Genomic DNA, 99,476 nt, shown 5'->3' on the forward strand with positions numbered 1-99,476 from the left:
GCTACGCGGTTTGACCCGCGGGTTGGCTGTATTAAATCGTGGGATGAGGTGAAATCGCTTGACGGGAAGCGAATGCTTAACTTTCCGGTAATTATTGATAATATGATGAACCTGGAGCTGCTGTTTTTCGCATCAAAAGTTACAGGCGAACCTTATTACAAGGATATTGCCATAAAACATGTAGAAACAACGATGAAAAATCACCTGCGGCCGGATTTTAGCAGTTACCATGTAGTTAATTACGATGTAGAAACCGGGGAAGTAAAAAGCAGGGAAACGCAGCAGGGATTCTCGGATAATTCCACCTGGTCGCGTGGGCAGGCCTGGGGGATTTACGGTTTTACCATGGTTTATCGCGAAACCGGGGATAGACGTTTTTTAGAAACTGCACAAAAAATGGCTGATTTTTTCATTAACCATCCCAACCTGCCGGAAGATAAAATTCCTTACTGGGATTTCAATGTCGGACAGCCGGGCTTTAATCCGCCCTGGAAATATGATCCGGCAAAATATCCGGTAACACCCCGCGATGCCTCGGCAGCGGCAATTACCGCTTCGGCCTTGATTGAGCTGGCTGGGTATGTGAAGCATAAAGTTGGCGAGAGCTACTTAAAAGCTGCGGAGGCTATGTTACAATCGTTATCATCACCGGCTTACCGGAGTGAAATTGGGAAGAATAGCGGGTTTATTTTGATGCATGCATCGGGCGGTGTACCGGGCAATGCCGAGGTGGACGTACCGCTGAGCTATGCAGATTATTATTACACCGAAGCGCTGATGCGTTACCGGGCTTTGAGAAAATAGTATGATGTTGATTACGCTCGTTTGTAACGAGCGTATCTTGTCAGGCGTTTACAACGCCGGATATGCGTTGCCTGAGCCTGTCGAAGGATTGGTTTATGCTTGCGCTCGTTTATAACGAGTGCATTTTTATCCGACGTTACAACGCCGATGTGCATTTGTTCAATGATACAATTATCAAAAATAGAGAAGCTGTCCAAAAAGTAATACTTTGCTACAAGACGTTAGGACGCAAAAAGATAAAGTATGCAAAATATAGATTTAGTGTCTTTGAAACTTTGTGGCATATCTTCTAAACAGCTTTAACTGACAATATTTTTAAGCGATGAAATACAGGATCATATTCATTATCATATTCCATTCATTCTTTTTATTCCGGGCGCAGGCACAAACAGATACGTTGTTAAACCGGTATCGTGAATACCTGTTTCGTACCAGTCCGCTTCAAACGGAATCCGTAAAAACCTGGATAGCCACATTAAATCCGGCAGGACAATGGCCGGATATTGATTATAAAGATAAAGAGCCTGCCGGGTGGAAACCTTCCCAGCATCTGCTCCGGATACGGGAAATTGCCCTGGTGTGGGCAAATCCGCAATCGCCGGATTATCATAACGGGCACTTGTTGAATAAGATTACTATCGCTTTAGACCATTGGCTCGCAAAACGTTATCAAAGCAGTAACTGGTGGCATAATGAAATCGGTATTCCCCGTCTTATGCGGGATATCCTCATCCTGGTTCGCGGAAATTTAGATGCTGAACGAATGAAACAGGCGCTCGAAGTAATGGCACAGCTGCGGGTGCACGATGATTATTTAGGAGGCAACCTGGTTTGGTGTGCCGACCTGGGATTACATTACGGAGCGTTGACCGGCGATGAAAAGTTAATTAATCATTGCAGGGAGCTTATTATTCGCGAAATTAAGATTACCACCGGCGAAGGCATTCAACCCGATTACAGCTTTCACCAGCATGGTAAGCGGCTGCAAATGTACCAGTATGGCAAAGCATACCTGTGGGAAAGCCTGCGTGTTGCCTGGCAGCTTCGTGAAACACCGCTGGCATTTCCGGCAGAAAAAGTGACGATACTGACCGATATGGTGCTGAAAGGCTGGCAATGGATGGCTCGTGGAATTTATACCGTTCCCGGAACGATGGACCGTTCCGCATCCCGCAAAGGCGAGTTGAAAAGCGCCGATTTACGTCCGCTGCTTCCCTTTATCATTGCGCTTCAGCCTGCAAAAGCAAACGAACTGAAAACCATGGAAGCCATACAGAACGGAAAAGGAGCGCTGAATGGTTTCCGGTATTATCCGTATTCTGATTTTGCTGCTTTTCACCGGCCCGGTTTCAGTTTTTTTCTGAAAACCATTTCAGACCGGACGCTGGTTACAGAGTCCATCAATCACGAAAACCTGAAGGGCAAGCTGCTGAACAGCGGCGATGCGTACCTGATTAGAAATGGTAAGGAATATACAGACCTGCTGCCCGTATGGGACTGGACTGCGCTGCCCGGCGTAACAACCTTTAAAGATGCTTACCAGGTAAACCGGCTGCCTTTTGTGGGTAGTGTGAGCGATAAAACGGATGGTTGCTCGGCAATGGATTATCAGCTTAAAGATAAAACCGGGAAGCAGGTGCTTTCGGCCCGAAAATTCTGGGCTTGTTACCAGGATGCGGTAGTTTGCCTGATAGCGGATATAAAAGCCGGGAATATTCCGGGAAACATCTATACCGCTTTAGACCAATGTCGCTGGCAGGGCGATGTAACGGTAAATAAGGTGGGCAACGTGTTGGATACAGGTGTGCATCAGCTTGAGCATGTAACCTGGATACAGCATGCCGGATTTGCCTATATTCCGCTGCAACCCGCCTCGTTTGAGCTTCGTTTACAGGAAGTTTCCGGCTCATGGACAACCATCAACGCATCCGAAACCACGGAACCGGTTGCCGGAAAAATGTTCACGCCGGTTATGCTCCATCATCCCGAACAGAATTCCGCTGCCGGGTATGTGCTGGCACGCTGCGAAACTCCGCGGCAGGCTAAAAAGCTTGCCGGCAAACCAAGCTGGAAGATACTGCAAAACGATAAAAACTGCCAGGCCGTGCAGTTTAAGGATGGCGCAATGATGGCTGTATTTTATACTCCGGCTAAGCTTCAAACCGGCAAGCAGCAGTCCATACAGGCAGACCAACCGTGTTTGGTTTTGCTAAAGAACGGTAAGCTGTACGCCAGCGACCCTTCGCATAAAGGATTGCAGGCTAACTTCATTCTAAATAATAAAACGGTTAGCATGACCTTACCGGCAGATGGTACTACGGTTGCTGAAACAATAAAATAAACATGAAAACGATTGACATTTCTGCGTTATTTAACCAGTTGAGTAATGATTGACGTCTGCTTTAAGATTTCTTTAAGAAGGAAACGCGTTCAATAATGGCAAAAGCACCTCCCCCTTCCTGCGCACATTGCCAACACGCCCCCCTCAAAGAGGGGGACAGGCACAGTTCGATACTAATTTTTACAAAAGTTAGGCAGGTTAGGGCGCTTGCATATCCCCCGCCGGAGGGGGTAGGGGGAGGATTTACCCTTAACTTGACGCTAATGCGAGACTTCGGGAACGAAAATAGGAGCGTCATTGCTTCTCCGCCAATTGTCGGAGAATAAATCTGATAATCAGTGTTTTACAAACAAGGTTAATGGTAACGAAGCAATCTTTAACCGTTCAGCTAAACAATGAATTATAATAATCACCAAATAAAACTCACATGAACAAAATATCTTCAATTATTCTCGGTCTGTTACTAACCATTACTACTGTTCAAAACAGCTTTGCCCAGGCAAATCCCCAAACCTATCTGAATGACATTAAAACTGAACTGACAAAGGCCTGGCCGAAGAACCGTACCATTAACCTGGTATTTCACGGGCATTCCGTGCCAACCGGTTATTTCAGAACACCGGAAGTGCATAAGCTTGAGGCTTATCCTTCCTTGCTGCTTGAGCGGCTAAAGGCCGTTTATCCCAACGCGGTGATCAATATAATTACCACGTCTATTGGCGGCGAAAATTCTGTTCAGGGCGAAAAACGGTTTAAGCGTGATGTGCTGACCCATAAACCGGATGTGTTGTTTATTGATTATGCCCTGAACGACCGGGCTGTTGGCCTGGAAAAATCCCGCGAAGCGATGGGGAAAATGATCAGGAAAGCGCTTAAACGGAAAATAAAAGTGATTTTGATGACTCCATCTACTGACCTGACCGTGGATATTCTGAAACCTGATAATGTGCTGGCCCAGTTTTCCAAACAATTGATTGGCCTGGCAGAACAATATCATATCGGTTTAGTAGATAGTTATGGTGCTTTCTATGACCTGGCTAAATCCGGTAAAAACCTCAAAGATTATATGGCACAAAGTAATCATCCCAACAAAAAAGGGCACCAGGTTATTGCTGATAAAATAATGGATTGGTTTAAACTTATCGAATAGTGTAAGATTGTCCATTGAGGTATGAAAAATATGAACAATTATAACGCTATCTGTACAGTTATGACGTGTTTTATAAAATAGTCCTGTTGCGAGTGGAAGATTGTCTATCTTTTTCGAGGGATAAACCATTTTAAAATTTGCATTTCTCCCCTACGTTTGAATAACCGATTAATCCTGATTGCACCTGCGAAAAACGGAAAGACAGAGTTTGTAGCTTTTGCAGGTTAAACAGGTGAAAATGTGAGGAGTATAAAAATAAATAACCAATTTTAATCTATATAACAAAATATGACGACCAACCAGCCTGCCACTTTTAAGAATACCTATATCCTTGGCATATCGTTTATTTCTGCCCTTGGCGGATACCTGTTCGGGTTTGATTTTGCCGTCATCGCGGGAGCCTTACCCTTTTTACGGCCTGAATTTCAGTTGAGCGCCTGGTGGGAGGGTTTTCTTACCGGTTCGCTGGCTTTGGGCTGCATTGCAGGTTGCCTGCTGGCAGGAGGCTTAGCCGACCGCTATGGCCGCAAACCGGGATTAATGCTGGCAGCGCTCATTTTTGCTCTGTCATCGCTTGGTATGGCCTTTTCGCATGGACTGACCATTTTTGTTATGATGCGCTTTGCCGCGGGTATCGGTGTGGGAATGGCTTCCATGCTGAGTCCGCTCTATATTGCCGAGGTTTCTCCGGCTGCTATCCGTGGTCGCAATGTGGCTATTAACCAGCTCACCATTGTAATCGGTATTTTAGTTACCAACCTGGTAAACTATACGCTGGCAGATAACGGCCCTGAAGCCTGGCGCTGGATGTTCGGTTTAGGTGCTGTGCCGTCCGCTTTATTTTTTCTGGGTGTTATCTGGCTTCCCGAAAGTCCCCGCTGGCTGATTAAAGCAGGGAAAGAAACCCAGGCAAAAGCGGTGCTGGAAAAAATCGGTAGCACGTCATTCGTAGAAAACACCTTCCGGGATATTCAGCATTCCCTTGAAGGAGCAAAGCCACAGTCATTCAGGGCGGTGTTTGAAAAAGGCGTTCGTCCGGCAGTTATAATAGGGGTAACGCTGGCCGTTTTCCAGCAGTTGTGCGGCATTAACGTCGTATTTAATTACACCTCTACCATTTTTGAATCTGTGGGCGCAAACCTCGACCGGCAATTGTTCGAGACCGTAGCTATTGGCGTAGTCAATTTGCTGTTTACCATGGTGGCCATGTGGCAGGTAGACAAGCTGGGCCGCCGTCCGCTGATGCTTATCGGCTCACTCGGATTATCTATTGTGTACATTGTGCTGGCATTTTTACTGCAAAGCCAGGCTGCTGCCGGTTTGGTATCCGTTTTTGTGCTGCTGGCTATCGCGATGTATGCCACCTCTCTGGCCCCGGTAACCTGGGTGCTTATCTCGGAAATTTTCCCCAATAAAATACGTGGTGTAGCCTCGTCTGTAGCTATCGTATCCCTTTGGGGAGCTTACTTTATCCTGGTGTTCACTTTCCCGATACTGGCAGAAGTGCTTGGCGCATACGGGCCGTTTTACCTCTATGCGGTTATCTGTTTATTGGGTTTCCTGTTTGTGAAAAGCAAGGTGAAGGAAACCAAAGGGCAAACCCTGGAAGAATTAGAGCAAAATCTGATAAGACATTGAATGAAGTCAAAAGTTAAAAGTAAAAAGTTGAATCCCGTACGTATGCATTAGAGTCAAGATAAGAAAGAAATACGTTCAATAATGGAAAAAGCACCTCCCCCTCCCTGCACACATCGCCAACACGCCCCCCTCAAAGAGGGGGACAGGCACAGTTGGACACTGATTTTTACAAAAGTTAGGCAGGTTAGGGCATTTGCATATCCCTCCGCCAGCTGGCGGAAGGGGGTAGGGGGAGGATTTACCTTTAACTTGATATCAATATGACCATCGGGATTAAAAGTGGAAGGCAGTTTATCTCATAGAAAATATAATAAGCATTTAAGTAATTAACATATCCTTAGAAAATCAGTAAAAATAGAATGGACGAATTTGTTGTCAATGTTTGGGAAGAGAAAGTGATTATCCCGACATACGGAACGGGAAAACCGGAAAAAAATCCGATGTTCTTTGAAAAACGTGTGTACCAGGGAAGCAGCGGTGTGGTATATCCCAACCCGGTTATTGAAAAAATTTACGACGATAAAGAAAATGTAGCTTATACCGGTTTATTCCTGGAAAATAAATACCTCAAAATCATGATTCTGCCCGAGCTTGGCGGACGGGTGCAAATGGCTTACGATAAAGTTAAGCAACGTCATTTCATCTACTATAACCAGGTGATAAAACCGGCGTTGGTGGGTTTATGTGGCCCCTGGATTTCGGGTGGAATAGAGTTTAACTGGCCACAACACCACCGTCCCAGCACCTTTGAGCCGGTAGATTATACCATTGAAGAGCATGCCGATGGCAGTAAAACCGTATGGGTAAATGAGGTGGAGAAGATGTTCCGGACCAAGGGAATGGCTGGTTTTACGCTGCATCCGGCTAACGCTTACCTGGAAATAAAGGCGAAATTATATAACCGTACCAGCCTGCCGCAAACCTTTTTATGGTGGGCAAATCCGGCAGTAAAAGTAAACGACTATTACCAGTCGGTTTTTCCGCCCGATGTTAACGCCGTTTTCGACCACGGCAAGCGGGATGTAAGCAGCTTCCCGATTGCTACAGGCACGTATTACAAGGTAGATTATTCGCCCGGAACCGATATTTCCAACTATAAAAATATTCCCGTTCCAACCTCTTATATGGCTATCCGTTCAGATTACGATTTTGTGGGTGGCTATGAAAATGATACACAGGCCGGCGTGCTTCACGTGGCCAATCACCACGTATCGCCAGGCAAAAAGCAGTGGACCTGGGGCAATGGCGATTTCGGCAAAGCCTGGGACCGTAACCTGACCGATGAGGATGGGCCGTATATTGAGCTGATGACCGGCGTTTACACCGATAATCAGCCCGACTTTACCTGGCTGATGCCTTACGAGGAGAAATCGTTTACCCAATATTTTATGCCTTACCGGGAACTCGGTGTTGTAAAAAATGCGACAAAAGACCTACTGGTTTATGTGGATATTGAGGGTAAAAAAGCCATTCTGAAAGTTTTTGCGACATCCATACAAACGAACCTGGAACTGAGCTTCTCTGCGGGAGATGAGCTGTTGTTTTCAGAAACCATGCATGTGTCGCCGGAAAATCTTTGGAAAAAAGAGCTGCTGTTGCCACATGAAATAAACGAGGAAGATATATTGCTTCGGATTGAAAACCAATCCGGTAAAGAGCTTATCCGTTATCAGCCCTCAGCAAACCGGAAGAACGAAATTCCCGAGCCTGCAAAAGCTGCCCTGGAGCCAAAAGACGTAGAAAACAACGAGCAGCTTTTCCTTACCGGCCAGCACCTGGAGCAATACCGTCATGCTACGTACAACCCGGTAGATTACTATGAAGAGGCCCTTCGTCGTGACCCGAAAGATGTGCGGAACAATAACGCACTCGGAAAATGGTATTTACGTCGCGGGCAGTTTGCCAAAAGCGAGCCGTATTTCCGTAAGGCGATAGAGACGCTTATCCAGCGCAATCCTAATCCTTACGATGGAGAGCCGTATTATAACCTGGGATTAAGCCTGAAATTACAAGGTAAAACGGATGAAGCCTACGAAGCCTTTTACAAATCGGCCTGGAACAGCGCCTGGCAGGACAGCGCTTATTTTTCACTGGCACAGATCGATGTTGCAAAAGAGGATTTTACGCAGGCGCTTGAGCACATTGAGTGGTCTGTTGACCGGAATGCCCGGAACAGCAAGGCCAGGGCGTTAAAAGCAGCTATCCTGCGTAAGCAGCATCGTTTGGAAGAAGCCCTGGATGTATGTACGGAAGCTATTAAGCGGGATTTATTCAACCTGAATATTTATTTCGAACAGCACAGGATATATCAGCTGCTGGACAGAAAAGAAGATGCCGATGCGGCATTAGCCACATTAATGCGTCTGTCCAGGCGAAATGCGAATAGTTTTATAGAATATGCGCTGGATTATGCCTCGGCCGGTTTATATTCCGAAGCCATTGCACTGATAAGCTATGCCATAGGAAACCGTGATGAAGAAACTTACCCGATGGTATTTTATTACCTGGGATGGTTCAGCCTGCAAGCCGGGGATGAGGAAGAAGCACTGGCATGGTTCAGAAAGGGTGCTGCCGCGGATGCAGACTTGTGTTTTCCTAATCGTATAGAAGATGTGAATGTGCTGCAATCGGCATTAACCCTGAACCCCACAGATGCCCGTGCACCGTACTATTTAGGCAATTTATGGTACGATAAGCGTCAGTATGCCGAAGCGATAGCGATGTGGGAAATAGCGGCCGGACGGGATAATGCTTTCCCGACCGTTTTCCGCAACCTGGGTATCGCTTATTTTAATAAACAGCATAATGCGGCTAAGGCGCTGCAATGTTTTGAAAAGGCATTTGCGCTTGATGAAACCGATGCCCGTGTCTTTATGGAACTCGACCAGTTGTATAAACGGCTTAACAAATCGCCCGAAGAGCGGCTGGCATTCCTGGAAAAATATCCCGAATTGGTTGATTTCCGCGATGATGTTTACCTCGAAAGAGCCGCCCTGTATAATTTCCTGGGACAATATGAAAAAGCCTATGAATTGATTAGTACCCGGCAGTTTCACCCCTGGGAAGGCGGCGAAGGAAAAGTCTCCGGCCAGTATATCTACAGTTTGGTTGAATTAGCAAAGCAGGATATCCGCCACAAGCGGTTTACCGAGGCCATAGAAAAATTACAGCAAGCCCAGTTTTATCCGCATAACCTTGGCGAAGGAAAACTATTCGGCGCCCAGGAAAATGATATTTTCTACTGGTTAGGATGTGCTTTCCAGGGATTAGGTCAGGAGGAAAAGGCAAAGCAGTACTTTGAGAAAGCTACCGAGGGACTTTCTGAGCCTTCGGCCGCCATGTTTTATAACGACCAGCAGCCGGATAAAATATTTTACCAGGGGCTGGCCTGGATACAATTGGGTGAGAAAGAAAAGGCCCAGATTATTTTCCGGAAGCTGGTAGATTACGGTCAACAGCATTTAAATGACAAGGTGAAGATTGATTATTTCGCGGTATCGCTACCTGATTTGCTGATTTTTGAAGATGATTTGAATGTTAGAAATGTAATTCATTGTCATTACCTGATGGGATTGGGATATTTAGGTTTGAGTAATTTAAAAGAAGCAAAATTCGAATTAGAGCAGGCGTTGCAACAGGATGCGATGCATTTTGGCGCCGAAACGCATCTAAGACAAGCCGTGCAGGAAGAAGAAACCGTAATGAATGTGGCGGGGTAAATTAGCAGTTTCAAGTTAATTCTCATTGGTCTGTCTTTCGCTGGTGCGAGCTTGTAGCTCGTACCGCTGACGATACGAGCTACAAGCTCGCACCAGCATATGCTCAGGATGACCGTAATTGGCTCAGAGAGTAAACTTTGGAATAAAACATCATGCCAAAGAAGTTAATAACCTATATTTCGGCTTTTTTGCTTTGTTTCCTGTTTGCCGGTCTTCGGACTATTGCGCAGGAGACTACTGTTAGGGAAAAACTTCACCTTAACGGGATATGGAAATTGCGGCTGGATGCTTCAGGAATTGGTGTAAAAAATAACTGGCAGGACAGCAGTTTCAGCGAAAATGTGAAACTACCGGGTTCTCTGGAAGAGAACCAAAAAGGAACTATTGTCAGTGAGGCTACAACGGCACACCTGAATCAAACCCGGCAATATATTGGCGCTGCCTGGTATCAACAGGAGGTTGATATTCCCGGCTCGTGGAAAGATAAGCAGGTGGAATTATTTCTGGAGCGTACCAAAGCAACCCGGGTTTGGGTAGACCGGCAATTTGTTGCCAAAAGCACCTTACTGTCGGCACCGCAGGTGTACAATCTCACGGGTAAGCTGGCTCCCGGTAAGCATAGGCTGACAATCCTGGTGGATAATTCACCCAACCTGGTATCGGTCGGCGGGTCGCATGCCCTTAGTGAGCATACGCAAACCAACTGGAACGGGATTATCGGTGATATGTACCTGGAAGCAACCGGTAAGTTGAAAATTGACCGGGTGCGGCTTGCGCCGGATGTTAAAACCCGAACCGTAAATATGGCATTGAGCCTGCTTAATGCCGGACAGTATTCGGGCAATATTGTTGTGGAATTGCAGGCTGCTTCCGGTAATCTGCCGGTAACCCACACGGCAGAACCGTTGCGTTTTAAGGTAAAGTTAGCCGGAAAAGATACCACGTTAAACCTGGCTTATCCTTTGGGTGAAAAAGCGTTATTATGGAGTGAATACACGCCCGCTTTATACAAATTGGCTATCTGCATCCGGGAGAAAAAGCAGCTTTGCGACAGCACTTCGGTGGTTTTTGGCTTACGCGAATTTAAGCCCGAAGGGACACAGTTCAGGATAAACGATGTGATAACCTTTCTTCGCGGAAAAAACGAGAGCTGTGTATTTCCCTTAACCGGTTATCCGCCAACAGATACTGCGGCCTGGCGAAAGCTGTTCCGCATTGCAAAAACTTACGGCATTAATCATTACCGTTTCCATTCATGGACACCGCCCGAAGCCGCTTTCGAGGCTGCCGACCGGGAAGGTATCTATATACAGGCCGAGCTGCCGAATTGGGCTAACTTTACTGTAAAAGATACCTTCCACACGCAGTTTCAATACCAGGAAGGAAAAGCGATTTTGGATGCTTATGGCAATCATCCTTCGTTCGTGCTGTTTACATTGGGCAACGAGCTTGTCGGCGATGAAGCCCTTATCAATAAAATGGTGAGCGATTTCAGGACGTATGACGATACCCGCAGGTTGTATGCACACGGCACAAACGCTTTTTATAACGAGCCGCATCCCGGCAAAACCGACGATTTCTGGGTGACTATGCGCACCGGCAAAGAAACTCCCGATGGAAAATACGATGTAAGAGGCTCTTTCGCTACTACCGAAGATACCGGTAACGGAATCATCAATTCACAAAAACCGTCCGTACGCCGTGATTTTTCGACGGCAATTAAGGCATTAAAGCTACCGGTTATTGGGCATGAGATTGGGCAATACCAGGTGTACCCGGATTATACCGAAATACCAAAATATAGCGGTGTTTTACGGCCGCTGAATTTTAAGATATTTCAGCAGCGGCTAAGTGAGGCTGGTATGGGTGATGAGGCTGCGGATTTTTTCAGGGCATCGGGCAAGCTGGCGGCACTTTTATACCGTGAAGAGATTGAGATGGCCTTACGGACACCGGGTTTTGCCGGATTCCAGTTGTTGGATTTAGAAGATTTTCCGGGACAGGGAACTGCCTTGGTTGGTCTGCTCAATGCGTTTATGGAAAATAAGGGACTGATTACACCCGGAGAATTTCGCCGTTTTAATAATGATGTGGTTATCCAGCTATTGATGGATAAATACACCTGGACAACTGATGAAACGTTTACGGCGGATGCACAATTGGTCAATTACAGTGCGGAAAATATTTTGGGTAAAGAATTGGCCTGGACAATCATTGATAAAAATAAAACACTTGCTTCCGGTAAACTTCCGGTTCAGGCAGAAAAAGGAAAAATCAATCCCTTGGGAAAAATTTCTTTTCCGTTACAGGGTATTTCAAAAGCCGAAAAATTAACAATAACACTTGCTCTTACAGGTACAGAACTCCGTTCGGAATATCCTGTATGGGTTTATCCTGCGAAAGCAGATATAACAGTTCCCCAAAATGTGACCGTTGCTACCAGATTAGATGAGAACGCAATTGCCACGCTGGACAGTGGTGGCCGGGTATTGCTTTTTCCAGACCACCAGGAAATTAGGGATAAGTCGGTTAAAGGGCAGTTTATCAGTGAATTCTGGAACTGGAAAGTATTTAAAGGGGCCGCCGAAAATATGAAACGACCGGTTTCTGCCGGAACCCTCGGTATTTTCACTCATCCGGAACATCCGGTATTCAATTCTTTTCCTACAGATTTTTATAGCAACTGGCAGTGGTGGACTATTGTAAAAAATTCCCGGCCGTTAATTCTGGATGGTACCGATAGAGCTTACCGGCCCATTGTACAGGTAATTGATAACATCGACCGGAATCATAAGCTGGGGATAATTTTTGAGTTTAAAACCGGCAGGGGAAAGCTGCTTATTTGCACGGCTAACCTTCTGCAACTGATGAATGACCCTGCCGCCCGTCAGCTGTATCATAGCATGTTGCATTATGCATCCTCAGATAAATTCAATCCGCAGAAAAACATTAGCCTGCAGCAATTAAAAGAACTTTTATAAACCGAATTAAAAACAATACGAATGATTATCACACAAGTAATAAACCGATTTTTCAGCGTTTTTATTATTGCCAGTTTATGCTGTACGATATTCCAGGCCGAAGCACAGGAGACGATTTCGCTGGCAGGAGAATGGTCTGTAAAGCTGGACTCTGCGAACGTAGGCGTGAAGGGGCAATGGTATAAGCAGCAGTTTGAAACACGGGTGCATTTACCCGGTACACTGGATGATGCGGGGATAGGCAAGCCTTCCGGTCTTACCGCCGATAAGCTGACAAAAGAAGTGCTGTTAAAGCTTACCCGGAAACATAGCTACGTCGGTGCGGCATGGTATGCCAAAGAAGTTGTTATTCCGCAAAACTGGAAAGGGAAGGACGTTCAATTGCTTTTAGAACGGGTAATTTGGAATACCCGTGTATGGATAGACGGGCAGGAAGTCGGTTCCGGCGAAAGCCTGAGCGTGCCGCACCGGTTTGATGTAAGTACCTTACTTGCTCCCGGCAAACACCGGCTGGTTATCCGTATTGATAACAGCAAACAGTACGATATTTCTTATAAGGATATGGCTCATGCTTATACCGATGGCACACAGATTATCTGGAACGGGGTGATTGGCAACATACAGCTTATCGCGAAAAATAAGCTGCATATCCGTTCGGTGCAAACCTATCCGCATGTTGCCGATAAGTCGGTGACAGTGGCTGTAACTTTGCAGAATAAGTTAGCAAAAGCGGAAAATGCCGTGTTGCAGGTTCAGGTCATCGGAAAGGATAAACGTGTCGCAGCTTCGCAGAAAATCAGTTTGAAAGTTTCTGCCGGGGAGTTAAAAAAAGAAATCCGGCTTGAACTAGGTAAAGACGCTTTACTGTGGGATGAATTTAGCCCGGATATATATACGGTGAGGGCGCAGCTTACCGGTAAGAAAGATGAAGATATGGCCGAAACCACGTTCGGCTTACGCGAAATTACTGCCCGCAACAGCGAAATTCAGGTAAACGGGCGGCGGGTGTTTATGCGGGGAACGCTGGAATGCAATATTTTCCCGTTAACCGGACATCCGCCTATGGATAAGGCAGGCTGGATGAAAGTGTTCAATACCGCTAAGGCTTATGGGCTGAACCACCTGCGATTCCATTCCTGGTGTCCGCCAGAAGCCGCTTTTGAAGTGGCTGATGAAATGGGTTTTTACCTGCAGGTAGAGCTTCCGTTGTGGAGCCTTACCGTAGGCAAAGATATCAGCACCAACCGTTTCCTTGGGGAAGAAGCCCGGCGAATCAGCGAAGAATATGGTAATCACCCTTCGTTTTGCCTGTGGTCGTTGGGTAATGAGTTGCAGGGAGATTTTAACTGGTTGAGTAAATTACTGCAGGAGTTAAAATCGCTGGATAAACGGCATTTGTACACCACCACAACGTTCACTTTTGAAAAAGGTCACGGAACATGGCCGGAGCCGGGCGATGATTATTTCATTACGCAATACACCAAAAAAGGCTGGGTACGCGGGCAGGGAATTTTCAACAGCTATCCGCCAAATTTTTCAACCGATTATACCAAAGCTATCGACGGACTGGAAGTTCCGCTGATTACGCATGAAATTGGCCAGTATTCAGTTTATCCCAACCTGGAAGAGATAAGGAAATATACCGGCGTGCTTGACCCGCTGAATTTTAAGGCCATCAGGAACGACCTGCAACGAAAAAATATGCTGGCTTTAGCCCCGGCATTTACAAAAGCCAGCGGAAAATTCGCCGCCAACTTATATAAAGAAGAAATAGAACGGGCGTTGAAAACCAAAGGAATCAGTGGTTTCCAACTGCTGGATTTGCATGATTTCCCGGGACAGGGAACGGCATTGGTGGGTATCCTGGATGCCTTCTGGGATAGCAAAGGATTTGTCAGTCCCGAAGAGCATCGACTGTACACATCGGCCGTAGTGCCATTAATTCGTTTCGCGAAAGCAACCTATACTAATTCAGAGCAGTTTGAAGCCGAAGCGGAAATTGCCAATTTCAGTGCTGGTGGGCTGAAAAATGTCACGCCGGTATGGATGGTGAAGAATCGCCAGGGAGAAGTACTTTTCAGCGGTGAGCTGGATGGAAAGGATATCCCGGTAGGTAGTGGTATAAACTTAGGTAAAATCGCGTTTTCTTTAAGCGGGATTGTACAAGCCGAAGCATTAACCATCGAACTGGAATTGAAGGGAACAACATACAAAAATCACTGGAACATCTGGGTATATCCCGAAAAGGTAAACACAACGGACAAAAATGTACTGTTCACCACTTCGCTTAAAGATGCGCTTAAATACCTGGAAAATGGAAAAACGGTATTGCTGAATCCCGATACGGCTCATATCAGGGGCGTTCAGGGGCGTTTTGCGCCGGTATTCTGGAGTCCGGTACATTTCCCTGACCAACCCGGCACTATGGGAATCTTATGCGACCCGGCACATCCTGCGCTGAAAAATTTTCCTACAGATTTTTACAGTGACTGGCAATGGTGGGATTTGATTACTTCCTCAAAAACAATGGTAATTGATTCGCTTCCGCCGATGGAACCGGTAGTAAGGGTAATTGATAACTTTTTCAAAAACCGCAAAATGGGCAATATTATCGAGGCGAAAGTTGGCAAGGGAAAACTCTTGCTGACGTCAATTAACCTGACTGATAATTTAGAGAGACGACCTGCGGCACGGCAGCTTCGTTACAGTTTGATGCAGTATATGGGCAGCAATGCGTTTTCGCCGGTGACCGCATTAACAGCGGAACAATTGAATAATCTGGTAAAGAAATAAAAGGCAGATGAGCATGAAGAAATCCTTTAACCTTTGGGGGCTTTTGTTGCTGAATCTGGCTGCAATTAATGTTGTTGCTCAGCAGAAGAACGAGTTAAAACCGCTGAAAGCTGTATTAAAAACGGTCAATCAAAGTTTGAGCCAATCGGTAAAGCAATATATGTTTTTGGCGAAAGAGCTTCCGCAGGATAAGTTTCCCCGTTCGTATGAAAACGGCTGGTTGCTTACCAGTGGTATTCACGCCTGGACCAGCGGTTTTTATCCCGGAACCTTGCTTTATCTCTATGAGTATGCTAAAGATTCAACCTTAAAACGGGAAGCATTAACGCATCTGAAGCCGCTTGAAAAGCTGCAATTTGTTACCACCACCCACGATTTGGGTTTTATGATGTATTGCAGCTTTGGTAACGCTTACCGGATATTTGGAGATAAACCGTACAAAGATATTTTGGTGCAGTCGGCCAAATCGCTGGCAACGCGGTTTAACCCCAAGGTAGGATGCATCAAATCGTGGGATAAGGTGCAGTCGCTGGATGGCAAAACCTGGTGGGAGTTCCCGGTAATTATTGATAATATGATGAACCTGGAACTGCTGTTCTTCGCTTCGAAAGTAACCGGCGATGCTTCGTTCAGGAATATTGCAATAAAGCACGCCGAAACCACGATGAAGAATCATATCCGGCCCGATTACAGCAGTTATCATGTGGTCAATTATGACCCTGAAACGGGAAAAGTGAAAAGCCGGGAAACGCATCAGGGATATGCCGATAACTCTACCTGGGCAAGGGGACAGGCCTGGGGCATTTATGGGTTTACCATGGTTTACCGTGAAACAAAGGACAAGCGTTTCCTGGAAACCGCTTGCAAAATGGCCGATTTCTTTTTAAACAATCCCAATTTGCCGAAAGACAAAATTCCCTATTGGGATTTTAACATAAACCAGCCGGGTTTTCGCCCGCAGTGGAACTATGATGCGGCCAAATTTCCGGTTATCCCACGCGATGCTTCAGCGGCAGCTATTACCGCCTCCGCTTTAATTGAGCTGTCCGGGTATGTGGCAGCACCGGAAAGTAAAAGATACCTGGAAGCTGCCGGGGCCATGCTCACTTCTTTGTCTTCGCCGGCCTACCGTGCACCGGTAGGTGATAACGGCGGGTTTATTTTAAAGCACAGCACGGGCGGCGTTCCAAGTAACGCCGAAATAGATGTGCCGCTTACGTATGCCGATTATTATTACGTAGAGGCATTATTGCGATATAAAAATCTGGGAAAATGATAAGGAATAGAATAATAAAAAATGGTCTTTTTGCCATCCTGTTGCTTTGTCCATTTGCGATACAGGCACAGCAGCGAAGCTTAAAACCAAAGGCTGACCTTTTAAAAATAGTAAGCCAAAGCCTGGAACAATCGGCACAGCAGTATCACATCATGATGAAACGCTTGCCCGCCGGCCGTTTCCCGGTAACATACTATGCGGATAAGGATAAGCTGGTAACCAGTGGTTCCGAACCCTGGGTGGGTGGATTTTATCCCGGGGGATTATTGTATCTATATGAACAGACCGGCGATACTGCGTTATATCACGAGGCTTTGCGTAAGCTGGAAGTATTAAAAAAGGAACAATTCAATAAAACTACGCACGATTTGGGCTTTATGATGTACTGTTCTTTCGGAAACGCCAATCGTATTGAACCAAAGCCGGAATATAAAGATATCATCGTAAATAGTGCCAAATCGCTGGCAACCCGCTTTAGCGAGAAGGTGGGCTGTATCCGTTCCTGGGATTCGGATGCCGGGCGCTTTATGGTGATCATCGATAACATGGTGAACCTGGAACTGCTGTTTGCTGCAACCCGTTTCACGGGAGATTCATCCTATTACAAAATTGCTGTCGCTCATGCCAATACCACCATGAAACAGCATTTTCGTCCCGATTATAGCTCCTATCACCTGGTAATTTATAATCCAAAAAATGGTGAAGTTTTGAAAAAGCAGACCGTTCAGGGCGCTTCTGATTCATCGGCATGGGCACGCGGACAGGCATGGGGATTATATGGCTACACCGTAATGTATCGTGAAACCAAAGACCCGAAATACCTGGCACAAGCTAATCACATAGCGCAGTTTATTCTCAATCATCCCAATTTACCTAAAGATAAAATTCCTTACTGGGATTTTAACGCACCCGGTATTCCCAATGTGCCCAGAGATGCTTCGGCAGGAGCCGTAATCTGCTCAGCTTTAATGGAGCTGGCCGGCTATGCATCACCTATAGAAAGTAAACGATATATGAAAGCCGCCGAAACCATGCTGCGCTCGTTGTCTTCACCGGCGTATCGTGCCTCAATCGGCACAAATGGCGGTTTTATATTAGAACATGGCGTTGGCAATTATCCGAGGAATGCGGACATCGATGTGCCGCTTATTTATGCAGATTATTATTACCTGGAAGCGCTGAGTCGCTATAAGCAATTGAAAAAGAAAAGGTAACCTCAAATTACAGACAATATAATGAATGATACAAGCGCATGGCGTTCCGGTTCTCAGCCTTTGTTACCCATAAACGTTAAGCCGCAACATACGGATGGGTATAACATATATCCTTACCATTCCGTTGGTAGCGGGAAAATTCATAAAGGCTACCAGTCGCTGGCTCAGTGGATAGCAGGACAGAAAAACCTTGTGATTGATGGCTTTTCGGGTGTTTTGTGGCAGGAAGTACAGCGGCATCTTCATGACGAGCTGGAGCGTTTGGGAGTAAAGGTTAACTGGATAAAGATGTCGGACTTTCTTAAGCCTGAATCAACAATTCAGCAATTGGTTGCACCCTTTATTGGAGAATCGGATGCTGTGTGGGGTACAAAATGTTCGCTTTCTGTTCACGATTTTTACGACATCAGCGGGTTACGTCAGCCGGATAACAAAACTGGTATTACTATTTTGATAGGGCCCGGTGCTGCCATATCAGGCTGGTCTGCACCCTTAATTTACCTGGAGCTCCCCAAGAATGAGCTGCAATTCAGAATGCGTGCCGGTTCGGTCACTAATTTCGGAAATCCGGCTCCTGAGAATCCTTCGGCGATGTATAAACGTTTTTACTTTGTGGATTGGGTGATCTTTAACGGGCATAAAAAGAATATCCTTGATCGTATTACAATTGTAGCGGATGTACAGTGGAAGGATGATCTGAACTGGATGCTGGCAAAAGACCTGAAGGCTGGCTTATCCGAATTGTCCCAAAATGTATTCAGGGTTCGGCCGTGGTTTGAGCCCGGTGCCTGGGGCGGGCAATGGATGAAGCAGCATATAAACGGACTGAATAAGAATGAAATAAATTATGCCTGGTCGTTTGAGCTGATTATTCCCGAAAACGGACTTGTGTTTGAAAGTGACGGCAATTTACTGGAGGTTTCTTTTGATTTCCTGATGTTTACCGGGCATCGTGCCGTTTTAGGAAAACATGCCGATATATTCGGATATGAGTTTCCCATTCGTTTTGATTTTTTAGATACCTGGGACGGAGGAAATTTATCCATACAATGCCATCCCTCATTAGCCTACATTAAAGAACACTTTGGCGAAAATATCACCCAGGACGAGACGTATTATATTCTTGATTGCCAGAAGCAGGCCAATGTGTATTTGGGTTTCCAGGAAGATATTGATGCCGCGAAATTCAGGACAGAGCTGGAAAATAGTCGCGATTTTGGTACTGAAGTTGAAATTACCAGGTATGTCTGCTCATTACCTGCAAAAAAGCACGATCTGTTCCTGATTCCGAATGGTACGGTGCACAGTGCAGGAGCCGGAAACCTGGTGTTAGAGATCAGCGCCACACCTTATATTTTTACCTTTAAGATGTACGACTGGCTGCGGCTGGATCTGAACGGAAAGCCGCGTCCCATTAACCTGGAGCACGCTTTTAACAACCTGAGATTTGACCGTAAGGGCGATAGGGTAGTTAAGGAGTTGATCTCACATCCTCAGGTAATTGCAGAAGGATCAGACTGGCAGCTTATCCATTTGCCAACACATCAGGAGCATTTTTATGATGTGCACCGGATAGAATTTGATTCAGAGCTTACCATTGAAACAGAGGATTGCTGCCATGTGCTCATGCTGGTTGAGGGAAGCACTGTAAGCGTTAACACCGCGAATGGTATGTCGGTATATTTTCACTATGCGGAAACCTTTGTTGTGCCAGCCGCCGCAAAAGCATATACATTAACCAATATGGGTCAAAGCCGGGCCAAGGTTATCAAAGCATTTCTGAAAGTTAATTCCGATAACGACACCCGGCAATCTCAACAGTATAAGTATGATACCTCATTGTAATTAAACACAAATGAAAAAAGGAATAAACCTGGGCATAGTAACGCTGGTAGCATCGTTGGGCGGATTTTTATTCGGCTTCGATATGGCCGTCATATCAGGTGTTTTACCGCTCATCCAGAAACAATTTTTGCTAACGCCGGCCCAGGAAGGATGGTTTGTATCTTCTGCTCTGGTAGGATGCATTATTGGTGTTGCATTTTCCGGAGAGCTGAGCGACAGGCTGGGCCGAAAAAAGATATTGCTGATAGCGGCATTGCTGTTCTTTTTTTCAGCTCTGGGCTGTGCGTTTTTGCCCGGTTTTTCTATGGTGGTGGCGGCACGCATTATTGGCGGTATAGGTATCGGCTTTGCTTCAAATGTGGTTCCGTTGTATATTTCAGAAATAGCTCCTGCCAAAATCCGCGGAAGATTGGTGACCTGTTACCAGTTTGCACTTACTTTTGGTATCCTGGTTGCCTATTTAAGCAATGCGACTTTACTTCATTATTATCGTGCCACTCCCGAAGTGTGGCGTATCATGTTTGGTGTGGGGATAATTCCGGCGTTGTTATTTATGTCGGGACTTTCTATCATACCCGAAAGTCCGCGATGGCTGATGCTGCAAGGGAAGCATGCCGAAGGTCTGGAGATCAGTAACAGGATCAATACCGAAGCTGTAACCGGGATTCAGTCAGGTCGGCCTGATGCCGGGATTCAAAGGCAGGGCCCATATAAAGAATTGCTTGCTCCTGGTATGCGCAGGGCTTTATTTATCGGTATTCTGCTGCCACTGCTATCGCAGTTTAGCGGTATCAATGCCATTATTTATTATGGGCCAAGCATACTCCATAATGCCGGCGTTTCCTTGAGTAATTCGCTGGCAAGCCAGGTGATTTTCGGGGTAGCCAATATGTTGTTTACCTTAATTGCTATCTGGAAAGTAGACAGATGGGGAAGACGTCCATTATACTTGCTGGGTACAGCCGGTGCTGCTGTCGCATTGCTGCTTACAGGCTTCTGCTTTTATTACTCAGTTACAACAGGCATCTGGTTATTTTTGTGCGTACTGGCATTTCTTGCCTGTTTTGCGTTCTCTATAGGGCCGTTAAAGTTCGTAGTAGCCTCCGAGATTTTCCCCAATGCCATACGGGGCCGGGCGCTTGCCATTAGCATTATGGTAATGTGGGTGGCCGATACTATTGTAGGGCAGATAACACCTCTTATGCTTAACGGGGTAGGAAGTGCCGCCACATTTTGGTTTTTTGCCTTATTTTGTCTTATCGCCTTTATCTTAGTGTTTTACTATCTTCCGGAAACCAAAGGACGATCATTGGAGCAGATCGAAGCATCCTGGCAAAAAGACGGATTAAAAGATAAATCCCTTAAAGATTAGAATAGGTCAATTTATGCTTATGACAATACTTAAAAGATTATTCGGACTGGTGTTATGGTGTAGTATCGTCTTTTTAGAGAAAAGTTTTGCACAGACAGCGCATTCTAATGCGTACGACCCTGTAGAATATGTAAATCCACTGATGGGAACAGCCTCGAAGCCTTCACTTTCGAACGGGAATACTTATCCGGCTATTGCATTGCCCTGGGGGATGAATTTCTGGACGCCTCAGACAGGGAAAATGGGTAATGGATGGATTTACACCTATGATGCCGATAAGATCCGTGGGTTTAAGCAAACGCATCAACCTTCCCCCTGGATGAAAGATTACGGGCAGTTTTCACTAATGCCTGTAACCGGTAAGCTGAAAATTAATGAAGACGAACGGGCAAGCTGGTTCTCGCATAAGTCGGAAATTGTAAGGCCTTATTATTACTGTGTTTACCTGGCAGATTACGATGTAACTACAGAGATAGCGCCTACCGAGCGGGCAGCCTGCTTTCGCTTTACCTTTCCGCAAACAGACAGTGCCTACATGGTTATTGACGCTTTTGATAGCGGTTCATACATCAAAATTATCCCCGAGCAGCAAACTATTATTGGTTATACCACAAAAAATAGCGGCGGCGTACCGGATAATTTCAGGAACTATTTTATCATCCGGTTTGATAAAAAGTTTGCTTTTAACACTGTGTGGAGCGATGGAAAAACGGTGGACAAAAAGCTGGAACTAGAAGGCAATCATGTCGGAGCGATTATCGGCTTTAAAACCTCGCCAGGCGAAAAAATACAGGCGCAGGTTGCTTCTTCGTTTATCAGCCATAGTCAAGCCCGGATAAATTTGAATGAAATTGGTTCGGATAGTTTTGAGACTATTAAACAGAAAGCCAGAGCTAGCTGGAATAAGGAATTAAGCCGGATACATGTAGAAGGAGGTACAACAGATCAGTTCCGCACCTTTTATTCCTGCCTGTACCGCTCGCTTCTTTTCCCAAGGAAGTTTTATGAGATAGATGCCAATGGTAAGATAGTGCACTATAGTCCTTATAACGGTAAAACAGAGGCTGGATATATGTTTACCGATACAGGATTCTGGGACACCTTCCGGGCGCTTTTTCCGTTCCTTAATCTGATGTATCCATCCCTGAATGCTAAAATTCAGGAAGGGTTGGTTAACGCGTACAAAGAAGGAGGATGGCTGCCGGAATGGGCCAGTCCGGGACTACGGAATATTATGATAGGCTCCAATTCAGCGTCGATAGTTGCGGAAGCCTGGTTGAAAGGTTGCCGTGGATACGATATTAACACGTTATATGAGGCCCTGTTAAAAAATGCAGAACATGAAGGCCCGCTCACTGCTGTTGGGCGTAAAGGCGCAGCCTATTATAATCAGTTGGGCTATGTGCCTTGCGATGTAGGAATTAAAGAAAGCGCCGCCCGTACATTGGAATATGCCTACGATGATTTTGCCATTTATCAATTAGCTAAGGCATTGAAACGGCCGCAGGCTGAAATAAACCGTTTTGCCGAACGATGCCGGAATTACCGGAACCTGTTTGACCCGTCTACCGGTTTAATGCGGGGTAAAAAAGAAGATGGCACTTTCCAGTCGCCGTTTAATCCCTTTAAATGGGGCGATTCCTTTACCGAGGGTAATAGCTGGCATTATACCTGGTCGGTTTTCCACGATGTGCAGGGCTTGATTAATTTGATGGGAGGCAAAACGCAATTCATAGCAAGGCTCGACTCCGTATTTTCGCTTCCGCCGGTATTTGATGAAAGCTACTATAAATCGGTTATTCACGAGATACGGGAGATGCAGATAGCCAATATGGGGCAATATGCTCACGGAAATCAGCCTATACAGCACATGATTTATTTGTACAACTATGCCGGAGCTCCCTGGAAAGCTCAATATTGGATACGAGAAACCATGAATCGCATGTATCTTCCTACCCCCGACGGCTATTGTGGTGATGAAGATAATGGCCAGACATCGGCCTGGTACGTATTTTCGGCTATGGGATTTTATCCAGTATGTCCGGCATTAGGTCAGTATGTTATGGGGGCGCCATTGTTTAAGAAAATGATCCTGAGTTTAGAAAATGGCAAACAGGTGGTTATAAATGCAGCACTGAATGGTCCGGAGAATAGATATGTCCGATCTGTTACCTGCAATGGGCAACCCCATACCAAAACCTGGTTCAGTCACCAGCAGCTTATGCAGGGAGCGGTTATTAATTTTACCATGTCGCCTGTACCATACAAAAACCGGCGTTTATTACCTGCAGACCTGCCTTTTTCGCTGAGTTTAGAAGTATCAGATCCTGTAAAATAATGTCAATAAAACCCGACAGCATCATTTTTGATATGGATGGAACCTTATGGGATCCGATGAACGTTTATACAGAGGCCTGGAACAGAGGTTTCCTGGAGTCGGGCTTAAACCGGCCTATCTCAAGAGCGGAATTAATGGCGATGATGGGTTGGGAGAAACAGAAAGTGATGGATAAGCTATTACCAGGCTACGATACGGCGGTACAAGAAAAGGCCTATTTATCTGTAAGTAATTGGCTGACATCGCTTATGAATGAGAAGGACGGAGTTATTTACGAAGGTGTACAGGCGGGACTGGCGCAACTGGCTAAAAAATACAAGTTATTTATTGTAAGCAATTGCCCCGAAGGTATTATCCGGTTATTTATGAAACGAGCGGGAATAGAGCAGTATATCACCGATGAGATGGCCCATGGTGTAAATCTTCAGCCTAAAAGCTATAACATAAAGCTGTTGATGGATAAATATCAGCTAAAACGGCCGGTATATGTTGGCGATACCAATGGTGATAGCGAACAAAGCCGCCTTGCCGGCATTCCCTTTGTGTTTATGAGCTACGGATTTGGCACCACAGAACGATATGATATGAAATTTGAAGATTTCAGCGCTTTTACGGATTATTTTATGCGGATAGTGTAGGTAGTAGGTATTAGGAGGTATTAACAAAAAGAGGCCGCCTCATAATTACTTATGAGACGGCCTCTTAAAATAAATCAATTTATCCTTTTCGACGGCTACTTAGCGTACGATACCGACCGGGTTTCGCGGATAACTGTTACTTTGATCTGTCCGGGGTAGGTCATTTCCGTTTGGATACGATTTGAAATATCGGCAGCTAAGATTTCGGCCTGTGCATCGGTAACGCGTTCGCTTTCTACCACTACACGTAATTCGCGGCCGGCCTGGATAGCGAAGGTTTTTTCTACACCAGGATAAGATAATGCAAGGGATTCAAGCTCCTTTAAGCGCTTGATATAACTCTCTACTACCTCACGGCGTGCTCCGGGCCGGGCGCCTGAAATGGCATCACAAGCCTGAACAATAGGTGAAATAAGCGAGGTCATTTCAATTTCATCGTGGTGAGCGCCAATGGCATTGCAAACATCCGGATGCTCTTTGTATTTTTCGGCCAACTGCATCCCTAAGATGGCATGCGGCAGCTCCGGGTTATCATCCGGCACTTTACCAATATCATGGAGCAGTCCGGCACGTTTGGCTAGTTTCACATTCAGCCCAAGTTCTGCAGCCATAGTGGCGCAGAAGTTGGCTACCTCGCGGGAGTGTTGCAGCAGGTTTTGTCCGTACGAAGAACGGTAACGCATACGTCCAACCATACGGATAAGCTCCGGATGCAGTCCGTGAATGCCCAGGTCGATCACGGTACGTTCACCAATTTCTACAATTTCTTCTTCAATCTGCTTTTTGGTTTTAGCCACTACTTCCTCAATACGGGCCGGATGAATACGGCCATCGGTTACCAGGCGGTGGAGGGCTAAGCGTGCAATCTCACGACGAACAGGGTCAAATCCCGACAGGATAATGGCTTCGGGTGTATCGTCTACAATGATCTCTATCCCGGTAGCGGCTTCCAATGCCCGGATGTTCCGGCCTTCACGACCGATCACACGGCCTTTAATTTCATCGTTTTCAATGTTGAAGATGGAAACCGTATTTTCGATGGCGGCTTCGGTAGCCGTACGTTGTATGGTCTGGATTACTACCTTTTTGGCTTCTTTGGCGGCAGTGAGCTTGGCATCATCCACAATATCCTTGATCTGCGCCATAGCCTTGCTGCGGGCTTCTTCCTTGAGTGTTTCCATCAGCTGATTTTTAGCCTCCTCGGCAGATAAGCCAACAATAGTTTCCAGTTGCTGAACATGTTGTTCTTTCAGCAAATCAACTTCTTCCTGCTTTTTCAGGGCAATTTCGGTTTGCTTTTCGAGGTTTTTACGCAGGTTCTCCAGTTCCTGCTCCTTGCGGTTAGCATTCTCAAGCTTTTGGTTTAACGATTGCTCTTTTTGCTTGATGGAGTTTTCCCGCTGACTGATTGCATTGTTTTTGCTGTTAATCTCCTGCTCATGTTCGGCCTTAAGCTGAAGAAATTTCTCCTTAGCTTCGAGCAATTTATTCTTTTTCAGGATTTCGGCATTGTTTTCGGCCTCCTTCAGAATTTTCTTGACCTTGTTCTGGGCTGACACTTCCTGCCCTTTGAGCAGTTTGCGGAGTAAAAACCGCCCTATAAATACGCCTATGGCTATTCCGAGTAAAACGTAAAGTATAATTTCCATAATTAATCTATCATATAAAAAAACCGCAACTAAATTCTAAGTCTCATGTATTAAAAGCTTCTTCATTCAGGTTTAGAGTATCACATTTTGCAAAAGCACGCTTTTGACATGTTCTTTTACTCTTCTAATATAGAAGCGTTAAGCTTAAAATAGTGAAACCTAAAAATTTAACTGCGGTTAAATCTTTGGCGCTCAGTATTGATAAAGAACGTATTATTCTGAGAAGAATTCAGTAAGCAACTGGTCTAACTGATATACTTTTTCGGCTACCTCGGTGTCTTCATTAATTACTTTCTTTTCTGCTTTTAACGTAGCAGTAGCATAATGAAGCACACACATGGATAGCAAATCTTGTTTATCCCGAACCGCATAATTCTCCTGATATTCCTTTATGCGGTCATTTATCAGCTTCGCTGCCCTCCTTATCACTTCCTCTTCCTCCATAGCTACCTTTAAGGGGTAGATTCTGTCGGCAATATTTATTTTAATGGAGATTTCTCCCATTTGAGCTATGTTTCACTTTGTATTACTTTTTAAGCAATACAATGCACTTATCTATTTCCCGCACAAAATCGTTAATTTTTTGTTTGATGTCAAGGCTTTTTTCATCAGTATTTTCAGAACCTTCGTTTTTGCCTTCCAGCGAGCGTGCCAGCTTCAATACCCGCAGACGTTCTTCCAATTCTGCAATATTTTTCTTTGAAACCTCATTATCCTGCTTTAGCGATTGATTCTCAAGTTGTAATACATTGTTTTCTTCCTGCAACGTAGCGCACAAATCAATCAGCTTTGCTGTTTTTTCAATAACTTCATTTAACTGATTTGCTAACTGCGACATGACACTTGATTACACTAAAGTTTTCTGTTTACGTATGTTTATGCGCTCTGTTTAATTTTTTCGTATTTCGGCTCCGGCTTCTTTTTCTAAGTTAAGAATTAATTTTTGCATGATGGCATCAATCTGCTTATCGGTAAGCGTTTTCTCTTCATCCTGCAAGATAAAGCTTAATGCATAAGATTTTTTTCCTTCGGGGAGTTTATCTCCTTCGTACACATCAAATACATCTACTGATTTTAGCAGATGTCTTTCGGTGCGTTGTGCAATCAGCCTGAGTTGATTAAACCGGACATCTTTATGAATAAGCATAGAAAGGTCGCGGCGTACCGACGGATATTTAGGTATTTCTGCAAATGTAGTCTTGTTTTTTCGGATGAGCTTTAGAACCAGATCCCAATCGAACGAAGCATAAAATACATCCTGTGAAATATCAAAGGTTTTAAGCAATTGTTTGTTGACGCTGCCAAAGTCGGCCAATATTTTTTCGCCCTTACGGTACGTTAAACCATACTGTAGATCCGGCAAACCGGTTTCTTCAACCGTGTATCCCGTAATATTTAAGCGATCGATCACCTCGTCGGCAACAGCTTTGAGATGGTAAAAATCTGCCGGTTTGCTTTTTACATTCCAGCGTTCGGTATGCGCATTGCCCGATAGCCATATTCCCAGCCAGTTGTTTTCTGCAAACCAGTCGTCAGTTTTCCGGTAAGTCTTCCCGAACTCGTATAGTTTCAGGTCAGAGCTTTTGCGGTTTTGATTATAGGCGATTACCTCAAGCCCGGAATACAAAAGTGTTTGGCGCATGGTGTCCAAATCGCTGCTTAACGGGTTAAGGAGTTGCACGGTATCAGGAGCTCCTTTGTAATAAGCAGACTTGGTTAACGAGTTGGTCAGCAGCTCATAAAAACCGTTAGCGGTAAGTATATCGGCAATTTTATTTTGTACCAGCTCTTTATCGGGCTTGGCCGAAGGAATTAACGATGCTTTTACCTGTTGCGGAATTTCAATGTTATTGTACCCGTAAATACGTAGTATTTCTTCAATAATATCCACTTCGCGGGTAACGTCTACTTTATAAGGAGGTACTTTTAATTGCAGACCTTCGGCGGTTTCGGCTGCAATTTTAATATGCAGCGCCGTTAGAATATCGCGTACCTCGTTATGTGGAATTTCCTTGCCTATCAGGCGATTGATATTGGCATAGGTTACCGTAACGTTAAACGGTTCAGCTTTTTGCGGGTAGAAATCGGATATTTCTGATGATATTTCTCCGCCGGCAACTTCCCGGATCAGCAATGCCGACCGTTTTAGCGCTGTAATGGTTATATCGGGATCGGTGCCCCGCTCAAAGCGGAAAGAAGCATCGGTTTTGAGCCCGTGCCTTTTGGATGTTTTGCGTATAGAAACCGCGTTAAACCAGGCGCTTTCCAGGAAAACGTTTTTGGTATTATCGTTAATGCCTGAACCTATGCCGCCAAATACGCCGGCTATGCATAGAGGTTTTTCGGCATCGCAAATCATCAGGTCGCTGGATGATAATTTACGCTCCACACCATCAAGCGTGGTAAAAGGCGTACCTTCGGTACAGTTTTTTACCACCACCTTATGCCCGTTTATGGCGTCGGCATCAAATGCATGTAAGGGCTGGCCTAACTCGTGCAGCACATAATTGGTTACATCAACAACATTGTTAATGGGCCTGACACCGATGATGTTTAGTTTCTCCTTCAGCCAGCCGGGTGATTCTTTTACAGTTACACCGCTAATGGTAACGGCAGAATATCGCGGACAAGCCTGCTCGTTTTCTACAACAACGGGAATGGTAAGATTATGATTGCCTATCGCGAAAGCGCTTACATCGGGCATTACAACCGGTATACGCAGGTAAGCGGCCAGGTCACGGGCAACGCCGAGGTGCGATGCGGCATCGGCCCGGTTGGGGGTTAGGCCAATCTCGAATAGGTAATCGTCCTTAATATTGAAATAATCTTTGGCGGGAGTTCCCACAGTGGCATCCGGCTGCAAAATCAGTATGCCTTCGTGCGATTTGCCCAACCCGATTTCATCTTCGGCGCATATCATGCCTTCCGAAACTTCGCCCCGTATTTTTGATTTGTTGATTTTAAAGGGTTCCCCGGACAGCGGATATACGGTAGTGCCAACAGTAGCAACCACAACTTTTTGCCCGGCGGCAACATTGGGTGCGCCGCAAACTACCTGTAACTCTTCAGCGCCGCCTACATCAACTTTTGTAATGCGTAAACGGTCGGCATTGGGATGCTGAGCGCATTCTTTTACATAACCGATGACCAATCCTTCCAGTCCGCCGGGTATGGTTTGTACCTTTTCTAAACTCTCTACTTCGAGCCCAATATCGGTTAAAATAGTCGATAATTCTTGTGGTGTTTTGGTGGTATCGATAAACTGTTTTAACCAATTATATGAGATTTTCATGCGCTGTTATTAATAGACTGGCAAAGATAGAAAAAAGTTCATAGTCAGAGAGTCGGGAAGTCGGAAAAGACCGAAAGCGAGAAAGGTGGAAGGTTAGAAGGCAGAAGGTTTAAGGCATAGGGTAGCTAATGGCTTATGGTTCATGGCTTATAGTCCGGAAGTCGGTAAAGACAGAAAAGACTGGAAGCAAGAGCATAGAAGCAAGAGACAAGATTAAGGAGTAAAAGTTACTCCCTCTCCTTTGGAGAGGGTTGGGGAGAGGCTACCCACTACAATAATCCTCTGTCTGCAAAGCTGATGTAGCCGTTGTTTGTAAAAATCAGGTGGTCTACTATGGGAAGATCCAGCAATCTGCCGGAAGCGGTTAAAGATTCGGTCAGTTTAATATCCTGCTGGCTTGGGTTCAGGTTGCCTGACGGATGGTTATGTGCCAAAATAATATAGGCTGCATGATGCTCAAGCGCTGTTTGGAAAATGATTTTCGGGTCGGCTACCGTGCCGGCCTGTCCGCCTCGGCTAACCTGGTGATAAGAGAGGACACTTTTCGAGCGGTTGAGCAGTAGGATCCAGAATTCTTCGTGGGTAACATCTTCAAAACAATGCCGCAAAATGTCGTATGCATCTTTGCTGGTAGTAATTTTAGTGATGCTTTTGGCACCGGCATCCTTACGCCTGCGACCAAGCTCCAGAGCGGCTATAATGGTAATGGCTTTCACCTGACCTATACCTTTAAACCGCGAAAGTTCTTTTACGGATAATTGGCCCAGCCGGTCGAGGTCATTACCTAATGAATGTAAAATGCGTTTGCTTAGCTCCACGGCGGTTTCATCGCGGTTGCCGGAACCTATCAATATGGCTATTAATTCGGCATCGGTCAGGCTGCGGCGACCTGTTGCAATGAGTTTTTCACGTGGGCGATCGGCTTCTGCCCAGGCTTTGATGGGTATTTTCTGCTCGTTATATTGGCTCATGTGGTTTAAACGGTCTGACCAATATAAATAAAAAAGGACGTTGTTTGAGCAACGTCCTTTTAAAAATTTTTATCTTTTTAATTATTGTAAGCCGTTAACAAAACGGGTCAGCTTTGATTTATTGTTAGAGGCTTTGTTTTTGTGAATTACATTCTTTTTTGCCAAACGGTCAAGCATAGAGATAACCTTGGTTAAAAGCGGTGCTGCTTCTGCTTTAGAAGTAGTGCTGCGTAATTTTTTAATTGCGTTACGTGTGGTTTTCGCCTGGTAACGATTACGTAAACGTTTCGCTGCATTTGCCCTTATTCTCTTAATAGCTGATTTATGATTTGCCATTTCTTAGCTTTTTATCCGTTTTATACTTAAATGCCGATTGTTTTTATCGGGATGCAAATATAGGATGTTGTTTGTAATTAAGCAAGTGAATTTTTATTTTATGTGGATGGAGGTAAAAAGAAAAATCAAAAAATATTTTCTGAAATAAAAAAAGACACTACATTTGCAGTCCCAAACGGGCGGGTACCATAGCTCAGTTGGTAGAGCAAAGGACTGAAAATCCTTGTGTCGCTGGTTCGATTCCAGCTGGTACCACAAATAAAACAGCTAAACCCTTGATTCTAAATGAATTGAGGGTTTTGTTTTTTACAGCGGGTACATTTTTGGGTACACTTTTTTGAAGCGCATCTACTTTCAGCCGGCAATTTCCGGTATCTTTATTGAAAAATCAGCTATGCAGATACACATCCGGAATAAGGCCATTACTCCCAAGGCAGATATAAGCTTAGTTATTCAAACTGTTCTCCTGAATTTTAAGACCGTATCACGGCATTTAAAAAACAAAGGTATAAACGGCCGTAAATTCTCTGTTCTCAGCTTGTACGTTCTCTTATGCCTTTATAACAGCAGGCCATTGTTAAGAAATGATTTTATGAAAATGCTGGGCATTAACTATTATGATGCGGGTAAAGCCATAGAACTATTGACATTAAACCAACTTATCACCCATGAGCTTATAAGTGAGAATAGTAATATCAAATCAATGAATGTGAAGCATAAACGGTTTAGATTAACTTTACAAGGTGTTCTGTTCGTAGATGAGCTATTACAGAATGTACAGGGTAATAAAAGGCTGTTTAGGATTCAGAAACAATATCATCAATAACATACATTATACCATCTTCATCTTTAAGTACATTTCGTGGATATAAATCTGATACGGTATATTGACCGTTTATAAATGAGGTTCCGCTTACTTGCTCAAAATCAAGCAGACTCATAAAATCAGCAATTTCTTGCGGAGTGGGTGTTGTGAAATTACTAATAAAATCCTGTTTCATTACAACCTCGATATAAGGAGGGCGACTTTTCCCATAATCAATTCCAGTAAAGCCTACTAATTTATAATTCGTTTCGGGAAATAATTCGTTGTGTATTCTGATCTGTTTGAGCAGACCGGAAATAAGAAATTGAGAATTAAACAGGTTATTGCTCTTATACACAACGTGGTTTTCAGTATCTAATACAATGGTATTTTCATTACCTCCTTTATACGGGTTCCCAAGAGAGTAAAAGTTATCAACCCATAAACCATTCTCTTTTGCATAATCAAATGCAACCCGGTTTTCTACATCTCTTTGGTCCTGGATTGATAAAATTCCATTTCCTTTGCTCTTTTCAAGTGTTCCTCTTGCATCTTCAACGCTTTTTCGTAGTCTATCGGCAATTTCTTCCATTCTTTTATTTTCTTCATCGCTCTTTCTGAATTGAGCTTGTGAGCCTCTGTTAGGTACTTTACTGCCATGATTATTTAATACTATTTATCATGCCTTTAAATTATAGTATATAACACCACTTCTGCAAACTTCTTGACAAATCATTTATAAAAATCATCAATCCGGCAAGCTGATTGTACACTCATATAGCTTGGAGATATTTGAAGGCATTTTGACCAAATAAACAATTTTATTTTAGAGAAATAGCAATATTCGTTTTTATTTCCAATTCAAGAAAAATACTTAGGTTAGTATGGTAAAAGCCGATAGGCAATAAGTTTTTAAACTAACCATGTCTGAAAAAAAAGAATTATACCTAAGGATTAGCAAAGAGCAATCCAGTTTAGTGAATGACTCATACAAATCTGTATCAGATTCTTCCAAAAATAAAAATCCATTTCTAAAAGCGCTGTCTGAATACAAGCTGAAGAAATCAGGGAATACTGGAGTAAAAAAAACACAAAGTATTAATCCCTTTGATAATCTTCCCGTGAAAAAATATACCATTAACGATTTTGCATTAAAAATAAAGGCCAAATATCCCCAATACCAACATGTTGACAATAACGAGCTTGTAATGCGGATTATTAAGAAATATCCTGAATATAAGGACAGTGTCCAAAATCAAGAATCATTAATTATTAGCCAGCCAATTAAGAGCGTAAAAAAAACAAACACCAACAACTCACTACTTTTGAACAGTTTTTTTGTACTTGTTTTACTTCTCAGCCTTTTATTTATAATCAGAAATATTAAAAATATTGGATTAAAGAGATTAAAGATAAATAAGAACTATTACAAAGCTCTCCTTGCTACAGTTATAGGCAGTTTATTAATTCTAATTGCAACAAACCCCTCACGCTCTGACTTTACATCATATCTCCATAGTAATAGCAATAGGAACATTGGACGGGACAAAAATTATTTAATTTGTTCAATTTACTCATGGGGAAGTTATGATAATAATGCAAAGAAGAAGTATTTAGGGATACTGGGCAATTTTTATCCTTTGAATACTAAAAAGAAATAAGGATAGCCAAGAGTTAGCTATAAAATTCACTTTGTATACATATACGGCTTCACATCAAACAGTAATCCGTTAAGCTCTAATCTTTTCAGTTTCCGGGCAAAATTATTCCGTGGGTTACTATTAGTATTCCGGCACTTATGAGCCTGCTCATATCCTACATATTTTGCACTGCAAAACTTTGATTTTTTGGACTGGTGGGAAATGTCTTTTCCGCAGGATTGGCAGGCTCTTTTTTCAGGTGTTTCTACAGGAGGTATAAAGTAACGTTTTGATACTATAACTGAACGCTCAAAACGTTTCCGTTTCTCATTTGAAATCCTGCTCAAAACGTTACTGTTTTTTGCTGTATCTTTTTTAGAAATCCCGCTCAAAACGTTACCTTTTTTTATTAGCAGTTCCCTTACTGTTTCATGCAGTTTCAGCGTTCCAAACTGCTGTATTATTTCGGTGTATTTCCGCCTATTATCATACCGTTGTTTACGTGTCATTTCCTGCCAACTTCCAAAGGTTAAGGCTAAATCATAAACCCGCAGCTGCGGTTTGGTCAGCTGTGATTTATTTACAGGCTCTTTTAAAATTACTTCATTGTAACTTTCCCATAACTGCCGTAATCCATGTTCTGCAAATTCGGGCTTTGTTAGATCGGCTAAATAAACGTGTCCTTTTTTCAAGCAGTCCATTATTGTTATTTTCTTCTCAAACCGCAGAATATTATCCGGTTGTCTATACTGTAACCCCTTATTATAAATCTTTATTCCGTATTGGTTTAAATACGCCTCTTTTCCTTTTCCCTGTCCTTTTACTTTCATTGTACTAAAAGGCGTATTTTTATAGGCGATAAGGCTATTTAAAAAGGCATCAGGGTTAAAAGCGGGGGAGACGTTCAATCCTATTTCTAAATTCTCTAAACGTGCAGTATTTGGGTTTATTCCGAAAGTTTGGGAAAGATCATTAATAACGTCTTTGATATCGGATAAATGAAAGTCATTGTAATTATGTTCGCCGTTGTTCCAATACTTATGCAGACTTCCTTTTATTTCGGCTGTGCCAGACGGGTAAATGGTAAACTTTAAATCTTTATATTCTGCTGTGTAAACACCGTCTTTCAGTTCTCCTGTTTTCTCGTTTACCGCTGTAGTAAATTCCAGCAGCCCATTATTCTGCAAGTTCTTTGCAAAATCCTTTTCGCTAATCCTTATCTTTACAAAGTCATACATCTGTATGAATAATTGAACAAAAAGGAGGGCCTTTAACGGCCCTCTTTTTTTGCTGTTAACTTGTCTGCCGTGGTTAATACATTTCTTCCAAACTTCCTGTTGATAAGCTCAATCAGGTATAACACTATCGCCGCAGCCATTACTTTTTGTAGTTAATGGCATTGAGTGCCTGTAATACATCTTCCCTTTTGTACCGTACTTTATAACCTAAGCGATATGCCTGGATAATACCTTGCTTAGTATAATCGTGTAAAGTTGGTAGAGAAATGTTTAAGAGTTCGGCTGTTTCCTTGCGGGTAAGGATTTGTTTAACCGGTTCCTGGGGTTGTACTAATTGAGCTACTTCGGTTTTGACAGCTGCGGTTACGCAATCAGCTAACAGGGTTCTAAACGCTGTAGAATCTAAAGAAGTGAAAATTTGTGTTGTCATAATCTGTTTAATGATTAAATGCAACACGAAATAATAAAAGAAAGAAAGGAGGTTTTATTTAGTAATTATTACTAAATACATTTTTTTGCTTCATTGGTTGCAGTAGCGTTCAAATTCCTTCGCTAGTTCAAGCAAAAAGGGAGATTTTTCTTTTTGGCGTTTTTTTAACTGGGAGAGCGTTTGATTGAATGTAGGGTATTTGCAGTTAAATGTATTTTCAAAAACTTTTATCAAATCTTCCCGGTGCAGTTTCTTTCCATCTATTGTCTTGAACGCTTGTGCTTCATGCAATGCTGTAATTAATTCTGCGAACTGCGATGGCGTAATAGCAAGACGTATATTTGATACTGTCATTTTATGAGATTTAGTTTGTGTTCCTATTTCAATGCCTAGTTCATTGGCCCGGGTTTCTAAAAATTCTATTTTCTGTAGATTAGAGTTTACTATGGTGTTATTATGTTTAAAAAAAATGTAGTGTATTCGTTTAATCCAAGGACGGTAATATTCTTTTATATCCCACAAATAAGAACCTCTAACAATGCCCTCTTCGGTGTATTCTTGCTCTGTAAATTCTAATATTTCTTTAAATACTTCAATCTCTCGCTGTATAAACATTGTTTCAGAACCATCAATATTTTTTTTAAAACTTTCTAAGGCTTTAGGATAAATTTCTTTGTATTCATCAAACATCAATTGCATCCTATTAATACTTAATCCTACTGAATCATAAAATTCAGGAGCCTCTGAAAGAATGTGGTTATTTTTTTTATTATTTTCTTCGTGATCGTCCTTTTTCATTATGCAAGTAATTGAGTGGAGTTATACTATACAAACCGGGGGCTGGTGTTTCCTGGGGAAAGTCGTTTTAATTTGACCGGGTGGGTAAAAACGGCAAACTTTAGTTAACCTTAAATGCTATTTTCCCCCGTTGGTTTAATGTTGTTTAAGATGTGGATTCCGGCTTTCTGATGTTATTAAAGAATTGTTTTAACATCTGATAGGCAAAAACATTATCAGACCGTTTTAATTCTTCCTGTTCTGCATACTCCTGAGTTTTAATATAGCCCAAAAATGTATGGTCCAGAAATTGGTTGATTGCGTCTTTGTCGATAACTTTTAACAGCTCTTTGATAGCTGTTTCATTATTAAACTGTGTGTTTGCTGTGTGGTAAGGTGCTGGGGTTTCCATAATTTAAATTGTTAGTGTTGAATGAATGATATATTAAGTCCTTAAAATACCTAAATACTTCTCTAATGCCTGTTTTACAGTATCAGCAACCAATAAAATAAAGTCGGTTTTATTTCCGCCTGTCTGTGCTGTTTCCAATGCCTTGTAATATTTTAGCCGGGTTTCGCTGTCGCCTTTCAGTATGGCAATCGGGTAACCGTTCCGTATCAGAATTAAATTCATTATCAGGCGGGCTGTACGTCCGTTTCCGTCTATAAACGGGTGTATGGTTACTAACCGCTCATGCAGTTCTGCTGATAGCTCTACAGGGTGCAGGCTGTCTTTCTGCTCATTGTAAAACCTGAAATAATCTTCCATCTGCTTAGGCACTAAAAAGGGCTGCGGGGGCACAAATTCACTACCTGAAATCAGCACCTGTACATCCCGGTATTTCCCGGCGTATTGATCGTTGATGCTTCGCAGTATTAAACGGTGTATGTCCAGCAAAACAGGCTCTGTAAACGGCTCTTTATTCTTTGCAAGGTCTTTTATAAAGTCGAGGGCGTGAGTGTGATTAATTGCCTCTAAATGGTCTTTTAAGGGTTTGCCGGAAATGGTCAATCCTTTGTGAATAACTAATTCAGTTTCCATCAGGGTTAATGTGTTGCCCTCTATCCGGTTACTTTCGTAGGTGTATTCTGTTTCTAATGCTTCTTTAATGCGCTGGTTATCGTTCTGCCTGTAGCGGTCTAATTCCGTTTTAAGGCTGTCTATCTGCTGTAGTAGTGTGTCTTTATTCATAGTGTATTTTTTAAACAACCTTTAACATCTGCCTATGCCATATTTCACGTAATTTTTCAGCGTGTTCTTTCGGCGTAACCTTTATGTATTTCATAAAATTACTTTCGGTCTTATGTCCTGTTATTGCCATTATGGTTAGGGTTGGAACGTTCATGTTATAGGCATTGGTAGCAAAAGACCTGCGGGCTGTATGGGTTGTAATGAGTTCATATTTAGGCGTACTGATAACCGTTTTAACTCCTGCTGTAGTGCGCTCTTTTTGTATCGTTTCATTTATCCCGGCCAGCTCTCCAACTTCTTTAATGTAATCGTTTAGTTTTTGGTTGCTGATCGGCAGGGGCAGGCTGTTTTCTGTTAATCCCTCATAGCGTTTCATTATAGCCGTTATTGCCGGGTGTATAGGGATAACTACAGGTTTGCCCGTCTTTTGGGTCTTAACCTCTATAAATTCGCCTTTAATGTCTTTGGGATTAATATTACTGAAATCGGAAAACCGCAGCCCTGTCCAGCATCCTACTAAAAACAGATCCCGCACACGTTCTAAACGTGGGTTCTGCGATAAGTCCAGGTTAAAGATAGTTTCCAGTTCCTGCGGGTTTAGATAGATATTGTTTACATCCTCTGTAATGGCTGTAAACCTTGTGAAATCTATCCGGGTGTTTATCCCTGCAAAACTTGCATCTTTTAGTATCGCCTTTAATGTCCTGATATGTTTGCCTATGGTATTGTTCGAGTATTTACGGCTGTTGGTCAGGAATTTTACAAAGTCATAGTAAAAATCTTGGGTAACATCTTCAAACAATATGGGTTTGCGCCTTTTAGCCTGAAACTGTTTTAATACCGAAAGGTGTGTTTTGTAGATTTTATAAATTGAGCTGGATAGAGGTTTTCCGGTTTTGGTCAAACGCCGCCCGGTTTCAATTTCATTCAAAAAATGTTCGGCATAGGTTACAAGGGTATGATGCAGGGTCTTTTCAGGCTGTTGTTTATTAAACAGCTCTGCCTGTATAAATTCTTTTATGGTGTCAGGCCGGGGCTGTTCCCCGTCGTTATCGTTTAAATACTGTCTGTAAATATTCAGGGTTGATTTTTCGTAGTTCTCCAACCGCTGGTTAAATTCTACATGAGTAGGGAAACCCGTTTTGTTTGCACGCTGTTTTTTTGCATTCCAGTATTTGGGATTTATCTTTTCTACAGTTCCAATCTTAACCCTTTTGCCATAGAAAGAAAGAAACAGCATTACGCCCGTTTCCTTTTCTGCTGCGTTATCCCGCAGGTAAAAATTTACGTCTGCCATTACTTGAATAATTGAACAGTACAAGTGTACCCATTTTTAAATTTGGGTACAAATTTGGGTACACTTTTTTTTAATTAGTCCTTATTTTGTTTAACTGCTCTTAATCACAAAATGCGTTTAAATGGCATTTAATACGGTTTTTTGGTTTCGTTTAACTTAATAAAATAGCAGGGTTACGGTACAGCTGGTACCACTAAACCGCACTGTAGTATACTACAATGCGGTTTTCTCTTTTATGCGTCACTAAAAGCGTCATTCTTTGAGAGAAATAACCTGATTAAACCTTATACGGATACCTTCAACCTTCAATCATATATTTTTCCCATCAATCAGTCTGAAAAAATAATCACGGTAGGTATCGCCTATCGGGATGATCTTATCGCCGATAAAAATACGGCTTCGCTCAATACTTTCAATTTTATCAAGCGCTACAATATAGGATTTATGAACCCGTACAAACTGCCCCGCCGGAAGCACATCTTCCATTTTTTTCATATTTTGCAGAGTGATGATACGTTCTGTAGCGGTAAATATGGAAATGTAATCTTTTAACCCTTCGATGTAAAGAATATCGTTAAGGTCTACCTTCTGGATTTTATGTTCGGTTTTTACAAAAATAAAATCGTTGGCAGGCTGTTGTGCCGGAGCTTCGGTTTTGCTGACCGGCGGATTTGAGGCAGCCTGCACCTTTTGTACCGCTTTATAAAAACGGTCGAACGCGATGGGCTTTAGCAGGTAATCGGTTACTTCAAGCTCGTAGCCATCCAGGGCATATTCCGGATAAGCCGTGGTCAATATCACCGCACATTTTTTATTGATAATTTTCAGGAACTGAATGCCGGTAAGCTCTGGCATCTGTACATCCAGGAAAACCAGGTCGGCCTGCCCGTTTTGTACCAGCTCAAGGGCCTCAAAAGCGCTTGTTGTTGCTTTAACCAGGTTCAGCGTGGGGACTTTTTCTACGTAATCCGTTAAAATATCCAACGCTAACGGCTCATCATCTACTACCAAACATCGTATCATACTATGAAGTAAAAAGTCAAAAGTAAAAAGTAAAAGCTACAATTGGTTGAGATTAATCAATCAAATCACAGGAGCCTCATCGTTTTTTGGCAAACCCTTGTTAGCGGTTCGGGTATTTGTTATGTTAGTTTTTTCATTCGTCATTTAGCTCTCTTGTCAGTACCAACATGTGCTTCGCTTGAATACCATTTTCGTAAATCGGTTCAGCATAGTTGTCCGTAAAAAAATGTCTTTTGATGCCCGTTATTTCAAAGTCAAGTTTCTGATACAAATAAAGTTGCCCGACACTTGAATTTGCTGTCCCGATGCAAATATTTTTTTGTCTGTTAAGCAAGGCAACCTGGACAGCATTTTCTATCAAAAAGCTACCAATTCCTTGTCCGTGAAGTTCTGGTTTTACAGCAACGTTTTTGATTTCAACTGTTTCTGTTGTCAATAGAAATAACACGATAACGCCAAGTGTTTCGCCATTTTGTCTTGCTATATAAATGTCTGACTGTTTCAAGTATTCGTCAACTAATTCTTTTGACGGGTCTGCAAGCAACAAAAGTTCGTAAGGAATTTGGTCGTCCTTATCAAGTTTATCAAAAGTTATATTTTGGTTTTTAACTGTCATTTTTTTCTTGGCGATGTTGTCGTTTTTGCCTGACCGCTATCATAAATCTAACTGTAATTCACACTGGTATACCTGTTCTGTATCATCCACTTGTAAGTGATATTGCCGCGGATAAAGCAGATCCAGCCTCCGGATAACATTTTGCAGACCGATACCACCGGTCTCATCCTTATTGAGCTTGCTTTTTTTGTTGCGCAGGCGAAAGGATAACTTTTTCCCTGCTGTTGTAATGCTGATCGTTATCGGGTTATTGGCATCGGTTGCCAAACCGTGTTTAAAGGCATTTTCCACAAAAGGAATCAGGATAAGCGGAGCAATGGTTTGCCCGCTATAATCGCCGGACACCGAGAAATTGATATAGACCTGGTCTTTAAACCGCAATTTCTGTAACTCGATATAATTTTCAAGATACCGGATCTCCTTGGCCAGCTCCACCTGTTTATCGTTGCTCTCGTACAGCATGTAACGCATCATTTCAGAGAGCTTTAATACGGCTTCCGGTGTTTTGGGCGATTGTTTGTAGGCCAGCGAATAAATATTGTTCAGGGAATTAAGCAGAAAATGCGGATTTATCTGTGATTTCAGGAAGGCGAGCTCGGCTGTCAGCTTTTCGCTTTGCAGGTTTTTACGTACACGCTCATTGATAAACCAGTCTATGCAGAACTTAAACCCTGAGCTTAAGAATACAAAGAACGTGCTGGTAAAAATCGCCGCAAGGTAGTATTCATAAAAGGTAAGATGATATTCTTTGTTGTCGCCCCGTATCAGTATGATATCCTTGAAAAAGGTAGCCATACCGTATTTGATTAAGGCCGAAACCAGTATCAGGAGAATAACGGTAACGCCGTATCGCCAGTAACGCTCTTGTATCAGGTATTTGGGAAACAGGTACAGGTAATTGGAATAAAAAACGGCAATATTAATAACTCCGAAATATACATAGATAACAATGCCCTTTGTGGTAACATCCGCGTTTTTACTGCTGATAAACAGCAGCAACAGGATGATGGCGATCCACACGCAGGCATGCAGTACGATACTCCGGGTTTTATTCATTGCTTAAATATACATTCGGATGCGAAGTAACGGCCGACGGTTTAGACCAACTGGCTAAATTTATCTGCCAACAGGCAAATTAGCGCTTATTCCTGCCTGGCGCCGGTTTATCTAATAAAAAGGCCTGTAAGTCTAAATAATTTTAATACGTGTGAAACTTGCTGTTGCTTTGAATCGTCAACTAAAAAACAACCGTTATGAAGAAGTTATTCAGCTCAGTTTCGCCTTTCTTACTGGTATTATTACCTGTGTTTGTTTGTATTGGCATATTGGCATTTGCCGGCCACGATGCCGTTTCGCCCGAGCGCCTGAATGCCAGCCTTAATTTTGAATTACCTGCCGTTAAAGGTCTTTTTGTTAAAGCCCTGTTTTAAGCGGGAATCATGGTTTGGTGAAGGTTGGGAATTTCAACCCGCTTAAACCCGTTGTGCAGCAACGTCTGCCTGAAATGCTGCTGAACATCATACTCGCCATGCACCAGGAAAAGGGTTTTAACCCGGTTAGCATTCTGGCACGATACAAATTGAAGCAGGTCTTCATAATCGCCGTGGGCGCTCATGGATTTAATAGAACGAACTTCAGCCTTGACATGATAATCATTACCGAAAATATCCACTACCCGGTCCCCGGCAAGCAATCTTCCACCCAGCGAGGACGGTTCGCAATAGCCCACCATTAAAATGGTGTTTTTAGCATTATTGATATTGTTTTTAATATGATGCTTAACCCGGCCGGCCTCGGCCATTCCCGATGCCGATATAATGACACATGGCCGTGGATCATCATTCAGCATTTTTGATTCCTCTACACTTTCTACAAAACGTAATCCTTTAAAGCTGAACGGATCTTCATCTGTCTTGAGCACCCGCTTTACGCCGTCGTTATATACTTCCGGGTGATTTTTAAGCACCTGGGTGGCTTTTTCAGATAACGGACTGTCTACATAATAGGGTATATCGGGTAATTTGCCTTTCAGTTCCATCGCGTTAAGCGCATACAATAATTCCTGCGTGCGGCCTACACTGAATGCCGGGATGATCAGCTTGCCTTTCTTTATCATGCAGGTTTGCCGGATAATCTCGTACAGTTCGTCTTCTATGGGTACCAGGTCTTTATGAAGCGAATCGCCATAGGTAGATTCGAGGATGATATAATCAGCTTGCGGAAAAGTTTGCGGGTTTTTAAGCAGCAGGTCGCCATACCGGCCAACATCGCCACTAAAAGTAAGCTGTATGGGTTTTCCATCTTCGATAATGGAAAGATGTACAGCGGCGCTTCCGATGATATGACCGGCATCGGTAAACCTGACGGTAACACGCGGGTCTATCTCGAAATTAGTATTGTAATCCACAATATTGAAAAGCCGCATGGTTTCCATCACATCATCTTCGCTGTACAGCGGTTCAAGCAGTGGTAAGCCACGGCGCTGACGATGCTTGTTACTGTATTCGGTGTCCTGCAACTGTATTTTAGCCGAATCAAGCAGTAATATGCGTGTGAGGTCCATGGTAGCAGCGGTGCAGAAAATGCTTCCGGAAAAACCTTCGGCTACCAGGCGTGGAATGAGACCGCAGTGGTCGATATGCGCATGCGAAAGGATCAGGTAGTTAACAGAGGCAGGGTCGAAGCCAAAATGTTCATTCAATACGTCGGTTTGCTGACCCATTCCCTGGAACATGCCGCAGTCTAATAAAATGCGGGTTCCGTTATTCAGGGTAATTAAATGCTTGCTGCCGGTAACGTTTCGTGCGGCGCCATGGAAGGATATTTTCATGAGTTAAAAGGAATTGAGCAAGGTCAAAAGTAAAAATAATCGAATGCTGTTTAACCGTATTTGATAGCTGAAAGTTTGGTAAAATAAAAAATAGTTAGAAATTTTATTGTAGTTTCGGTATCGTAAATCTATACATTAGTATAAACCATGCCAGTTAAAACCTCACTTAAAGTATTTATGGCTGTAATGCCATTAACCATGATAATGCTGATGGCTTCATTAATAATGGCTAAGGCAAGTCCACAAAATACAACACAAACGTTATTAGATAGTACAGACAACCGGGTGCATGATTTTGCCAGTGTAGAAGTGCTACCCAGCTTTCCTGGGGGTATAGAGAAATTCTATGCCTTTCTTGATAAAAACTATCATTTTTCAAAAGAAGCAAGAGAGCATGGTGTTTCAGGACGTGTCACCATGAGCTTCATTGTAGAAAAAGACGGAAGTTTATCTAATATTAAGGTATTGCGGGATTTAGGTATGGGTACGGGAGAAGAAGCAATACGGATATTAGAACAATCGCCAAAATGGAAACCGGGTATACAAAATGGGGAACTGGTACGGGTAGCTTTTACTATGCCCATTATGTTAAATTTAAAAGCAACTGGTAAAACTATAGATAATAATGTATATCAGGAAACAATGGACATGAAACCGGTATTTCCGGGTGGCACAAAAAAATTCAACGCTTTTACCCGCGAAAATTATAAATATACCGATGCCATGATCCGGCAAAATTTACAGGGACTGGTTTTGGTATCATTTATTGTAGAGAAAGATGGCTCGTTAAGCGATATTAAGGTTCTGCGGGATCTGGGCTATGGAACCGGTGCCGAAGCGATACGGGTGTTGAAGCTATCGCCAAAGTGGACGCCCGGAATGAAAAACGGAAGTCCGGTACGATGTGCATTTACTATGCCGGTGGAAATCAATACAACCTGGGCTGAATAGAATTAAAATGGGAGCCCCGCTTCTGTGAAACTACTGCCTGGGCTAAAAATTTAGACCACAGACAACGTTTTGAAGGCTGTCTGTGGCGTCCGGGCAAAATATAGATTTGAGGAATACAATCACGAAGGTATGCTGCCGCTTGTACGTAAAACTTACAACGTATAACGTATAACGTATAACCTATTAACTTACAACGTATAACGTATAACCTATAACTTACAACGTATAACGTATAACCTATAACTTACAACGTATAACGTATAACCTATAACTTACAACGTATAACGTATAACCTATAACTTACAACGTATAACGTATAACCTATAACTTACAACGTATAACGTATAACCTATAACTTACAACGTATAACGTATAACCTATAACTTACAACGTATAACCCACAACTACAGCCCAAACGCTTTTTTCACCTTGTCCACGTAATCCAGTTTTTCCCAGGTGAACAGTTCAACCTTTACTTTCTTTTCTTTACCATCCGAGCCTTTAAAAGTTTTGGTTACGGTCTCGTTGTTTTTGCCAAAGTGGCCGTAAGCGGCAGTTTCTGAGTAAATAGGGTTGCGCAGTTTCAGGCGGGTTTCAATGCCGTAAGGAGTCATGTCAAACAGTTTCCCGATACGTTGAGCAATTTCACCATCAGATAAAACCACTCCTTTTTTATCGGTTACTTTAGCTGTGCCGTAGGTGTTTACATAAATACCCATCGGTTCCGCCACACCAATGGCATACGATACCTGTACCAGGATTTCGTCGGCTACGCCGGCTGCCACAATGTTTTTAGCGATATGACGGGTTGCATAGGCTGCAGAACGGTCAACTTTTGAAGGGTCTTTTCCGGAGAAAGCACCACCACCATGTGCACCTTTTCCGCCATAAGTGTCTACAATGATCTTACGGCCGGTCAATCCGGTATCGCCGTGAGGCCCGCCAATAACAAATTTCCCCGTAGGGTTAATGTGGTATTTGATGTCTTTGTTAAACAATTTTTTGAATTGCGGGTACTTTTTAACGATACGGGGAATCAGGATATTGATCACATCATCACTGATCTTTTTCAGCATCTTTTCTTCGCTGTCAAAATCATCGTGCTGGGTAGAAACCACGATGGCATCAATGCGCACCGGTTCGTTATTATCATTATATTCCAACGTTACCTGTGATTTAGCATCAGGACGCAGGTATTTAATTTGCTTATTTTCGCGACGCAATTCGGCCAGCTCAATTAAAATTTTATGCGCCAGGTCTAAGGCCAGCGGCATATAATTTTCGGTTTCTTTGGTGGCATAACCGAACATCATGCCCTGGTCGCCGGCGCCCTGCTTCTTTTTATCTTTACGGTCAACCCCCTGGTTAATGTCGGGCGACTGCTCATGAATGGCCGACAGCACTCCGCAGGAATTACCATCAAACATATACTCGCCTTTGGTATAACCAATTTTGTTGATCACTTCGCGGGCAATTTTTTGTACATCTAAGTAAGCGCTGGATTTTACTTCGCCGGCTAAAACCACCTGCCCGGTTGTTACCAGCGTTTCGCAGGCAACCTTTGAGTTAGGGTCAAAAGCCAGAAAATTATCAATCAATGCGTCCGAAATCTGATCGGCTACTTTATCGGGGTGTCCTTCAGAAACTGATTCTGATGTAAATAGATATGACATAGTATGAAGTTAAGAGTCAAAAGTTAAAAGTCAAAAAACATGTAAACGGCCTGTTCTTAATTTATTGTCCGTTATTCGTAAATCGTTTGGGAGTTGATTGGAGAGGTAAAACCAAGTTGTATTTAGCACTTTTTTTTACGTGGTTGCAATCAACGCAAATCGATCCACTAATGGGCACAAAACTATGCTAATTTTTACTTTCTCCAAAATTTAAAACTATTTTTGTTACCGATAGCAGCCACATTGAAGAAGCATATTGTATTTATTATCAACCCAATCTCGGGCGGCAAGCATAAAGCCAATTTTCCTAAATTAGCAAATGAGCAGTTGGATAAGCAGTGCTTTTTGCCCGTTTACCGCTTTACAGATGCTCCGGGTCATGGAAGCCAGCTCGCTGCCGAAGCACTGGCAGACGGAGCAGATATTGTTGTGGCCGTAGGCGGCGATGGCACTATTAATGAAGTAGGTTCGGTTATGGAAGGCTCGGGGAAAATAATGGGCATTGTACCCTGTGGTTCGGGCAATGGGCTGGCCAGGGCGTTAAAAATACCGATGTCACGGCAAAAGGCGGTAAACCGGCTGAATACCATGCAGGCGTATGCCATAGACTCGGGCGTTTTAAACGGTAAGAAATTTTTTAATATGGCAGGTATGGGTTTCGATGCCCGTATCAGCGCCCGTTTTGCAAAAGGAGAAAAACGCGGATTGGGTGGCTACATAACCAATACACTGGCCGAAATAAAGAAATACCAGCCAGAGAATTATATATTAAACGTGGATGGCCTGAACGTAGAGCGGCGGGCATTTATGCTAAGCATTGCCAATTCATCGCAATACGGCAATAATGCGCATGTTTCACCAACGGCAACTGTTAAAGATGGCTTGCTTGATGTATGTATCATTAAACCCTTCCCGCTATACGAATTTCCGGCTATGGTTACCCGCATGTTTACCAAAACAGCCGATAAGTCCAGGTATGTGGAAATTATCAAGGGAAAAGATATAAAAATATCCAGGCAGAGCGAAGGGCCTGTGCATGTAGACGGTGAGCCGTATATTATGGGCACTGAAATTAATGTGCAGGTAAAGCCGGCCTCATTGCTGGTGATATCATAACCAAGCTTTTTAACCTCAATCCGATTAGCCCATTCCGGCCCTCTCAAAGGAAGGAGAATTCGCTTCGCTCAACCTTCAGCCTTCCGTCTTTCAGCCTTCTACCTTTCATGTCTCTTTGTTCTTGTTTAGCCTCTCTCCCAACCCCTCTCCGACTGCGTGCCGCCTTAGCTTTAGCGGTGGCGCAAGGAAAGGGGAGACGTCTTGTCTCTTGCTTCTATGATCTTGTTTCTCATTTGAGATGTGAGATATTAGACATGAGATTTTAGATTTTAGATTGTTGTTCGTTATTCGTTTATTAGCTTACATTGTCCATTGTCAACTGTCCATTGTCAACTGTCAACTGTCCATTGTCCATTGTCAACTGTCAACTGTCCATTAGCTATCAGCCATTAGCTTAAACCTTCTACCTTCCGCCTTTTCACCTTTCCTAAAACATTTTTAACAAATTTTTCTTTGATATTTAGTAATTAAGTTTCTACCTTTAAGAAACCGGATACCTAAATTAGCATTTAATGAAAAAGCCCGTTGTACCCATTTTCCTGATAGGGATTGCCATGATGGCCGCGTCGTGTCAGTCTATGAATGTGGCAGACAGGCTGAGCTCGTTAAGCGCTTTGGCAGGAAGTAACCTTGGGGCTTCTATTGGTCGCAAGGCCGGTAATGCCGCCATCGGCGAAACCATCGGTAAATTTTATGGTACGGGAACCGGGTTATTTATAAACAATACACTTACCAAAAGCAGCAAAACCCTGTACATTATCGACGGTGAACCGTATAAAGTACGTGAAGCCCGCAATAAGCTGCAAAATATAGATCCCGGCACTATAGCCAGCGTTAAAGTGCTGGATAACGAGCAGGCCATATCCCTTTATGGCGAAAAAGGTCAGTACGGCGCTATTCTTATCGACCTGAAAAAAATATAGCCATTTTAACTTTCTATTAAAACATTTTTGGGCTTTTTTTATTTAATTCAAGACGTAAGTTGCAGTAATACTCTTGAAAAAATTTGGAATAATTTCTCTTAAAATCATCCTTTGGATACTTGCCAGCATCGTATTCCTGGTGCTGCTGCTGTTTGTGCTGATCCGTATTCCGTCTGTACAGAACTACGCGAAGAACAAAGCTGTAAATTACTTAGAAGGTAAAATCGGAACGAAGGTAGAGATCAATAAGATCAGTCTTGACCTGCCTAAGCTGCTGGTGCTGGAAGACATTTATTTTGAGGATCAGAAAAAAGATACCCTGCTTGCCGGCGACACGCTTAAAGTGGATATCAGCCTGCTTAAGCTGCTGCATAATGAGCTGGAGATTAATGAGATCGACCTGCGGGGCATCACCACCTACATACAACGTACGCCCGATAGCGTATTTAATTTTGATTATATCGTTAAGGCATTTGCCGGCGAGCAAAAGAAGCAGCCGAAGCCTGAAGATACGACATCAACAATGAAGTTTTCGGTAGGCCGTATTAACCTTGACCGCATAAGGGTAGGCTATCGCGATGCCATTACTGCCAACGATGTAAGCTTCTATTTAGGGCATTTTGATACCAGGATCAAGGATTTCGACCTGGATAAGATGAACTTCAACATCCCTAAAATCAATCTTTCGGGGGTAAATGCCAGGCTGTTGCAATCAAAACCGGCCGCCGAGCCGGAGAGTGACACCAAAGATTCTGTAGAAGCGGCCCAACCGGTCAATATCGGTTTAAAACTTGGCGAGATAAACCTTGATCGCATCCATGTTGATTACGAGAACCAGGTTTCGGCCATGAAAGCCGATGTTAACCTGGGCAAACTTGTGGTAGAGGCTAACCAGATCGACCTGAAAAAGCAAAGCATAAACCTGGAGCAGGTTAACCTGGAGCAATCTGATATTTTATTCCAGTTGGGCAAAACACAGCAGGCAAAAGTGGTGGCTCATGAAGCGGGTAAAGAGGTAGAAGTTCAGGCCAATAACTGGCGGGTAGCCTTAAACAATATTCAGTTTAAGAATAACAATATCCGGTTTGATAACTTTAATATGCCTGTTTTAAAGCGGGGACTGGATTACGCTCACCTGAACATTAAAAACCTGAATCTGGAGGCCGAAAATATCCTGTACGCTATTGATACCATTTCCGGTAACATCGCTTCGGGCAGCTTTAGCGATAAAAGCGGTTTTGCGCTCAAAAAACTGCATACCGATTTCTTTTACGGCAAAACCCAGGCCTATTTGAACAACCTGGAAATAGCTACTAACGGAACGGTTATCAAAAACCAGATCCGGCTAAATTATCCTTCTATAGAAAGCCTCAGTAAAAATCCCGGAGAGTTGCGTGTGGATGCTAACCTTAACGGCAGCAAGCTGAATTTTCATGATGTGCTGTTATTAGTTCCTTCGCTGGCAGGAACCAACCCGTTTAAGGATAACCCGAACGCCACGCTGTTTATTAACGGTAAAGTAAACGGACAGGTTAAAAATCTCAATATTCCCTCTATTGAGCTTTCCGGTTTCCGGAATACGCATGTAAAGGGAGCAGCAAAGATCAAAGGTTTGCCTGATGTCAATAAAGCATATTTTGATGTCAGGATTGATGACCTGACGACACAGAGTTCTGATCTGCTCACTTTTGTTCCGGCAGGAACTATTCCGGCAAATATTCGTTTGCCGCAGGCGCTGCAATTGCAGGGAACGTTTAAGGGCGGCATCAGCAATTTTACCACCAACCTGAACCTGCATTCCAGCTACGGCAGCGCCAGAACCATTGCCAGTTACAACGCATCCCGCAAGGGACATGAAAGCTATAAAGCCACGGTAAACCTGTTTAATTTTGATGTGGGTCGTTTAATTAAGCAGGAAAAAACGGTGGGTCGCGTAACGCTTGCCGCAAAAGTTAACGGTGTTGGAACCGACCCTAAAACCATGCGGGCCGATTTCGCCGCACGTGTTATCAAAGCCGAATATAACCGCTACGCTTACCGAAACCTGAACATGACAGGTAAGGCATCAAATGGTATCATAACGGCTAAAGCGGCGATGAAAGACCCGAATATCACGTTCGGGATGAATGCCCTGGCCAGTTTCAAGAACAAGTATCCCAGTGTAAAGCTGGCGCTGGATATGGATAGCATTAACCTGAAGAACCTGAACTTCGCTACCGAAGAATTCCGTTTTCACGGGAAGCTGCGGGCCGATCTTCCAACAGCCGACCCCGATTACCTGAACGGTCGCATTTTATTGACCGAACCTTTACTGGTACGCTCGGGTGAGCGTTTTCAGCTGGACACCATCAGCCTGGTATCAACCGCTAATGCAGATAGCAATACACTGAAGCTACGCAGCGAATTTCTGCGTGCCGATGTAAGCGGTAAATACAAGCTTACCGAAGTGGGCACAGCTATGCAGGATCTGATTAACCGGTATTTTTCTACAACCACGGCGACCGCAAAGCCTGCTAAATACAGTCCGCAACGGTTAAAATTTAACGTATTGCTGATTAATGCGCCCGTGCTTTCCAAACTGCTGCCCGATTTAAAGGAAATGGCTAACGTTACCCTTACGGGAAGCTTTAACAGCAGCGACAGCAGCCTGGTGGTGAATGGTTCCGTTCCTAAAATCGTGTACGGAAGCAATACGGTAAATAATCTTCAGTTGCGGATAAATACCGGAGATAATGCCTTGAACTATAACGCGACGCTTACCCAGGCGGGTAATGCACAATTTCAACTGATCAATACCAGCATTTCCGGTAAGGCACAGAACAATATGCTTACTACCACCATCGCGGTAAAGGATAAAGATAAAAAAGACCATTACCGTATAGCCGGTGTGCTTAAGGCTTTGCCGGATGCCTACCAGTTCAGCCTGGCTCCTAATGGTTTGTTGTTGAATTACCAGGCCTGGACAGTAGCCGAGGGCAACGCTATCCAGTTTGGAGCTAATGGTATTGAGGCAAGAAACTTCGCGATAAGCAACAGCAATCAGCGATTAAGCATTGATACGCAGCCGCCCGGCTTGAATAATCCGCTGGTTGTTGCACTTGATAATTTTAAGATAGAAACGCTGACAAAGATCGCCCAAAAGGATTCGCTGTTAATTGGCGGAACCATGAACGGTAAAGCCACCGTAAGTAATTTGCAGGCTTCGCCGGTGTTTGTAGCCGATATGACGGTTGATAACTTCAGTTTCCGTGGCGATACGGTAGGAAACATTGCGCTGAAAGTGAATAACCAGCAGGCCAACACGTATGCCGCCAACGTAACCATCACGGGCCAGGGTAATAATCTTAACCTTACGGGAGATTATAACACCGGGTCATCCACCATGGATATGACGCTGAATATTGATAACCTGAACCTGAAAAGCATTGAAGGGTTTACATTTGGTAATCTGAAACAAACCAGCGGTGCCATTAACGGCCGGTTAACCATCCGCGGAAGCGCATCTGCGCCACAGGTTCGCGGCGATATCCGTTTCAACAAGGCGGCGTTCAATATCGCTATGCTGAACTCGTATTTCCGGGTGAATGATAATACCATCAACTTTAACGATGAGGGCATTAAGTTTAACAACTTCACCTTGCTTGATTCGGCCGGAAATAAGGCTTCGGTAAACGGTATGGTGTATACGCAAAACTTCACTGATTATCGCTTTGGCCTGAATGTGCGAACTAACAATTTCAGGGCACTGAATTCTACCGCTAAGGATAATGAGTTGTATTACGGGCAGGTGTATCTCGATAGCCGCATTAACATTAAAGGCGATTTGAACAAACCGGTTATTGACGGTACCATCAAAATCAACGATAAGTCAAAACTGACCGTTGTCTTACCGGAAAATGACCCGGGTATTGAGGAGCGGGAAGGTATTGTTGAGTTTGTGGATATGGATAATCCCGAACTCGCCCTGGCACTGAAAGATGTGCGGGACACCGTGAGCAAAAGTGCTGTAACAGGATTGGATCTTTCGGCTAATATTGAAATTGATAAAGGTGCCGAGTTCAACATTATTATTGACCAGGGTAACGGCGATTTTCTGCGGGTAAAAGGCGAAGCCCAGCTTGTTGCGGGTATCGATCCCAGTGGGCAGATAAGCCTTACCGGAACTTACGAACTGGAAGAAGGCGCTTATGAGCTTTCGTTTAATTTCCTGAAACGGCGTTTTGATATTAAAAAAGGCAGCACCATTACCTGGACAGGCGAACCGACCACAGCTAATGTGGATGTAACGGCGATTTACCGCACGGAAACGGCTCCCTTAGACCTGGTGGAAAATCAGTTAGGCGACGCCTCGCAATCGGTGAAAAATACCTATAAACAAAAGCTGCCTTTCGAAGTAAACCTGAACATGAAAGGTGAGCTGATGAAACCGATTATTACCTTTGATATCGACCTGCCGGACAAAAGCTATAACGTATCGCAGGATATCATTACCAATGTAAACACCCGCTTAGACCAGCTTAAGGAGGAACCGTCTGAGTTGAACAAGCAAGTGTTCGCTTTATTGCTGCTTAACCGGTTTATTTCCGAAAATCCGTTTGAAAGCAGCACCAGCACCAGCGCCGAATCGCTGGCACGGCAAAGTGTAAGCAAGATATTAAGCGAGCAGTTGAATAACCTTGCGGGAGATTTGATTGAAGGTGTTGACCTCGATATCGGTCTGGAAAGCTCGGATGATTATACTACCGGCGAACGTAAAAACCGTACCGACCTGAATGTAGGTATATCCAAACGCTTGCTGAATGACCGGCTAAAAGTTTCTGTAGGCAGTAATTTTGAACTGGAAGGGCCACAGCAGGCCGGGCAGAAAACCAGCAATTTTGCCGGTGATATCTCGGTAGAATACCAGCTATCCAAAGATGGTCGTTACCTGTTGCGGGCTTATCAGAAGAACGAATACGAAACCGTTTTACAGGGGCAGGTGATTGAAACCGGGCTCGGTTTTGTAATCACAGCCGATTATAATAAACTGAAAGAAATATTTACCTCGCCCGAAGAGCGCAGGCGTCGCCGGGCATTGAAAAGACAAGAAAAAGCAGCCAAGGCCGATGAGTAAGCGTATTATCCATATCAGCAGTATCCTGTTCATTGCACTCGTTATCAGTTCGTGCAGCACAACCAAATATGTGCCCGAAGGCGATTACCTGTACACCGGCGCTAAAGTGAAAGTTGATACCAAAGGACTTAAAAAATCTGAGAAGAAATCGCTTGAAAGCGATCTGACATCCATACTCCGGCCTAAGCCAAACAGCTCGGTATTGGGCATCCGCTTTAAGCTGATGTTGTACAGTAAAGCAAAAAAAGGATTAAGCCACTGGCTGAGTAAGAAATTCGGCGAACCTCCTGTGTTGTTCAGCAGTGTTAAGGTAGATTACAACCGGCAGCTCATCACCAACCGGTTGGAGAACCGGGGTTATTTTAACTCATCGGCCACAGCCGATACATCGATACATGGAAAAAAGGCCCGTTTGACTTACCATGCCGAGACTGGCCGGCAGTATCTTATTGATTCGGTGGCTTTTATTACAGACAGCAGCGTTTTGGGCAAAACCGTAATGTCCACAGTGGACGAGAGCCTGTTAAAGGCGGGTGATGGTTACAATTTGGATGTTATTAAGGCCGAACGTGAGCGTATAGATTCCAGGTTGAAAGAACAGGGTTTTTACTATTTCAACCCGGATTACCTTATTATGCTGGTAGATAGTACTGTGAATAACCATAAGGTTAATATTTATGTGAATGTGAAAGACAGTACTCCCGATAAGGCTAAGGAACAGTACACCATTAATAACATTTACATTTATCCCGATTACAACCTTCGGCAGAACTCACGGGCACAGGCCAAGCCATACGACGACTTTTATGTGATTGATCCGCGAAATACCTTCAAACCACGGGTATTTAGTCGTATGATGTTTTTCCGTAAGGGAGATTTGTATAATCGTACAGATCATAATATGTCGTTAAACCGGTTGGTTAACCTGGGTACTTTTAAATTTGTAAAGAACAAGTTTACCGAGGTTGACAGTACCGGAAAGCCCTTGCTGGATACCTATTATTACCTTACACCTTATCCAAAAAAATCATTACGGCTGGAGTTGCTGGGTAAAACCAATTCGGCTAATTATACCGGGTCTGAAGTGGACCTGAGCTGGCGGAACCGGAATACATTTAAGGGTGCGGAACTGCTTACTGTTACGGGGTACGTAGGTACTGATGTACAGATTTCGGGCGTAAATAAAGCCAATAATATTTTCAGGGCTGGAGGCGAGGCTAACCTCAGCTTTCCGCGGTTTATTACGCCGTTTAAGATCAACTCAACCAGTGCCTTTGTGCCGCGAACCAAGGTTACTTTAGGCTATGACCTGCTGCACCGGCAGAACAGCTACAACCTCAACTCATTCCGCACATCGTTCGGGTATAACTGGAAAGAAGATATTAAGAAGGAACATACGCTGAATATATTCAGTGTGACGTATGTACAACCGTCGCACGTGAGTGATGAATACCGGCAACAAGCCGCTACAGATCCAACGCTGGAAAAGGCTATTGAGAAGCAATTTATATTTGGCCCGACCTATAATTTCAATTATACTAATACTAACGAGCAATATAAGCGCAACACCTTTTATTTTAATGGTAACCTGGATTTATCGGGTAACATAGTGGGCTTGCTGAGCGGCGCTGACGCGAAGCATGGCAATGTAAAGACGCTTTTCGGTACCGATTATGCGCAATATATCCGTATGGAAGCCGATTTCAGGCACTACCTGAAAATAGGTGAGAAATCGCAGCTGGCCAGCCGGATCATAGCGGGTTATGGTTATGCTTACGGTAATTCAACGGCCCTGCCTTTTGTGAAGCAGTTCTTTATCGGTGGTTCGAACAGCATTCGTGCTTTCCGGGCACGTTCGCTTGGCCCGGGCACTTATCGAGACCCGAAGATCGATACCGATCTGTTTACCACTGACCAGTCGGGTGATATTAAGCTGGAAATGAATACGGAATACCGTCCCAACCTGTTCAGCATTGTGCGGGGCGCTGTATTTGTAGACGCCGGTAACATCTGGCTGCTGAATGATGATCCTGACCCGGCCAAGGTGAAACCGGGTGCTAAATTCACCAAAGATTTTCTCAATCAACTGGCGGTTGGTACGGGTGTTGGTTTACGGTTCGATCTGTCGTTTCTCATTCTGCGTACCGATCTGGCATTCCCTATCCGCAAACCCTGGCTGCCTGAAGGACAACGCTGGGTATTTGACCAGATCGATTTCGGCAGCAAAAACTGGCGAAAGGAAAACCTGGTGTTTAATTTAGCGATAGGGTATCCGTTCTAAATAGTATTGAGTATTGAGTATTGCGTATTGCGTATTGAGATATGCGAAGCAGCGAAGGATTAAGGTAGGTTAATACCTGAATCTTGCTGCAACTTAAGCCGGATTGCCATAATTTTTATAAATAGTCGTTTTTACATAACTTTATATCCTTAATCAACATCTATAGTTCTATGAAATTATTTTTTACTATTTTCTTAAGTGGTTGCATCTTTTTTAATAATGGCCTTGTAAATGCCCAGACTACTTTTACCAATAATAATCCTATTACTATTTATTCTAACAGTCATGGCGACCCATTCCCCAGCACACTGGTGGTCTCGGGACTTAATAACTATACAATGAAAGTAGTAGTTACCTTAGAAAACGTCAGTATCGTTGGTATGGCAGGTAAACAGGTGTATTTGGAGAGCCCTACGGGTCAGGTAGTCTGTCTTTTCTCAAGGAGTGGATCGGCTTTTTTCATCACTTCAGGCGACCTGATATTTGACCAGGATTCCCCGAATGTACCGCCATACACTTTTACAGGGAATTTTCTTCCCGGTACTTACCGTCCCTCGATTGCAAGTACTCAGGATCTCCCGGCCGGAACTACAGACCGGCTTGATTCCTTTAATAACTATAACCCCAACGGTACCTGGAAGCTGTATGCGAGTAGCATTGTCAACAATGAAACAGAAGTTAGCTCCATTCCCTCATGGAGTCTCACAATTATAGCTTCCGATACTCCTTTGCCGCTTTCATTAACAAAGTTTGAGGCGCATAAACAAGGCAGGCAGGCTGTACTGAGGTGGGAAACATCCGCAGAAACGAACACAGACGTTTTCGAAATAGAGCGAAGCACCGATGGAAAAGAATTCAAAATAATCGATCAGGTGAAAGCAGCAGGTAATTCGACCGTTACCAGACAATATACTTATATTGACCAGGTTCCGATGGCGGGGAATAATTATTACCGTCTAAAAATGAAGGATCAGGACGGTGATTTTACTTATTCAATGGCCAGAGCGGTGGAGTTCTCTCTTGAAAATATAAAAATTTATCCTAATCCCTTTAAAAGAAAATTATTCATAGCCCGGAGTGGTCAGTTTGATACAGCAGGCACCCCAATAAAAATTATTAACGCGGCAGGAGTGGAAGTAATGTCCCATGATCTGACGAAACAGGGAGTTGAAGAAGTCAATGTTTCAAATCTTCCTGCGGGGCTTTATTTTGCTCTTATTGGAGGACGAACCATTCGTCTTGTCAAAGAGTGATTAGAAACTCTCGCTTAGTACCCTGTCCGTAAGCATCAGGCTTTATTCTATATGTATCAGCCGGAGGCTCAAAAGTAGTTGAACGAAGCCGGAGCTTCGCTCAATCAAACCGAACCCGGCTTACAGCCTCGGTTTGTCAATGGTTTATTAACAGCAAATATTCTTATCGCACAAACTTCATCGGGTATTCTGGTTTGATTTGCCCTTTTGTAATCTGCTTTAGTTTAGATGCTATGAGCTTCTTTGTTAGGGGTTTCAGATAATCGAGGTATAAAATTCCTTCGGTGTGGTCGTATTCATGTTGTATCATCCTGGCAGTTGTTCCGCTAAATGTTTTGGTGTGCTTTTCAAAATCTTTATTGAAATATTCGATTTTAATTGTCCAATTCCTGCTCACTTTCTGGCTCAGACCAGGAATGCTTAAACAACCTTCTTCGTCTTCCCGGGTTTCTTCAGAACGTTCAAGGATTTTCGCGTTGATGAACGTTTCTGTTATTCCATTATCTTCTTTCCCGAAATAAGTTTGTCGGTCTTGCTCCTCAAGATTTTCAAACGTTGTTTTACTGTCTACAACAAAAAGTTTTATGGGCAGCCCAATTTGTGATGCGGCCAGTCCGCAACCATTGGCGTTGTTCATCGTTTCCCACATATCTGCAATCAGGTTGTTTAATTTGGGATAGGATGGTTCGATATCCTTGCATTTCTGTTTTAAAATGGGATGCCCGTAAGCTAAAATCTGCCTTTTCATTCGTTGGTTTTTTTGACAAAGTTCCAAAGAACAAACCGGGCAGGCAATGAACCTATGTTAAGTAATGACTCACCGGCACGTTTAAGGTTTTTAATGGTGGTTGCTTCGTAATTTGCCGTCGTATTCTGCTTAATCCTTGTGGGGTAATGCCGATGTAAGAAGCAACATATTTTAGCGGAATGAATTTTAAGATTTCGGGCTGTTCACTGAACAAGTTCAGATAGCGCTCTTTGGCGGTATGTTTGAGAAGTGACAGTTCTCTTTTACTTTTTGCAAGAAATAGCTTTTCGGAGGCGAAGCGTCCTAAATAGTTTCCGGCTTTGGTTTGGGCATAAACTTTTTGCAGGTCTTCATAAGATATTTGCCAGACAATGGTTTCTGTTAATGCCTGCAATTCATATTCAGATGGCGTTTGTGTTAAGAATGAGTCGTAAGCGCAGGTAAATTCTTTATTGAAACTAAAATTGAAGGTCAATTCGCCCCGATAGCTGTCGGGGTTATCCGGAATGTAAAATCTTACGATTCCCGTTTCAACGAAAGAGAGAAACTTTTCGGTATCGCCTTGCCTGGTGATGATTTGATTCTTAGCAAATACTTTTCTCTCAAAATGTGAAGCGATAAAATTCCATTCCGATTCTTTGAGTTTTATTATCCGTTCGTAATATTCCCTGATGTGTCCCATTTCCTGATCCGAGTTTTAGGTCTGTCGGGTTATTGCCTACCTATTTCAATGATTTTTGATTATCGAAGCCTTGTAATATACTCATTTGTTGAATTGCAATTTTGTTGAGTTTTATTAGGCGCTCTTTTTGCGGAATTTTTTCATTGATGAAAACTGCATTCAGGTTTTCCATATTTGATAGGCAAATCAGTTCATTGATTGTTGCATAATCACGGATATTTCCTTTCAGAGTGGGATTGATTTCACGCCATTGCCTGGCTGTTATGCCAAACAGGGCAACATTTAACACATCGGCTTCGTTAGCATAAATAATTGAAGTTTGTGATGGTGAAAGTTCTTTTGGGATAAGGTTATGTTTAATAGCATCAGTATGGATGTGATAATTTAGTTTTGCCAATTCTCGTTTGGCTGTCCAACCAAGTTGCTTTTGCTCCTCCTCTTTAAGTCGCTGGAATTCGGTTATCAGATACAGTTTAAACGGAACGCTGATTGCAGAACCGAACTCAAAAGCAATGTCTTTGTGTGCGTATGTCCCACCATACTTGCCTTTCTTTACGATTATTCCAACGGCATTTGTTCTTTCAATCCATTCCGAAACGCTAAGCACGAAATTGTGTAAACCTGCCTGTGATTTAAAGTGGTCGAATTCGACCACTTTAAAATTGGGATTATTAATCTGCTCCCACGTTCCCAAAAACTCAAGTGTGTAACGAGTTCTTATCCAGTTCTTTATTATATCAGCCGCACGACTTTCGTTTTCTTTTGTGTTTGCCATATCAGTAAGTGAGATGTAATCTTTTTCCTCAACTGATATAATCGTGATTTCTGTATCTCTTACATTAATTTTTGCCATTGTTATATTATTCAACGCTATAAAGTTAAATTTTTTGTAGTGCTATCCACAAAAACACGTCTCATAGCGCTAAACCGGAGCTTCGCTCAATCAAAACCGTCTTTTACCTGGTTAAAGAATACCGACATTTGCTCTAACGCGGTTTTTGAAAACATCCTTTCGGAATTTTCTAAGGTGTCTTTCGTAGCTTCCGCACCTCTTGCAACCATTTCCTTTTCAAAATACGCGATTGCCGTTTTAATATCAGCAAATTGATTACCCGTTAAACATTCGGCCAACTCAAACGCATCCTGCAATGCTACATTGGCGCCTTCGCCGGCATAAGGCGGCATACGGTGAGCCGCATCGCCAATCATCGTGAGGTTTTCCTGTGTTTCCCAATATTGGTCGAATGGAAAATAATATTGCGGGCGAGGGATAAAGTAAACGGCGTCGTTGGTGAAAAACTCGTACCATTCGTCACTCCAATTTGCGAACTCTTGTTTAAACCATTCCAAAACCTGTTGCCTGTCGTTGAAATCTATACCGCTTTCTGTAAGCCAGTTTTCATGCGTTTTAAAATTGGCCACAAACATGATGGAACCGTCGCCTTTGGTGCCATAGCCCACGAATTGCTCGTTATCAAAAGCCATCACTTTTCCGCCTTTTGCAAAAGCAAAAAGTTTGGGGGTATATTTTTCGGCATTGTAAATATTACCCTCAATCAGTGTAATACCTGAATAAATTGGCTTAATGTTACTCAGATACGGGCGTACTTTTGAATTCGCTCCATCGGCGGCAATGACCAGATCAGCATACGAACTGGTCCCGTTTTTAAAGTGCAACCGCCAGCCATTTTTTTCTTTTTCCATTGAAACGAAATGGCTGTCCCACACAACGGTATCGGGTTCCAGCGAGTTCAATAAAATATCTCGTAGCGGTGCACGGTCTATTTCGGGACGGGTTTCTGCCGTAATGGTTGCAAAGTCGTGGTCGTCAAACGCGATATTTAACAACCCGTCTGTAAGCCGCATTTTACTTGCCACGGGACGATGATTTTTATAAAATTCATCCAGCAAACCTGCACGTTTCAATGCTTCCAATCCGGTGCCTTCGTGCAAATCGAGCGTAGCGCCCTGAACCCGCACATCCCTGCTCATATCCCGTTCATAGACCTTTACATTCACATTTTTTATTTGTAAAAGCTTTGCCAACGCCAGTCCCGCGGGTCCTCCGCCCACAATGGCGATTTGCTTATTTTGTAATAACATAGTTCTGCATTCTTTAATTATATGCAAAACTATGTATGTTTTATTGCGGATAATAGTATAAATCGGTCGTTTTTATTTTGGGATAATTCTTTGGGTACAACGCCCGAAAACTTCTTTACTTCCTTGATGAAGTGATTTTGGTCGAAGAAGTTTTCTTCAGGAAAAAGCCTTCCGTTCGCGATGTGGTCCAGTGAAGCCCGGAAACGAAGAATGTTGCAATATGCTTTGAGTGAAATGCCGAATTGCTGATTGAAGTAACGATTGATCTGCCGGCTACTCCAGAATACTTTTTCAGAAAGCTCCTTTACGGTGATCGCCCCTTTTGTCGCATAAATCAATTCAAACAATTTTCGTTTGCGTTCGTCTGTTTTTTCCGGTAAAAGCGAGTGGATTTTTCGCGTTGCCTTTTCTATAAAGCGTTCAAAATCCAGCAGATCGTTTTCCGTAAATCTCCAAAAGCCATCAGGTAAAAACCTCCCGCTGTTTACGATGCCGGCAATGTTTTCTTTGAAAATATACTCCACGGCAGGCAATTTAAAACTGATGCAAAACATCTGGCTGTTGGCAGGAACTTTTGCCTGCTCGTGTTGTGTCAGTCCGCCAAGCTGTGCGATACGAAAAGGCTCTTTGGTTGATTTGAACAGTAATATATCGATGAGCCCATCGGGTAATCCTATTGTTTCTTTTGCGGTATCGGATTGGTTACGCAAAAACCAAAAACTATCTACAAAATCCGAAAGCGGCCTGTCTGGTTTAACAATTTTGTACTGTAGATCATTGTTCATTGTGGTTTGCCTATTTGCAGGATGTCGCTTTAAAATGACTATCGCTAAACTCCGACTTGGTGCTTTTCTCATAAGCCTCCGGTTTTATTCGATTGTATCAGCCGGAGGCTTAAAAGTAGTCGAACGAAGCTGGAGCTTCGCTCAATCAAGTTTGCCTGATGCCAAGCTCTTGTTAGCGGTTCGTGGTTATTGCTTGTCCACTATGTAATTCAGTTCAGTTACTCCGCAGGTAAATTGCCGGGTAGTCAATAGGTTTAGTTTTATTTTGTCTTTGATGTCTGCAAACAATGGAATGCCATGTCCAAGAATAATTGGATTAACAAATAGCCAGTAGCCGTCAATTAGGTTCCGTTGAATAAGTGAATGGGTTGCTGTCGGGCTACCAAAAAGCAAGATATCTTTACTCTCGCCATTGTGGGATTGTTTTATTTCATTTATTCTTTCCGAAAGTTTGTCGCTAATAATTGTTGTGTTAGTCAACCCCGCGTCTTTCATTGTTTTTGATAAAACAACTTTGTGAACCTTGTTATACCATTTTGAATGCTCCATGTCGTGCCTGGTTGCTGTCGGTTTGTCTGCTGCGGTAGGCCAGTAATTTTCCATCATCTGATAAGTTACCCGTCCGTATAATGCAGTGTCTCCTTCGCTTATCCGCTTACCAACATGATCAAAAATTTCTTCATCTACTTTAATCCAGTCCATTTCTCCGTTCGGTCCTGCTACAAAACCGTCAAGCGATATGTGCATAAATGAAATTATTTTTCTCATAGGATTCTATTTTTTTATTGTTGTTTGTGGTTTTTCTTTTTACAATGACCGCTAACGTTTTGGGACTTGATGTTTGGCGGGAAATCGAAGTGCAAAAACTAAATTTACTACAGTTAATTAGAAGCACAAAGCTCCAAATTGGTACGTTAGCTCAGGCTTTATCTTGTATGTCAATTCCAAATTTCATTCATCTCTGTGAGTATGACGGGCTTTCCGTCAGTTACAACAATCGTATGTTCGTGCTGTGCCATAAATCCGCCTTTATTTCCAACCATAGTCCAACCGTCATGAAGTGTTTCTGCATACGTTGAAGTTGTTGATATAAATGTTTCAATGGCAACAACGGCATTTTTCTTAAATCTTGTCGGATTAAAGCGATCCCTGTAATTGGCTATTTCGCTTGGTGCTTCGTGAAGACTTCTGCCTATTCCGTGCCCTGTTAAGTTCTTAATTACTTTGTAACCGCGTTTCTTAGCTTCCGTTTCAATCAGGTATCCGATGTCTGAAATGCGGACACCGCCTTTGATGTTATGGATTGCTTTATGCAGAATCTGTTTTGAAGCGTCTATCAGTTTTTGATGCTGGTTAATGTCTTCTCCAAGTACAAATGAGCTGCCATTATCCGACCAAAAGCCATCAAGTTCAGCAGAAACATCTATATTCACTAAATCGCCTTCTTGCAGTGTTGTTTTGTTTGACGGAATACCGTGACAAAATTCATTATTTACGCTGATGCAAGTCCAACCAGGGAACCCATAGGTTAAGTAAGGTGCAGATCTTGCCCCAAAATCCGACAGGATTTTTGCCCCATAGTCGTCTAGTTGTTTTGTTGTCATTCCGGGTCGAGCATAGTTTCGCATTTCCTTTAACGTGCAGGCAACAGCTTCACTTGCTTTTTTCATCCCAAGGAGCTCAGCTTCGTTTGTTATTGACATATTTATTTGTATCTATTTGTTGTTTATTGAGGGCGTTGTCATAGGCTGACCCTAACTCTCAAATATACACAACTTATCACCTGTACTTTTCTAAATCTCAAATCTACTCATATCACCTCTTACAGCTTTGCTGCCAGCACACAGGTTTTCCGGTATTTCTTCAGGTGACCGCCGGTGTCGAACGTTTCAAAATAAATAATGTATACGCCTACCGGGGCTTTATCGCCGTATTGGTCAAGGCCGTCCCAGGTCAGGCTGCCGGAGGATGCCAGTGTCAGGTTCTTAGCCAGCTTGTTGATCAGCACGCCTTTGTCGCTGTAAACGGTCGCGTTCAGCACCCTGCCCGGCTGGTCGAACTGGTAGTTAATCAACAAAACGTCTTCAAAGCCATCGTTATCCGGCGAAAAGGTTTTGGAAGTTAAATACACCTCTTCCGTTGAGCTTGCATCTTCGGCATACTGCGAGTTTTTATAACCCGGCGTGGCATAACCCACCGATGCTGCGGCGGAGCGGAAATTTCCCGGTGCATTGGCATCACGGGAAAAGCTGCTGCGTTCCAGCGAAACGCCCTTAACATCCTTCAATAAAGGAAAATGCATATCGGCCGAATAGTTAAACTGGTCGATGCGCTTATTGTCGCTTACCAGCACTACTACACCTTCACTTGTTGGATAGGAGGGGAGGGACGCCATCTTAATAAACGCGTCAGGGTTCTGCGTTTGATATTCCTTTTTAACATTATCCGGATCGGTAGTTAAAACCATGTACGCTTTGGGCTGAAAGAGCAGCGATGTAGCGCTTACCTGCTTAGGCGTCACCAGGCTATCAGGTGCTTTGGTGGTTGCCAGGTACAGGTTGTGCAGGTCCAGCTCATGGTCGGTATTGTTATAGATCTCCACAAATTTGGCTCCGCCGGTACGGGCGTTGAATAATACTTCGTTGATGAGAATATCGCCTTTAGCAAGTTTTTGTGCATAGAAAAAGTTAGCTGTATTCGCAGTTGACGCGATGATGGAGCCGCTGCAATCGGTAATGTTATTAGCCGCGACCTGGTAGTTATATCCGCGGGTAACGGATGTAAATTTCAAATCTACCGTTTCAAAATTTGGCGCTACGGGCAAAGCGCTTACAGGTTGGCCCAGGCCATTATTTACGGAGTAATTGGCGGGATTGGCAGCTATCAGGCTGTCCACAAAACGATTAAAGGTTAAGCGAACGGTTACACTGTCAACAAGGGCGGCGGTAAGTAATTTTAACGGTTCGGCAGTTGTGCCGGTAGTGTACACTGAGTTCTGGCGACCGGGTGTGCCGCCGGAGACATCGTTACTTGCCGACCAGTTTTGTATACCGCTGCAGGTTGCTGCCGGGTCAATCAGTTCCAGTGTCCATCCGCCGGCTTTTTTCGTGTCGTCCTTATACCAGCTATCGGCATAGTTTACCTGGTTTATTATGGTTCCCAGGTCGCTTTTCAGTGTCAGGTTATCACCGGCATTATTCAGCGAGGGCCAGGGCGAAATGCCCAGGGTTTTACCGAACGGTTTAAATTCCAGCGTATCCGCCTTAGCGCATAAGATCAGGTATTCGCCTGCATTGATAGCCATATCGGGCAGCGTTGCTGTGCTGGTTGGGTCGCTGTATTTCCAGTTTTTCAGGTTGATGGTATGCTGTGAGACATTCCAAAGCTCAATAAACTCAACTCCCGGCAGGTCAACCTGCGGAGAGGGGTCGGCAAACAGTTCGTTAATCACCACATCGCCTGGTTTGGCGATATAAGGAGCAGTATAGATAAAAGTTGCAGTATTGTCGGGGGAAGTGATTGCATTTCCAGCGATATCTTTAACACCCGTTACCGTTATCTGGTAGGAGTCTTCGGCAAGCGGATTGGTGAACGTCAGGATATAGGTATTGCCTGTACCTGCGGTAACCGTTGCGGGATTTCCGTAGCCCTTATTTACACTGTAATTAGCAGTTTGCAAGGCGGTAGCATCGACAGCTTCGTTAAAAGTAGCCTCTATATGCTGTGCATCGATGGCTTTAGCCGATACCAGCTTAGGAGGAGTAACATCGGGGGTATATGCGCTGATGGAAAAATCGTCAAAGAAATGCTTCTTGAAAAAGGATGAAGTCGATTGAGCAATGTACAAACCAAACCAGGATGTGGTGGTGTAGGTGGCATCGGTGGCCGTACCTTCGGTAACATACGAGGTTCCCAGCCCGGTAATATCCCGTTCAAGGATAAAGGTATTGGCTTCGGTGCGTGTTACACGCACTTTCAGCCTATTGTTCGAGGTGTTTAAAATCCCGTCGATACCGTCAATCAGCTTTACCAGAGAGGTTTTACTGCCGCTGCGTTTATACAGGCTTACCTCGTCGTTGGTATCGCCAAGGCGAACAAAGTACCCGTTGATATTGGCGTTTAGCAGATCGGTTTGATTGGAAACCAGGTAAACATCTACATAATTTGGACTGGAAGTATTAAACTGCAGGTTGCACCAGAACTCCCATACGGCGGAAGTTGCCAGCGTATTAGCGGTACCAATTGAAAAGGTACTGCTGGCCGTTTCGTTATTAGATTGTAGCTGGCCGTTGCTTACGGTGAAATCGTTACCCGAATTACTGGCAACCCACGCCGGGTTGGCTGTAAAATCGCCATCGTCAAAACCATCATGCAATTGTCCAAAAGCAAAATAGCTGCAAAAAAGTAGGGAAAAGAGTAAACATTTTTTCATATTTGCCGAATTAACAAATTAAGTTACAAATATTTAATTAAATCAAAGTAAAAAGAGATGAAAGTCGCAGTTGTAGGCGCTACGGGCCTGGTAGGTTCGGTGATGTTAAAAGTCTTAGCAGAGCGCAATTTTCCCGTTACAGAATTGATTCCGGTTGCATCAGAAAAGAGCAAGGGCAAGGAAGTTGATTTTAAGGGAAAGAAATACAAGGTGGTGACTGTGGATGAGGCTATAGCCATGCGGCCGGATGTTGCTTTGTTTTCTGCCGGAGGAGGTACTTCGCTTCAGCAGGCTCCGCGTTTTGCCGAAGCAGGCACTACCGTAATCGATAACTCGTCTGCATGGCGTATGGATCCGACCAAAAAGCTGGTAGTTCCTGAAGTAAATGCATCGGTATTAACCCCCGAAGACAAGATCATTGCCAACCCGAATTGTTCAACCATACAAATGGTAGTGGTACTAAAGCCGCTGCATGAGAAATATAAGATTAAACGGGTGGTAGTTTCCACTTATCAGTCGGTAACTGGTACCGGCGTAAAAGCAGTTGACCAGTTGATGAACGAGCGTAAAGGTATTGAAGGGCCAATGGCGTATGCGTATCCCATCGATCTGAACGTTATTCCGCAAATTGATGTGTTCCAGGATAATGGTTACACCAAAGAGGAGATGAAAATGATCCTGGAAACCAAGAAGATCATGGGCGATGATTCCATTCGTGTTACGGCCACTACGGTACGTATCCCGGTAATGGGCGGTCACTCCGAAGCGGTGAACATTGAGTTTGAGAACGATTTTGATCTGGCCGAAGTTCGCTCATTGTTAGAGCAGCAGGAAGGTGTTATCGTGGTTGATGATCCGGCGAATGCCAAATACCCGATGCCGAAGGATGCCCATGAAAAAGACGAAGTGTTTGTTGGCCGTATCCGTCGGGATGAATCGCAACCCAAAACCCTGAACCTGTGGGTGGTTGCCGATAACCTGCGTAAGGGCGCTGCAACCAACGCTGTTCAGATTGCCGAGCATTTGCTGAAAGCCGGTATTCTGAAAGAAGAAGCTGTTGCCTGATTCGTTTAGTGATTATAAAAGTTTAACAAACAGCCGGATTTTCCGGCTGTTTGTGTTATAATTATACCATGAAACAGTTCATTACCCTGTTATTTCTCTTTATCACACAACTTGCCGCCGCCCAGAAGCTGGAGCAGCGTATTGCTAAAGCTTTTGAGCGTTTTGAAAAGGATGAACAGATGCGCTATGCCATAAGTTCGCTTACCGTATTGAACACGGCGACAGGACAGGTGGTATTTTCTAAAAATGGTGATATCGGTTTGGCGTCGGCATCTACACTGAAAACCGTAACCTCGGCAACCGCGTTTCATGTGCTTGGCGCTGATTTTACCTATCAAACTACATTAAGCTATTCGGGTTCGATAACTGACGGCACACTTACCGGCGATTTAATCATCGCCGGTTCCGGCGACCCGACCCTGGGAAGTCCGCGGTACGCAAAAACCAAAGAACAGGCCGTACTGGATAATTGGGTCGCTGCTATCCGCAAAGCGGGCATCAAAAAAATAAACGGGCGTATTATTGGCGATGATAGTTTGTTCGGTACGGCATCGTTGCCTATTGGCTGGTTATGGCAGGATATGGGTAATTATTACGGGGCAGGATCGCCTTCGTTATGCTGGCGTGAGAACCAGTACGATCTGATTTTTAATCCCGGCAAGGTAGGCGAACCGGCAACGCTGGTACGTACGCAGCCTGCTATGGGTTATTTGCAGATCATCAATGAAGTTACCACGGGTAAACCCGGAACCGGCGATAACGTGTATGTTTACTCGGCGCCTTACTCGAACCTGGTTTATTTGCGGGGAACGTATGCCAGCGATCTGCATAAAGTGGTATCGGCATCGCTGCCTGACCCGGCTTTTGAATGCGCTTATCGTTTACACGATACCTTAAACCGGGTTGGTATCAATGTAAGCGGCCAGACCACTACCAGTCGCCGGTTAACTGATGAACACATTACAGTACCGTTAGCCAGTAACACATTAGCCATACATCAATCGCCCACCTTATCACAAATGGTGTATTGGTTTAACCAGAAAAGCATTAACCTGTACGGCGAGGAATTGATACGCGAGATGGCCGTAAAACAGGGTAAAACCGGAAGTACGGAGAACGGTGCGGAAGCGGTACGCGATTTCTGGCATGAAAAGCTCGGTATCGATAAAAACGCTATGAATATCATTGACGGCAGCGGACTTTCGCCGGCAACCCGTATCACCACACGGGCAATGGCGCTTATATTACAATCGGTAGTGAAAGAGCCCTGGTTCGATAGCTATTACGACAGTTTACCCTTGTTTAATAACATGAAAATGAAGAGCGGCAGCATCAGCGATGTGCTGGCTTATGCCGGTTACCAGGACCATAACGGGGCAAAGTTGTGTTTCTCATTTATTGTAAATAACTATAATGGCTCAACATCGGGCATTAAGCAGAAAATGTTCCGTGTGCTGGATGAGCTGAAGCAGTAGATAAGCGAATAGCGGTACTTAAATAATGTGAGTTCGGGTTAAGGCGTAGGCTCGTCCCGATTTGCAATCGGGATGCCAGAAAACGGCGTTTGCAACGCCGCCATGTTGCTTAAGACAATCAAAGGCCGCCATTATCGGCGTTACAAACGCCGGAGATTTATGCACTCGTTTTGCAAACGAGCGCAAACAGATTGTGCGCTTCCTATCCCGAACTCACGTTATATAGTGTTTTCTGTATATCGTAAAAAAGGGACTGTTTCAAAAGTCAAAAAGCAGCGTCATTTCGATCCCTCCCGTACGTACGGGATCGGGGATGACAAGAGCTTTTGAGACAGCCCCTAAACAAACTATTCTGAAACTATCATCAGCTATTACCTGCTGCTTAAGCGCTGTTTAATTTACGCTAAGCTTGGTTTGTACAGTTCTATTATTTTGTTTAACGGTTACTACGTATACTCCGGGCAAATATCCCTGGATATTAAATGAAATGGAGGATGTTTCTGTATCGGCATTATAATTTAATCTTTTAACAATCCTGCCGGCCATATCTGATATCAGGATGGTGGTTGCACCTTTGGCCCCGTTCTCAATATGCACATTAACGATATTGTTAGAAGGATTAGGTGAAACCGTTACGGCAAATGTGTTGTTTTGGGGCTTATCTATGGCAGCGGGCGCTATATTATGCTGAGTGGTTGTCATCTGGTTAGGCCCGGTAGCAGTATCATAGAAATCCACATCGTCAAAATATATTAGCTCTCCTGATGTTGCCGTACCATTACTTGCAAAGCAAAATCCGGTCAGGTTGGTAGTAGTGGACGGATTGGTGTACATACCTGTTGTGCCGGCCAATACTCCATCTACATACAGTGAAGCCGTGTTGGTCGACAGGTTGGCTACTACTTTGATCAGTTTCCATACGCTGCCGCTAACGGGCATGGTTGCTGTACCTACCTGGGTCCATCCGGAGCCATTATTTGCCTTGATCTTATAAGTTGTAGTACCTCCGCTGCTTTCGGCAAAAACAGCAAAGAAAAATACGGTTGTCTGAGTTCCCCCTGCAGTACCTAAAATTCGCCAGCTAAAGCTTCCGCCAACAGGTATGGCTGCCGGCCGGCAACGGAATTCCAGGGTTTTATTAGTACTTGCACCCTCTGTTTTTTTCACGCCGGCCATCCAGGTGCTTGAGCCATCATAGATGCATAATGCACGGTCGCTTTGATAACCGTGGTTATCTTTTGCTATGTATGCACCATATCTTGTTGATGAAGTGCCCGCCCATGTATAGCCCGTCGGCAAAATTCCATGTGGCCAGTTTGTATCGCCATTAGCTTCGGCAGCATTGTTTTCAAACGTGCTGGCAGTTTGGTAAAGTTCCAGCTCGCTTAAGCCGATCTGCCCGCTGCCGTTAACGGTTACACGTACATAGCGGGCATTGATGGGTGAAAAGCTGGTATAATTTAAGCAGTAATGCGTAGCATTAGTGTATGTTTTAACAGGTATCCAGGTTGTACCGTCGGGTGATAACTCAACGGTAGCCGATTCCTGCTTTCCAAATAACAACGCTACACCCACCGTTTTGATATGGTATATCTGCTGAAGGTCGAGCTGGTATACGCCGCTATTGGTACCAATGGCGCTTGCCCAGTAATTGGTGCTGCCGTCGAAGGCTGCGGCCGCACGAGCCGTGATATGGCTGGGGAAAGTGGCGTTAAGCGTTGTTAAGGGACTTATGGTAATGGCGCCCGTTTTATACTTGGTTTTCAGATCTATACGGTTTTGCTCGGGGCGGACGATCTCAATTTCCTTTTGCCAGATAGCCTGGGTATTCGGGTTAATTGTTTTTGCGTAGTTATCTCCAAACTGCAATAAGGTATTTGGCCCTATGGGCGCTACCCAGGTATTGCCGCTGGGCCTTTTAGGCGTTCCGGGATCAGGGAACGTGGCTACAGGTGTGGTCCAGGTATTGCCGTTATCTGTAGAAAATGTAACCTCCACATCGGGTGTACCATAGGTTAAGGCTAAAACACCATTTGGCATCAGGATTAAGCATGGATTTTTGCCGCTGGCGGCCGAGCCTGCTCCCGGAAGCGTAGTAGGGGTTGACCATGTCTGACCCTTATCTGTTGAACGTGAATATAATAAGGGCAACGTTACATCGGGATCGTTTGTGCTGTGTTTCATGATCATTAACCATGAACCGTCGGGGCAACGGGTAAACGTCCCTTCATCTGTAGGGTAGGTTGTGCCGGCTATTTCTATCGGGTTTCCGCTGCCATCCAGCATGGGCCCCCAGGTTTTACCTCCATCGGTTGATTTTAATACATAAGTACGAAAGTTTGATGAAAACGAATAACGTATGTAAGCGCAGGTATACAACGTTCCATCCGGTTCTTCTATCATATCTTTATGCATCCTGATGCCGAGCACCGTTTGAGTAAAGCTCACCATGCCATCGGTATGCTTGGTATAGCTTGCACCATTGTTTACCGAGGTATAGTAAACCAGCGGAAAGTTATGCTGATCAACATAAGTGGGTTTAAACTCTAATGCAAGGATTTTGCCGTTTTTAAGTTTGATGGCGCTGCCAAAGCGTGCAACATTTGCCGATACCGTCCAGCTTACCCCGTCATTTGCATAACCGGTCTTTAGCTTGGGCTCGATACCGGGTGGCAGCGTAGCTGAATCGATATAAATTGCCCATGATAAACGCAAACTTCTGAAAAAATCGCCGGTAGGGCCTACCGTATCAATGGCCAAGACTGCCGGTACACGTACATAATTGTAAGTAGTTGCGCTGAGATCCTGGCCATTTGATGGAATGATCGTTTGCCTTGGCGAAGTTGCATCAATGGTTAATGATTGGGCGTAACTGTGTGTTACACCTGCCGCAGAAACTAACGATAGCGATAGTTTTGCTAATGTTAAAGCATAAGGGTTTTTCATATTTGTTTTGATTTTAGGTAATCAGAAATACTATAAATTATGTTGTTAACACCTATAAGGATAAATCTTAGCAGGATGCTCTTCAACTATTCTATTTTCACTGATCCTCTTAAATACCAAATGCAAATCACCCGGCATTTCTTTGCTTTAATCGTAATAGCTCATTTCAACGGTATCTCATTATAGGTTTCAACTCATTTCGTATCACAAGTCAGACGTACTATTTTAGCTGTTTCTCAACCCAGGGCCACCGTCTTTTATAAAAATCCAGGCATGTGGTATGTGGCAGATCGGGATATATTTTAATTTTCTTTTTACAGGTTAGCCGGTTGTAAACAGACTGTATGGTGGGTTGCGGGCACAGAACATCTTTACCGCCAGCGCTCATGAATACCGGGCAACGTATTGCGGGAGCTAACTGGTACGGGTCAAAATAATCAAGCGTAGAAAGGTATTTTTCGTTGTTTTTTCCACCTTTATCCAGAACCGTTTTAACTAACGACGGCATAGTGGCGGCAAGGCGCATGTTGCAAAGAAACGGTACATGCGCTACCACAGCCTTAACACGTGAATCGAGAGCGGCCACTGCCAGGCAAATATCTCCGCCCTGGCTGGTAGACATCAGCGCAATGCGGCTATGATCGATATCCGGACGGCTCATGGCAAAATCAATCGCCCGTATCATATCGGCATAGCAGCCCTGGTAATAAGCACCGTCAGGCTGTTCGCCGTGTGAGGTTAGCTTATCTCCCTCTATTTTAAAAAGCTCGCCCGATATACCCTGCCCCCGCGGATACACTTGTATAATGATATACCCGCGTTGACATTCGCTTAGCATAATACCCTGCCCTGCGGTAATGCCATACCCGCAGGTGGTTATAATGGCAGGCCACGGTTTGGCCGGGGCTTCGCCCTGCACAGGAACCGACATCATGGCGTAAAAATAAACGCCGTTTAACCCCCGTAGCTTCACTTTGTAGGTATGATAAGGCAATGCCTCTTTGGTTGGTGTAACCACTGCTTCCATAGGTTCGGCAGCCAGGCGCTGCCTGGTCATGTCCCAGAAAGCCTGAATACGGTTCGCTAACGAATCCGGCGATGCAGCGTTTGCATTACTCGCAAAGGCAAGCGTAATGGCTAATAGAATGAAGCTGTTACGTCTGCGACTGCCAGCAGATAAAATCGATCTGAAAAAAGCCATAAGCCAAATCTATTGCTATTGTCTGGCCAATGGTAGTACATTTATACTATATCATGATATTATTGTATCATGCTGAGAAAATTATTCCCGAAGAGCATGTTTCGCTCAATGTTTTACGCTTAATGTTATCGGGCGGCAGGCGGCAGGTTCTTTTCCGATTAAAGCGGTATTTGTTTCGCATCCCTTTTAGAAAATTATATATTTGAGACCTGACATCCAATTAGGGCCGCAATACGTTGATGAAAATTTAATCGGTTTAGCTGCAATTTTTCAATGCAAAGGAGGGAAGACACGAATGGCGATGAAACTCTTTTAGAAAATCTTAAAAAGGGTAACCGGGATGCATTTGAAAAAATCTATTTAAAATATTGGGATAAGCTTTACTCTTCGGTATATAAACGGGTAAAAATTACTGAGGTAGCCGAAGAAATTGTGCAGGATTTTTTTGTTTCCTTATGGGAAAAACGAGCTCAGATCACGGTACATACCTCTTTTGAGGCGTACATTTTTACGGCTGTGCGCTACCAGGTGCTGAATTACCTGCAAAAGGAAATGACAAGGAATAATTATAAAGCTGGTTTGAGCATCCAAGAAACGTATAGTAATACTACGCTCGACCAGGTTTATATGAAAGAGCTGGATAAGGTTATTGAGAGTGAGATCAGCCAGTTACCCGATAAGTGCCAGCATGTTTTTCGCTTAAGCCGCCAGGAAAACCTGAGCATAAAAGAGATAGCCGAAAAGCTGGAAATATCAACCAAAACTGTTGAAAATCATCTCACCAAAGCACTGCGGATTTTGCGAATTAGCTTAAAGGATTATATGGTGGCATCGGCATTGCTTTTTTACTTATATAAGTAATTCTGCTGGTATAAAAAGTCTTTTATAATAAAAAAGAGCTTAATAAATATTGCCTCCCCATATAAAATCAGAGAAAGTGTTAATGACTTTCTTTCATGATGTAAATATAATCAATGAGTATAACTTTATGATTGTTTTTCAATCAAATAGTTAAATCTGGTGCCTGTAGGAAGATCAGTACCCGGTCTTATTATCGCTCAAACAAAAAATATTTTTTAATCGTGTAGGTGTAAGTCCTCACTTATCTGACATATCTATATAAACCCAATAAAAAAAACCTTTATAACCTGATGGCCGGTACTCAAATTACAGCAGAACTTATCCAGAAATATCTTGACGGGAATTGTACCCTCGAAGAAAAGGCTTCTGTGATAGTATGGTATAATTCCTTTGATAAGGAAGAGGATATATTGGGTGCACTGAAAGCTGGAGAAAAGGAACGGCTGAAACAATTAATGCTCAACCGGATTAACGCAAGGATAGACGAAACCCGGCAAAAGAATATAGGTAAACCTAAGGTTCGCAATCTGACATACTGGATAAGTGGTGTAGCTGCCGCTTTACTGATTGCATTAGGGGTAACATTATACCAGTACAATCAGCCCGCGATAACAAATAACCAGCACATTAAGGAAGCTCGCTTGCTGGTGCTGGAAAACATGGGGACTACAATGTATCAGCGTAAGCTGGAAGATGGAACGCATATCTGGTTAAGCCCGGGAGCACGGATAGAGCTGCCGGAACATTTCGCGGCAAATACCCGTGAAGTATCGATGACCGGTAAAGTGTTTTTTGAAGTCGCTAAAAATCCTAAACGGCCCTTCCTGATATATGCAGGCGGTGTAACTACCCGTGTGGTAGGAACCAGTTTTCTGGTTAAGGCCGAGAAAGGAAAAGACACCGAAGTATCGGTAGTTACGGGTAAGGTTGCGGTAGCTGTATCAGATAAAACCAGCGAGAACGTGTTTTTGCTGCCTCAGCAAAAAGCGGTGTTTTCTGCCAGTAAAAAATCTTTGGCGAAAGAGGAGGTACCGGCTAAATCAGAGGTGCAGATGTGGAAAAAGCCCAAGCTATCGTTTGATAATGCAAGCATTAAAGAAGTTACCGATGTGCTGGCCCGCAATTTCAATGTAACCATACATAGCAATAACGCAATAAGTACCTGTGTGCTTAAGGCCGATTTTTCTGACCAGAACCTGGCAAGCATTTTAGATATGTTATGCAAATCGATAGATGCCAGCTATGAAATAAAGGACGATACCATAACTATAACCGGAAAGGGATGTAATTAACCATAACCATGATTAAACCCAATATAAACAGTATGAAATAACAGCTTACAAAACCAATAAATTTTTTTGAAAAAAAGACTAAGGGTGAGTAGTGGCTCCCTTAGTCTTAAGAGCCTTGCTATTGATACCTTTTTGAGGTACAGGCCTCTTTTTGTCTCAATTTTAAACCAAAAGAAACAATTCAAATATAATGAAATGTAGTTTACAATCCGCTGATTTTGTAAAAATTATGAAGATAACATTGATGCAGATAACCCTGTTTGCAATCTTCTCAGGTGTTTCTTTGGCCGCAAATGTTAAAGCTCAGGGCGTGTTAGACCGGTCGGTAAACCTGTCGGTTGAAAATGTGAACCTGGATATCGCTCTTCAAAAGCTGGAAACCTCAACCAATGTAAAATTTATCTACAGTAAAGATTTTGTACAACTGGATGAGAAAGTCTCTTTAAATGCCGCCGGGGCGAAGCTGGGAACGGTGCTGAAAAGCCTCTTATTTCCGCATGATATTTCTTTTGAAACCATTAACGACCGCATTATACTAACCAGGGCGAAAGTATTAGGGCAGCAATCTGCAGCGGGTACCGGTGTAGCAGATATTACCGGGTTACAGGAAATCATCATTACCGGTGTCGTTCGTGCCTCTACCGGCGAAACGTTGCCGGGCGTAAGCATCCGGGTGAAGAACGGGCCGGGGGCTGCCGTAAGCGATGCCAACGGGAAATATACCATCAGGGTGCAGAATAAGCAAGCTATCCTGGTTTTCTCCTACATCGGCTTTATCGCCCAGGAAAAGGAAGTAGGTAACCAGACCGTGCTGAACATCACGCTTCAGGATAACCTGCAAAATCTGAGCGAAGTAGTGGTAGTAGGTTACGGTACACAGAAAAAATCAACCCTGACCGGAGCCATATCAACCATAAATAGCAAAGAGCTGTTAAAATCACCGACATCCAACGTAACCAACAGCCTGATTGGTCGTGCTCCCGGTTTAGGAGCAGTGCAACGGAGCGGACAGCCGGGAGCAAACAGTGCCATCATCAATATCCGCGGGGTAGCAACCTATAATAATACCGGCGCTATTGTCGTGGTAGACGGTGTTGAACGGCCCGATTTCGGCGACATAGACCCGAACGAAATAGAATCTATCTCCATACTGAAAGACGCATCCTCAACGGCAGTATTCGGTATCCGTGGAGCGAATGGTGTTATCGTGGTAACCACCAAATCCGGTAAAACCAGTGCACCAAAGGTAAGCTACAGCGGCAACCTGAGCCTGCAAACTTATACCGGCATACCCAAAGCGCTGGATGCTTACACCAACGCCTACCTTATCAATGAGGCCAATCGTAACGATGGATTGCAGCCCACCTGGAGTGATGCCGCCCTGCAAAAATTCAAAGACGGCTCAGACCCGCTGGGCTATCCAAACATCAACTGGTTTGATTATGTAACACGCAAGTTCTATCCGCAAACGCAGCATAATATCAATGTAACCGGCGGAACTAAAGTGATTAAATACTTTGCCTCGGTAGGCTATTTATACGAAGGCGGGATTTTCAAGGATTTCTATTCGCCGTACAATATAAAGTCTACTCCGGATTATAACCGCTATAATTTCAGGTCAAACATTGACATCAAGCTGAGCAAAAACCTGGATGTAGGCGTAAAGCTGGGCGGACGGCTACAGAAACGGTACCAGCCGTCAGGCCTGCAATCCGGCTCCGGCTCGTTCTCGTATGACAACGTGGAAGCCATGATTTCCCGGATATTACAGGTGCCAGCCTTTGCCTACCCGGTTATGCTGCCCGACGGGCGTCTGGCGCAAAACCCAAGCGTAGGAACCAATATCTGGAACCCCCTGGGCGTTTTAACCCGCTGGGGAACCCGTAACGATGATTTTAACAATGTGCAAAGCACATTCAATGTAAATTATAAGCTGGATGCCATTACCAAAGGTTTGTCGGTAAAGGCGATATATGCCTATGATTCGTACTTTGAAAGCACTACACGCCGTAATGCAAGCTGGGCCGCTTATGTAATAGACCGCGAAACGAAAGAGGTTACCCTAACCGGCGACCGCCCTAAAGATGAGCCCTTAAGCGGTTTAATCAATGTCTTTGGAGGAACTATCCACTCTAACCTGCAAACCGGGTTTAATTACGAACGCAGTTTCGGCAAGCATAACGTTTCCGGACTGGCGCTCTTCACCCGGCAGCTCATCAATGTACAGGGCTCTACGGCGCAAACAGCTCCGCCCGAAGCATCGCAAGGAGTGGTGAGTCGCGTAACCTATAATTACGCCAACAAATATTTCGCCGAGTTTAACGCGGCCTACAACGGGTCGGAGAATTTCCCGGCAGGTTTAAAATATGGTTTTTTTCCTGCTTTTTCTGCTGGCTGGACACTTACCAACGAAGATTTCCTGAAGGATAAAGAATGGCTGAGCTACCTTAAGATTAGGGGAAGCTACGGTATTGTGGGTAACGATGACATCGGTCAGCGGTTCCTGTATCTCACCAATTATGCCCGTAATACGGCGAACCCGTTCAGTTCTACACCGGCCTATTCGCAACCGGGAAAAGCCGTTCAGTTCGGCGACCCGACCAGTGCTGTAACCTATCCGGTAGTGTACCTGCCCGGCAGTTCAATAGGTAATCCGCAGATAACCTGGGAAACCGGGACCAAGAGAAATATCGGTATAGAAAGCAAGTTCTTTAAAAATGCGCTTACTCTGAACCTGGATATCTTCGATGAAACCCGCAAAGATATTCTTACTGCCCGGCAGTCGGGACTTGAAATTCTCGGACAAGGCTATCCGTCCCTCAATGTGGGCAAAGTGTACAACAAGGGCTATGAAATAGAAGCAGATTATAACAAACAATCCGGCGAATTCAGCTACGGCATCAATGCACAGCTTTCCTTTGCCCGTAACCGTATCATCAACCGCGATGAACCGGTAGGGAGTCCGGAATATCTCAAGCAGGAAGGTAAACGCGTCGGGCAGTTCTTTGGGTACATCACCAACGGTTTTTACCAATCACAGGCAGATATCGACAGCTATTATCCCAACGAGCTGGGTACACCGGTTCCCGGCGATTTAAAATACGTGGATTACAATGGCGATGGTAAAATAAACAGCGACGACAGAACGGCCATCGGCTATTCGCGTACGCCCGAATACATTTTTAGCTGGACACCCAGACTGGCCTACAAAGGATTTTCGCTTTCGCTGATGTTCCAGGGCGTGGCTAATGTAAGTTCGGATGTTATCCTGACCGAGCAAAATAACGGGCAGCAGATGTATGAGTTTATGCTGAACCGCTGGACACCGCAAACCGCCTCTACCGCGACATGGCCGGCACTGCATTCACGGGGAAATACCTTCATCAGCTACCAGCTCAATGATTTTATTTTACAGGACGCTTCATATATCAAGCTCCGTAACGCGGAACTGTCGTGGAGCTTGCCTGCGAAATGGTTGCAGCCATTAAAAATATCCGCATTACGGGTATTCTTAACCGGCCAGAACCTCATTACCTGGACTAAGTTTAAGATGTATCTCGACCCGGAGAACATCAACCTGTCTAATACCGATTTTTCCAAGCAATCCATATATCCAACAGCCCGAATTTATAACCTGGGTGTGAACCTTCAATTATAACAGTCAGATGAAAAGAATACCATATATTACCTGTTTGCTGGCTATTGCGGCTTTGATATCGTGTAAAAAAGATTTTCTCGACCGTACGCCCGGGGCAGATTTGTCGGATGAAAAAGTATTCAGCGACCCTACACTTGCCGTACAATATGCCGATAATGCCTACAACTACCTGATAGACGAATATGCCCGTTTTAATGCGCACCGGGGAACTACCTCGCAGGCATCAGATGAGGCCGTATCCGGCAATACCGATGTATCAGTTCGTACCCTGAACCAGGGTCTTTTTCATGACCATTACGAGCGTGGCGGGGCAGCGTTGAACGATATTGGCGATGTATGGGAGCGGGCTTATGGCGGTATCCGGGTAGCCAACGTGATGCTGTCGAAAATGGAAACAATCCCGTGGACATCGGCACAGTCTCCCGCAAGGATAGAAGGCGAGATGCACTTTATCCGGGCTTTCCTGTATTTCGAGCTGATTAAACGCTTTGGCGGAGTGCCCATTGTAGATAAGCCCGCTACCATTTTTGACGATGTGGATATTCCCCGCAATACCTACCAGGAATGTGTTGATTTTATCATTTCAGACCTGGATAAAACCGAAAGCCTGCTGCCCGAGGATTACAATGCCTCCAATTACGGCCGGGCTACGCTGGGGGCGGCACGGGCTTTACGCTCACGCGTGCTGCTGTATGCGGCAAGTCCGCTCAATAACCCTTCCGAAGATAAAGAAAAATGGCGGTTAGCCGCCGCCGCGGCCCGCTCGGTGATAGATATGCACAAATATTCGTTGCAGGCTACCTATAACGACATCATGAATATGTCGCAATCTCCGGAATACATCATGATAAAAGTCAGGGCGCCGCGTGCTATTGACGGTTTTCTGCTCGATTTTGTCATGTCTCCGGGCTCAGGTGGAGCGCAGGGTTCGATGAATCCCACGCAAAACCATGTGGATTTGTATGAGATGAAAGCAACCGGTCTGCCCATTACCGACCCGGCTTCAGGTTATGATGCTACTAAACCCTATGATGGCAGAGACCCGCGTTTTTATGCCAACATTTTGTATAACGATGCCGATTGGCAGGGACGTAAAATGGGTATGTGGTCGCAAACCGCTGCTGACGGCACGGTAACCTATGGCGCAGATTTCCGGCCAAACAATATTATCTACTCGGCTACCCGGTACTATTGCCGTAAAATGTGGCCCGAAGTGTATGTAAGAAACACCACGCAGCGGGCGCTGTTCAACTTCATATTCTTCCGGTATGCAGAAATACTGCTCAACTATGCCGAAGCACAGAACGAATACCTCGATGCGCCCGATGCAAGTGTATATGATGCCATTAACGAAGTGAGGAGAAGGCCCAGCGTAAACATGCCCGATATTCCGGCGAATCTGACTAAAGAACAGATGCGTGATGCCATACAGCATGAACGGGCCGTAGAGCTTGCCTTTGAAGATTTCCGTTGGTATGATTTAATGCGCTGGAAATTGTCTGTTGACGTGATTAATCAACCGGTAAAAGGTATGGACGTGATAAAAAACAGCAATGGAACATTCACTTACAACGTAGTCACACTGCCTTCCATTTACCAGAAAAAGTTTGATGAGCACATGTATTTGTACCCGATTCCCAGAAGCGAGATATTTAAAAGTAAGGACATTCTAAAACAAAATCCAGGCTGGTAAATAACAGGTAAATCATGTTAAAATATTTCAATAATCTGAAAATGAAGTTAATAGCTATCCGATATATAACCAGTTTTATGCTGTGCCTCCTGCTAACGGCACATGTCTCGGCGCAGTCCGGTGATGTTACCATTAGCGGTAATGTGACCGACGCGGCCGGGAAGCCACTGGGTAATGTAGATGTGCAGGTGCAGGAAAAAACACAAGGCCTGTTAACCGACAACGAAGGAAAATTCAGCATTACCTGTTCCGGTAATGACATGCTGGTTTTTAAAAAGAGCGGCTACAATACCGTGTACAAAGCGGCCTTTGAGGTAAAAACAGCAAACTCTGTGGTATTACCGAAAAGTCTGACAGAAGCCGGCGATAACGATAACGTGTATATTCCGTTTGGCGTACGGAAAAAGCGGGAAGTAACCGCAACCATCAGTACGATAACTGCCGATGAATTGCCGCAATTGCCGGTATCAACCCTGAATAATGCCTTAACAGGACGACTTCCCGGTCTGCTGATTCAGCAAACAGGAAACCGTCCCGGAACGGATGATGCTAACTTCCTGATAAGAGGGCGTTCATCCTATAACAGCGGTCAGTCGCCGCTGGTGCTGGTAGACGGCGTTGCCCGCGATTTTGTGGATATGGATGTGAACGAGATTGAAAGCATCAGCGTGCTGAAAGATGCCGGTTCATTATCCTGGTACGGCATGAACGGGGCCAATGGTGTAATTTATGTTACCACCAAACGCGGAAGCGCAAGCGCCACCCGTGTAACGTTTGATGCCCAGGGCGGTGTGCTGGTTCCGGTAACCATGACCAATCCCTTAAACTCCTATGGGTACGCATTTTTGTATAACGAGGCACGGCAGAACGACGGACAATCGCCATTGTACAGCCAGGCCGATTTAATCGGGTATTATACCCATTCCGACCCTTACACCTATCCGGATAACGATTTTCCGAAACAGTTTTTAAAGTCAGCATCGCCGGTACAGCGCTATGTGGCCAGCATAAGCGGAGGCAATGCCTTTGCCCGGTACTTTACACTGGTAAGCTTTTATGACCAGGATGGTTTATATAAAGGCGGAGACAATGCCAATTATAATTCCAATACCAATTTCAAACGTTATAATTTCCGTACCAATCTTGACCTGCATATCAATAAAAGCCTCGATGTGGCATTGGATGTAGGTGGCCGTGTAGCCAACCTGCGTTATCCACGGGATGGGAATGTCAATTTCCTGAATACCATTTTTACCACGCCATCAAATGCCTTTGCCGTACTAAACGCTAATGGAACCTATGGCGGTAGCTCGCTATTTAGGAGTAACCCGTTAGCGATGCTGGAGGCCCGTGGAAATATTACCGATTTGTACCGCACGTTGCTGGCAACCGTAAATGTAACCCAGAAGCTGGACGCGATTACCAAGGGCTTATCGCTTAACCTGTTCTATACCTACGATATGACCGGTTTGTACACATCGGGCTTTACCCAAAATTACGAAGTATATGAACTGGTAAGTCCCGGAACGTATACCCGTTTTGGAACACAAACGCCGTTAGACTATGCCGCAAGTACATTTAGCGGCAATCTGCGGAATAATGAATTTTGGGGCGGTTTAGATTATAACCGGACATTCGGTAAGCACGGCTTTAAATTTTCTACACGGGTACAGCGGGCGGTATCGTCCGCGTCCAGCAGGCTGGATGATAAACGCGAAGGAATTTCTAACCGGCTTTCATACAACTATAACCAACGTTATTTTGCCGATGTGATAGCTACCTATGCCGGTTCGCAGAACTTTATGCCCGGCAAGCGGTTTGGCTGGTTCCCGGCGGTGTCGGCAGGATGGGTTATTTCGGATGAGAATTTCCTGAAACCGGTAAAATTCCTCGACTACCTGAAAATAAGAGGTTCGTACGGTTTGGTAGGAAACGATGCTGTTAGCGCTTCGCGGCGGTTCGCTTTCAATAATTATTATACCCGCGGCGGTTCACAGTATTTCTTCGGAACAGGTTTCAGTACGGTCCCGAATACCGCCGAGCTGGATTTAGCCAACCCCGACCTTACCTGGGAAAAAGCGAAAAAGGCAAGCATCGGTTTTGATACCCGTTTCCTGAAGCAAGCTTTTAGTCTCAGTGCCGATTATTTTCATGAAACCCGCAGTGATTTGCTCACCGCCGACCTGTCGCCCGGTATCATCGGCCAGTCGCTGGTACAGATTAATGCCGGTAAAGCACGCTACCAGGGCGTAGAAGGCGCATTAAGCTATACTAAAACGCTAAATAAGGTAACGTTCGGCGTATACGGCAATTATACCTATGTAAAAAGTAAAATCCTGGCGTTGAACGAGGAAGGCGGTTTGCCCGGTTACCAGCGCCAGGTTGGATTTCCCATTGGCGGTGTTGACTTCAGCGGTACGCCAATACGGAAATTCCTGGTTGCTGAAGGTTTGTTTCAAACCGATGAGGAAATCGCCGCTGCGCCGGTACAACGCTTTTCAGGCAATGTAAAGCCCGGCGACATCCGGTATAAGGACATTAATAACGACGGCGTTATTGATAACCTGGACTTTGTTTCTACCAGTTATTCCAATATTCCCACCTCGTATTTTGGGTTTGGCGGCTCGGTAAAATATGCAGGCTTCGATATGTCATTTCTGTTTCAGGGAGTGGCCGGAAGGACTATCCAAATCAGCACGCTGGTCAATGCCGGAACCTCAAGCACCGGTTATATCAACCAGTTTAGCGCTTACCGCTGGACACCGGCCACAGCCGAAACTGCTCAGTATCCGCGTTTAACCATTAATGACCGGAGCAACAATACCGCGAATTCTGATTTCTGGCTTCGCTCCGGCGATTTTATTAAGCTGAAAAACGTTGAACTCGGTTATACGCTGCCTGCCGGGATAACCAAACGGCTAAAACTTTCAAACTGGCGCTTTTACGTTAGTGGGTTTAACCTGCTAACTTTTGATAAGCTGGGCAACTTACCGATAGACCCCGAAATACCCGAAGCCGGTTTTAATTCATCGTACCCATACCTTGCCACGTTTGCGTTGGGCATGAACCTTAAATTTTAACGAAACAGACCATGAAATTATACAACAACATAAGGTTTAACGTGCGGAAGTCATCAGGGCTTTACCTGGTTATGGTCATTGTGCTTGCTTTTACAGGATGTAAGGATGACTTTTTGCAGGACGGCACGATTACAGATGGTCCCATCACAGAAGGTGAAGTGTGGGGAAATGATGCCTATGCCCGTGGCGTGCTGAATAACGCCTACTTCTCTATCCCCGAAGGGTACAGCATTGATGGCAATGGCGGCATGCTGGCCTCAGGCACGGACGAAGCCGTAAACTCAGGCCTGAATGCCACTATCAGCATTTTTAACAACGGTACCTGGAGTCCGTTGCGCACCGTTGATGACCAATACGATAACCTGTACGAAGGGCTTCGTAAGGTAAACCTGTTTCTTCAAAACCTGCCGGGAAGCGCCATTATTCCAACCGATGGTTTGACCGTAGAAGAAGATAAAAGCCGTTTAAAAGGACAGGCATTTTTCCTGCGGGCATTATTTCATTTTGAGCTGGTAAAACGGTATGGCGCTGTTACGCTGGCTACCCGTGTGTTTAACCGCAACGAGAATCTGAACCTTCCGAAAAATACGTATAAAGAATGTGTAGACCAGGTTATTGCCGATTGTGACAGTGCTGTCAATACCAACCTACCGCAATGGACGGGAGAAAGCTCCGGTAAATATTACTGGCGCAGCGGCGATAAAGGCCGGGCAACCAAAACAGCGGCTATGGCGCTTAAATCGCGGATGCTGTTGTATGCAGCCAGTCCGTTGAACAGCGCCCAAAGCGGCGTAACCTGGCAGGATGCGGCAAACGCGGCCAAAGCAATTATCGATTTGGGTTTACACAGCCTGTTAACCAGCTATTACAATATTTTTAATTACGGTGCTGCTCCCTATAACAACGAAGTGATTTTTGCCACCTACGCCCAGAACCGTAATGATATTGAACAGGATAATGCGCCTATCAGTTATGATGGCGCCCGTGGTCGCACCAATCCTACACAGGAGATGGTTGATGCGTTCGAAACAACCAACGGCAGGTTAGTAAGCGACCCGGCCAATACGCAATACGACGCAAACAACCCGTACGCTAACCGCGACCCTCGCTTTGCCCTCACCATTAACTACAATGGCAGGCTGTTCAAAAATGTCGCTGTTCAAACGTATATAGGAGGTAAAGACGGAATCAATCAAAACATCAATGCCACCAAAACCGGGTATTACCTGCGTAAATTTCTCAGCGAATCGGCTACCTGGAACCAGACATCCAATACACTGGCACGCCGTCCCTGGGTAATGTTCAGATACGCGGAAATCCTGCTCAACTATGCCGAAGCCCTGAATGAGGCGCAGGGCGTAGTCGCTGCCACAGAAGTTTTAAAATATGTCAATATGGTGCGGCAGCGTACAGGCATCAACATGCCGGTATTGCAAACCACTAATCCATCAGCTAACGGTTATGTCGAGCCTACGCAGGAAGCCATTCGCGAACGTATTCATAACGAACGGCGGGTGGAGCTTTGTTTCGAAGGACATCGCTTTTACGATGTACGCCGCTGGAAGCAGGGCGATACCTATCTCAATAAACCGGTAAGCGGTATGCGCATTACCATTGATGGGTCTAACCTGGTGTACACCCGTTTTACGGTAGAGAACCGGGTATTTGAAGATAAAAATTACTGGTATCCTTTTTCCCAGAATACGGTAAACCGTCAGCCGGCGCTGGTACAGAATACAGGATATTGAAAGAGTTAAAAGTGAAAAGTTGAAAGTGAAAAGTTAGGCAAATTATGGCGTTTGTGTATCCCTCCGCCAGCTGGCGGAAGGGGGTAGGGGGAGGTTCCTTAACTTGACGCTAATGCGACTATTTGGATTGAAAGTAAAAAGGTTAAAAAGCGAAATAATATACATGAGTTTAGCAAGATACATTATCGGTTTTGTGTTAATAATAACAGGCATTACGGCTTCTGCCCGGCAGGGCCAGTTACAGAATGTCTATGCCCGGAAGCACATCAGCCTCAACGGTCGCTGGAATTATATTATAGACCCTTATGAAATGGGTTATTACGATTACCGGCACGAACCGTTCGACCAGAGTAAATCCGGTAAGGGTGGCTTTTACGACGACCGTAAGCAGCTTGATAAAGCCGACCTGGTGGAATATAATTTTGACTTGTCGCCAACCATGAACATCCCCGGCGACTGGAACTCGCAGGCCGAAAAGCTGGAACTGTATGAAGGAACTATCTGGTTTCGTAAACTGTTTAATATCACGCCTGTTGCCGGCAAAAAGTATATCCTGTATTTTGGTGCTGTCAATTACGAGGCGCACGTTTATCTCAACGGGAAGAAGTTAGGCTGGCATAAAGGCGGTTTTACACCTTTCCAGTTTGATGTGAGCGATAAGCTAAAGGCGGGAGAGAATGTGCTGGTAGTAAAAGCCGACAATACCCGCAAACTCGATGAGATACCTACCATAAATACCGACTGGTGGAACTACGGCGGCATTACCCGTGATGTGCTACTGGCAGAGCTTCCGCAAAGCTATATTGCAGATTATAAGCTGCAGTTGGCCAAAGGCGATGCTACGCACATAGCAGGTTTTGTAAGAGTTGAAGGCGCTCAGGCTGGCACACCCGTTTCTGTGAACATTCCCGAAGCGGGTATAAAAATAACGGTTAAAACCGATGCTGGTGGGAACGCCGCCATCAATATCCCGGTAAAGAAACTAACCTTGTGGTCGCCGGAAAATCCCAAACTATACCAGGTGGAAATTTCAGCGAATACCGATAAGGTAGCCGATAAGATAGGGTTCCGTACCATTGAGGTTCGGGGGCAGGATATCCTGCTGAATGGTAAGTCGGTTTTTCTGCGGGGTATTTCCATGCATGATGAAAATCCGCTTATTCCCGGAAGGCTGCGGTCGGCGGGAGATATGCGCATGATGCTGAACTGGGCCAAAGAGCTGGGATGCAATTATGTACGGCTGGCACATTACCCCCACAACGAGCAAGTGATACGCCTTGCCGATGAAATGGGTCTGCTGGTTTGGGCCGAAGTGCCGGTTTACTGGACCATCTCCTGGGAAAACCCGGCAACGTACCAGAATGCCGAAAAACAGCTTACCGACCTGATTGAGCGGGATAAAAATCGCTCCAGCGTAATTATCTGGTCAATTGGTAACGAAACGCCCTTAAGCGAGCCACGGTTTAAGTTTATGAGCAGCCTGGCGGCAAAGGTACGTGAACTGGACAACACCCGTTTAGTATCGGCAGCACTGGAAGTGCACCGCAAAGGCTTTGATGTAATTGTGGACGACCCTTTGGGCGAAAAACTCGACCTGGTGAGCTTTAACCAATACGGAGGCTGGTACTGGGCCTTACCAAAGGAACTACCGAAATATAAGTTCCAAATAAAATACAATAAGCCGGTGGTTATTACCGAAGTGGGCGGCGGGGCATTGGCCGGTTACCATGCCGATGAAGATACACGCTGGTCGGAAGAATACCAGGAATCGCTGTATAAATATCAGTTGCCCTTTATGAGCACGATGAGCGGGCTAAGGGGAATGACTCCCTGGATACTGGTGGATTTCAGGTCGCCACGAAGGCAGCACTCGTATTTCCAGGATTTCTGGAACCGCAAAGGTCTGATATCCGAAGCGGGAGAGAAAAAGAAAGCCTTCTTCGTGCTGAAGGATTTTTATCAGGAAATGGAACAGAAATATAAATAATTAAGGATTTGTCTGTAAAACCAGAATTGACTAAAAAACGGATTTTATGAAAAAATATGGGTTAGTAATTGCGTTGGTTGTATTAACCACAATGGGTTGTTTAAAAGGACAGGACGACCCGGTTTTCCCTTCACCAGACCTCACTATTCCGGTGGATGAGAGCGTAACCCTGCAAAAAGCCATGCCGTTTCCATTCGGGGCGGCGGTCAATGTGGGTCTGCTGAAAAATAATACCACTTACCGCAACCTGGTTATCAAAGAATACAACAGCCTCACCGCCGAAAACGCCATGAAGTTCACGCAGCTTCATCCATCAGAGAATGTGTACACCTGGGCTGATGCGGATTATCTGGTGGATTTCGCTCAGCAGAACGGAAAACGGGTGCACGGTCATACGCTCATCTGGTACAAAAATCCGCCAAGCTGGGTACTCAATTACCAGGGCGATGCCCAGGCCTGGGATAACCTCCTGAAAAATCACATTCAAACGGTGGTAAGCCATTTTAAAGGAAAAGTTGCTTCGTGGGATGTGGTGAACGAAGCGATGGCAGACAACGGAACCCTGCGTGATTGCATCTGGCTGCAAAAGCTGGGCGCTGACTATATCGCGAAAAGCTTTATTTACGCTCACCAGGCAGACCCCGATGCGTTGCTTTTTTATAACGACTTCGGCCATGAGTACAGCACCACCAAACGCACCGCCATTATCAATATGGTAAACAACCTGAAGCAACAGGGCGTGCCTATTGATGGCATCGGTTTGCAGATGCACACCAATTACATGCAGTCGGATAAAAACCTGGCCGACGCTATCAATACTGCCGTGGCAACAGGGCTGAAAGTGCATATTGCCGAGCTGGATATATCCATGAACCCTAACAATATCCCGGATTTGACATTTTCTGCCGGGCTTGCCGAACAGCAGAAAGCAAAGTATGAGTTTATTGTAAAAACCTATAACGCCATTCCGAAAAATCAGCAATTCGGTATCACCACCTGGAATGTTTCCGATGCCGATACCTGGATTCGCGGTGAGTATAACCGTCCCGACTGGCCGCTGCCTTTTAATGATAATTATGAACGAAAAGCGGCATACCAGGGCATTCTGGATGGCGTAAAATAACCGGTCAAACTAAAACAGATAGAACAATGATAAAGAAATGGTATACAACCCTTTTGCTCGTAACAGGTTCGGTAATAACCGCCTTTGCACAAAGTGTTGTTGTCAATAAGGTATATAACGCTTCTTCCGATTTTCAGGGCTATGGCGATGCGGTAGAATTACTGGTAATACAGGACCATTTGGATATGCGTGGCCTGATTATTAAAGACATTTCCCTGCCCGATGCCAATACCGATGCAGGCGGCAGATACCAGTTCAACAGCATCGATTTCTGGAAAGATATGCGTTCGGGAACAACCATTGTATTGAGAAGGCCCGCATCAGCAAGCGCAACCTATACCGAAGATACCGATGCGTCTGATTATACCTTAGACCTCATACTAGCCAACACCACAGCCGGCAGCGATTACTTTACCGTATTGCAGGAAAATCCGGGTGGACAGTATTTTAATATCACAGCCAATGACATTGTTATCATTAAAAAAGATGACGGAACCGCTAACGGGAAAGGTGTTGGTCAGGGCATACACGCTTTCGCGATAGGAAACAGCAATACCTCAGCGTACTATACCACGCTGGTTAATGCGGAAGTCCCCGTTTTATATGCATCCGGCACCACCGGAACCGGCTACTATCAATATCCGCAAAACCCGGATAAAGCGCTTTCGGATTATACCGGTACCAAAGCAACATCCAGCAATGCCAGCGGAGATTTAGGCTGGGGCGTGGGTCTGGGGCAAAACAATATCGATTATATCGCGTCGCTGCGTACACTTTTTGTGATTAGCGCACCTGCAGACCTCCTGGGGTTTTATACCGGGGCCACCAGTTTGAAGCTAACGTGGGCAGATAAATCGAATAACGAAACCGGGTTTGAAATAGAAAAATCGGTCGATGGGATAACGTTTACTTCACTGGCAACCGTAGCAGCCAATATCAATACCTATACCGTAAACGGGATTACGCAATCGCAAACCGCTTATTACCGCGTACGGGCGTTAAATCCTTCGGGAAATTCATCCTACAGCAATGTATTCAGTACGGCAACCATTACCACGGCGCCTGTAGTGGTCAACAAAATATACAATGCCACTTCGGTATTTGAGGGTTATGGCGATGCGGTTGAGCTGTTGGTAGTACAAGACCATTATGATATGCGTGGCCTGATTGTGAAAGATGTTTCGCTTCCCGATGCCAATACCGATGGCGGTGGCAAGTACCAGTTCAATACTATCGATTTCTGGAAGGACATGCGCTCAGGGACAACCATTGTATTGAGAAGGCCGGCATCTGCCGGTGCAACCTATACGCAGGATACCGATGCCTCTGATTTTACTTTAGACCTGTTATTGCCCAACACTACATCAGGAAGCGCTTATTTCACGGTATTGCAGGAGAATCCCGGCGGACAATATTTTAACATCACGGCCAACGACATTGTTATCATTAAAAAAGACGACGGAACCGCTAACGGGAAAGGTGTTGGTCAGGCCATACACGCTTTCGCGATAGGGAACAGCACTACTTCCGCTTATTATACCACGTTAGTGAACGCGGGCGTACCTGTTTTATATGCTTCGGGTACTACCGGAACCGGTTATTACCAGTATCCGCAAAATCCGGATAAAGCTATATCCGATTACGATGGCACAAAAGCTACTTCCAGTAATGCCGCCGGCGATTTGGGCTGGGGCGTAGGTTTGGGGCAAAATAACATCGATTATATAGAATCGTTACGCAAGCTGGCCAAATTTCCGCCGCCGTCGGGCTTAGTAGCTGAGGTACTTTCGCTTGCCGAAATACGGGTAAGCTGGACGGATAATACCACCACCGAAACCGGTTTTGAGTTAGAACGTTCAACCGATGGCACCACATTTACGCTGCTGACCACGCTCCCTGCAAATGTAGTAACGTATACCGATAATACGGTGACCGCAGGTACGCATTATTATTACCGGGCAAGGGCGGTAGCAGGCACAGATGTTACACCTTACTCCAATGTATCGGATGTAACGGCCGGAACCGGTATTATTACCGGGCTGAATTTTTCGCCGGTGGCACTTTATGAAAACCAGCCTTCGGGTACACCTGCCGGGACATTATCGGTTACCTCGCCCGATGTAGCTATCAATGCGATATATACATTGGTTAGTGGCGCTGGCGCTGATGACAATGCGCAGTTTAAATTATCGGGAAACCAGTTGCAGACTAATGCAACCTTTGATTACGAAACAAAACAAACCTATCACATCAGGATAAAAGCGACGTCGCAAACCAATTTCTCTTTAGAGCAGGCGTTTGCCGTAACGGTAAATGATGTAAACGAGGCGCCAACTATTACGGCTGTTGGCAGCCAGGATGCCTGCGTGGGAACGGATGAAAAAATTATCGCGTTAAGCGGAATTACAGCCGGCCCCGAAAGCGTGCAAACGGTTACGGCTACCGTTTCGTCAGATAATGCCGTGTTGTTCGATGCGCTGACGGTAAGCTTGCTGTCGGGCGGTAAGGGCGAAATCAGGTACCGGCTGAAAAATCCCGTTGCCGGGACTGTAAATATCACCGTACAGCTTCAGGATAACGGCGGCACGGCCAATGGCGGTACGGATACCCATGCCGAAACATTTCTGTTGAACATCCATGAATTTCCGGTGGTAACCATTACATCCGATAAAGGGGCTTCCATAGACCGGGGTGTTACCGTAAAGCTCACGGCGAGTGGCGGTACGGGCTACCAGTGGGAGAGCGCTGATGGCATCGTAGGGGCAACCAACACCGCCGAGCTACTGGTGCGGCCGGCTCAAACCACTACGTACCGGGTTACCGCTACCAATAGCGGCGGTTGCAGCACCATGCAGGAATTTACGGTTAACGTAAAGACCAATTATGATTTGGTGGTTGCCGATAACCTGCTCTCGCCAAACGGCGATGGCCTGCACGATTACTGGAAGATAGACAACATCGACCTGTACCCGGATAACGAAGTGAAGGTTTTTGACAAAAGCGGCCGCGTAGTTTACAGCAAAAAAGGCTATAACAATGAGTGGGACGGCAGGATTTCGGGAACAGCCCTGAAAGAAGATACCTATTACTACCTGATTGATTTTGGGCCTGGAAAGCCTAAAAAGAAAGGCTTCATCTCCATTTTAACTAACTAAGCAGAAAGAGAAAAATATGAAACAACGATATAATTACCTGTTGACATGCTTAGCTGCGGTGTTCCTCTGTTCGCCGGTCGTTGCGCAGGTTAATCCGCTGTCCAGCATGTATTACCAGAACCAGTACCTCGGTAATCCCGCTTTAGCCGGAACGGAGGAAGGTTTGAACGCTAACCTGGTTTACCGCAAGCAATTTATGCAGGTTCCCGGTTCACCCTCCAGCCAGGCGTTTACCGGCGAATATGGCTTTAACAAGCGGGTAGGCGCAGGACTCAATATTAATTTTTCAAAAAGCGGACTTATCAATTATGCCCGGGTGGTGGCCACGTATGCCTACCATTTACCCCTTACCGATAACCAGACCATGCATTTTGGTCTGTCATTGGGTGCAGCTAAGGCCTATATCAATAACCGCGAAATAACCGGGGGAAGTTATGACCCCGCTGCCGACCGGTATAATGACCGCGGGGCGCAACTCGACGGTGATTTCGGACTGGCGTATACCGGTCATCAACTCACCTTGCAGGGCGCAATTATCAATATCGGCAATTACCTGCAAACAGACCCTAACCGGATTACCGGGATAAATTACGCCACTTTTTTTACCGCCGCGGCTTACCGCTATGATATCAATGAGCAAATGGCTGCCGAGCCTAAAGTGGCCTATCGTGGTATTAAAGGTGTTGATGATATTATTGACGCCGGTGTAAAGCTGAGTTACCAGGATAAATTCAGCCTGACGGGGCTTTACCACACGACCAAAAACGCCACTTTCGGTTTTGGGATAGACTATAACAATCGCCTGGCCATTACCGGTATGTACACTACCAATACAGCCGATATGCAGGGATATACCTCCGGCGATTTTGAAATAGGCCTGAATCTGAAATTAACTAAAAAACGAACCAATCATTAACAGAATTAAAATTACAACGTCATGAAACGAAATCTACTTTTAATGGTGTGCCTGCTGGTAAGCTATACCGGCTTTGCACAATTCACACCCGGAAATTTAGCCATTTATCGCTATGGTAATGGTGATGCCCTGACCAACGGAGGCCATGTGCCCGTGTTTATTGATGAATATACTCCCGCAGGGGTAAAGGTAGCCTCCAGTACCATTGCTATTTCGCAAACGGCTAACGGGGCTAATTATGGACTGGATGGTCTGGGACTGACAAGTGCCGGTACATACAATGCCGAAGGTTACCCGGTGCTTTCACGGGATGGTACAACCTTATCTATTATTGGGTATAACCCGGCACAATCCGGCGAATATGTAATAGGTACTATCGATGCATCCGGGACGGTAAATACTACTACCCTGGTGGATGTCTCCGATGCAATTGGCTCACCGCGTTCTGCCGTAGTTGAAGGAACTGCGGTTTATTTTAATGGATACCAAAACGGCGTACGCTATAAAACTTTGGGTACAACAACGGCTTCTACAAGGGTCTCAAACTTGCAGGACGCCCCACGGGTATTGACCATCGCAGAAACTATTCTGAACGGCGTTTCGGGTACAAAAATATTTGCTCCCGAAAACAGTACTGTTATTCCTTTCAGTAATCTGGTAACAACCTCAAGTTCATTTACAAGCCTGGGGTTTAGCGGAGCAGCTCCGGTAGGAGCACATCAGGTTGCCGCAGTGAAATCATTAGGGGGCAGAACTATTATTTACGTAATTGATGACAACGGAAGCTCGCCGCTAATCAGAAAATACAGGTCAAACTTGGGTGGAACCGATTGGCTGGCTCAAGGCTCAGTGAGTGTTCCTGAAGGAACTAAAAGCCTGACCGCAACCATTGATGCTAACGGGGTAACGCTATATTTTACTACGCTTGGGACTCCGGGTTCAGCAAATTCACAATTATATAAATTAACGGATTCTTTTACAGCGGCGAATGAAGGTTCGGTTAATCTTTCGGGTACACCAACCCTGCTGGCTACTGCCGATGCCAACACCACATTTCGCGGGGTTACGTTTACACCGGGAACCGGCGTATTGCCTGTTACCTTAACCGCGTTTAATGCCAAAGCCCAATCCAACAGCGTTAAGCTGAGCTGGACCACCGCATCAGAAAAAAACAGCAGCCAGTTTGAGGTATTACGGTCTGCAGATGGCAAAGAGTTTATCAAAATCGGCCAGGTAGTGGCAGCCGGTAATAGTGATGTGCCGTTGCAATACGCGTTTAACGATGCTAATCCGTTTCCAGGTGTAAATTACTATAAATTACAGCAGGTTGATAACGATGGTAAGTCGGTGTTTTACGGCCCGGTAGATGCCACCGTCGCCATCCAAAAAACAGATTTTTCTATCTATGCTTCTGCCTCACGTGCTACAGCCGATGTGTACATTTATTCTACCAAAAAGCAACCGGGAAAACTGCGTTTGCTCACTATAAATGGTCAGTTACTAAGCGAGCAGAACCTGCAATTGGAGCAAGGTTATAACAAGGTAAATGTCCCTGCCGGCAAATCGAACTCAGGCGTTCAGGTAGCGGTTCTGAAGGCACAGGATACGGTAACGGCTAAAAAGTTCGTATGGCAGCAATAAGATAACATTGTTCTTTGCAGAGGATGTTTAACTCTTCCAGTCTTTAACTGATAACGAATTTTTAGACATCCTCATAAACCTTAGTTTGATTATTAATCTTCCAAAAAGAGATGTTCAAAGAGGATTGCTTTCCCGTACGGGATATCTCCTCGTCCCGAGACTTCGTATTAGCGTCAAGTTAAGAAAGAAACACGTTCAATAATGGCAAAAATACCTCCCCCTGCTTGCGCACATTCCCAACACGCCCTCCGCCAACTGGCGGAGAACAGACATAGTCCGATACTAATTTTTACAAAAGTTCGGCAGATTAGGGCGCTTGTATATCCCCCGCTGGAGGGGGTAGGGGGAGGATTTACCCTTAAATTGACGTGAATGCGAAGCTTCAGGATACCTCCTGCTGGCGCAAGGATGCCCTTATGTCGTATATTCTTATGCTTTTTAGATTAGATACGAGCGGCACGCTCGCACCAGCGATGTTCTCTTTAGCTCAGATAACAACTAACCAATATAAAACCATGAGCAAATTAACAACCTACATGTATGCTGTATGCCTGGTATCGGCTGTAGCATGCCGGCGTGAAGACGCACCCGAATTAACACCATCAGCAGCAAATGCCAAACGGCAGACAACGGTATCGGTAAGCGATGTATTGCAGGAAGTCAATGCCAACATCATCATAGGTGCAGCGGTAAATTCAAACAAGTTTAGCAATGCTACCTATAAAAACCTGGCAAAGCTGCATTACAACAGCATTACCGCCGAAAACGATATGAAGATGAACAGCCTGAACCCGGCTAAATATACCTGGGATTTCGGCATATTGGGCAACGGGATAGAAGAAAAGAATGAGAAAATCCCAAACCTGGCTAAAGATAACGGAGAGAAACGCATTCACGGACATACCCTGATTTGGTACAGGGCTTTGCCACAATGGGTTAAGGATGTGGAAACCAATACGCCGGTGGCACAACGGGCCGACACATTAGAAGCCATTATGAAGCGCCACATCTTCAAAACCGTCGCCTTTTACAGCAATAACTACAAAGACGGCAATCCGTTGCTTCCTTTGCTAAAATCATGGGATGTGGTGAACGAAGCCTACTACGATGACGGAACCTTACGCGGAAACTATAATCCCGATGCCAGCGGCGAAGACCAGGGAAGTATCTGGAAACGTTACATGGGCGAAGTGTACATCGAAAAAGCATTCCGGTACGCCCGTCAGGCCGCACGAGCCAACCAGAACTGGAAGCTCAAATTATTCTATAATGATTACGGACATGAGTATTCAACAGCCAAGCTGAACGCGATATACAATAAAGTAATGGCATTAAAAGCATTGACGGAGGGCGGCGACCCGATAATTAACGGTGTCGGTATGCAAATGCACATCCGCTGGAATACCCCCCTCGCCAATATTAAGGCTGCTATCCAGAAAATGAAAGAAACAGGGTTGTTCGTGCACATTGCCGAGCTGGATATTTCACTACTTTCGCCGGGAGAAACAACCGTACCTTTGGCAGAATTAAGCAACCGGCGTACCTTGCAAAAATCATTATACTATAACGTCGCGAAAGCGTACCAGGAAATTGTCCCGGTAAGTCAGCGGTGGGGAATTACGCTATGGAATATCGATGATGCCGACTCGGCCTGGGGAACAAACGCCGAAGCCACATTATTCGATACTTCATATAATAAAAAGCTCAATTTCTGGAATTTCAGAGACGGACTGAACCTGAACATCACACCATGATTTTAAGTTAAAAGTCAAAAGTTGAGCGCAGCGAAATCCCGACTTCCAGCCAGGCTTCGTGTCTTCACGAAGCCTCCCATATCAAACCCGTTAACAATAATAACAAACAACATAATCATACATGAACAACAAACAGCGTATCCGTTTAATTATCACTATTTTCCTGATGCCGTTAATGGCATCCGCACAAAAAAAGACCATCAGTCAACGGGTAGACTCGTTATTACGGTTAATGACCCTCGATGAAAAAATCGGGCAGCTTAACCAGTATTCCGGTAAGCAGGTAACCGGCCCGGAGAGTAAAGTGAAAACAGACCTGATAAACGATATACGAAACGGTCGTGTAGGTTCTATGCTCAACGTAAAAGGCGTAAAAGATACCCGTGAAATACAGGCCGTAGCCATGCAATCGCGGCTAAAAATTCCGTTATTATTTAGCTTGGATGTAATACACGGCTATAAAACCGTATTTCCTATTCCATTGGCCGAAGCCGCCTCATGGGATTTGGATGCCATTCGCTTATCGGCTCATATTGCGGCAAAGGAAGCAGCGGCGGCAGGGATTCATTGGACATTTGCTCCCATGGTTGATATTGCCCGCGACCCGCGGTGGGGACGCATCATGGAAGGCGCCGGTGAAGATACCTATCTGGGTTCTTTAATCGCCGTGGCACGGGTAAAAGGTTTTCAGGGCGAGCAGCTTGGCGGAACAGATGCTGTTATGGCCTGTGCCAAGCATTTTGCCGGGTACGGCGCTGCAATGGCCGGTCGTGATTATAACGCGGTTGATATGAGCGAACACCAGCTTTGGGAAACCTACTTGCCGCCGTTTAAAGCTGCCGCCGATGCCGGTGTGGCCACATTTATGAATTCCTTCAATACCCTTAACGGGATACCGGCTACCGGGAATTCCTATTTGCAGCGGAATATCCTGAAAAGAAAATGGAACTACCAGGGATTTGTAGTAAGCGATTGGGGCTCTATCGGCGAGATGGTTCCGTGGGGATTTGCCAACAATGATGCCGATGCGGCAGAAAAAGCCATTAAAGCCGGCAGTGATATGGATATGGAAAGCCGGACATACAAAAGTTACCTGGCAAAGCTGGTAAAAGAGGGTAAAGTACCCGAAGCGCTCATTGATGATGCCGTTAAGCGCATTCTCTATAAAAAATTCGAGTTAGGCTTATTTGATAACCCGTATAAATTCTCTGATGCAAAACGGGAAGCGGATGTGTTAAACGATGGCGGCCATAAAACCATAGCTCGTAATGTAGCCCGGAAATCCATTGTTTTATTAAAGAATCAGGGCAATGTATTGCCGCTGACCAAAAGTAAAACGAAGATAGCGCTGATAGGGCCATTGGTGAAATCCAAACGCGATATGGACGGTAGCTGGACCGTCAATGCAGATACCACGCAAATTACCAGTTTGTATGAAGGCGTGAAAGGTAAGCTGGCGAAAAAGACGGAGCTGTTGTATGAAAAGGGGTGCAATATAAGCGGTAATGATAAACCGGATTTTACCGAAGCCCTGCGTATAGCCGGTCAGGCAGATATAGTAGTGATGGCATTGGGCGAAACCTGGGATATGAGCGGCGAGGCCAAGTCCAGAACCAACATTCATTTGCCGGGACAACAGGAAGCACTGTTCAACGCTGTAAAAGCTACGGGAAAGCCGGTCGTTGTTGTGTTAATGGCCGGTCGTCCGTTGATTTTTAGTGATATTGCAGCTAAGGCCAATGCCATTGTGTACGCCTGGTGGCTGGGCGACGAGGCCGGTAATGCCATTGCCGATGTATTGTTCGGCGATTACAATCCTTCGGGAAAGCTGCCGGTAACCTTTCCCCGAAATGAGGGACAGATTCCGCTAGGCTATACCTATTATAATACCGGTCGCCCGGTAAAAAATCCCGAAAATATTATTTACAAATCAGCTTATATCGATTCTCCGAATACCCCACAATATGCTTTTGGCTATGGCCTGAGCTATACCAGCTTTAGTTATACAGACCTTACTCTGAGCGCTGCTAAAATGCATCATACAGATAATGTAACAGTAAGCTTCAGGCTCACCAATACCGGTAAATATGCCGGCGAGGAAGTGGTTCAGTTATATGTGCACGATGAAGTTGCATCGGTAGTACGACCTGTAAAAGAGCTGAAGGGTTTTCAGAAAGTATTTCTCAAAGCAGGCGAAAGCAAAACCGTGAGCTTTGTCATTAATAAGGAAAAATTATCCTTTTATAACAGTAAGCTGCAATGGGCGGCAGAGCCGGGAAATTTCGAAATAATGATTGGAACTGCATCGGATGATATTAAATTGACAGCGGAAATGGAATTGCTGTGAAAAAGATAAGCTGAAAGCGGTATGGGCTTAGGCTTTAAGGGTAGAAATCGAAAAGTGGTTAGGATATAACTAACCACCTTTATACAATTATATTTTGTAAACCAGGCCCAGACGTATCATTTTTAATCCCGGTACGGGAAAATCCGGAATTAGAGAATTAGCCAAAACTAATGGTATTGGACCGGTTGAAGCGTGCACATTAGTATTGCTCTCTACAGGTCAATATTGATGTTTTTCTTGAAAATAACCCTAATTCTGTTACAATTTTTCTAAGAAATAACCCTAATTCTGTTACAATTTTTCTAAGAAATAACCCTAATTTTGTTACAAATTATTCAAAAAATAACCCTAATTTTGTTACATGTTTTGGCGAAAGATACATGTAAAGTTACGGGAATGGGCTGATAAGGCCGATCGTAAACCATTAGTAATAAGAGGAGCCAGGCAAGTTGGAAAAACAACGGTCATTAACGATTTTGGGAAAAAATTTGATCAGTATATTTATTTAAACCTGGAATTGGATGCTGACAAGCAACCGTTCCTGCAATTCCGGGATATAGAAATCCTGGTACAGGCGCTTTTTTTTGTAAAAAATAAAACCTATTCGCCTGGTAAGACAACATTGTTATGTATTGATGAGATACAGGAAGTTCCTGAGGCCCTGAATGTACTTCGTTATTTTTACGAGGAAGCCAAACATATTCATGTGATAGCGGCCGGTTCATTGCTCGAAACCATCTTTGACCAGAAGATTAACTTTCCTGTTGGGCGGGTAGAATTTTTAGTATTGCGTCCGGCATCATTCGATGAGTTTTTAGATGCTGTTAAAGAAAACTCGGCCTTAAAACAATTACAAACTGTTCCGTTGCCGGATTTTGCCATTGATAAGCTTTTTCAGCAGTTCCATATCTATGCGTTAATAGGCGGTATGCCCGAAATCGTTGCCCATTATGCCAACCATAAAGATTTAACAGCCCTTGCACCGATATATGAATCACTAATAGCATCGTACCTGGACGATGTGGAAAAATATGCGAGCGGCCATACCTTTGTACAGGTAATGCGTCATGTCATCAGGGCGGTATTTGTTGAAGCGGGTAACCGTATAAAATTTGAGGGATTTGGTAAGTCGAATTATCGTTCCAGAGAGATTGGTGAAGCATTGAGAACGTTAGAGAAGGCGCTGATTGCACAGCTTATTTATCCGCATACCGGTTATAGCCTGCCTATAATTCCAGATTTTAGAAAATCGCCGCGGTTACAGGTATTAGATACCGGTATGCTAAATTATTTTTTAGGTGTACAGCGCCAGATGCTTGGAAGTTCCGATTTAACACAGGTATATCAGGGAAAACTGGTGGAGCATCTGGTTGGACAGGAATTATTGGCCGGGCAATTCAACGCGTTAAGTGCTCTTCATTTCTGGGTAAGAGAGAAAAATACCTCTATGGCCGAAGTGGATTACATTTATAATTACAAGGGAAAGCTGGTTCCGATTGAAGTGAAATCAGGAGCGGTTGGGAAATTAAAATCATTGCATTTGTATATGGAGGGAGCCAATCACAATATGGCCGTCAGATTTTATGCCGGGAACATCAGTATCGATCGTGTATCAACGCCAGCCGGGAAAGCGTTTTATTTGTTAAACCTGCCTTATTTTTTAACGTCACAGATAGAACCTTATCTAAGCTGGATGGAACAGCAAATAAGTAAGCATTAAATTTACAGGTTTTTCAATATCCTTAATTCCTTGGGATAATAGTTGTTCACCCGGTTGGGCAATAGCTTCGCCCAGCCAAGCGCTTTATCCTGGTAACAAATAAGCGCCCACCCTTTAACAGAAGTATCTATCCGGATATCATCCTTGCGGAGATATTTAAGCGCTGTTTGCTCATCCACGGTTACCCGGTTAACTGCCGCTGATACTAACAAACTAAGGGCAAGGTCATGATCGGGAATTAAATCTTTTCCTGCTATTTTTCCGGCAATAGTTCCCGCTTTTTTTAGATATAACCTTGATTGCAGATGCTGTATATCAGGTGCATGATCTGTTCGGACAATGGTATACATATCGCCGACAGGTAAAAGATGATAATTAGCATCTGAAGAGATCCATTGAGCAATAATATCTTTATGCGCCGGGTTTACTTTTTCAGGTTTATATTTCCAGGTTAAGCTGCTTGTACTGCCATCGTTCTTCTTAAAACAGGTAATAAAGAAACCTTCGCCTTTTACCTTGTGCGGGTAAAAACGATATCCGTAACACTGATGCCTGTCTGATTGTGTTTCAATGATATTCCAGCTTTTATCAACAGGAATTTGTACCGAAGTCAAATCAAAAGTGTCACAAAGCCAGTCGGCAATCTGTTCATTTTCTTCCGCAGAATAAGAGCAGGTAGAATAGATCAATATGCCGTTTTGTTTCAGGGCAGGATAAATGTCGGCCAGAATACGTTGCTGCCGCTGACTGCATAAAGCAACAGTGCTTTCAGACCATTCCTTAACCGTTTCAGGATCTTTCCGGAACATTCCCGAACCTGAGCAGGGAGCGTCAACCACAACAACATCAAAAAAATCAGTCAGCGAGGCAAAATCTTTTGGGTCATTATTGCTTACCACAACATTAGTATTGCCCCATTTGGATATATTCTCTGTAAGAGTGCTTACGCGACTTTTTATAATCTCATTAGAAACCAGCAGGCTCTCACTGCTAATAAGCGATAACAAATGAGTGCTTTTGCCACCCGGAGCGGCGCAAAGATCAAGCACTTTAAGCCTGTCGGCCGGGTTGGTAGCAGTTTTAATAACCTGTTCCAGGAACATGGAAGAGGCTTCCTGTACATAATATGTACCTGCATGAAATAAAGGGTCTGCAATAAATGAAGGGCGTTCGTCTAAATATCTGCCCAGATTGCACCAGGGAACAGGAGTCTTATTATCAAATTCGGAAGTGATTTTTTGGGGATTTAGTCGTATAGACACCACCTTTTCAGCCTTTTCGTGTACGTCAAAGAATAATTCTTCCTCGATATTAAAGTTCTTTTTGAGCGAATTGATAAAGGAAGATGGCAAAATAGTACTCATAGGGCAAAGGTAGGGATTTTGAGCCTGGTTAGGTTTGAAAATTTTTGGTCTGATATACAGTGTCTTAAATTTAATATTAAAATAATCTTTTTATAACCCTTGGTAGCGACATAAAAACGTCATACTTTTGCGCTCGCTTTCGCGATGAGGGCGTATAGGGAAGAAGGGGTTTATAGGGGTATAAG

At 44.4% G+C, this 99,476-nt stretch carries 66 protein-coding genes and 1 tRNA gene (1 of these 67 only partly in view); 38 read left to right on the top strand and 29 right to left on the bottom strand.

The genetic code is table 11. The features are described from left to right. The 13 genes from FW774_RS13155 to FW774_RS13215 all read left to right on the top strand — a co-directional run. On the top strand, positions 1–804 hold the 3' portion of the coding sequence (locus FW774_RS13155; RefSeq protein ID WP_242457824.1) for a glycoside hydrolase family 88 protein. The gene continues 438 nt to the left of window position 1, outside the view; 804 of the gene's 1,242 nt are visible here — the last part of the coding sequence; its start codon lies beyond the left edge, outside the window; its stop codon occupies positions 802–804. A 322-nt stretch (positions 805–1,126) separates the two neighbouring features. Next, positions 1,127–3,145, top strand: a complete 2,019-nt coding sequence (locus FW774_RS13160) for a polysaccharide lyase family 8 super-sandwich domain-containing protein (protein ID WP_149348658.1) — start codon at positions 1,127–1,129, stop codon at positions 3,143–3,145. A 427-nt stretch (positions 3,146–3,572) separates the two neighbouring features. Beyond that, positions 3,573–4,295 carry an SGNH/GDSL hydrolase family protein gene (locus FW774_RS13165; protein WP_149348659.1) on the top strand — a complete coding sequence of 241 codons (723 nt, stop codon included), beginning with the start codon at positions 3,573–3,575 and terminating at the stop codon, positions 4,293–4,295. Between the two features lie 288 nt (positions 4,296–4,583). Further along, complete coding sequence (locus tag FW774_RS13170; RefSeq protein ID WP_149348660.1) at positions 4,584–5,933, top strand: sugar porter family MFS transporter; 1,350 nt, start codon at positions 4,584–4,586, stop codon at positions 5,931–5,933. A 359-nt stretch (positions 5,934–6,292) separates the two neighbouring features. After that, complete coding sequence (locus FW774_RS13175; RefSeq protein WP_149348661.1) at positions 6,293–9,652, top strand: DUF5107 domain-containing protein; 3,360 nt, start codon at positions 6,293–6,295, stop codon at positions 9,650–9,652. Between the two features lie 152 nt (positions 9,653–9,804). Further along, positions 9,805–12,633 (top strand): sugar-binding domain-containing protein, encoded by a 2,829-nt coding sequence (locus FW774_RS13180; protein ID WP_149348662.1) that lies wholly within the window; start codon positions 9,805–9,807, stop codon positions 12,631–12,633. A 21-nt stretch (positions 12,634–12,654) separates the two neighbouring features. Beyond that, entirely contained in the window at positions 12,655–15,426 is a 2,772-nt protein-coding gene (locus FW774_RS13185) for a glycoside hydrolase family 2 protein (protein WP_149348663.1), read from the top strand. Positions 15,427–15,433: 7 nt separating this feature from the next. Beyond that, the gene (locus FW774_RS13190; RefSeq protein ID WP_242457825.1) at positions 15,434–16,702 is read left to right on the top strand and encodes a glycoside hydrolase family 88 protein; all 1,269 of its coding nucleotides are present in this window, start codon (positions 15,434–15,436) and stop codon (positions 16,700–16,702) included. Beyond that, entirely contained in the window at positions 16,699–17,916 is a 1,218-nt protein-coding gene (locus FW774_RS13195) for a glycoside hydrolase family 88 protein (protein ID WP_149348664.1), read from the top strand. Before FW774_RS13190 ends, FW774_RS13195 begins: the two co-directional genes overlap by 4 nt. Positions 17,917–17,937: 21 nt before the next feature. Then, positions 17,938–19,761, top strand: coding sequence for a class I mannose-6-phosphate isomerase (locus FW774_RS13200; protein ID WP_149348665.1), 1,824 nt, complete (start codon positions 17,938–17,940; stop codon positions 19,759–19,761). A gap of 10 nt (positions 19,762–19,771) precedes the next feature. Next, positions 19,772–21,133, top strand: a complete 1,362-nt coding sequence (locus FW774_RS13205) for a sugar porter family MFS transporter (protein WP_149348666.1) — start codon at positions 19,772–19,774, stop codon at positions 21,131–21,133. A gap of 19 nt (positions 21,134–21,152) precedes the next feature. Beyond that, complete coding sequence (locus FW774_RS13210; protein WP_149348667.1) at positions 21,153–23,471, top strand: GH92 family glycosyl hydrolase; 2,319 nt, start codon at positions 21,153–21,155, stop codon at positions 23,469–23,471. After that, on the top strand, positions 23,471–24,109 hold the full coding sequence (locus FW774_RS13215; protein WP_149348668.1) for an HAD family hydrolase: 639 nt from the start codon (positions 23,471–23,473) through the stop codon (positions 24,107–24,109). Before FW774_RS13210 ends, FW774_RS13215 begins: the two co-directional genes overlap by 1 nt. A gap of 95 nt (positions 24,110–24,204) precedes the next feature. On the opposite strand, the gene rny is transcribed toward FW774_RS13215, so the two are convergent. The 6 genes from rny to rpsT all read right to left on the bottom strand — a co-directional run bounded on the left by rny (position 24,205) and on the right by rpsT (position 30,357). Further along, positions 24,205–25,758 carry a ribonuclease Y gene (gene rny, locus FW774_RS13220; protein WP_149348669.1) on the bottom strand — a complete coding sequence of 518 codons (1,554 nt, stop codon included), beginning with the start codon at positions 25,756–25,758 and terminating at the stop codon, positions 24,205–24,207. Positions 25,759–25,971: 213 nt separating this feature from the next. Further along, entirely contained in the window at positions 25,972–26,262 is a 291-nt protein-coding gene (locus FW774_RS13225; RefSeq protein WP_149348670.1) for a cell division protein ZapA, read from the bottom strand. 22 nt (positions 26,263–26,284) lie between these two features. After that, complete coding sequence (locus tag FW774_RS13230) at positions 26,285–26,596, bottom strand: hypothetical protein (protein WP_149348671.1); 312 nt, start codon at positions 26,594–26,596, stop codon at positions 26,285–26,287. Positions 26,597–26,647: 51 nt separating this feature from the next. Beyond that, positions 26,648–29,050: a phenylalanine--tRNA ligase subunit beta gene (gene pheT / locus FW774_RS13235; protein ID WP_149348672.1), complete on the bottom strand. Its 2,403-nt coding sequence runs from the start codon at positions 29,048–29,050 to the stop codon at positions 26,648–26,650. A gap of 269 nt (positions 29,051–29,319) precedes the next feature. Then, entirely contained in the window at positions 29,320–30,021 is a 702-nt protein-coding gene (gene radC / locus FW774_RS13240; RefSeq protein WP_149348673.1) for a RadC family protein, read from the bottom strand. Between the two features lie 81 nt (positions 30,022–30,102). Continuing rightward, positions 30,103–30,357 (bottom strand): 30S ribosomal protein S20, encoded by a 255-nt coding sequence (gene rpsT, locus FW774_RS13245; RefSeq protein ID WP_149348674.1) that lies wholly within the window; start codon positions 30,355–30,357, stop codon positions 30,103–30,105. A gap of 182 nt (positions 30,358–30,539) precedes the next feature. Between rpsT and FW774_RS13250 the strand changes: the two genes are divergently transcribed. Next, positions 30,540–30,612 (top strand) — tRNA-Phe (locus FW774_RS13250). A 542-nt stretch (positions 30,613–31,154) separates the two neighbouring features. Here FW774_RS13250 and FW774_RS13255 read toward each other — a convergent pair. Further along, positions 31,155–31,754, bottom strand: a complete 600-nt coding sequence (locus FW774_RS13255; RefSeq protein ID WP_149348675.1) for a hypothetical protein — start codon at positions 31,752–31,754, stop codon at positions 31,155–31,157. Between the two features lie 331 nt (positions 31,755–32,085). Between FW774_RS13255 and FW774_RS13260 the strand changes: the two genes are divergently transcribed. Next, positions 32,086–32,823: a hypothetical protein gene (locus FW774_RS13260; RefSeq protein WP_149348676.1), complete on the top strand. Its 738-nt coding sequence runs from the start codon at positions 32,086–32,088 to the stop codon at positions 32,821–32,823. Positions 32,824–32,849: 26 nt separating this feature from the next. Here FW774_RS13260 and FW774_RS13265 read toward each other — a convergent pair whose 3' ends face one another. The 9 genes from FW774_RS13265 to FW774_RS13305 form a co-directional block, all read right to left on the bottom strand. Further along, positions 32,850–34,040 (bottom strand): hypothetical protein, encoded by a 1,191-nt coding sequence (locus FW774_RS13265; RefSeq protein WP_149348677.1) that lies wholly within the window; start codon positions 34,038–34,040, stop codon positions 32,850–32,852. A gap of 139 nt (positions 34,041–34,179) precedes the next feature. Next, positions 34,180–34,470: a helix-turn-helix domain-containing protein gene (locus FW774_RS13270; protein WP_149348678.1), complete on the bottom strand. Its 291-nt coding sequence runs from the start codon at positions 34,468–34,470 to the stop codon at positions 34,180–34,182. 90 nt (positions 34,471–34,560) lie between these two features. Beyond that, complete coding sequence (locus FW774_RS13275) at positions 34,561–35,268, bottom strand: RteC domain-containing protein (RefSeq protein WP_149348679.1); 708 nt, start codon at positions 35,266–35,268, stop codon at positions 34,561–34,563. Between the two features lie 145 nt (positions 35,269–35,413). Then, on the bottom strand, positions 35,414–35,659 hold the full coding sequence (locus FW774_RS13280) for a hypothetical protein (RefSeq protein ID WP_149348680.1): 246 nt from the start codon (positions 35,657–35,659) through the stop codon (positions 35,414–35,416). Between the two features lie 33 nt (positions 35,660–35,692). Further along, positions 35,693–36,439, bottom strand: a complete 747-nt coding sequence (locus FW774_RS13285; RefSeq protein ID WP_149348681.1) for a Fic family protein — start codon at positions 36,437–36,439, stop codon at positions 35,693–35,695. Between the two features lie 10 nt (positions 36,440–36,449). Continuing rightward, positions 36,450–37,736 carry a site-specific integrase gene (locus FW774_RS13290; protein ID WP_149348682.1) on the bottom strand — a complete coding sequence of 429 codons (1,287 nt, stop codon included), beginning with the start codon at positions 37,734–37,736 and terminating at the stop codon, positions 36,450–36,452. A 309-nt stretch (positions 37,737–38,045) separates the two neighbouring features. Next, positions 38,046–38,759, bottom strand: coding sequence for a LytR/AlgR family response regulator transcription factor (locus FW774_RS13295; RefSeq protein WP_149348683.1), 714 nt, complete (start codon positions 38,757–38,759; stop codon positions 38,046–38,048). 133 nt (positions 38,760–38,892) lie between these two features. Continuing rightward, positions 38,893–39,375 carry a GNAT family N-acetyltransferase gene (locus tag FW774_RS13300; protein ID WP_149348684.1) on the bottom strand — a complete coding sequence of 161 codons (483 nt, stop codon included), beginning with the start codon at positions 39,373–39,375 and terminating at the stop codon, positions 38,893–38,895. 39 nt (positions 39,376–39,414) lie between these two features. Next, positions 39,415–40,431, bottom strand: coding sequence for a sensor histidine kinase (locus FW774_RS13305; protein WP_149348685.1), 1,017 nt, complete (start codon positions 40,429–40,431; stop codon positions 39,415–39,417). Between the two features lie 197 nt (positions 40,432–40,628). Between FW774_RS13305 and FW774_RS20450 the strand changes: the two genes are divergently transcribed. Next, positions 40,629–40,805 (top strand): hypothetical protein, encoded by a 177-nt coding sequence (locus FW774_RS20450; protein ID WP_187774897.1) that lies wholly within the window; start codon positions 40,629–40,631, stop codon positions 40,803–40,805. Here FW774_RS20450 and FW774_RS13310 read toward each other — a convergent pair. Next, positions 40,802–42,205 carry an MBL fold metallo-hydrolase RNA specificity domain-containing protein gene (locus tag FW774_RS13310; protein WP_149348686.1) on the bottom strand — a complete coding sequence of 468 codons (1,404 nt, stop codon included), beginning with the start codon at positions 42,203–42,205 and terminating at the stop codon, positions 40,802–40,804. The two genes, FW774_RS20450 and FW774_RS13310, sit on opposite strands and share 4 nt — an antisense overlap. 147 nt (positions 42,206–42,352) lie before the next feature. Here FW774_RS13310 and FW774_RS20455 point away from each other — a divergent pair, with 147 nt between their 5' ends. Beyond that, positions 42,353–43,156, top strand: coding sequence for an energy transducer TonB (locus FW774_RS20455; protein WP_187774898.1), 804 nt, complete (start codon positions 42,353–42,355; stop codon positions 43,154–43,156). 404 nt (positions 43,157–43,560) lie between these two features. Here the strand turns inward: FW774_RS20455 and metK are convergent, their stop codons facing one another. After that, positions 43,561–44,829, bottom strand: coding sequence for a methionine adenosyltransferase (gene metK / locus FW774_RS13320; RefSeq protein WP_149348687.1), 1,269 nt, complete (start codon positions 44,827–44,829; stop codon positions 43,561–43,563). A 222-nt stretch (positions 44,830–45,051) separates the two neighbouring features. Here metK and FW774_RS13325 point away from each other — a divergent pair, with 222 nt between their 5' ends. The 5 genes from FW774_RS13325 (at position 45,052) to FW774_RS13345 (ending at position 55,515) form a co-directional block, all read left to right on the top strand. Further along, positions 45,052–45,945, top strand: coding sequence for a diacylglycerol/lipid kinase family protein (locus tag FW774_RS13325; RefSeq protein WP_242457826.1), 894 nt, complete (start codon positions 45,052–45,054; stop codon positions 45,943–45,945). A 512-nt stretch (positions 45,946–46,457) separates the two neighbouring features. Next, on the top strand, positions 46,458–46,868 hold the full coding sequence (locus FW774_RS13330; RefSeq protein ID WP_149348689.1) for a TonB-dependent receptor plug domain-containing protein: 411 nt from the start codon (positions 46,458–46,460) through the stop codon (positions 46,866–46,868). Positions 46,869–46,941: 73 nt separating this feature from the next. Then, positions 46,942–51,981, top strand: a complete 5,040-nt coding sequence (locus FW774_RS13335; protein WP_242457827.1) for a translocation/assembly module TamB — start codon at positions 46,942–46,944, stop codon at positions 51,979–51,981. After that, entirely contained in the window at positions 51,974–54,262 is a 2,289-nt protein-coding gene (locus FW774_RS13340) for a BamA/TamA family outer membrane protein (protein WP_149348690.1), read from the top strand. Before FW774_RS13335 ends, FW774_RS13340 begins: the two co-directional genes overlap by 8 nt. Before the next feature lie 170 nt (positions 54,263–54,432). Next, positions 54,433–55,515 (top strand): T9SS type A sorting domain-containing protein, encoded by a 1,083-nt coding sequence (locus tag FW774_RS13345; protein ID WP_149348691.1) that lies wholly within the window; start codon positions 54,433–54,435, stop codon positions 55,513–55,515. A gap of 163 nt (positions 55,516–55,678) precedes the next feature. Here the strand turns inward: FW774_RS13345 and def are convergent, their stop codons facing one another. The 8 genes from def to FW774_RS13385 all read right to left on the bottom strand — a co-directional run bounded on the left by def (position 55,679) and on the right by FW774_RS13385 (position 64,265). Then, the gene (gene def, locus FW774_RS13350) at positions 55,679–56,263 is read right to left on the bottom strand and encodes a peptide deformylase (protein ID WP_149348692.1); all 585 of its coding nucleotides are present in this window, start codon (positions 56,261–56,263) and stop codon (positions 55,679–55,681) included. A gap of 52 nt (positions 56,264–56,315) precedes the next feature. Beyond that, positions 56,316–56,945 (bottom strand): Crp/Fnr family transcriptional regulator, encoded by a 630-nt coding sequence (locus tag FW774_RS13355; RefSeq protein WP_149348693.1) that lies wholly within the window; start codon positions 56,943–56,945, stop codon positions 56,316–56,318. Between the two features lie 40 nt (positions 56,946–56,985). Beyond that, positions 56,986–57,798, bottom strand: coding sequence for a KilA-N domain-containing protein (locus FW774_RS13360; RefSeq protein ID WP_149348694.1), 813 nt, complete (start codon positions 57,796–57,798; stop codon positions 56,986–56,988). Positions 57,799–57,884: 86 nt separating this feature from the next. Next, a complete protein-coding gene (locus FW774_RS13365) occupies positions 57,885–59,048 on the bottom strand; it encodes an FAD-dependent oxidoreductase (protein ID WP_149348695.1) in 1,164 nt (387 codons plus the stop codon). A 29-nt stretch (positions 59,049–59,077) separates the two neighbouring features. Continuing rightward, complete coding sequence (locus FW774_RS13370; RefSeq protein WP_149348696.1) at positions 59,078–59,833, bottom strand: helix-turn-helix domain-containing protein; 756 nt, start codon at positions 59,831–59,833, stop codon at positions 59,078–59,080. Between the two features lie 186 nt (positions 59,834–60,019). Next, a complete protein-coding gene (locus FW774_RS13375; RefSeq protein WP_149348697.1) occupies positions 60,020–60,601 on the bottom strand; it encodes a dihydrofolate reductase family protein in 582 nt (193 codons plus the stop codon). A gap of 170 nt (positions 60,602–60,771) precedes the next feature. Next, positions 60,772–61,536, bottom strand: coding sequence for a type I methionyl aminopeptidase (map, locus tag FW774_RS13380; protein ID WP_149348698.1), 765 nt, complete (start codon positions 61,534–61,536; stop codon positions 60,772–60,774). A 119-nt stretch (positions 61,537–61,655) separates the two neighbouring features. Further along, complete coding sequence (locus FW774_RS13385; protein WP_149348699.1) at positions 61,656–64,265, bottom strand: lamin tail domain-containing protein; 2,610 nt, start codon at positions 64,263–64,265, stop codon at positions 61,656–61,658. 57 nt (positions 64,266–64,322) lie between these two features. On the opposite strand from FW774_RS13385, the gene FW774_RS13390 reads away from it, so the two are divergent. Next, a complete protein-coding gene (locus FW774_RS13390; RefSeq protein WP_149348700.1) occupies positions 64,323–65,330 on the top strand; it encodes an aspartate-semialdehyde dehydrogenase in 1,008 nt (335 codons plus the stop codon). Positions 65,331–65,398: 68 nt separating this feature from the next. Beyond that, positions 65,399–66,805: a D-alanyl-D-alanine carboxypeptidase/D-alanyl-D-alanine-endopeptidase gene (gene dacB, locus FW774_RS13395; protein WP_149348701.1), complete on the top strand. Its 1,407-nt coding sequence runs from the start codon at positions 65,399–65,401 to the stop codon at positions 66,803–66,805. A 393-nt stretch (positions 66,806–67,198) separates the two neighbouring features. On the opposite strand, the gene FW774_RS13400 is transcribed toward dacB, so the two are convergent. Next, positions 67,199–69,751 (bottom strand): discoidin domain-containing protein, encoded by a 2,553-nt coding sequence (locus FW774_RS13400; protein ID WP_149348702.1) that lies wholly within the window; start codon positions 69,749–69,751, stop codon positions 67,199–67,201. Positions 69,752–69,971: 220 nt separating this feature from the next. After that, on the bottom strand, positions 69,972–70,952 hold the full coding sequence (locus tag FW774_RS13405; protein ID WP_149348703.1) for an acetylxylan esterase: 981 nt from the start codon (positions 70,950–70,952) through the stop codon (positions 69,972–69,974). Positions 70,953–71,225: 273 nt separating this feature from the next. Here FW774_RS13405 and FW774_RS13410 point away from each other — a divergent pair, with 273 nt between their 5' ends. The 14 genes from FW774_RS13410 (at position 71,226) to FW774_RS13480 (ending at position 97,927) form a co-directional block, all read left to right on the top strand. Then, positions 71,226–71,813, top strand: coding sequence for an RNA polymerase sigma-70 factor (locus FW774_RS13410; protein WP_149348704.1), 588 nt, complete (start codon positions 71,226–71,228; stop codon positions 71,811–71,813). Positions 71,814–72,103: 290 nt separating this feature from the next. Further along, a complete protein-coding gene (locus tag FW774_RS13415; RefSeq protein ID WP_149348705.1) occupies positions 72,104–73,105 on the top strand; it encodes a FecR family protein in 1,002 nt (333 codons plus the stop codon). A gap of 229 nt (positions 73,106–73,334) precedes the next feature. Continuing rightward, complete coding sequence (locus tag FW774_RS13420) at positions 73,335–76,763, top strand: SusC/RagA family TonB-linked outer membrane protein (RefSeq protein WP_187774899.1); 3,429 nt, start codon at positions 73,335–73,337, stop codon at positions 76,761–76,763. A gap of 7 nt (positions 76,764–76,770) precedes the next feature. Continuing rightward, positions 76,771–78,456 carry a RagB/SusD family nutrient uptake outer membrane protein gene (locus tag FW774_RS13425; protein ID WP_149348707.1) on the top strand — a complete coding sequence of 562 codons (1,686 nt, stop codon included), beginning with the start codon at positions 76,771–76,773 and terminating at the stop codon, positions 78,454–78,456. A 14-nt stretch (positions 78,457–78,470) separates the two neighbouring features. Continuing rightward, on the top strand, positions 78,471–81,536 hold the full coding sequence (locus FW774_RS13430) for a SusC/RagA family TonB-linked outer membrane protein (RefSeq protein ID WP_149348708.1): 3,066 nt from the start codon (positions 78,471–78,473) through the stop codon (positions 81,534–81,536). 11 nt (positions 81,537–81,547) lie between these two features. Beyond that, complete coding sequence (locus FW774_RS13435) at positions 81,548–83,284, top strand: RagB/SusD family nutrient uptake outer membrane protein (RefSeq protein ID WP_149348709.1); 1,737 nt, start codon at positions 81,548–81,550, stop codon at positions 83,282–83,284. 163 nt (positions 83,285–83,447) lie between these two features. Continuing rightward, a complete protein-coding gene (locus FW774_RS13440; protein ID WP_149348710.1) occupies positions 83,448–85,271 on the top strand; it encodes a glycoside hydrolase family 2 protein in 1,824 nt (607 codons plus the stop codon). Between the two features lie 46 nt (positions 85,272–85,317). Next, positions 85,318–86,394 carry an endo-1,4-beta-xylanase gene (locus FW774_RS13445; protein ID WP_149348711.1) on the top strand — a complete coding sequence of 359 codons (1,077 nt, stop codon included), beginning with the start codon at positions 85,318–85,320 and terminating at the stop codon, positions 86,392–86,394. 26 nt (positions 86,395–86,420) lie between these two features. Then, a complete protein-coding gene (locus FW774_RS13450) occupies positions 86,421–89,549 on the top strand; it encodes a gliding motility-associated C-terminal domain-containing protein (RefSeq protein WP_149348712.1) in 3,129 nt (1,042 codons plus the stop codon). Positions 89,550–89,565: 16 nt separating this feature from the next. Continuing rightward, positions 89,566–90,465 carry a PorP/SprF family type IX secretion system membrane protein gene (locus FW774_RS13455; protein WP_149348713.1) on the top strand — a complete coding sequence of 300 codons (900 nt, stop codon included), beginning with the start codon at positions 89,566–89,568 and terminating at the stop codon, positions 90,463–90,465. A 21-nt stretch (positions 90,466–90,486) separates the two neighbouring features. Continuing rightward, the gene (locus tag FW774_RS13460; protein WP_149348714.1) at positions 90,487–92,106 is read left to right on the top strand and encodes a hypothetical protein; all 1,620 of its coding nucleotides are present in this window, start codon (positions 90,487–90,489) and stop codon (positions 92,104–92,106) included. 515 nt (positions 92,107–92,621) lie between these two features. After that, entirely contained in the window at positions 92,622–93,860 is a 1,239-nt protein-coding gene (locus FW774_RS13465; protein WP_187774900.1) for an endo-1,4-beta-xylanase, read from the top strand. A gap of 121 nt (positions 93,861–93,981) precedes the next feature. Further along, the gene (locus FW774_RS13470; protein WP_149348716.1) at positions 93,982–96,207 is read left to right on the top strand and encodes a glycoside hydrolase family 3 N-terminal domain-containing protein; all 2,226 of its coding nucleotides are present in this window, start codon (positions 93,982–93,984) and stop codon (positions 96,205–96,207) included. A 361-nt stretch (positions 96,208–96,568) separates the two neighbouring features. Then, entirely contained in the window at positions 96,569–97,927 is a 1,359-nt protein-coding gene (locus tag FW774_RS13480; protein WP_149348717.1) for an ATP-binding protein, read from the top strand. 2 nt (positions 97,928–97,929) lie between these two features. Here FW774_RS13480 and FW774_RS13485 read toward each other — a convergent pair whose 3' ends face one another. Next, positions 97,930–99,291 (bottom strand): methyltransferase RsmF C-terminal domain-like protein, encoded by a 1,362-nt coding sequence (locus tag FW774_RS13485; RefSeq protein ID WP_149348718.1) that lies wholly within the window; start codon positions 99,289–99,291, stop codon positions 97,930–97,932. Positions 99,292–99,476: the final 185 nt, after the last annotated feature.

The sequence above is a fragment of the Pedobacter sp. BS3 genome, from assembly GCF_008274585.1.
Taxonomy (GTDB): domain Bacteria; phylum Bacteroidota; class Bacteroidia; order Sphingobacteriales; family Sphingobacteriaceae; genus Hufsiella_A.

What these genes read in the sequence shown, in the direction of transcription:
- rny (WP_149348669.1), bottom strand. Translation starts at nt 25,758, where the DNA reads ATGGAAATTATACTTTACGTTTTACTCGGAATAGCCATAGGCGTATTT.
- FW774_RS13170 (WP_149348660.1), top strand. Translation starts at nt 4,584, where the DNA reads ATGACGACCAACCAGCCTGCCACTTTTAAGAATACCTATATCCTTGGC.
- FW774_RS13455 (WP_149348713.1), top strand. Translation starts at nt 89,566, where the DNA reads ATGAAACAACGATATAATTACCTGTTGACATGCTTAGCTGCGGTGTTC.
- FW774_RS13280 (WP_149348680.1), bottom strand. Translation starts at nt 35,659, where the DNA reads ATGGAAACCCCAGCACCTTACCACACAGCAAACACACAGTTTAATAAT.
- FW774_RS13310 (WP_149348686.1), bottom strand. Translation starts at nt 42,205, where the DNA reads ATGAAAATATCCTTCCATGGCGCCGCACGAAACGTTACCGGCAGCAAG.
- FW774_RS13445 (WP_149348711.1), top strand. Translation starts at nt 85,318, where the DNA reads ATGAAAAAATATGGGTTAGTAATTGCGTTGGTTGTATTAACCACAATG.
- FW774_RS13270 (WP_149348678.1), bottom strand. Translation starts at nt 34,470, where the DNA reads ATGACAACACAAATTTTCACTTCTTTAGATTCTACAGCGTTTAGAACC.
- FW774_RS13385 (WP_149348699.1), bottom strand. Translation starts at nt 64,265, where the DNA reads ATGAAAAAATGTTTACTCTTTTCCCTACTTTTTTGCAGCTATTTTGCT.
- FW774_RS13210 (WP_149348667.1), top strand. Translation starts at nt 21,153, where the DNA reads ATGACAATACTTAAAAGATTATTCGGACTGGTGTTATGGTGTAGTATC.
- FW774_RS13200 (WP_149348665.1), top strand. Translation starts at nt 17,938, where the DNA reads ATGAATGATACAAGCGCATGGCGTTCCGGTTCTCAGCCTTTGTTACCC.
- metK (WP_149348687.1), bottom strand. Translation starts at nt 44,829, where the DNA reads ATGTCATATCTATTTACATCAGAATCAGTTTCTGAAGGACACCCCGAT.
- FW774_RS13345 (WP_149348691.1), top strand. Translation starts at nt 54,433, where the DNA reads ATGAAATTATTTTTTACTATTTTCTTAAGTGGTTGCATCTTTTTTAAT.
- FW774_RS13305 (WP_149348685.1), bottom strand. Translation starts at nt 40,431, where the DNA reads ATGAATAAAACCCGGAGTATCGTACTGCATGCCTGCGTGTGGATCGCC.
- FW774_RS13460 (WP_149348714.1), top strand. Translation starts at nt 90,487, where the DNA reads ATGAAACGAAATCTACTTTTAATGGTGTGCCTGCTGGTAAGCTATACC.
- def (WP_149348692.1), bottom strand. Translation starts at nt 56,263, where the DNA reads ATGAAAAGGCAGATTTTAGCTTACGGGCATCCCATTTTAAAACAGAAA.
- FW774_RS13435 (WP_149348709.1), top strand. Translation starts at nt 81,548, where the DNA reads ATGAAATTATACAACAACATAAGGTTTAACGTGCGGAAGTCATCAGGG.
- FW774_RS13300 (WP_149348684.1), bottom strand. Translation starts at nt 39,375, where the DNA reads ATGACAGTTAAAAACCAAAATATAACTTTTGATAAACTTGATAAGGAC.
- FW774_RS13450 (WP_149348712.1), top strand. Translation starts at nt 86,421, where the DNA reads ATGATAAAGAAATGGTATACAACCCTTTTGCTCGTAACAGGTTCGGTA.
- FW774_RS13485 (WP_149348718.1), bottom strand. Translation starts at nt 99,291, where the DNA reads ATGAGTACTATTTTGCCATCTTCCTTTATCAATTCGCTCAAAAAGAAC.
- FW774_RS13160 (WP_149348658.1), top strand. Translation starts at nt 1,127, where the DNA reads ATGAAATACAGGATCATATTCATTATCATATTCCATTCATTCTTTTTA.
- FW774_RS20450 (WP_187774897.1), top strand. Translation starts at nt 40,629, where the DNA reads ATGAAGAAGTTATTCAGCTCAGTTTCGCCTTTCTTACTGGTATTATTA.
- FW774_RS13190 (WP_242457825.1), top strand. Translation starts at nt 15,434, where the DNA reads ATGAGCATGAAGAAATCCTTTAACCTTTGGGGGCTTTTGTTGCTGAAT.
- radC (WP_149348673.1), bottom strand. Translation starts at nt 30,021, where the DNA reads ATGAGCCAATATAACGAGCAGAAAATACCCATCAAAGCCTGGGCAGAA.
- FW774_RS13185 (WP_149348663.1), top strand. Translation starts at nt 12,655, where the DNA reads ATGATTATCACACAAGTAATAAACCGATTTTTCAGCGTTTTTATTATT.
- FW774_RS13340 (WP_149348690.1), top strand. Translation starts at nt 51,974, where the DNA reads ATGAGTAAGCGTATTATCCATATCAGCAGTATCCTGTTCATTGCACTC.
- FW774_RS13180 (WP_149348662.1), top strand. Translation starts at nt 9,805, where the DNA reads ATGCCAAAGAAGTTAATAACCTATATTTCGGCTTTTTTGCTTTGTTTC.
- FW774_RS13265 (WP_149348677.1), bottom strand. Translation starts at nt 34,040, where the DNA reads ATGTATGACTTTGTAAAGATAAGGATTAGCGAAAAGGATTTTGCAAAG.
- FW774_RS13440 (WP_149348710.1), top strand. Translation starts at nt 83,448, where the DNA reads ATGAGTTTAGCAAGATACATTATCGGTTTTGTGTTAATAATAACAGGC.
- FW774_RS13205 (WP_149348666.1), top strand. Translation starts at nt 19,772, where the DNA reads ATGAAAAAAGGAATAAACCTGGGCATAGTAACGCTGGTAGCATCGTTG.
- FW774_RS13400 (WP_149348702.1), bottom strand. Translation starts at nt 69,751, where the DNA reads ATGAAAAACCCTTATGCTTTAACATTAGCAAAACTATCGCTATCGTTA.
- FW774_RS13365 (WP_149348695.1), bottom strand. Translation starts at nt 59,048, where the DNA reads ATGTTATTACAAAATAAGCAAATCGCCATTGTGGGCGGAGGACCCGCG.
- FW774_RS13425 (WP_149348707.1), top strand. Translation starts at nt 76,771, where the DNA reads ATGAAAAGAATACCATATATTACCTGTTTGCTGGCTATTGCGGCTTTG.
- FW774_RS13215 (WP_149348668.1), top strand. Translation starts at nt 23,471, where the DNA reads ATGTCAATAAAACCCGACAGCATCATTTTTGATATGGATGGAACCTTA.
- FW774_RS13330 (WP_149348689.1), top strand. Translation starts at nt 46,458, where the DNA reads ATGAAAAAGCCCGTTGTACCCATTTTCCTGATAGGGATTGCCATGATG.
- FW774_RS13275 (WP_149348679.1), bottom strand. Translation starts at nt 35,268, where the DNA reads ATGAAAAAGGACGATCACGAAGAAAATAATAAAAAAAATAACCACATT.
- FW774_RS13290 (WP_149348682.1), bottom strand. Translation starts at nt 37,736, where the DNA reads ATGGCAGACGTAAATTTTTACCTGCGGGATAACGCAGCAGAAAAGGAA.
- FW774_RS13405 (WP_149348703.1), bottom strand. Translation starts at nt 70,952, where the DNA reads ATGGCTTTTTTCAGATCGATTTTATCTGCTGGCAGTCGCAGACGTAAC.
- FW774_RS13355 (WP_149348693.1), bottom strand. Translation starts at nt 56,945, where the DNA reads ATGGGACACATCAGGGAATATTACGAACGGATAATAAAACTCAAAGAA.
- FW774_RS13410 (WP_149348704.1), top strand. Translation starts at nt 71,226, where the DNA reads ATGCAAAGGAGGGAAGACACGAATGGCGATGAAACTCTTTTAGAAAAT.
- FW774_RS13360 (WP_149348694.1), bottom strand. Translation starts at nt 57,798, where the DNA reads ATGGCAAAAATTAATGTAAGAGATACAGAAATCACGATTATATCAGTT.
- FW774_RS13260 (WP_149348676.1), top strand. Translation starts at nt 32,086, where the DNA reads ATGTCTGAAAAAAAAGAATTATACCTAAGGATTAGCAAAGAGCAATCC.
- FW774_RS13175 (WP_149348661.1), top strand. Translation starts at nt 6,293, where the DNA reads ATGGACGAATTTGTTGTCAATGTTTGGGAAGAGAAAGTGATTATCCCG.
- FW774_RS13370 (WP_149348696.1), bottom strand. Translation starts at nt 59,833, where the DNA reads ATGAACAATGATCTACAGTACAAAATTGTTAAACCAGACAGGCCGCTT.
- FW774_RS13295 (WP_149348683.1), bottom strand. Translation starts at nt 38,759, where the DNA reads ATGATACGATGTTTGGTAGTAGATGATGAGCCGTTAGCGTTGGATATT.
- FW774_RS13430 (WP_149348708.1), top strand. Translation starts at nt 78,471, where the DNA reads ATGTTAAAATATTTCAATAATCTGAAAATGAAGTTAATAGCTATCCGA.
- FW774_RS13390 (WP_149348700.1), top strand. Translation starts at nt 64,323, where the DNA reads ATGAAAGTCGCAGTTGTAGGCGCTACGGGCCTGGTAGGTTCGGTGATG.
- FW774_RS13195 (WP_149348664.1), top strand. Translation starts at nt 16,699, where the DNA reads ATGATAAGGAATAGAATAATAAAAAATGGTCTTTTTGCCATCCTGTTG.
- FW774_RS13420 (WP_187774899.1), top strand. Translation starts at nt 73,335, where the DNA reads ATGAAGATAACATTGATGCAGATAACCCTGTTTGCAATCTTCTCAGGT.
- FW774_RS13230 (WP_149348671.1), bottom strand. Translation starts at nt 26,596, where the DNA reads ATGTCGCAGTTAGCAAATCAGTTAAATGAAGTTATTGAAAAAACAGCA.
- FW774_RS13375 (WP_149348697.1), bottom strand. Translation starts at nt 60,601, where the DNA reads ATGAGAAAAATAATTTCATTTATGCACATATCGCTTGACGGTTTTGTA.
- FW774_RS20455 (WP_187774898.1), top strand. Translation starts at nt 42,353, where the DNA reads ATGCCAGTTAAAACCTCACTTAAAGTATTTATGGCTGTAATGCCATTA.
- FW774_RS13225 (WP_149348670.1), bottom strand. Translation starts at nt 26,262, where the DNA reads ATGGGAGAAATCTCCATTAAAATAAATATTGCCGACAGAATCTACCCC.
- dacB (WP_149348701.1), top strand. Translation starts at nt 65,399, where the DNA reads ATGAAACAGTTCATTACCCTGTTATTTCTCTTTATCACACAACTTGCC.
- FW774_RS13285 (WP_149348681.1), bottom strand. Translation starts at nt 36,439, where the DNA reads ATGAATAAAGACACACTACTACAGCAGATAGACAGCCTTAAAACGGAA.
- FW774_RS13165 (WP_149348659.1), top strand. Translation starts at nt 3,573, where the DNA reads ATGAACAAAATATCTTCAATTATTCTCGGTCTGTTACTAACCATTACT.
- map (WP_149348698.1), bottom strand. Translation starts at nt 61,536, where the DNA reads ATGTCAATAACAAACGAAGCTGAGCTCCTTGGGATGAAAAAAGCAAGT.
- pheT (WP_149348672.1), bottom strand. Translation starts at nt 29,050, where the DNA reads ATGAAAATCTCATATAATTGGTTAAAACAGTTTATCGATACCACCAAA.
- FW774_RS13470 (WP_149348716.1), top strand. Translation starts at nt 93,982, where the DNA reads ATGAACAACAAACAGCGTATCCGTTTAATTATCACTATTTTCCTGATG.
- FW774_RS13415 (WP_149348705.1), top strand. Translation starts at nt 72,104, where the DNA reads ATGGCCGGTACTCAAATTACAGCAGAACTTATCCAGAAATATCTTGAC.
- FW774_RS13255 (WP_149348675.1), bottom strand. Translation starts at nt 31,754, where the DNA reads ATGGAAGAAATTGCCGATAGACTACGAAAAAGCGTTGAAGATGCAAGA.
- rpsT (WP_149348674.1), bottom strand. Translation starts at nt 30,357, where the DNA reads ATGGCAAATCATAAATCAGCTATTAAGAGAATAAGGGCAAATGCAGCG.
- FW774_RS13480 (WP_149348717.1), top strand. Translation starts at nt 96,569, where the DNA reads ATGTTTTGGCGAAAGATACATGTAAAGTTACGGGAATGGGCTGATAAG.
- FW774_RS13465 (WP_187774900.1), top strand. Translation starts at nt 92,622, where the DNA reads ATGAGCAAATTAACAACCTACATGTATGCTGTATGCCTGGTATCGGCT.